This window comes from Amycolatopsis sp. NPDC004747 (genome assembly GCF_053601335.1).
Genome location: NZ_JBSGBQ010000011.1, coordinates 1 through 110,297 on the forward strand (window position 1 = coordinate 1; position 110,297 = coordinate 110,297).

Genomic DNA, 110,297 nt, shown 5'->3' on the forward strand with positions numbered 1-110,297 from the left:
CGTCAGCGAGCGACCAACCCCATTTTCAACCCCGAACGAGCGCCCCGCCAGGGGCACACCCAGCTGATCACGCGTGATGCCCTTCTGATCACGGGGTGGGGGCGGTGAGGAGGCCGCGGTCGTAGGCGATGGCGACTGCTTCCGCGCGGCGGCTGGCGCCCAGCTTGGCCATGACGCGGGAAAGGTGGACGCTCACCGTTTTTTCGCTGATGTAGAGCTCTTCGCCGACCTGGCGGTTCGTGCGGCCCAGCGCGACGCGCTCCAGGACGTCTCGTTCGCGGTCGGTCAGCGGGTCGGTGACCGTGCGGGCCGGGGGTGCCGGTTCGACGCCGACCAGCTCGACGCGGGCGCGGTGCGCCAGGTCGCGGACCGCGTCGCGCAGCGGGATCGCGCCCAGCCGGACCGCCACCGCGTGGGCCGCTTCGAGGGACGTGCCCGCTCCCGCGTCCGCCGCCAGCCTGGCTTCGGCCTCGTGCCAGCGGCAGATCGCCTGCTCGTAGACGGCGCCGTAGCCGAACGCCTCCGCCGCGGCCGCCCACCTGTCCGGGTCGCCTCCGCCGGACAGGCAGGATTCCACCGCCGCCAGGCGGGCCAGCCACGCGCGGCCCTCGGGGCCGAGTTCCCCCGACCGCGGCTGCCCGACGACCGAGCACATCCGGCCGTGCGCCAGCAGCCGCTCGCCCGCCGCCACCGCGGCTTCGGCCGCGGCCTGGTCGCCGTGCAGCCGGGCGCCGGCGGCCAGCTTGGCCGCGGCGGACACCCCGAGCGCGGCCACCCGGATGCCGGCCAGCAGGCCGGGTTCGATCCGCTCCAGCCAGCCGACCAGGTCTTCGGCCTGGCGCACGGCGCCGGCGTAGTCGCCCCGCCAGTACGCCAGCTCGATCCCGGCGGCGCCGGCCGACAGCGGGATCTGCATGTCCGCCGTCCAGTGCTGCCGCAGCCCGGACAGGAGCTTCTCGGCCTCGTCGAGCCGGCCGCGCGCGACGACGAACAGCGACCAGATGGCCAGGATCCGCGCCGCGACCGCGCTGGACACCCCGCGCCCGGCCCGCCCGGCGCTCTCGTCCGGCCAGTCGCCCATCAGGTAGCGCAGCATCAGCTGCCGCGCCCGCAGCTCCAGCCCGTAGACGCTCCAGCTCAGCCCGGTTTCTTCGGCGCGGGCGACACCGTGCGAGGCGTGCTCCAGCGCTTCGGCGAACTCGCCCTGGTCGTCGTGGCTGAGCGCGAGGAAGTAGGTCGCGCGGATCTCGGTGTTGTACGCGCCGACGTCACGCGCCTTGCGCTGGGCCCGCCGCAGCCGCTCCCGGGCTTCGGCGGCATCGCCGCGCGAGTCGGCCAGCGTGCCCAAAGTGACCAGCGCCGAAGCCTCGGCACCCGTCGCGCCCACGGCCTGCGCGTCCGCGACCGCCGTGAGCGCGCTGTCGAGCGCCGCCTCGGGCTGGTCGAGGATCCGGAGGAACCCGGCCCGGCTGGCCAGCACCCAGGCGCGCGCCGAGCTGGGTTCGGTGTCCTTCACCAGGTCCCACGCCCGGTCGATGGCGGCGACCGCCTCGTCCAGCGTGCCCTCCAGGGCGAGCAGCGCATCCGCCAGCCGCCGCCACACCTTCGCGGCGCGGTGGTGCGGGATCTCGGCGGTGAGCGCCTGGGTGGCGGAGCGGGCGAACGCGGCGGCCCGCTCGGGCTCGCCGGACGTCCCCGCGAAGTACGACGCCTCGTACAGCAGCTGCAGCTCGTCGACCCCTTCGGGCCGGTCGGCCGGGCTGACGGCGTCCCAGATGGACAGTGCCTGTTCGACGTGCTGCAGTGCCGACCCGGGCGCGCCGAGCTTCTCGGCCTCGTCCATCGCGCGCAGGAAGGCCGGCAGCGCGGTGGCCAGATCGCTGCTCTGCATCGAGTGGTAGGCCAGCTTCGCGTCGTGGCCGCGGCCCTGCGGCCGCGCCTTGATCCGCGCCGCGTACGCCGCGTGCGTCCGCGACCGCTCCCCCGGCAGCAGGTCGCCGTACACCGCTTCCTGCAGCAACGCGTGCCGGAACGTGTACGAGCCGTCCGGCAGCACCACCAGCACGTGGTGCTGGACGGCTTCGCGCAGCGCCTCGTCGAGCTCCAGCTCCCCCAGCCCGGAGACCTCGGCGAGCGCGGCGTGCATGACCGGTTCGTTGGCCACCGAGATGACCCGCGCGACCCGGCGGGCGTCCGGCGAGAGCCGCTCGAGCCGGGACAGCAGCACCTCGGCCAGCCCGGCGGGCAGGTCGTTGCACTCGGTCTTGGTGGCGAGCAGCTCCTCGGCGAAGAACGGGTTGCCCTCGGAGCGGCTGACGATGTCGGCGACGACGTCCGACGGCAGCGGCTCGTCGGCCAGCGCCTCGACGAACCTGCGCGCGTCACCCGCGCCGAAGGGCTGCAGGTCGACGCGCTCGACCGTGGCGAGCCGGACCAGCTCGGACAGCAGGCCACGCAGCGGGTGACGCCGGTGCACGTCCTCCTCGCGGTAGCTGCCCACGACCAGCAGCCGCTGCGCCCGCAGCCGGCTGAGCAGGAAGGACAGCAGGTTGCGGGTCGAGGCGTCGGCCCAGTGGAGATCCTCGAGCAGGATCACCACCGGGCGCGCCTGCGCCACCTCGGTCAGCACCCCCAGTACCGCGTCGAACAACTGCAGCTGACCGAGATCCTGCTCCGGCCGGGGACGCACCATCGTCTCCCGGTCGTTGGAGGTCATCGGCGGGTGTTCCGCCGCCCGGGGCTCCTCGAGCCCCTGCCCCTGCGGCAGCAGCCGCCCGAGCGCGGGCCGGGCCCGCACCGCGGCCGCGATCACCGGGTCCGTCGCCGCGCCGAGGGGGGCGAGCGCCTCGGCGAACGGAAGGTAAGGAAGACCGCCTTCGCGGACGTCGATGCAGCGGCCGGTGAGCACCAGCGCACCGCAGCCGTCGACGTGCTCGCCGAGCGCGGTCAGCAGCCGGGTCTTGCCGACCCCGGCGTCCCCCGAGAGCAGCACCGCGCCGGCTTCGCCACGTTCTGCCCTGGCGAAGGCGGCGCGGAGCCGCCGCATCTCGTGGGTACGGGCGACGAGCGGGATTCCGGAGCCGAGTCGGGGCACAAGGTGCATTCTGACCTACCCCACCGACATTTTTTCAGGGGTTCGGGTGGCGAAGCCCCCGACCTGGGGCGAAGCCCCGGGTGTCCCTGCCGGTTTCCGGCCGCTTGTCGCCTTCGGCACCACCTCGCTGCCCTTACCGGGCGGTTTCGGCGGTCGCCCGGGTGACCTCCCGGCGCTGCTGTGCCGGTACCTCGACATCCGTCCTCGTCGCCCTGAAGTGGCGGACGACGCGGCGGGCGCGGCCGGCCCAGGCGCTGCGCCCGGCCTTCCGCAGTTCCTCCGCCCGGTACGCCGCTTCGGCCCGGACCGCGTCGAGCATCAGATCGCTGTGCATCGTGTTCCCCTGTCTCTCCGGTTGGTAGCACTCAGGTTCGTCCTGAGGCCGCACCCCGGGCATCGGGTGATCACGTAGGGCTGGGCGCGAAAAGACCCCTTACTCCCGGCCGAGCCCAGCTCGGCGGGGGTAAGGGGTCTTCACCAAGCGACTCAGTCGAGCGCCGGGCCGCCGGTCCGCACCGCGGCCAGCAGCCCCTGCCAGCCCGACGCGGGCAGGCGGAACGCACCCCCTTCGGGGTCCTTCGAGTCGCGCACCGCGGCCCCGCCCTCGACGAACGCCACCTCGACGCAGTCGTTGCCGCCGCCGCTGTGGCTGCTCTTGCGCCACCGCGCCCCGGAGAGTTCTGCTTCCATGGTCCCCGCTCCCTTACTGGTTCCTCGGTTCCGGATGGTGCACCGGACCCGGTACGGCCGCCTGTTCGGCGAACCGTCCGGCCGCCTCGGCGATCAGGTCCACCGAGTCGTCCGGTTTCAGTGCGGCGGCGCGCAGATGGTCGAACATCAGCCCGTAGCGCCGCACGTCTGTGGGTTCCTCCAGGTAAAGACCGCTGGACGTGCTGTCGTCGACGTAGACGACGTCCGGGTCGGCCTGCTCGGGAAAGCCCATGATGAGGAAGGGGCCTTCCATACCGGGGTGCGCGCCGGCACCGAACGGCACGACCTGCACGGTCACGTTCGGCTTCTCGGCGACGGCGACCATCCGGTAGAGCTGCTCGGCCATCACTTCGGGGCTGTCGACCACGCGCCGCAGCACGGCCTCGTCCATCACCGCCCAGTACTCCGGCGGCGGGGTTTCGGACAGCAGTTCCTGGCGGGCCATCCGGGCGGCCACGCGGCGGCGGATCTCGGCTTCGTCGGCGTCCGGCCGCAGCGCGCGGATCACCGCGCGGGCGTACCGCTCGGTCTGCAGCAGCCCGGGCACCAGCAGCGCCTGGAACGCGCGCAACGAGCTGGCGTCCGCTTCGAGCCCGACGAACGTGCCGGTGAAGACCTCGTTGTACGCGTGCCACCAGCCGCGCTTGCGGGCCTCCCTGGCCAGCTGGACGAGCGCCTCCTGCTCGTCGCCCACGATGCCGTAAAGGGCCAGCATGTCCCGGGCGTCACGCGGGGTGACGCCGACGTGGCCGGTCTCGATGCGGCTGATCTTCGAGGCCGAGCACTCGAGCTTCTCACCCACCTCGTCGATGGTGAGGTCGGCGGCCTCACGGAGCCGGCGCAGTTCCCCCGCCAGCCTCCGGCGGCGAACCGTGGGGCTCTGTCCCCTTGCCATCGCGGCACCTCCGGATGTCGAGTGCTAGCTGTATCCAACCATCCGGGCGCGGAGTCGGTGGACCATTAACACGAGTTGATTCCGGCGCCGGATCTGCAATTTGCAGAATGCTCTTGTATCCTCGCACCCTGCACTGCTCCGGGCGCCTGACAGTCGGCCAGCCGTGGCTTCGACTGGCCTCTGAGCAGGGTAGACGATGACCGCGCGAAGTGCCGCGCGATCATCACCCGGAGGGGTCCGGGGCCGTCCCCCGATCGGTCCCGGCCCCCTCACCCGGGCCGAATGCCCTTTTCCGGCGACGGATATTCGGGCTATTAGTCGCGCGTAAGGGGTCGCCCGGGAGGGTGATTTCCCGGCGAACTTCACAGGACGCGCAGGAGTCCTTCTTGGACGACCGTGGCGATCAGCGTGCCGTCCTGGGCGAAGAACCGGCCGGTGGCCAGGCCGCGGGCGCCCGACGCCGTCGGGGAGGCGCTGTCGTAGAGGAACCACTCGTCGGCGCGGAACGGCCGGTGGAACCACAGCGCGTGGTCGAGGCTGGCGCCGAGCACCTTGTCGGTGTCCCAGTAGACGCCGTGGCGGGCGAGCACCGAGTCCAGCAGCGTCATGTCCGAGGCGTAGGTCAGCACGCAGACGTGCAGCAGCTGCTGGTCGGGCAGTTTCCCGTCGGCGCGCATCCACACCTGGTTGCGTGCGGGCCGCTCGCCGGTCTCCCGGGTGACCCACGGCGGCTCGTTGACGTACCGGAGGTCGATCGGCCGGGGCCGGGCGTGCGCGCCGATCGCGTAGCCTTCGGCGCGCTCCATCAGCGTCGGCAGCGTCTCGGGCGCCGGGACGCCCTCGGGCATCACCTCGGCGTGCTCGATGCCCGGTTCGTCGGTCTGGAACGACGCCGAGAGCGAGAAGATCGCCTTGCCGTGCTGGATCGCCACGACCCGCCGGGTGGTGAACGACCGGCCGTCGCGGATCCGGTCGACCTCGTACACGATCGGCACGCTGGGGTCGCCGCCGCGGATGAAGTACGCGTGCAGCGAGTGGACCCGGCGCTCTTCGGGCACCGTGCGCCCGGCCGCGACCAGCGCCTGGCCGGCGACCTGCCCGCCGAACACCCGCACCGGCGAGTGGGCGGGCGAGACGCCGCGGAAGATGTTCTCTTCGATCTTTTCGAGGTCCAGCAGCGCGATCAGGCGGTCGAGCACCGGCTGGCCGCCACCGGACAGTTCCGGTTCGGTGGCGGCCGTCCTGGCCATTTCAGTCATGACCAGGACCCTACGTGCATACTGAGCGGTCGGTCTCTCAAGCGTGGTCGTCTTCACCGAGCCGGTGCACGCGGATCAGGTTGGTCGACCCGACGGTGCCCGGCGGGGAACCGGCCACGATGACGACCAGGTCGCCCTTCTGGTACTTGCCCATCTCCAGCATCGCGTGGTCGACCTGCTGGATCATCTGGTCGGTCGAGTCCACGAACGGCACGATCCGGGTCGTCGTGCCCCAGGTCATCGAGAGCTGGCTGCGGACGCTCTCCTCGGGGGTGAACGCCAGCAGCGGCAGCCGGGTGTGCAGCCGCGCGAGGCGGCGCACGGTGTCACCGGACTGGGTGAACGCCACCAGGGCCTTCGCGTTGAGCCGCTCGCCGATGTCGCGGGCGGCGTAGGAGATGACGCCGCGCTTGGTGCGCGGGACGTGCGACAGCGGCGGCACGATCGGCGAGTCGGTCTCGACCGCCTCGATGATCCGGCCCATCGTCTGCACGACCTCGATCGCGTACCGGCCGACCGAGGTCTCGCCGGAGAGCATCAGCGCGTCGGCGCCGTCGAGCACCGCGTTCGCGACGTCGGAGGCCTCGGCGCGGGTCGGCCGGGAGTTGTTGATCATCGACTCGAGCATCTGCGTCGCGACGATGACCGGCTTCGCGTTCTCGCGGCAGATCTGGATGGCGCGCTTCTGCACCAGCGGGACCTGCTCCAGGGGCAGCTCGACACCGAGGTCGCCACGGGCGACCATCACCGCGTCGAAGGCCAGCACGATGGCTTCGAGGTTGTAGACCGCCTCGGGCTTCTCGATCTTGGCGACGACCGGCAGGCGACCCTTGCCGACCCGGTCCATCACCTGGTGGACCAGGTCGATGTCGGCCGGCGAGCGGACGAAGGACAGGGCGATGAAGTCGACGCCCAGCTCCAGCGCGAACTCGAGGTCCTCGATGTCCTTGTCGGACAGCGCCGGCACGGAGACGTCCATGCCGGGCAGCGAGACGCCCTTGTTGTTGCTGACCGGGCCGCCCTCGGTGACCTCGCAGACCACATCCGGGCCCTCGACGCCCTTGACCACCAGGCCGACCTTGCCGTCGTCGACGAGCAGCCGGTCGCCGGGCTTGGCGTCCTTCGCCAGGCCCTTGTACGTGGTCGAGACGCGGTCGTGGGTGCCCGCGACGTCCTCGACGGTGATGCGGACGACGTCACCGTTGTGCCACTCGACCGGACCGCCGGCGAACGTGCCCAGGCGGATCTTCGGGCCCTGCAGGTCGGCGAGGATGCCCACCGCCCGCCCGCTCTCGGCGGCGGCGGCCCGGATCAGGTCGTAGACCTGCTTGTGGTCGCTGTGGCTGCCGTGGCTGAAGTTCATTCTGGCCACGTCCATGCCGGCATCCACCAGGGCCCGCATCTTCTCCGGGGTCGCGGTGGCAGGGCCCAGGGTACAAACGATCTTCGCGCGTCGGCTCACGTCCACATAGCGTAGACCCTCTTCGCGCGTTCGTCTGTACCGATCCCGAATGTTCAAGAAAGTGTTCAGAAGCCTGGCTGGTCAGGTTCGGTTTCAGCGACGAGGTCGTTCGCTCGGGCCGACCCGGTCGCGGGCCCACTCGTTGAACTCCCTGAGCTGCCGCCAGGCCTTGCGGACCCGGTCGAAGGCACCCCGCTCGTGCAGCACGTCGTCGGGCTCCCAGCCGCGCACCGCGTACACCGAGCGGTAGCGCAGCAGGTCCAGGCGCGGGTGATCCTCGGCGAACCCGCGCGGCTTCGACTTCAGCCGGTCGCCCTTGACCTCCCAGCCGGCCCGCTCGAGCTTGGCGAGGATCTTGCGCAGCGCCTCGCCGTGCAGCTCCGTGTCGACGGCCGTGCGGAACCGGGCGATCTGGTCGGACGCGAGGTAGAAGCAGCCGCCGCCGACGCGCAGGCCCTCCGGCCCGACCTCGACGTAGTAGGCGCCGCCGCCGCGGCCCTGCTCGATCACCCCGCCGCAGTGGGTCTTGTACGGCGTCTTGTCCTTGGCGAACCGGACGTCCCGGTAGGGGCGGAACACCTTGGGCTCGCCGAAGCCGTCGGAGAACTCCGGCGCCAGCTCGGCCAGCAGGGCTTCCATCGGGGCGCGGACGTCGGACTTGTACGTCTCGACGTGGTCGTCCCAGTAGGGCTTGGAGTTGTCCTCCACCAGGCCGTCGAAGAAGTCGACGGCGTACTCGCCGAATCCGCTGAACTTCACGCCCGCGACGATAAACGGGGGCACCGACAGTTTCCGCCGGTGCCCCCGGGAGGTTACTTCGCGACGGCGGTGATCAGCTCGCCGTTCGTGGTGTCGCCCGAGAGCTCCCAGAACATCGCGCCGCCCAGGCCCTGGGTCCTGGCGTAGGAGATCTTGCCCGCGATCGTCGCCGGGGTGTCGTAGCTCCACCAGTTGCTGCCGCACTTGGCGTACGCGGTGCCGGCGACCGTGCCGGTCGACGGGCAGGACGTCTTCAGCACCTTGTAGTCCTCGATGCCCTGCTCGTACTTGCCCGGTGCCGGGCCGGTCGCCGTGCCGCCCGGGGCGCTCTGCGTGACGCCGGTCCAGCCGCGGCCGTAGAAGCCGATGCCCAGCAACAGCTTGCCCGCCGGGACGTCCTTGCTCTTGAGCTTCTGGATCGCCGCGTCGGAGTAGAAGCCGGCGGTCGGGATGCCCGAGTAGCTGCTGAGCGGCGAGTGCGGAGCCGTCGGGCCCTGCGCGGCCCAGGCGCCGAAGTAGTCGTAGGTCATCACGTTGTACCAGTCGACGTACTGTGCGGCGCCGCCGTAGTCGGCCGCGTCGATCTTGCCGCCGCTGGTGCCGTCGGCCGTGATCGCCGCGGTGACCAGCTTCGAGCCGAACTTCGCCCGCAGGGCCTGGAGGAGGTTCTTGAACGCCGCCGCGCCACTGGTGTCGCAGGAGAGACCGCAGGCGTTGGGGTACTCCCAGTCGATGTCGATGCCGTCGAAGACGCCGGCCCAGCGCGGGTCGTTGACCAGGTTGTAGCAGGAGTTCGCGAACGCGGCCGGGTTCTTCGCGGCCTGCCCGAAGCCGCCGGACCAGGTCCAGCCGCCGAACGACCAGATGACCTTCAGGCCCGGGTGCTTGGCCTTGAGCTTCTTCAGCTGGTTGAAGCTGCCGGCCAGCGGCTGGTCCCAGGTGTCGGCGACGCCGTCGACGCTGCCCGCCGCGTCGTAGGTCTTCTGGTAGTCGGCGTAGGCGTCGCCGATCGCGCAGCCGCCGTTCGTCACGTTGCCGAACGCGTAGTTGATGTGCGTCAGCTTGCTCGCCGAGCCCGACGTCTCGATGTTCTTGACGTGGTAGTTGCGGTCGTAGACCCCCCACTCGGTGAAGTAGCCGACCACCTTGCCGACCGAGGCTTGCGCGGTTTCGGTCGCGGCGGTGGCCACCGGCGCCGTCGCGCCGCCCGCGACGAGGCCTGCGGCGGCCGCCACGGTCAGCAGCGCTGAGTAGCTCTTCCTGCGGAAACGGGACATGCGTTCTCCCTCCGGGGAATTACTCACGGCGTCGGTGCCGGAGTGGTGAGGACCACACTCACCGTAAGTGGACTAGACCACTAGGTCAATGGTTCAGACCATGCCAGATCCACATTCCTTGACAGGAATATGCCCGGCGGAGCACATTTCGGGGGTGATGCAGACTTTCGACGTCCTCGCCGAGCCCCGGCGCCGGACCATCCTCGACCTGCTGCGCGACGGCGAGCGTTCGGTCGGCGAGCTGGTCGAGCAGCTCGAGCTCAGCCAGCCCGCGGTGTCCAAGCACCTGCGGGTGCTGCGCGAGGCCGGGTTGGTGACGGTGCGGGTCGCGGCACAGCGCCGGTGCTACGCGCTGCGCCCGGAGCCCTTGGCCGAGGTCGACGCGTGGCTGGCGCCCTACCGCCGGTTCTGGTCCGGCCGGCTGGACGCGCTGGAACGCCGGCTCGACGAGACGTGAGCCGCGCCGGTCCGGCAGCCGGTCCTCAGCCGAAGGTGATGCCCCGCTCGGCCGCGCGGCGCTCGCCCCACTCGTACAGCGCCGTGAGCGCCGGGCGCAGCTCCTCCCCCACCGCCGTCAGGTGGTACTCGACGTGCGGGACGCGGCCGTCGAACTCCTCGCGGCGGACGAGGCCGTCCGAGGCCAGCTCGCGCAGCTGCTGGGTCAGCATCTTTTCGCTGACCGACGGCATCCGGCGGCGCAGCTCGCCGTAGCGGTGCGCGCCTTCCTTGAGGTGGGCCAGGATCACCGGCTTCCACTTGCCGCCGATCAGGTCGACCGCCAGCTCGGTCGCGCAGTGGTACCGCTTCATCGCCACTCCCCCTACGCACCGGAAAGTACGTGGTTGCCCGGCCGGGGCCCCACTGGTTGCCTGATGCGGGTGATCGTGCCAAAAACCACGCCGACCCTCTACGAGTGGGCCGGTGGCCACGAAGCGCTCGTCGAGCTGCTGACCGTCTTCTACGGCCACGTGCTCGAAGACCCGCTGCTCGAGCCGGTCTTCCGCGACATGGACCGGCACCACGCCGAGCACGTCGCCGTCTGGCTGGGCGAGGTGTTCGGCGGACCGGCCGAGTACTCCGCCAGCCACGGCGGCCACGCCCACATGATCGGCCGCCACCTCGGCCGCGGGATCACCGAGCCGCAGCGCCGCCGGTGGGTGAACCTGCTGCTCGACGCCGCCGACGAAGTGGGCCTGCCGAGCGACCCGGAGTTCCGCGCCGCCTTCGCCGGCTACCTCGAGTGGGGCAGCCGCCTGGCCGTGATCTTCTCCGCGCCCGGCGCCGAACCGGACCTGCACGAGCCGGTCCCGCACTGGGACTGGCCGGTACCGCCCTGGCAGCCGCCGTCGCCCTAGCCGCATAGTGAGGGCAGTCGGAAGGAGGCTGCCGTTGATCCGGGTGGACGGCCGGACCCTGCGGTGCGCGGACGTGGTGACCGCGGCGCGCACCGAGGGCCCGCTGGGCATCGACGTCTCGATCGCCGCGATGCGCGCGGCCGAGCACGCGTGGAAACTCGCCGAAGAGCTGAGCACGCGCCGGGTGGTCTACGGCCGGACCACCGGCGTCGGGGCCAACAAGGACGACACCGTCGAAAGCTCGGTGGAACACGGCCTGCGGCTGCTGCGCAGCCACGCGGGCGGCAGCGGCGACGAGATGCCGGCCGGTCAGGTGCGGGCGATGCTGCTGATCCGGCTCAACCAGCTGCTGTCCGGCCGGTCCGGGATCAGCCCCGAGCTGATCGGCGCGCTGGCCGAAGCGGTCCGCACCGGCGCGCGGCCGCTGGTGCACCGGCTCGGCGCGATCGGCACCGGCGACCTCGCCCCGCTGGCCGAGGCGGCGCTGGCGCTCACCGGCGAACGGCCGTGGGTCACCGGGCACGTGCCGCCGGTGCCGGTGCGGGCGGGCGACGCGCTGGCGTTCATGAGCAGCAACGCCGCGACGCTCGCCGAAGCGACCCTCGCGGCGATGCGGCTGGACACGCTGACGCGCGCGAGCCACGCCGTCGCGGCGCTCACGTACGTCGCCCTCGACGGCAACCCCGAGGCGTACGCGACACCGGTGCACGAAGCGCGCCCGCACGCGGGGCAGGTCGCCTGCGCGGCCGAGATGCGGCGGCTGCTGGGCATGCACCAGACGCCGAAACCGGGGCGGCGGATCCAGGACCCGTTCGGGCTGCGGGCGTTCCCGCAGGTCCAGGGCCCGGCGCTGGACGCGATCCACTACCTGCGCGACGTGCTCGCGGTGGAGATCAACGCGAGCACCGAGAACCCGATGATTTCGACGGTCCACAACGACGCCTACCACCACGCGCACTTCCACACCGCGTACGTGTCGACGGCCCTGGACCAGGCCCGGGCGACGGTGCACCAGGTGGCGGAGCTGTCGGTGGCGCGCCTCGGCGACCTGGTGGAGCCGGAGTTCACCGGCCTGCGGCCGTTCCTGGCGGCCGGGCCGCCGGGCAGCTCGGGCGTGATGATCCTGGAGTACGTGGCGCACGACGCGCTGACCGAGCTGCGCCAGGCGGCGCTCCCGGCAACCCTCGGCACGGCCGTGGTGTCGCGCGGGATCGAAGACCACGCGAGTTTCTCGACCCAGGCGGCCCGCGCGGCGACCGCGGCGTGCTCGGCCTACCAGCAGGTGCTGGCGTGCGAGCTGGTGGCGGCGGTCCGTGCCCTGCGGATGCGGGAGGCGGACCTGGTCGAGCTGCCGGTGCGGGACGCCTTCGACGCGGCGTCGGCCGTGCTGGACGAAAGCCTCGACGACCGGCCCCTGACCGGGGACATCGCCGCCGCCGTCGGCGTCCTGGACGTGCTGGCCCGCATTTAGCGTGAACCCGGATCGCCCGTTCCGCCAACAACGGGGCAGATGGCCTCACGACAGGCAGGCGGTTCCTTGAGTTCACCAGGTGAAGCCGGGGACGACGCGGACGTGATCACCGCGTCCCTGGCACATCCCGAGCGGTTCGCGGCGGTCTTCGACCGCCACGCCCCGCACATCCACCGTTACCTCGCCCGGCGGCTCGGCGGCCAGGTCGCCGAGGACCTGATGGGCGAGACGTTCCTCATCGCGTTCGGCGGCCGCGCCCGCTACGACCCCGCGTTCCCGAGCGCGCGGCCGTGGCTCTACGGCATCGCGACCAACCTCGTCGGGCAACGGCGTCGCGAAGAGGCCCGTGAATACCGGCTGCGCGCCACGCTCGGGCCGCCCGCCGAGCAGGCCTCGCACGCGGACCGGGTGGCCGAGCGCGTGACGGCCCAGGCGATGAACGAACGGCTCGCCGCCGCGTTGGCCGGGTTGGCGCGGGGCGACCGGGACGTGCTGCTGCTGATCGCGTGGGAAGGGCTGTCCTACGAGGAGGTCGCGGCCGCGCTGGGGATCCCGGTCGGCACCGTCCGGTCGCGCCTGAACCGGGCCCGCAGGAAGGTCCGCGCCGCGTTGGCGCCCGAGGAGGTTTCGAACCATGGATGACCTGCAGCTGCTGCGCGGCTTCGCCGGCCCCGCCGAGCTCCCGGCGGCCGGTGACCTGGCCCGGAAGCGGGCCGAGCTGCTCGCGGCCACCACGCGGCGCCCGGCCCGCCGGTGGGTATGGGGTTCGGCCGCCGCGGCCGGGCTGGCCGCGGCCGTCGCCGCCGTCGTCGTGCTCACGCCCGCCGACACCGCGGTGGCACCGCCGCCCGGCCCCGAACCGGTGCGCATCCTGCACGCCGCGGCCGCGAAGGCTCGTGCCCTGCCGGACGTCACGCCACGGCCGGACCAGTTCGTATACACCAAGACGCGGCTCGCGGACGGCCGGGAGAACGAGACGTGGGCGTCGGTGGACGGCACCCACGACGGATTGTCGTTCGTCTTCGGCCACGAGACCGAGGTGGCGGGCTGTCGCGACGGGAAACGCGTCCAGAAGGAGGGCCGCGGGCGGACAGTCACGAGCCGGTGCGTGCCGCACCCCGCCGCCCCCGCGGACCTGCCCACGGACGCCGACGCCATGCTCGCGTACCTGCACCAGAGCACCTACGGCGAAGGCGACACGCTGCACGACCTCGGCCGCGAGGCCGTCGACCTGGCCGGCGGCTGGCTGCGCCCGGCGGTGCGGGCCGCGCTCTACGAGGCCGTGGCGAAGGTGCCCGGTCTGGTGGTCCGCACCGACGCGAAGGACGCCGCCGGCCGCACCGTCCTCGGCATCACCTGGAACAGCACGACCGAGCACGAGATCGGCAACCAGGACGAGTTCCTGTTCGACCCGGCGACCTTCGCCTACCTCGGCTCCGGGATGGGCACGGTGGTGAACCAGGGCATCGTCGACGCGGTGCGGCAGCGGCCCTGAACGCGCGAAGGGCCGCCCCGGGGGTTCCCGGGGCGGCCCTTCTGCGGAGAACTCAGCCGAAGAAGACTTCGGCTTCCTGGTAGCGCTCGACCGGGACGGTCTTCAGCTCGGCCGTCGCCTCGGACAGCTTCACGCGGACGATGTCCGTGCCCTTCAGGGCGACCATCACGCCGAAGTCGCCGTCGGCCACCGCGTCGACCGCGTGGAGGCCGAAGCGGGTGGCCAGGACGCGGTCGTAGGCCGTCGGGGTGCCGCCGCGCTGGACGTGGCCCAGCACCACCGCGCGGGACTCCTTGCCGGTGCGGTGGGCGATCTCGTCGGCCAGCCAGGTGCCGATGCCGCCGAGGCGGACGTGCCCGAAGGCGTCCTTCTCGCCGGTCAGCAGCTTCTCCTCGCCGCCCTCGGGCAGCGCGCCCTCGGCGACGACGATGATCGGCGCGAACTCCTTCTCGAAGCGGCGCTCGACCCAGGAGACGACCTGGTCGACGTTGAAGTGCTTCTCCGGCACCAGGATCACGCTCGCGCCGCCGGCCAGGCCGGAGTGCAGCGCGATCCAGCCGGCGTGCCGGCCCATGACCTCGACGACGAGGGCGCGGTGGTGCGACTCGGCCGTGGTGTGCAGCCGGTCGATCGCCTCGGTCGCGATGGAGACCGCGGTGTCGAAGCCGAAGGTGTAGTCGGTGGCGCCGAGGTCGTTGTCGATCGTCTTCGGTACACCGACGACGCCGACGCCGTCGTCGGTCAGCCGCTTCGCGACGCCGAGGGTGTCCTCGCCGCCGATCGCGATCAGCGCGTCGACCCCCTGGTCGGCGAGGACCTGCTTGATCTTGTCGACGCCGCCCTCGACCTTGTACGGGTTGGTGCGCGAGGACCGCAGGATGGTGCCGCCGCGGGTGAGGATGTCCTCGACGTCGTTCAGGCCCAGCGGGCGGCTGTCGCCGGTCAGCGGGCCGTTCCAGCCGTTGCGGAAGCCCACGAAGTCCCAGCCGTGCACCTCGATGCCCTTGCGCACCACCGCGCGGATCACCGCGTTGAGCCCCGGGCAGTCGCCGCCGCCGGTCAGCACACCGACACGCATGAGAAGCCTCCGTCTGTTCTCGGGAGATGACAGTCACATTTCGTCGGATGCCAGCGTAGCGGCTCTCGTCTTGATCGGTGCAGCCCGTACCACCTGCCGGATCGGTCTGTGTGACGCCTGTGCTACGTTGATGCGCATGCAGCGCTATTTCTGGTTTACGAAGCCGGCCCCGGGTGGGCGCGGCGGCGTGAACCTGCGCTGACTCCCACCCCGAGCCGGATTTCGAAACCGGCTCGGCGAGTCCCCCGCGGGTCGGTGTCCACCAGGAAGGAACACCCCCGCCATGACGCTCTCCGCCGGACCGGCCACCATCGGTGACCTCGACGCCGCGCGCACCACGTCGATCAGTCCGCTCATTTCGCCCGCGCTGCTGCGCGAAGACCATCCGGTCGACGCCGCCGTGGCGAAGGTGGTGCGCCACGGCCGCGCCGAGACGGTCGACATCCTCGAAGGCCGCGACGACCGGCTGCTGGTCGTCGTCGGGCCGTGCTCGGTCCACGACCCCGAAGCGGCCATGGACTACGCCCGCAGGCTGGCCGCGAAGGCCGAGGAGCTGCGCGGCGAGCTGCACGTCGTGATGCGCGTGTACTTCGAGAAGCCGCGCACGACGCTGGGCTGGAAGGGCCTGATCAACGACCCCGACCTCGACGGCACGTTCGCCGTCAACAAGGGCCTGCGGCTGGCGCGCAAGCTGCTGCTCGACGTGTCGGCGCTCGGCCTGCCGGTGGGCTGCGAGTTCCTCGACCCGATCACGCCGCAGTTCATCGCGGACATCGTGACGTGGGGTTCGATCGGCGCGCGCACGGCGGCCAGCCAGGTGCACCGCCAGCTGTGCAGCGCGCTGTCGATGCCGGTGGGCATCAAGAACTCGACCGAGGGCGACGTCCAGGTGGCGATCGACGCGACCCGCGCGGCGGCGGCCAGCCACGTGTTCCCGGGCATCAACACGGACGGCCTGGCGGCGCTGCTGACGACGTCGGGCAACCCGGACTGCCACGTGATCCTGCGCGGCCACAACGGCGGCCCGAACTACGACGCCGGCACTGTCGCGGACACCTTGGCGCGGCTGGCGAAGGCGGGGCTGCCGGAGCGGGTGATCATCGACGCTTCGCACGGGAACAGCGGCAAGGACCACGTGCGGCAGGGGGTGGTGGTCCGGGAGCTGGCCGCGCGTCTGGCGGCCGGCGAGCGCGGGATCGCGGGGCTGATGATGGAGAGCTTCCTCGCGGGCGGGCGGCAGGAGCTTTCGCTGGGGCGCGCTTCGGAGCTGACCTACGGGCAGTCGATCACGGACGCGTGCCTGGCGTGGGACGACACCGCGCCGCTGCTGGACGAGCTGGCCTCGGCGGTGCGGGCGCGCCGCTGAAAGGCCCCGGTTCCGGGGAGGCAGTCTGCGGGGATCCCGCGAAGTCGGGCCGGGTGCCGTCGACTGTCCACACCGGCGCGGTGCCTTCACCCGGTGCCTCACCGGCCCAACGGCACGGCCACGCCTGACCGCACCCCACCCAGACCTGCCCACCGCCCCAACACGGCCGGTGGTGCCGGGTCAAGGCACGCTTTCCCGCCTTGACGCGGTACCACCGGCCGTCGTCACAATCGGGCATCGGTGGGCTACCGAGCCCACCACGCGGAGAGGTCCCCGGCCCGGGGGTCCCCCGGTTTTCACGTTACCGGGCACCCCCGACAATTCCGGACCCTCGGCGGCTTCGAACCCGCCCCGGCTCAGGCGACTTCCAGGACCGCCTTGCCGTGCAGGCGGCGGTCGAGCAGGGCCTGGACCGCCTCGTCGTAGCGGGTCCACGAACCGCGCCAGCTGATCCCGGGGTCGAGGCGGCCGGCCGCCACTTCGGCGGCCAGCCAGGTCAAATCGGCGGCGAAGTCGGTGGCCGGGTCGCCGAACAGGAAGAACGTGCGGATCGAGCGGTCGTGCCGTCCTCCGGTGGCCAGGAACGCCTCGGGCGGGAGGACGGCGTCCGCTTCGGCCGACCGGCCCACGCTCACCAGCACGCCGCCGGCCTGCAGGGCGGCGAAGGCGGCCACGAGGTGCGGTCCGCCGACGTTGTCCAGCACGGCGGACACCGGCCGGTCGACCTCGGCCGGGCCGGCGTGCACCTCGTGCGCGCCCAGTGCCCGCAGGGTGGGCTCCTGCGCGGGATTCCCGCTGATCGCGACCACCTCCGCGCCCGCGCGGGCGGCGAGCTGCACCGCGAAGCGGCCGACCCCGCCGGAGGCGCCGGTGATCATCACCCGGCGCCCGAGGAGCTGGCCCATCCGGCGCAGCACGTGCAGGGCGCTCAGGCCGGCGACCGGGATGGTGCTGACCGCGCCGAGGTCGGCGCCGGACGGCACGACACCGAGCAGGGCGGCGGGGACGGCACGCAGTTCGGCCCAGCCGGCCAAGCCCAGCGTGACCACCGGGGTTCCGGCGGCCGGGCCCGATCCGTCGGCCGCGGCCCGGACCACCACGCCCGCCGCGTCCCAGCCGATCACGGTGCCGTCCGGCATTCCCGGGTCGGCGGCGTCCTTGACCTCGCCGTAGTTGAGGGAAACCGCTTCGACCCGGACCAGCGCTTCGCCGGGCGCGGGCACCGGATCGGGCACCTCGGCCGGCGAAAGGTGGGTGGTCGCGGCGTGGTCGACGACGAGGGCACGCATCAGTCGGGTCTCCTTCGCAGCAAAGTGCCACAGTGTGGCATTTGCTTCATTAGAGCATATGCGCCTCGGAAGCGGGGCGGTTAGACTGCGGTCGATGACGACTTCCGGACCGCCCGCCACCCTGCGCGAACGCAAGAAGCAACGCACCCGCCAGGCCCTGGTGGAGACGGCGCTCTCGATGTTCGGCGAGCGCGGCTTCGACGCCACGCCGCTCGACGCGCTGCTCGAAGCGGTCGAGGTGTCGAGGCGGACCTTCTTCCGGAACTTCCGGTCGAAGGAAGACGTCGCGTTCACCGCCGTCGACGAGCTCTGGAGCGCCTACCTCGACGTGCTGGACGAGACCGGGAAGTCCGGGCCACTGGCCGACGTCTTCCGCGACGCGATGCTGGCCACCCTCGCCCGCATGGACGCGGACTGGTACCGGCGCTTCCCCGCCATCCTCCGGTTGATCGAGCAGTCGCCGGCGCTGAACGGGCATTCCCTGCGGCACTGCGCGGAAATGCAGACCGAGATCGCGCACCGGCTCGGCGGCGAGGAGCGCCTCGAACTGCGGCTGCTCCTCGAGTTCTGCGTGGCCACCTGGCGCTGCGCGCTGGACGAGTGGCTGCCCGCCTGCGCCCCGGGCGAGCTGCCCGGCTGCGTGGAGCGCGCCTTCGCCGCCATGGAAGACAGCCTGCACCTGCAGGCGTGAAGCCACGCCCGGGTGAGCGCGGCGGAAACTGTCGGTGCCTGCCGGTAGCGTGGAAACCGGGGGGCGCCCCCGCGGGTCAGCGCCGCGGGAAGTATTCCTCGATGACTTCCCACCGGGCCAGGTTGTGCTTGGCGTCGGCCAGCGCGTCGTGCTGGTCGGTCGGCGCCGCGGGCAGCTTCGGCTTGCCCGCGTCCTCCCACCGCTGACGCAGATCCCGCGTGAACCGAGGCAGCTGCCGGGGCAGCGCCGGCATCGGGCCCCACAGCTGGGCCAGCGCCACGTGGTCGTACGCGGCGAACCAGGCCCACAGCTCGATCCCGCCCGGCGGCTTCCCGAAGAACTCCAGCAGGTCGGTGCGGATCTTCTCCCGGCTCCGCCACGCTCGATCAGCGGGCGACGGCAGCTTGTCCAGCACGTTGTCCCGGACCCACGGCCCCGCCTTGGAAGGGTCGAACTCCGTCGAGACCGCGTAGAACTCGCGGCCCCGCTCGTCCACCACCCCGATCGACACCAAATCGATCGTCACGCCGTCTTCGATGAACTCGGTGTCGTAGAAAAAACGCACTGGTGAACAGTAGTGGTGGCTCAGCCGACCTTGGAATCCGGCACCCGGGCCGCGTCCCGTGCGGACGGCTGGGCCGGCACCGACGGCTTCACCCCGGCCGCCTCCGCCGCGAGGAGCTCCTTCGCCTTCGCCGCGTAGATGTCCACATACTCCTGGCCGGACAGCTCCATCAGGGCGTACATGATCTCGTCGGTGATCGACCGCTCGATGAACCGGTCGCCCGCGAGGCCCTCGTAGCGCGAGAAGTCCAGTGGCTTGCCGAACCGCACCTCGAGGCGGCGGGGCCACCACATCTTCGAGCCGATCGGGTTGACCTTGTCCGTGCCGATCATCGCCACCGGGACCACCACGCCACCGGACTCCAGGGCGATCCGGGCCACGCCGGTCTTGCCCTTGTACAGGCGCCCGTCCGGGGAGCGGGTGCCCTCCGGGTAGATGCCGAGCAGGTGCCCCTCGCGGACCAGGCGGATCGCCGTGTCGAGCGCGGCCTGGGCCGCGTTGCCGCCCGACCGGTCGATCGGGAACTGGCCGACGCCGGTGAAGAACCACTTCTTGAGCGTGCCCTTGAAGCCGGGCTCGGTGAAGTACTCGGACTTGGCCGGGAAGGTCACCTTGCGCTTGACCCGCAGCGGCATGAAGAACGAGTCCGCGACCGCCAGGTGGTTGCCGGCCAGGATCGCGCCACCCGTCTCGGGGATGTTCTCCGCGCCGACGACCTTGGTCGGCCAGAGCGTCTTGAGCAGCGGTCCGAGGAACACCCACTTCATGAGCCAGTACAGCACCGGTGCCTCAGTCCTCCATCGCAGCCGCAGCCCATGAACCTTGTTCAGCCGTCGGCCGGCGCGAAAGTCACCGCGTGCCAGCAGCCTGCGGTCCGTGGCGCCGACCTGACCAGAATAAGGTTCCCTGTCCACCCGAGACGAACAGCCTACGAACACCGGCGGCCGCCGCACAACGCAGACCACCCGGTTACCACTTCCGCAGCGATCGATCTCACAGCGAATTCGGGGCCCGGGCGGACCCCCACAACGTCCGCCGGGCGTGAGAGCATGGACGGACTGCCCCGCTCACACGGAAGGCGATCGCATGGGCGTGCTCGCCGGCGCGGAACCGTTCGGCCACACCGGTTCGGCCGAAACCGGGTTCCTGCTCTGCCACGGGTTCACCGGTACCCCGGCGAGCATGCGGGCCTGGGGTGACCACCTGGCCGGGGCCGGGTTCACGGTGCGCTGCCCGCTGCTGCCCGGCCACGGCACCCGCTGGCCGGACCTCAACCGCACCACGTGGGAAGACTGGTACGGCGCCGTCCGCGAGGCCCTGCTCGCGCTGCTGGCGACCTGCCGGACGGTGTTCGTCGGCGGCCTTTCGATGGGCGGCACGCTCACCCTGCGCCTGGCCGAGGAGTTCGGCGACCGGATCGCCGGGATCGTCCTGGTCAACCCGTCGGTGACGCGGCTGAAGTGGGACACGAAGCTGCTGCCGGTGCTCGGGCGGATCGTGCCGTCGGTGCCGGCGATCGCGAACGACATCAAGAAGCCGGGCGAGACGGAGCTGGCCTACCCGCGCACGCCGGTGCGCGCGGCGGCGAGCCTGGCGAAGCTGTGGGCGGTCGTGCGCGCCGACCTGGCGAAGGTGACGCAGCCGGTGCTGCTGCTGCACTCGTCGGTCGACCACGTCGTCGAGCCGGTGAACTCGCAGCTGGTGCTCCGGGGCGTCTCGAGCACCGACGTCACCGAGGTCGTGCTGGAGAACAGCTACCACGTGGCGACGCAGGACAACGACGCCGAAGTGATCTTCACCCGCAGCGTCGAGTTCGCGAAGGCGCACGCCGCCCAGCCCGAGGAGTCCGCATGAGCCGGGGGAAGGACGGGCCGGAGGACGTCGACGCGACGTTCGCCGAGATCGTCGCCGACCTGCGAGCCGGTGGGTTCGGGCTCCCGGAAGAGGACACCGAGAACACCGCGGGCACGGCGGACACCGCCGGGACCGAGTCGCGCAAGACGCCGGAGCGGCCCGCCGACCCGCCCGTCGTGGAGAGCCCGCCGGAGCCCGGCTGGCGGTCCGGGGGCACGTCGTGGGACACCACGATGTTCTCCGACGACCCGGCCGACGACGACGAGCACTACGTCCCGCCGGAGCCGCCGCCGCTGCCCCGGCCGAAGCTGGGCGCGTTCCTCATCCTGCTGCTGTTCCTGGCCGGGCTGTTCCTGCTGATCCTGCCCGGCGCGATCGGCGTCGGCCCGACGGTGGCGACGCCGCTGGGCATCCTCGCGCTCGCGACGGCGATCGCGCTGCTGCTGCTCCGCGTGCGCCAGGGACCGCCGCCCGGCGCGGACCCCAGCAACGGCGCCCAGGTCTAAACGGACGGCGATGCACATCGAGTTCAGTCCTTCGCGGCGATCGACCGTCGGCGCGGAATGGGAGCTCGGCCTGGTGGACCGCCGCAGCGGCGAGCTGTCCTCGGTGGCCGAGCGGATCCTCGACGCCGTCCGGCCCGACGGGCAGGCCGAACACCCGAAGATCAAGCAGGAGCTGCTGCTCAACACGATCGAGATCATCACCGGCGTCTGCGACACGATCGCCGAGGTCAAGGCCGACCTGAACGACTCGCTCGACGTCGTGCACGGCGTCGCCGACCCGCTCGGCGTCGAGATGTTCTCGGCGGGGACGCACCCGTTCTCCAACTGGTACCAGCAGAAGGTCACCGACAAGGAGCGCTACGCCAAGCTGATCGACCGGACCCAGTGGTGGGGACGGCAGATGCTGATCTACGGCGTGCACATCCACGTGGGGGTCGACCACCGCGAGAAGGTGCTGCCGGTGCTCGACGCGCTGCTCAACTACGCGCCGCACCTGCAGGCGCTGTCGGCGTCTTCGCCGTACTGGGGCGCCGAGGACACCGGGTACGCGTCGAACCGCGCGCTGATGTTCCAGCAGCTGCCGACGGCCGGGCTGCCGTTCCAGTTCCGGAAGTGGGCGGAGCTGGAGAGCTACGTCGAGGACATGTTCACCACCGGCGTGATCGACCACTTCTCGGAGATCCGCTGGGACATCCGGCCGGCCCCGCACCTGGGCACGATCGAGATGCGCGTCTGCGACGGGCTGCCGACGCTGGAGGAGGTCGGCGCGATCGCGGCGCTGACGCAGTGCCTGGTCGACGACTTCGTCGAGCGTCTCGAAGACGGCGAAGTCCTGCCGACGCTGCCGCCGTGGCACGTCCAGGAGAACAAGTGGCGCGCGGCCCGCTACGGCACGGACGCGATCGTCATCCTGGACGCGGCCGGGCGCGAGCGGCTGGTCACCGAAGACGTGGTGGACCTGCTGGACCGGCTCGAACCGGTGGCGCGGCGGCTGGACTGCGTGGCCGAGCTGCGCGACGTCGAAACGATCCTGCGGTACGGGCCGAGCTACCGGCGGCAGCGCGCGGTGGCCGAGGCGCACAAGGGCAGCCTCAAGGCCGTGATGGCGTCGCTGGTCGCCGAGATGCGCGACGGGATCGCGCGCGGCTAGCGCTTCCGGGGGTCCGGGCTGTCACAGCCGGTCGAGCTGCGTGCGGAGCGTGCCAGGGCCGAGGATCGACGCGCCGAGGGCTTCGACTCGCCGCTTCAGCTCCCGGTCGGCGGTCGCGACCAGGACACTCGCCGTCTGCTGCGCGACGACCTCGACGATCTTCGAGTCACCGTCGGTGTCCGCGGCGACGACCTCGACGCCTTCGGTGCCGGTGACGTGCTTGGCCTTGCCTTCGACGACCAGGATGATCCGCGGCCACCAGCTGACCGCGGGGTGTTCCGGATCCGGCACACCGGCTTCGGCGAGCTTGGCGAGCTGGTCGCGGAGGCGCTCGGCGGCACCGTGCCGGTCGCGCCACCAGCCGTCCGGCCGCGAGCCGACGACGTTGGCGCCGTCGACGACGAGCACCAGCTCCTGCCCGAGGCGGTCGCGCAGGTCCGGCCAGGCGGCGGCGAAGTCGCGGTGGAGGGGGTAACCGGGGACGTCGTCGGGGTCCACCCAGCGCACCTCCGCACTTTCGGTGTTGACGACCCGCGCCTCGGCGCCGTCGGCCAGGGCGAGCACGGTCGTGTAGCTCCAGTTCCCATGGTCCACCACGGACGCCGAGACCGCGCGGAAGGCCTCGGCGGGGACGGAGGCTTCTTCGAAGGCTTCGCGGGCGGCTGCTTTGACGGCGGTTTCGCCCGCTTCGATGGCGCCGCCGGGGAACGCCCAGGTGCGGCCGTGGTGCACCCACCAGGCGCGGCGCTGCAGGAGGACACCGCGCGCGGGATCGACGAGCAGCAATCCGGCGGCGCCGTAGCGGCCCCAGTGCAGGTGCCCGCAGGAACACTTGACGAAGACGCTCGCGGTGGGGGCACTCACCCGGCCAGCTTTTCACAGGTGGGTGGTGGATCGCCGGTCGTCGTGGTCGAGGGCCCGCTCGGCTCGGGCGGCGGTGGTGCTGCGGGCCGGGGGCGTTCCGAGCAGCCCCCGGCTTCCACGCTACCGGCAACCACCGACAGTTCCGGGGGAGCGAGCCGCAGCACTCCGCGCGCCATCCACAGGCTCAGACCGGGGTCTTCGCCGCCTCCAGGGCCAGCGCCGCCGCGCCCACGATTGCCGTGTCGTCACCCAGGTGAGCCGTCGTCGGTGACGTGGTTCGACGTGGAGCTGGAGTCGGAGTTGCCGTTGGCGCCAACGTTCCGGGCGTTCGTCGAAGACTTGGTGCCCTCGGCGAGGTTCCCGGAGGAGTGACGCCGCCTGCCGCCGATGACCGCGGCGGCGAAGATGCCCGCCACCATCACGCCGAGCAGCACGGAGGCGAGCCACTCACCGTGGACGAACGGCGCGATCAGGAACTGCGCCATCAGCATCGAGCCCAGGCCGGTCATCAGCACCGCGGCTGCCTGGTGCCGGCCGTTGCGCGGCTTCCACGACAGGAAGCCCCCGGTCACCAGCAGGATCACACCGGCCACACCGATCCCCAGGTCCACGGCCATGTCCGCTCCTCCCCTCGGTGACCGAGGGGTACCCGGCGAGCGCCGGTTCCCACCGCGTCAGACCGGGGTCTTCGCCGCCTCCAGGGCCAGCGCCGCCGCGCCCACGATCGCCGTGTCGTCACCCAGGTGGGCCGTCCGGATCCTCGCCAGCGGCCGGTGGCGGGCGCCCGTGATCGCTCCCGCGTAGTGCTCGCGGGCTTCGTCCAAGAACAGCGGCGCCGACTCCGACACTCCCCCGCCGATCACGATGATCTCCGGGTCGAACACGTCCGCGACCAGGGCCAACCCCTCGCCGAGCCACTTGGCCAGCTCCGCCATCGCCAGCTGGGCGATCGGGTCCCCGTCGCGCGCCGCGCCCGCCACCCGGCGGCCCGTCACCGAACCCGGGTCGCCCGCCACCTGCGGGGCCAGCACCGTCGACCGGCCCGGGTGGCGGGCCAGCAGCTCCACCGCCGTCGCCGCCAGCGCCGTTCCGCTGCAGTACCGCTCCCAGCAGCCGTACTTGCCGCACGGGCACGGGCGGCCGCCGCGGACCACCGTCAGGTGGCCCAGCTCCGGTGCCACGCCGTACGCGCCTCGATAGAGCTTTCCGTCCAGCAGGAGACCCGCCCCGATGCCCGTGCCCAGTGCCACCAGCGCCGCCACCTGGGCGCCGCGGGCCGCGCCGAAGCGGTGCTCGCCCACGATCGCCGAATTGACGTCGTGCTCCAGCAGCACCGGCAGGCCGACGCGCTTCTCGATCCGGTCCGCCACCGGCGCGCCGCGCCAGGCCAGGTGGGGCGCGAACATCACCGAACGGCGGTCACGCGCCACGAAGCCCGCCACCGCCAGCCCTACCCCGGCCACGTCGTGGCGGTTGCGCAGGTCCTCGACCACGCCCGCGATGGCGTCCTCGAGCGCGCCTTCTTCGGTCGGCGTCGCGACGCGTGCCGTGTCGAGCAGGGAGCCGCGTTCGTCCACCACGCCGGCCCGGATGCTCGTCCCGCCGACGTCCACCCCTATCGTCCGCACTCAGCTCTCCCACTCGTCGCGCCGGCGGACCGCGATGTGCTGCACCCGCGGCGAGGGCCGCGGGTCCGCCGGCCGCGGCGCGGGCCGGAACCCGGGCATGTGCACGCCCTCCTCCGGCTCCCAGCGGTCCGCCAGCACCGCGCGCAGCAGGGCGACCAGCTGCGCGAGCTGCTCGACCAGCCGCGCGACCAGCTCCGGCCGTTCACCCCGCACCACCGCGACGATCGCACACAGTGGACACCAGCCGCACGCCGAACCGTCCGGCTTCGCCTCCTCAGGGCGACCGTGAGCACCGGGGGCTCCGCCACCCGGACCCCCCGAAAAGAAGCTGCTGCAACCACCGGGGCTCCGCCCCGGGCCGGGGGCTTCGCCACCCGGACCCCCCGCAAAGAAGCTGCCGTGCCCGGCCGCAAGCACGCCCTCCAGCCACGGCGCCGCCTTGTCCGCGACCAGCTCCGCGAGCAGCCGGATCTCCTCCGCCAGCCGCGGCCCGTGTTCGGTTTCGCTCACCCGCGTCCCCGGTTCCCGGCCAGGTGCACGACCAGGCCGTCGGCGTCGGATTCCGCGCCGGTGATCCGGCACGGCCGCAGCGGCTCCGGCAGGGCGATGAGCCTGCGGAAGCCGTCCACGGTGATCGCCAGGTCGTCGTCGACGCGGGCGAGGTCGACCTCGGCGTCCCGCCCGAGCGGGATCGCGACGCGCAGCGTGTACCCGCCGGGAGCGGGCCGCACACGCAGCAGCGGGGTGACGGGCGCGCCGTTGCCCGCCAGGGGGTCCTGGCCGCGGTAGAGCTCGTCGGCGATCTCCAGCAGCGCCGGCAGCCCGACCGGCTCGACGGCCCGGTGCTCGACCCGGGCCACCGGCGCGATCCCGGCCGCGGCGAGCTCGGCGAGCACGGCGTCCTGCTGGGTCCGCCGCGTCCGCAGCCACGACGCGGCGCCGCCGCGCCAGATGCCGGGTGCGGGCATCAGCCGGTTGGCGATCACGCCGTCGACGGCGATGCCGCGCAGGGCCAGGGAGCTGAGCGTGCGCCGCGCCTCGGCCACGACCACCCGCTCCGGCGTCAGGACCAGCCGGACCGTCGTCACCGCCGGGTCGGTGAGCAGGGCGCGCAGGCCGTCGAGGTGGGTGCCGAGGCGGCGCACGGAGTCGGTGACGCGGCGCCCGAAAACGCGGGCCAGGTAGCCGGAGACGGCCTCGGGCAGGGCCAGCAGCCGCAGCGTCTCGGCCGTCGGGCCGCAGTCGACGACGACGGCCTCCCACGGCCCGTCCTCGGCCAGCCGCCGGACCTCGGTGAGGGCGAGCAGCTCGTCGACGCCGGGCAGCACGGTCAGCTCTTCGGCGTCCAGCGTGTCGAGCCCCGCTCCGGCCAGCACCGAGCGCAGCTCACCACGCAGCCCTTCCCAGGTGGCGTCCACCAGGGTGCGCGAATCGACCTGCACACCCGAGAGCAGAGCGTCCACTTCGGACGGTTCGGCGCCGAGGGGCCGCGCGAAGGCGTCGCCCAGCGAATGCGCCGGGTCGGTGGACACGACGAGGGTCTTCCTGCCGCGGGCGGCGAGGGCGGCGCCGGTGGCCGCGGCCAGCGTGGTCTTCCCGACACCCCCCTTGCCGGTGCACAGCAGGATCCGCACGGGCTAGCCCTCGGCCCGCTTCTTGAGCTCCTTCAGCGCGGTGTCCATGACCATCTTCTCGGCCTTGCGGCGCAGCAGGCCGATCATCGGCAGCGCCAGCTCGACCGACAGCGTGTAGGTGACGCGGGTCCGGCCGCCGAGGTCGGCCAGCGCGTAGCGGCCGTTCTGCGCCTTCTGCATCTGGCCCTTGACCAGGTGCCAGCTGACGCCGAGGCCGTCTTCGTCCCAGTCGTACTCGAGGGTGTAGACGTCCTTGATCGGGCCCGCGTCGAGGGTGAGCTTGACCTGCTTCGCCCGCCCGTCGGCGTCGGTGTCGAGGACCTCGGTCTGCCGGACGGCCTTGGCCCATTCCGGGTACGCGGGGAAGTCGGCGATCACGGCCATCACCCGGCTGGGCTCGGCGTCGACCTCGATGGACTGTGTGGACTGCTCGGCCATGGGTCGAAGCGTAGCCGCCGCGGTTGGTCACCAGCGCAGCACGTAGGGCTGCCCGGTCTCCTTGAAGTGACCCACGTTACGGCACTCGGTCAGGCCGACCCGGGCGCGCGCGGCCAGGGGCTGGTGCACGTGGCCGAACACCGACCAGCGCGGCCGCTGCGCCCGGATCAGCTCCAGCAGCGCCGTCGAGCCGATCTCGCTGCGGCGCGCGACGACGTCGTAGGTCAGCTCCGGCAGGGCGGGCGGGCCGTGCGTGCAGAGGACGTCGATGTCGGTGAGCGCGGCCACGCTCCCGTCGTAGTCCTCGCGATCCCGCAGGTAGGGGCGCCACGCGGCGCCTTTACGCGGCCGCGGGACGACGCCGTCGGGCAGCAGCGCGCCGCCGACGAACCCGAACCGCAGGCCGCCGATCTCGGCCACCTCGCCGTCGAGCACCCGGACGCCCTCGCCGGTGAACTCCGGCCACAGCGCCGGGGTGTCGACGTTTCCGGGCGTGGCGTACGTGGGCGCGGTCATCGCCGCGAACAGCGTCGCGTACTGGGCGCGGATGGCCTCGTCGACCGCGGAGCCCGGGTCGTCGAGGGTCGCCCAGAGCGTGCGCGAAAAGGCAACGGTTTCGTCACGGGTGCCCTCGCGGCGCAGGCGGGCGAACTCGCCGACCTTCTCCGCGCCGAACAGGGCGCCCATGATGCCCTTTTCGTAGTCGTGGTAGTCGACGAAGTCGATCAGGTCGCCGAGCACGACCAGTGCGTCCGCCCCGTCGCCGGCGCGCTTGAGCGCATCGGCATTGCCGTGCACGTCCGAGACGACGTGTACCCGCACCCGTGCTCCCCCTACTCCTCGCCGCGCGGAGGGACGCCGGGCTCGCGCCCGTCCTCCAGGATCTCCTTGAGCCCGAGCGCGATCGCCTTGGCCGCGCGGGCCCGCCGGTCGAACTCCCGGCGCAGGTCGCGTGGCGCCAGTTCCCGGGGCGCCCCGGCCGCGTCAGCGGGCGTCGCCCGCAGGAAGTAGTGCAGCAGGGTGCCGTCGAGCACCGGCTCGAGCCAGACCTCCATCGTACCGACGAGCGCGCCCCGCACGGTCCAGCGCAGGCCCTTGTCCCCCCGGTCGGTGTAGACCTCGAGGACCAGGTCGGGCCAGTAGCGCCGCCAGGAGGCCGGCTCGGCGAAGACCGCGGCCACGGTGGCGGGCGGAACGGCGAGGAACGTCTCGTCGACGATGTCGAGGGAGGGTGGCGCGTTCACGTGCGAAGAATGTCACGGCCTCGCCTCGCGGCGGCGATCAGCATGGTCTTAAGGTGCTCACCACGCTAAGTTGACTGGCGGGTAACAGCGGTGTCACCTGCCGCACGCAGTGAACACGGAGGTCCACGTGCGCGAATACAGCGCTCCCGCCGGCAAGCCGGTGGCCGACGACGAAAACATGTCCGACGTCGTCTGGGCGAACGCCGAGCGGTTCTCCGACGTGGTGAGCTTCCGCCGCCAGGTCGAGGGCAGCTGGCTGGACGTGACCGCCAAGGAGTTCGCGGCCGAGGTGCTGGCCGTGGCCAAGGGCATGGCCAAGGCCGGGATCGCCCGCGGCGACCGCGTCGCGATCATGTCGAAGACCCGCTACGAGTGGACGCTGATCGACTTCGCGATCTGGGCGGCGGGCGCGGTGACCGTCCCGATCTACGACACGTCCTCCCCGGAACAGGTGCACTGGATCCTCTCCGACTCGGCCGCGAAGGGCGTCTTCGTCGAGACGAACGCCCACGCCGGCGCGGTCGAGGAGATCCGGGACCGGCTCACCGACCTGCAGAACACCTGGCAGATCGAGGGCGACTCCCCCGCCGTCGAGGAGCTCGCCGCGCTGGGCGCTTCGCTGTCGGACGACGAGCTGCACGACCGCCGCCGCGAGGTGTCCGCGGACGAGCTCGCCACCATCGTCTACACCTCGGGCACCACCGGCCGCCCCAAGGGCGTCGAGCTGACCCACCGCAACCTGCTGGCCGAGATCCGCGCCGACATCGAGGCGTTCCCGCAGCTGATGGAGCAGGGCAACTCGCTGCTGTGCTTCCTGCCGCTGGCGCACGTGCTGGCCCGCGCGATCGCCGTGACGGCGCTGACCGCCCGCGTCACCCTCGGGCACACCCCGGACGTCAAGAACCTGGTCGCCGACCTGGGCACGTTTCGGCCGACGTTCGTCGTCGCCGTGCCGCGCGTGTTCGAGAAGGTCTACAACTCGGCGAAGCAGAAGGCCCACAGCGAGGGCAAGGGCAAGATCTTCGACATCGCCGAGGCCACCGCGGTCGCCTACAGCGAAGCGCAGGACAACGGCGGCGCCGGGCTCGTGCTTAAGCTGCAGCACCTGGTGTTCGACAAGCTGGTCTACGGCAAGCTGCGCGCGGCCCTCGGCGGCCGCTGCGTCGCCGCGGTCTCGGGCGGCGCCCCGCTCGGTGCGCGGCTGGCGCACTTCTTCCGCGGCATCGGCGTCCCGGTGTTCGAGGGCTACGGCCTCACCGAGACGTCCGCGGCGGCGAACGTCAACACGCAGACGGCGTTCCGCGTGGGCACGGTCGGCAAGCCGGTCAACGGCACGTCGGTCCGCATCGCCGACGACGGCGAGGTCATGCTCAAGGGCGACGTCGTGTTCCGGGCGTACTACAACAACCCGCAGGCCACCAAGGAAGCGCTCACCGACGGCTGGTTCCACACCGGCGACCTCGGCGAGCTCGACGCGGACGGGTTCCTGAAGATCACCGGCCGCAAGAAGGAGATCATCGTGACCGCGGGCGGCAAGAACGTCGCCCCGTCCGGCCTCGAGGACACGATCAAGGCGTCCCCGCTGGTCAGCCAGGCCATGGTGGTCGGCGACCAGCGCCCGTTCATCGCGGCGCTGGTGACGGTGGACGAGGAGTACTTCCCGTCCTGGAAGTCCCAGCACGGCAAGCCCGCCTCGGCCACGGTCGCCGACCTGGCCACCGACCCCGACCTGGTCGCGGAGATCCAGGCCGCGGTGGACGAGGCGAACAAGTCGGTGTCCAAGGCCGAGGCGATCAAGAAGTTCACCGTGCTGGCGAACGACTTCACCGAAGCGGGCGGTGAGATCACGCCGAGCCTGAAGCTGAAGCGCAACGTGGTCTCGAAGAACTACGCGAACGACATCGAAGGCCTGTACAAGAAGTAAGCGCCCCAAGGCGGCCTTGGGTGCGTCTCACGCACCGAGGGCCACATTGGGGCGCTTTCAGCCTCGGGTGAAGCCGCTGCTGCGCTCCACCTTCGCCACGTGCAGCGTGTAGCTCTCGTACCACTCCGCGCGGCCCCGCTGCCGGGCCGCGCGGTGCTCGGCGTCGCCCCGCCACCGCGCGAGCGCTTCGGCGTCGCGGAAGTACCCGACGGTGATGCCCAGGCCGCCGGGGGTCTGGGCGTGGTCCATGCCCAGGTACCCGGGGACCTGCTGGACCAGCTCCGCCATCCGGGCGGCGGTCTCGGGGTAGCCGGCCTGCTCGCCGGTGCGCACCGAGGTGAAGACGGCCACGTAGTAGGGCGGCTCGAAGGCTTCGGCCGGGGCTGCCGGGTGATCGCTCATGACGTCACCGTAGAGCGGGCGGCCCCGGCCCTCCAACGGCTTTCTCAGGGGGTCCGCTCGGCGGCGATGAAGTCGCGGTACCAGCGGTAGCTCGACCGCGGGGTGCGCGCCTGCGTCTCGTAGTCGACGTGGACCAGCCCGAAGCGGTGCTTGTACCCGTGCGCCCACTCGAAGTTGTCCAGCAGCGACCAGCAGAAGTACCCGCGCAGGTCCACCCCGGCCGCGGCCGCCGCGCGGGCCGCCTCGATGTGCTCGCTCAAGAAGCTGATGCGCTCGTAGTCCGCGAAATCGCTCCGGTCCGCGTACACGCACCCGTTCTCCGTGACGTACACCGGCGGCAGCCCCGGGTAGCGGTTGTGCAGGCCGACCAGCGCTTCGGTGAGGCCCTCCGGCTCGACCGGCCAGCCCATCCCGGTCCGCGGGACGTCCGGGAGGCGGGTGGTGTCCACCCCGATGTCCGTGACCGTCCGCGCGGCCGGGTCCGGCTCGCGGTGGGGCGCGTCCGCGACGTGCAGGCGGTAGTAGTAGTTCACGCCCAGGTAGTCCAGGGGCGCCCCGATGATCTCCAGGTCGTCGTCCTGGCGGAACGAGAAGTCCGAGACGCCGTCGAACATCGCCGCCAGGCCCGGTGCGTACCGGCCGCCGAACAGCGGGTCGGTGAACTGGCGGCGCAACAGGGTGTCCTGCCGCGCGGCCGCGGCGGTGTCGGCGGCCGAAGACGTCACCGGCACCGACGGCGACTGGTTGAGGACGATGCCGAACTGGTGCGGCAAGGCCGCCCGCTCGCACATCGCCCGGACCGCCAGCCCGTGGCCCAGCAGCAGGTGGTGGGCGGCCGCCAGCGCGCCGTGTCCCTCCCGCGCCCCCGGCGCGTGGCGGCCTTCGCCGTAGCCCGCCACCGCGCACGGGTACGGCTCGTTGAGCGTCGTCCAGAAGTCGACGAGGTCGCCGAGTTCCTCGTGCACCAGGGCCGCGTACTCGGCGAACCGGTACGCCGTGTCCCGCGAGCGCCAGCCGCCGTCGTCCTCCAGCGCCTGGGGAAGGTCCCAGTGGTAGAGCGTCAGGAACGGCTCGATCCCCCGCTCCCGCAGCCCTTCCACCAGCCGCCGGTAGAAGGCCAGGCCCCGGCGTTCCGGGGCGCCCCGGCCGGACGGCTGGATCCGCGGCCAGGACACCGAGAACCGGTAGGAGTCGACACCCAGTTCGGCGAGCAGGTCGAGGTCGGCAGGCCAGCGGTGGTAGTGGTCGGCCGCCGGTTCGCCGGTGTGGCCGCCGGCCACCGCGCCGGGGACCGCCGCGAAGGTGTCCCAGATGGACGGTCCGCGGCCGTCGGCGGTCGTGGCGCCTTCGATCTGGAACGCCGAGGTCGCGACGCCCCAGCGGAAAGCGGGCGGGAAACTGGAAGTCACGGTGAGCTCCGGGGAGGGTCAGCCCTTGAGCGCGCCCTGCATGATGCCGCCGACGATCTGGCGGCCGAACAGCAGGAACACGAGCAGGACGGGGACGGTGCCGATGGTGGCGGCGGTGAGCACGAGCGTGTAGTCGGTGGTGTAGCCGCTGGCCAGGGTGGACAGTGCGGTTTGGACGGTCGGGTTCTCCGGCACCAGCACCACCAGCGGCCAGAAGAAGTCGTTCCAGGCCTGCATGAAGGTGAACAGCCCGAGCACCGCCGCGGCCGGGCGGGCGGCGGGCAGGGCCACGTGCCAGAACAGCCGCAGTGACCCGCAGCCGTCCATCCGCCCGGCCTCCAGCAGCTCCAGCGGCAGCGCGCGCTCGAAGTACTGGCGCATGAAGAACACGCCGAACGCGGTGACCAGGCCGGGCACGATCACCGCCTGCAGCTGCCCGGCCCACCCGAAGTCGGCCATCATCATGTACAGCGGCACCACGCCGAGCTCGGTCGGGATCGCCTGGGTGGCGATCACGACCAGCAGCAGGAACGTCCGCCCGCGGAAGCGCAGCTTGGCGAAGGCGAACCCGGCCAGCGTCGAGAACAGCACGACCGACACGGTGATCGTGCCCGCGACGATCAGCGAGTTGCCCAGCGCCAGCGCGAAGTCCGTCTCGTCGAAGACCCGGGCGATGTTCTCGAACAGGTGCCCGCCGGGAACGAGCACCGGCGGCACGCTCCCGACCGCCTCCGTCGTCTGCGAGGAGACGACGAACGACCAGTACACCGGGAACGCCGAGCCGGCCAGGATCGCGATCAGCGCGGCGTAGGTCCACGGGCTCGCGACCCGGCGCGCGATGCGCCGGGCCCGCCCGGGGGCCGCCGGCGGCGCGGGCGCGGCCGGGGTCAGCACGGTGGTCATGTCCGCTCCTCAGTCCGTTTGGATGCGCCGGGTGACCAGGTACGACAGCCCCGCGACGAGCATCGTGGCCACGGCCAGGATCAGCGCGATCGCCGAGCTGTAGCCGAAGTCGTACTTGGCGAAACCCTGTTCGTAGAGGTAGAGCGCGGCGGTCTGGAACTGCCGGTCCGATCCCCCGGTGGCGGCCGCCGTGCCCGGGTTGAACAGCAGCGGCTCGGCGAGCAGGCGCATGTTGCCTGTTGTCGCGATCACCGTGGAGAAGATGATCTGCGGCCGCAGCAGCGGCACGGTGATCCGCCAGAACTGCTGCCACCCCTTGGCGCCGTCGAGGGTGGCGGCTTCGTACATGCTCGACGGGATCGCCTGCATCGACGCCAGGAAGATCAGGGCGTGGTAGCCGGTCCAGCGCCACACCACCATCGCCGCGATGGCGGTGTGCGAGCTGGCCGTGCCGGCCTGCCAGTCGACCTGCCCGGCGCCGAACCAGCTCAGCACCCAGTTGACCAGCCCGAAGTCCCGGCCGAACAGCTGGGCGAAGATGATCGTCACCGCCGCCACCGAGGTGATGTTCGGCAGGATCATCCCCATCCGGAAGAACATCCGCCCGCGCAGCCGCCGGTTGAGCAGGTGCGCGATGCCGAGCGCGAACAGGATCTGCGGGATCGTGGTCAGCAGCCACAGGCTGAGCGTGTTCCCCATCGCGTTCCAGAAGTACGGGTCGTGGAACAGCAGCTGCTCGTAGTTGCCGAAGCCGATGAACTGCGCGCCTTCGGCGTCGATGAGGTTCCGCTTCTGCAGCGACACGAACGCCGTGTACAGCAGCGGGAACAACCCGAAGACGCCGAAGATGAGGAAGTACGGGCTGATGAAGCCGAACGGCGACAGCTTGACGTCCCACTTCTGCCGCCGCTCGGCGAAGGTGAGCGCCATTACTTGATCTTCGCGACGTCACCGACCAGCTGCTGCCACGCTGCCGCGCCGTCCTGCTTGCCCTGCTCGACGCGCTGCATGGCGTTGCCGAACTCGGTTTGCACGTCGCCGGCCTTCGGGCCCTGGTACTGCGGGTTCAGCTTCTTCGCCGCGTCGGTGAAGACCTTGCCCACGGGCGCGTTGTTGAAGAACGGGTTGGTGTAGCCGGTGATCTTCGGGTCGTCGTAGAGCGACGGCACCGACGGCAGCAGGCCCTTGCTGGTGAACACCTTCGCCTGCTGCTCGGGCGCGGTCAGCCAGGCGGCGAGCTCGGCGGCTTCCTTGGTGTGCTTGCCCTGCTTGGGCACGGTCAGGTACGAGCCGCCCCAGTTGCCACCGCCGCCGGGCACGGCCGCGACGTCCCACTTGCCGGAGGTGTCCGGCGCCTGGTCCTTGATCTTGGTCATCATCCACGCCGGGCAGGTCACGGTGGCGAACTGGCCCTGGGTGAAGCCGGTGTTCCACTGCGGGGTGCTGTAGAGCAGGCCGGCGCTCAGGTTCGCCTTGACCGCGTCGGCCACGAGGTCCCAGCCCTGGCGCAGCGCCGGGTTGCTGTCGACGATGAGCTTGTCGTTCTGGTCGTAGTAGCCCTGCGGTGCCTGGCCGACGATCGCGTTGAGCACGGTCGGGCCGCCGTCCATGAACTTGACGCCGTTCGGCGCCTTCGCCTGGAAGCGCTTGCCGGTCTCGAAGAACGCCTGCCAGGTGGGCCAGAGCGCGGAGACGGCGTCGCGGTCGGCGGGCAGCTGGGCCTGCTCGAACAGGTCGCGGCGGTAGCAGATGGCGAGGCCGCCGACGTCGGTGCCGTAGCCGATCTGCTGGCCGCCCTTGGCCAGCGATGCGGCCCACTTCCAGCCCAGCCAGCGGTCCTTGAGCTGGTCCCCGCCGACGGTGTTGAGGTCGACGAACTTGTCCGGCGTCGCCTTGAACTGGGCGACGTAACCGGTGTCGATGGCCTCGACGTCCGCGGCGCCGGCACCGGTGGCCAGGTGCGCGGCCAGATTCTTGTGGTGGTCGGAGTAGGCGGCGGTCCGCTCGGTGATCTCGATGTCCGGGTGCGCCGCCTGGTACTCCTTGATCAGGTCGGTGTAGCCGAAGTTGCCGAACAGGCCGAGGCTCAGCTTGACCTTGCCACCGGCGGCGCCGCTGTCCCCGCAGGCGCTCAGCGCGGTGAGCGCGACCAGGGTGGCACCCACCCCGGCGATCAGGCGGATCCGGCGGTTCCTCGTTTTCGGGCGCATGAGATCTCCGTTGTTCTACGGGCCGGTCGGGAAAACGCGGGTCCCATGAGAGCGCTCCCAACGCGTTGCCGTCAAGTAACGAAATGATAAAGTATGGCGGCGTTTACGCTGTCAGAGGTCATGTGCTACAGATGTAACCGGTTACAAGAACCGGAGGTCACCATGGTCACGGCCCGCGAAGTCGCGCAGCTCTGCGGGGTTTCCGTCGCCACCGTGTCGCGGGTGTTCAACCGCCCCGCCACGGTCAGCGCGGCGACGCGCGAACGCGTCGAACGCGTGGCGCGCGACCTCGATTTCTCGCCGAACGAGTCGGCGCGGGCGTTGTCGCGGCAGCAGTCGGCGATGGTCGGGCTCGTCTGGGACACCGACCACCGGCGGCCCGGCTGGCGGCACCCGTTCCTGCAGGACCTGTTGCTGGGCCTCAAATCCGCGTTGAGCTCGCACGGCTACCACCTGCTGCTGCTCGCGACGAGCGACGACGCCCGCGACCGCCACCCGGGCGTCTCGCTGGCCGACCCGATCGGCTACGTGAGCATGACCCGACGGCACCACCTGGCCGGGCTGGTGCTCATCGACAGCGGGACGGACGCCGACGCGTTCACCGCCTTCGCCCAGTCCGGGTTGCCGTGCGTCGCACTCGACGTCGCCCTGTCGGGGCCGCGGGCCACGCACGTGACGTCGGACAACGCCGGCGGCGCGGCGGAGGCCGTCCGGCACCTGGCGGCGCTGGGCCACCGCCGGATCGCGACGATCACCGGCCCCCGCGGCAACGCGCCCGCGGCCGCCCGCACCGAGGGCTACCGGCGCGGCCTGGCCGAAGCCGGGCTGCCGGTGAGCGAAGACCTCGTGGTCGGCGGCGACTTCTACCGCGAGAGCGGGTTCGTCGGCATGCGGCGGCTGCTGGCCCGCAAGGAGCCGCCGACGGCGGTGTTCGCGGCCAGCGACGAGATGGCGGTGGGTGCCCTGCTGGCGGCCCGCGCGGCCGGGCTGCGGGTGCCGGCGGACCTGGCCGTGGTGGGCTTCGACGACATCGAGGTGGCGTCCCTGGTCGACCCCGCGCTGACGACGGTGGCCCAGGACAAGCCGGGCTTCGGCACGGCGGCCGCGGGCGCGCTGCTGGCGATGCTCGAGAACGCGACCACCCCGGAACCGGTGCTGCTGCCCACGAAACTGGTGGTCCGCGACTCCTGCGGCGCCCGCTCGTGAGTGGAACGCGCGTTACCGCTCACGACGAGCCGCGGCAGGGCGCTAGGCGGTGATCTTCGCGTCCCAGTCGATGTGGTGCGAGTACAGCCAGCCGCTTTCCTCGCCGACGTCCACTCCCGCGCTCGCCTTCACCAGCTTCTCCACCCGCTCCCGCCGCAACCCCTCGTACGCGGCGAAGGCCGACACCGGGTCCGGCAGGTCGCGCAGGCACTGCGCCAGCACCACGCTGTCCTCCAGCGCCATCGACGCGCCCTGGCCCGCGGCCGGGGACGCGGCGTGGGCGGCGTCCCCGGTCAGGACCATCTCGGGGGTCGACCACACCCGGGTTTCCGGGACGTCGTAGGAGTGGCCGCCGAAGACTTCGTCGCCCGTGGCCGCGACGATGTCCGCGCAGGGCAACGGATCGCCGTCGAAGGCCGCGTGGGCGAAGTCGCGCCAGCCCGCCGGGGTGACCGCCGCGATCTCTTCGCGGGGCCGCTCGGTGTCGGGGATGCGGGCGAACCAGAACGTCGCGCCGTCCGGGGCCGTGGTGAACCCGAACGCCGCCCGGCTGCCGCGGGCCATCCGGTAGATCCCGGGCGCCGACGGCAGCCCCTCCGCCCGCGTGTAGCCGTACACGACGGTCAGCCCGGTGTAGCGGGGCTCGTCCGCGGCCGGGTCGATCAGCCGGCGGACCACCGACCGCAGGCCGTCCGCGCCGACCAGGACGTCTCCGGTCGCGGTGGTGCCGTCGGCGAACTCGGCCGTGATCCCGCCGTCGCCCGCCTTCGCGCCCACCAGCCGCTTGCCGCGTTCGAGCGGGACACCGCGGTGCGCGGCCTCGTCCTGCAGGACGCGGTAGAGCGTCGCGCGGGTCAGCGTGCGCGGCCCGTCGAGGCTTTCGGTGTCGAACTCGCGCCGCCCCACGGTTTCCCCCGTGGGGGCGACGAGCTCGACCCCGTACGCGGCGAACGAACTGTCGATCACCGGCCGGCCGGCGCCGATCGCCCGCAGGGCGTCCATGCCGTTGTGCATGATCGTGAGGAACGCGCCGATGTCGTCCCCACCCGCGGGGTAGGCCTCGTACACGACCGGCTCGTGCCCGGCGAGCTTCAGCGCCATCGCCGTCACCGTGCCCGAGATCCCGCCACCCGCGACCAGAACCCGCACTTCGCGCCCCCTCGACTCCGCGTGCCGCCGTCGTAGACGTTACCGTGACGGCGGCACGCGGCGCCTACTTCTCCTTCGCACCACTGGTGGCGATGTCGCCGTTCAGGCCGCGCGGGTAGAAGCCACCCGAAGACACCTTGTCCGGGTTGAGGTAGGCGATGTTGAGCACGCGCTCGGCGGACCGGCCGAACGCGATCCCGTTGGCGTCGGCCGGAACGAGGTTCGCCTTGTTGTCCTTGATGACGCCTTCGTCGTCGTCGCCCTTGCCGTCGAGGCTGTCGCGGGCGTCGGACATCTTGTTCGTGATGTCGCCGAGGCCGCGCTCGAACAGCTGGCCGCGCACGATGCCGGCGTGGTACGCCTCGACCGCGAGGATGCCCGCCGCCGCGTCGAGGAACGTCTTGTTGTTCACCAGCGGCGCCGCGCCCTTGTAGGCCGACACGCCGACGTCCTCGAACAGGTACGCGGCGAGCAGGAAGTTGTTCTCGCTGCCGAACGGGTCGAACGTCTGGCCCTGCTTGATCACGCCCGCGGCCTGCATGGCCGCGGTGAAGCTGTTCTGGAAGTCGATCTCCGGCTGGGCGACGGCCCCCTTGCCGAGCGCCTTGCGGAGGAAGTTGACGTGGGCGACCTCGTCGCCGGCGATCTCCTGGACGATCTGCTTGGTGTGCTCGCTCTTGAACTGCACGCCGTGGCCACCGGAGACCTTGCCGAGGTTGCCGATGCCGTTGACGTACTTCTCGTTCAGCCCGTAGCCGTAGGCGGCGAAGGAGTAGAGGTTCGCCTCGAGGTACTCGAGGTTCAGCGCGAAGTTCAGCACCGCGGCGTCGCTCGCCGCCTCCTTCCCCTTGTCACCTCCCTGCGCACCGTACTGCTGCGTGGCACCTGCCGAGCCGAGACCCAGCGACAGCGCCGTGCCGAGCGCACCGGCACCCGCGACGCCGAGCCCCGCCGCTCCCGCAGCCTTGAGGAAGCGGCGGCGGTCGGTCGCGTTCTCCGCGCTGCGCTCGATCAGCTGCTCTGTGTAGCGTTTTCCGAACACCGGGGGACGTCCTCTCGTGACGAGTTCGTCCACCTCACCCACCGGTCATACGTACCTGGGCGTCCCCCGGCTCGGTCAAAACGGGAAAAATTTTGATCGACTTGCGTTTTCCCAGGTCAGCCGCGCTGGGCGACGGCGAGCCGGACGCACACGGCGAGCGCGCGGACGGCCTCTTCGACCTCTTCGAGCTTCGGGAAGGTCGGCGCGATCCGGATCACGGCGTCGGCCGGGTCGTTGCCGTGCGGGTGGGTCGCCCCGGCGGGGGTCAGCGCGACCCCGGCCTCCTTCGCCAGCCGCACGACCTCCTTCGCGGTGCCCTGCGGGACGGTCAGCGTGATGAAGTACCCGCCGGTCGGCTTGGTCCAGGACGCCAGGTCGGCCAGCTCCTCGGAGAGGATGCGGTCGACGGCCGCGAACTTCGGGCCGATGATCTCGGCGTGCTTGCGCATGTGGGCGCGGACGCCGGCCTCGTCCTTCAGGAAGTGCGCGTGGCGCAGCTGGTTGACCTTGTCCGGGCCGATGGTGCGCTTGCCGATGTTGCCGGTCCACCACGCGAGGTTCGCCTCGGACGCGCCGAAGAAGCCGACGCCGGCGCCGGCGAGGGTGATCTTCGAGGTGGAGCCGAAGACGAAGACGCGGTCGGCGTTGCCCGCCTCGGTGGCCAGGGCCAGCAGGTCGGCCAGCTCCGGCTCGTCGTCGGTGAGGTGGTGCACGGCGTAGGCGTTGTCCCAGAAGATCCGGAAGTCGCCGGCCGCGGTGCGCATGGTGGCCAGGCGCCGCACGACGTCGTCGCTGAAGGTGACCCCGGTCGGGTTGCTGTACTTCGGCACGCACCAGATGCCCTTGACGGCCGGGTCCTCGGCGACCAGCGTCTCGACGACGTCCATGTCGGGGCCCTCGTCGGTCATGTCGACCGGGACGAGCTCGATGCCGAAGCGTTCGGTGAGCGCGAAGTGGCGGTCGTAGCCCGGGACCGGGGCGAGGAACTTCACCTGCGGCTCGTCGGCCCAGCGGCGTTCGGCGCCGGGCAGCTTGCTCAGCAGGGCCTGGACGACGGCGTCGTGCATCAGCTCGAGGCTCGAGTTCCCGGCGGCGAGCAGCTGCCCGGCGGGCACCTGCAGCGCGGCGGCGAAGATGCGGCGCAGCTCGGGCAGGCCGTTGAGGCCGCCGTAGTTGCGGACGTCGGTGCCGTCCTCGGCCTTGAAGGTGCCGTCGCCCGGGAGGGCGAGCAGCGCGTTCGAAAGATCGAGCTGCTCGGGGGACGGCTTGCCGCGGGTGATGTCCAGGGAGAGGCCTCGGCCGACCAGGGCCGCGTAGTCGCTGCGGGCCGTGTCGACGTCGACGGAAGCAGTGGTCATGGCGTCAACGCTAAACCCGCCGTCGATACCATTTCGGGGCGGGTCCTGGCTAGGGTGGTTGGTGTGCATCTCGTCGTCCACGCCGACCAGCGCCAGTTCACCATCCGGGATTCTTCCCTCCGGCTGACGGGCAGCGGCTGGACTTCCGCGGCGGTGGAATCTCACCGGATCGGGGCAGAGCCGGGCGGTCTCGCGATCGCGACGGCGCGGTCGGACCTGGTCGAGTCCTCGGTGGAGCTGCTGCCGTCACCGCCGGCTGTGCTGGCCGACGCCGAGCACGTGGTGGAAGCGGATCTTCCGGTTCCGAGCGGGCGGTTGGTGATTTCCGGGCCGGCGGACTACCCGTCGCAGGAGAAGTACTTTTCGGTGCTGCCCGGGTTGTACCGGGCGCGGGTTTCGTACGTGCCCGCGGGACCGCCGGCGGTGGACTGGAACGACCACGAGTACGGGGAGCACTACCGGTACGTGGTGGAGCTGTGGCCGGCGCCGGAAGAGTCCGATGTGGAGGTGCTGCGCCAGGGAGCGGCGGTCTGGGACGGCTGAGCACCACTTCCCGGAACGGTGTGTCACTGTAGTGCCATGCCGGGATCGCTCAGACGACTTCAGTGGCAAGGCCTCGACGGCGCACTCCCTTCGCTGCCCGAACCCGAGGAAGAGTCGGACGTCGTCTGGCAGCACCTCCGTGCGGAGTTCGCGTGGTACCACCGGGCCGCCACCCGCACCCGGCTCGGCTATCTCAGCCTGAAGACGGTGTCGATCACGGTGGCCGCCACGGTCCCGGTCCTGGCCGCGGTCGCCGCGCCGCCGGCCTGGACCGCGTCGTTCGCCGCGGTGGTCGTCGTGCTCGAGGGCATCCAGCAGCTGTTCCAGCTGCACACGAACTACTTGAGCTACCGCGGTTCGGCGGAGGCGATCCGGCAGCTGGCCTACCGGTACGCCGCCCGGGTCGGTGCCTATCGGGACGCCGGGACACGCCGGGAGACCCTGGCCGAAGACCTGCGCGCGGTGATCAGCGAGGAAAGCACCCGCTGGTCGAGCACGATGCGGAAGGCCGCCGGACCGGCGGCTTCGCCGGGCGCCGGCGGCTAAAGCGCCGTCAGCGACGACAGCTTCCAGCGGCCGTCGACCCGCTTCGCCGTCACCGCCAGCTGGGCCACCGACGACGTCGGCGCTCCCCCGCCCTGGGTCACCGTCTGCTGGTCCAGGAACAGCAGCAGATCCGCCGAGTCCCCCCGCAGCGACCGGACCCCGATCGCCCGGACCGTCGTCGTCCGGGTCAGCTTCTCCGCCTCCGCGCGGGTGCGTGCCGAGGCGAACTGGGCCTGGTACTGGGCGACCGCATCCCCTGTCAGGACCTCCGAAGCCGCCCGCTCGGTGCGGGGAAGGTTCGCGTAGTCGTACGAGAACACCGCCTTGACCGCGTCGCTGACCGAAGACGAGACCTCCGAAGTGGCTGCGGCGTCGACCAACGCCAGATTGTCCCCAGGGGACAGCGAAGCCGCCTCGACGCCGAACCACGCCGTGCAGCCCAGGGCCAGGGCCACCACCAGGACCATCACCCGGGTCATGAGCCCGCCGCCTGGACTCCCGCTATCTTCCACCCGTCCGGGGACCGGGATACGTCCACCGTCAGCCGGTTCAAGCGTGGCGAGGGCGGTGAACCTGCCGTCGACACGCGGACGTCCAGGACCGCCAGGAGCCGCGCCACCCCGCGGGCGGGGTCGATCTCCGTCACCGCCGCCTGGACCAACGAGGCGGAGGAGACGGTGTGGGAAGCAGCAGCCCGGTCGATCTGCAGCTGACGATCGCCCGAAAGATCCTTGAGGTACTGGCCCGTCGTCGCCGCCGTCCAGCGGTCCACGTCCGCGGCCGCCGTCCGGTAGTCGATCGTGTTCAACGTGACCAGCGCCGGGCCCGCCGCCGCCAGGACCGCGTCGCGCTCGCGGCCGCGCGCGAAGGAATCGTCCGCAGCCGCGCGCCACCACGACCAGCCCGCGAAGGCGGCGGCCAGGACCGACAAACAGGCCAGGACCACCAGGAGACGCAGCTTCACGGCGCGCCCAGCAGCCGGCCGAGCCCACCCGACGACGGCCCGGTGAGCAGGCTCAGCATCCCCGGCAGCTGCGGTGGCGCCGAAGAAGCCTGCTGCTGCGGCGCCGCCGGGATCGCGGGCGGCTTGCCCGCGTAAGGCGCGTTCTGCGCCCCACGCACCCCGGTCGGGCTCCCGGGCGGCTCCGCGCAGTACGCGTTCATGTTCACCGGCGCCTCGGTCTCGTCGTTCGCCGGACGCTGCTTCGTGCCCTCGTACCCCTTGGTGCACGAAGCCGGGTCGAAGAAGTTGAACACCACGCCCAGGTGCCCCGTGCCGTCCGGGGACGTCGACGGCGAGAACGCCGAAATGATCGGGTAGGCGACCAGCAGCTCCTCGATCGAGTCCTTCCGGGACGTCGTGATCTGCGCCGTGGTCAGCAGGTTGGCGAACAGCACGCCCAGGTCGGTGCCGGACGCGGCCAGCACGTCGCTGATCTGCCTGCTCAGCTGCGGTGCCTGCGCGATCACCCGCCGCAGGTCCGGATCGGACTTCTTGAGCTGACCCGCGATCGTGCGGAGACCGGCGGCGAAGTCCGTGATGTTCGCCGCCTGGCGCTGCTGGGTGCCGAGCACGATCCGCGAGTTCGCCAGCAGCCCCTGCGTCTGCGGGACATACTGCGCGGCCACCGCCGTCAGCGAACCCGTGCTGTCCAGCAGCTGCTGCAGTTCCGGCCCCGCGCCCGCGAACGCGTTGTACGTCTCGTCGACGACCGTCCGCAGCGACTCCGGGTGCACGCTCGCGACGAGGTCGTCGAGGTGGGTGAGCACGGTGTCCGGCGACGGCGGCAGCGACGTCTTGTCCGCCGTGATCACCGAGCCGTCCTTCAGGAACGGGCCGCCGTTGTGCTGCGGCAGCAGGTCGACGAACTGTTCCCCCACCGCCGACCGGTTCGCCACCTGCGCGTGCGCGTCGGCCGGGATGTCGGGCGTGCCCGCGTCGATGTCGAGGGCGACGTCGACGCCGTGCTCGGTCAGCGTCATCGACGTCACCCGGCCGACCGTGACCCCGCGGTAGGCGACCTCCGAGTTGACGAAGATGCCGCCGGAGTCGGTCAGCTGCGCGGTGACGACGTAGCCGCGGTTGCCGAACAGCCGGTCCAGCCCGGCGTACCGGCCGCCGGCGTAGACCACCGAAACCACCGCGATGACGACGAACGCGAACAGCTGGATCCGGATCTTGCGGGTCACCGGCCACCCCCGATCAGCCCGAGCAGGCCGCCCAGCAGGCCGGGGCCGGCCGCCGGCGGCACCGAACCGAGGTCGGGCAGCGGCAGCGGCGGCGCGACCGGCGGCTGCTGCCCGCCGATCCCCGAAGGCAGCGCGACCGGCGGCTGCGACGAGTTCGTGAAGTTCGAGATCAGCGTGTCCAGGTCGAGGTTCACGTTCGCCTCGACGTTCGCGTAGTCGCCCTTGATCACGTTGCCCGCGTAGTCCGGGAACGGGTAGGTGAGCAGGATCTGCAGCGCGTTCGGCAGGTTCTGGCCGGCCTCGCCGAGCTTCGTCAACGTCGGCTGCAGGGCCTTGAGGTTCGCGACGAGCTGGTCGCGGCTCTTCGTCACGGTGTCCACCGCGACCCCGGACAAGGTGTTGAGCGCGTTCAGCATGCCCACGAGCTGGTCGCGCTGGTCGGTGACGACCTTCAGGCCCGGCGCGAGGTTGTCGAGCGCGTCCGTCAGGTTCTGCGTCTGGCCGGTCAAGGTCTTGGACAGCTTCGCGAGGCCGTCGATCGCGCGCAAGATCTCGGTCTTGTGCCCGTCGAGCTGGGTGGCCAGTTCGTCCACCCGGGACAGCAGCGCGCGGATTTCCGGTTCGTTGCCCGACAGCGCGTCGTTCAGCTCGTGGCTGATCTTCTGGATCTGCTCGACGCCGCCGCCGTTGAGCAGCAGCGACAGTGCCCCGAGCACCTCCTCGACCTCGGGGTTGCGGTTGGTGCGCCCGAGCGGGATCTGCCCGCCGTCGCCCAGCTTGCCGGCCGCCGGTTCGGCCGTCGGCACGCTCAGCTCGACGAACTTCTCGCCCAGCAGCGAAGACTGCTTCAGCTCGGCACGGGCGTTGGCGGGCAGCGCGATGTCGCCGTTCACGGTCATCGCCACCAGCGCGGACCGCGTGTCCGGCGTCAGCGTGATCTTGTCGACCCGCCCGACCGCGACGTCGTTGACCTTGACGCTGGACTGCGGCACCAGGTCCAGCACATCGGTGAACAGCGCCGTGACGTGGTACGGGTGGTCGCCGACGTCCGCGCCGCCCGGCAGCGGCGTGCCGTAGAGGCCGTTGAACCCGCCGTCGCTGCAGCCGGCCAGCACGAGCAGCCCGGCGAGCACGCCTGCGAACCGTTTCACTTCGCACCGCCCGAAAGCTGTTCCATGACGTCGACCAGCGGGAGCGGCAACGGTGGCAGTGTCCCGTTCTGCAGGGAGTTGAGCACCTGCGGGATCGTCGGCAGCTTCAGCGCCCCGTCGAGGACCGGCGCCAGCTGCTTGCAGATGTTCCCCAGCGCGTCGGGGACTTCCTTGGGGGTGACCGAGCTGATCAGCCGGCACACGGTGAGGATCGGCGGGTTGGTCAGCTCGTTCAGGTTGTCGCGGACGGCGATGGTGCCCGACGCCGCGTCGTAGGAGTTGATGAAGTTCGTGGCGCCGGTCGGCGCGATGTCGAGCACCTCGGCGAGCGCGGCGCGCTGGTCGACCAGCACCTTGGACAGCGACGCCAGCTTGTCCACATTGGACTCCAGGGCCGTCTTGTTGTCGTTGACGAACTGCTGGACGTCGCCGAGGGCACCGCCGAGCGACTGCAACGCGGCGCCGACCTCGGCGGAGTCCGCCGCGAGGAACCGGCTGACGTCGGCGACGCGGCCGTAGAACTCGTTGAGCTGCTGGTCGCTCTGGGCCAGGGCGCCGGTGAACGAGTTCAGGTTCTGCACGGTCGAGAACAGGTCGTCCTTCGAGCCGTCGAGCGTCTTCGCGAGGTCGGCCAGCTGCCCGACCGTCGAGTTCAGCGAAGCACCGTTGCCCTTCAGCGTGTTCGCCGCGGTGTCGAGGACGCCGGACAGTGCGCCGTCCCGGTTGGCGCCGTTCGGCCCCAGCGCCGTCGACAGCTTGTCCAGGCTGGAGTACAGATCGTCCAGCTCGACCGGCGTGGCCGTGCGCTCGCGCGGCAGGACCGTGCCGGAAGCGAGCACCGGGCCGCCGTCGTAGGCCGGGGTCAGCTGGACGTACCGGTCGCTGACCAGGCTCGGCGCGACGACGACGGCACCGACGCCGGCCGGCAGCTCGGCGCCGTCGACCTGCATGTCCACCCGGACCGCGGCCCCCTCGGGCGTGACGTCGGTGACCTGGCCGACCGGCACGCCGAGGACCCGCACCGACGAACCCGCGTACAGCCCGACGGTCTTGCCGAAGTACGCCGAGAGCTTGGTGCCGTTCGACGACCGGAACACCAGGTACAGCCCGGCGGTGACGATCAGCGCGAGGACGCACGCGAACGCCAGCCACGTCACCAGGCTGCGGCCGCGGGTGGTGTGGATGGTCATCGCCGGCCCACCCCCTGGTTCGGCGCCGCGATCGGCGGGGTGCAGCCTTCGGGGTTGATGTGCAGGCCGCCCACGGTGATCGTCGGCGGCAGCAGCCCGCACAGGTAGCCCTCGAACCAGCGGCCGTTGCCGGTGGCGTTCGCGCCGACGCGGGCGAACGGCGCCATCAGCTGCAGGCTCTTGTCGAGGTTGCCCTGGTTGCGCTGCAGGATGTCGGTCACCTTCCCGAGCTTGTCCAGCGTCGGCCTGAGCTGCTCGCGGTTGTCCTGCACCAGTCCGGTCAGCTGCTGCGAGAGCTGCTGGGTGCCGGTGAGCAGGGCGTTGATCGCGGCCTTGCGGTTCTGCAGCTCGGTGAGCAGCAGGTTGCCGTCGCTGATCACGCGCTGCAGCTGGGCGTTGCGGTCGGACAGCGTCTTCGAGACCTGGCTCGTGTTGGCCAGCAGCGTGTGCAGGTCGCTGTCGCGCGAGGACACCGTTTTCGCCAGCGACGACAGGCCGTTGAGCGTGTCCTTCAGGTACTGCGGGCTGTCCTTGAGGCTGTCGGAGAGGGCGGTGAAGCTGTCGGCGAGCTGTTTCGTGTCGATGTCGCCGACCGTGGTCGACAGCTGCTCGAAGGCGTCCTGCAGCTGGAACGGCGTGCGCGTGCGAGCCTGCGGGATCGTGTCGTTCGGTTCCTGCGCGCCGCTGCCCTTCGGGTCGAGGGCGAGGTACTTCTCCCCCAGCAGTGTCTTGATCTCGATCGACGCCGTCGTGGCGTCGCCGACCCGGACGTCCTTGACGCGGAAGCGGACCAGGACCTGCTTGCCCGCCAGCTTCACCGACGACACCGTGCCGACCTTGACGCCGGCGACCTCGACCTCGTTGTCCGGCGCCAGCCCGGCGGACTCGCCGAAGTACGCCGAGTACGTCGTGCCGTTGCCGAAGAACGGGAGCTGGTCGGAGAAGTACGTCGTGGCGGTGACGAGCACGATCAGCACGAGCGCGACCGCGCCGACGCCCGCCTGGTTGCGTTCCTTCAGCGGCTTCACGGACCACACCTCTCCGCGCGCTGGGTGCCGGGGATCGGGATGATCGGCAGGGTGATGTCGAGCGAGGAAATGCCGATGGTGCCGGTGATCCCGCACAGGTAGTAGTTGAACCAGCTGCCGTAGCTCAGGGTCCGGGTGAACTTCTGCAGGTTGCCCGGCAGCACCTCGAGCAGGTGGTTGAGCAGCACGCCGGAGTCGCCGAGGTTCTGCGACAGCACGCCCAGCTGCGCGACGTCGTCCTTGAGCGACGGGCGCGCGTCGGCCAGCAGCCCGGTCGTGGAGACGGCGAGGTCGCCGAGGGCGCTGACCGCGTCGCCGATCGGCTTGCGCTGCTCGGCCAGCCCGCTGACCAGCTTCTGGGTCTGCTCGATGAGGTCGCCGAGCTGCGGGCCGCGGGCGTTGACCGTGCCGAGGACGGTGTTGAGGTTGGCGATGACCTGGCCGATCACCTGGTCCTTGCTCGCGATCGCCGTCGTCAGGGAGGCGGTGTGCCGCAGCAGGCTGGTGATCGTGCCGCCTTCGCCCTGGAAGACGCTGATGATCTCGGCCGAGAGCTGGTTGACGTCCTTCGGGCTGAGCGCCTTGAACAGCGGCTTGAAGCCGTTGAACAGCACGGTCAGGTTGAGTGCGGGTTTGGTGCGCTCGGGCGGGATCGTCCCGCCCTCGGGCAGCGTCTTGTCGCCGGGGACGTCGGTGCCGAGCGCGAGGTAGCGCTGGCCGACGAGGTTGCGGTACTTGATCGTCGCGGTCACCGTCTCCGGCAGCCGGTAGGCGTGCTCGACGTCGAACCGCACCTGCGCCAGGTTGCGCTCCCCTTCTTCCACGTCGATCGTGTCGACCTGGCCGACCTTGACCCCGGCGATGCGGACGTCGTCGCCTTCCTTGAGGCCGGACGCGTCGGTGAACTTCGCCAGGTAACCCGAGGTCGCGCCGAAGTTCGTGTTCGCGATGGTGGCCGCCAGGATCCCGGTGAGCAGCACCGTGACGACCGCGAAGATCCCCAGCTTGACCAGCGACGGGAGGAAGCTCCTCACTTCAGCTCCACCTCCGCCCCGCGGTAGAGCGGCCCGACGAGCAGGCCGGCCCAGCCCGGCACGGCCCCCGGCGCAGTGCCGAGCGCGGGCGAAGCGAGCAGGTCGATCAGGTCGGTTTCGTAGGCCGAGCCGACGATCGTGCCGTCACCGCCGACCGCGCCGCCGCCCGCGGTGATCGGGCCGGGCAGCTTCTCGGGCGGGTTCTTCGGCGGCGGGGGCTTGCTGGAGCCGTCCTTGATGGCGCCGTCCGGCGGGTACTGCGGCCACACGCCGGGCTTGGGCACCGACGGGTAGCAGCGGGGGCCGCGCTTGTCCTCGTACTTCGGCTCGTCGACGCCGGGGAGGTACTTGCCGCGGCTGGCCGCGAACTCGATGGTGACCCGGCTGACCTCGGGGTGCGCGGTGCCCTTGCCGAACGCCAGCTCCGCCCGCGGCACCGACTCGGCGAGCTGGCGCAGCAGGCACGGGTACTCGGGCGCGTACTTGGCCAGGACGTCCAGCGTCGGCTGGATGGCGGTGGTGAGCCGGATCAGGTTGTCCTCGTTGACCTGCAGGAAGCTGGTGAGGTCCACCGAAGCGGCGGTGACCGTGGCGTAGAGGTCGCTCAGCTGCGCGCGCTGGTCGACGATCGTGCGGCTGGTGGTGGTCAGGTCGGACAGCGCCTGCAGCAGGTCCGGCGCCGCCTTGTCGTAGGTGTTCGCCACGTTCGCCAGGCCGGTGATGTCGGCCTTGACGTCGGGCAGCGACGGGTTGAGTTTGCCGAGGTAGTCCGACAGCCCGGCCAGGGTTTCGCCGAGCTGCTTGCCGCGGCCGTCGAGCGCGGTCGCCACCGCGGTGAGCGTGCTCGAGAGCTTCTCGGGCTGGACGGCCTGCAGTAGCGGCATCACGTCGTCGAGCACCTTCTGCAGCTCGATCGCCGCGCTGCTGCGGTCCTGCGGGATGACGTCGCCGGCCTCGATCGGGCCCTGCGACGTCTCGGGCAGCTGCAGGGCGACGTACCGCTCGCCGAACAGCGTCTTCGGCAGCAGCCGCGCGGAGACGTTCTTCGGGATGACGTGCGTCTTGTCCGGGTCCAGCGCCAGCTCCAGCTCGGCGTGGTCGCCTTTCGCCAGCACCGACCGGACTTCGCCGACGAGCATGCCGCGGACCTTGACGTCGCCGCCGGTGCGCAGCTGGCTGCCGACGCGGTCGGTTTCCAGCTTCACCAGCGTCACCGGGGTGAACGCCTTGTGGTAGACGGCGAGTGTGAGCGCGATGAACAGGGCGGCGACGAGCAGGAAGGCGAGCCCCAGTACCTGGTACCGGAGCCGCTGCCACAGCTCGCGCCTCATCCCGAGATCCTCACCGTGGTGTTGGCGCCCCAGATGGCCAGTGACAGGAAGAAGTCCAGCACCGAGATGAGCACGATCGACGTCCGCACCGCGCGGCCGACCGCGACGCCGACGCCGGCCGGACCGCCGCTCGCGTTGAAGCCGTAGTAGCAATGGGAGAGGATCACGAGCACGCTGAACACGATCACCTTCCCGAACGACCAGAGGACGTCGCCGGGGGGCAGGAACAGCGTGAAGTAGTGGTCGTAGGTGCCTGCGGACTGGCCGTAGAGCCAGATGGTGATCTGCCGGGACGCCAGGTAGCTCGAGAGCAGGCCGACCGCGTACAGCGGGATCACCGCGGCGACCCCGGCGAGCACGCGCGTGGTCACCAGGTACGGCATGCTCGGCACGCCCATGACTTCCAGGGCGTCGATCTCCTCGGAGATCCGCATCGCGCCGAGCTGGGCGGTGAAGCCGCAGCCGACGGTCGCGGACAGCGCGAGCCCCGCCGAAAGAGGCGCGACTTCGCGGGTGTTGAAGTAGGCGGAGATGAACCCGGTGAGCGCGGCCGTGCCGAGCTGGTTGAGCGCGGAATAGCCCTGCAGGCCGACGATCAGGCCGGTGAACAGGGTCATCCCGATCATCACGCCGAGCGTGCCGCCGATGACCGCGAGGCCGCCGGTGCCGAAGCAGACCTCGGTGAGCAGGCGCAGGGTTTCCCGGCTGTAGCGGCGGATCGTGCGCGGCGACCAGGCGAGCGCTTTCGCGGCGAACGCGAGCTGCTTGCCGAGGCCCTCCAGGCTTTGGCCGGGGCGCGCGATGTACTCGAGCGTCCGGTCGGTGTCGACGGCCGTCATCACATCGCCTTCGGCGGGACGATCCGCAGGTAGATCGCGGTGAGCACGACGTTGATCAGGAACAGCAGCAGGAACGTGATGACGACGGCCTGGTTGACCGCGTCGCCGACGCCCTTCGGCCCGCCCGCCGGGTTCAGCCCGCGGAAAGCGGCGACGACCCCGGCGACGAAGCCGTACAGCAGCGCCTTGATCTCGCTGACCCACAGGTCCGGCACCTGGGCGAGGGCGTTGAAGCTGGCCAGGTACGCACCCGGCGTGCCACCCTGCAGGACGACGTTGAAGAAGTAGCCGCCGAGCACGCCGACCACGCTGACCAAGCCGTTCAGCAGCACCGAAACGACCATCGCGGCGAGCACCCGTGGCACGATCAGGCGCTGGATCGGGTTGACGCCGAGGACCTCCATGGCGTCGATCTCTTCGCGGATCTTGCGCGCGCCGATGTCCGCGCACACCGCACTGCCGCCGGCGCCGGCGACGAGCAGCGCGGTGATCAGCGGGCTCGCCTGCTGCACGATGGCCAGCGCGCTGGCCGCGCCGGTGAACGACTGCGCGCCGATCTGCGCGGTGAGCGAGCCGAGCTGCAGGGCGATCACCGCGCCGAACGGGATGGCCACCAGGGCCGTCGGCAGGATCGTGACGCTGGCGAAGAACCAGCACTGCTGGATCCACTCGCGGGTCTGGAAGGGGCGCTTGAAGATCGCGCGCAGGACTTCCCAGGACAGCGTGGCGAGCCGGCCGACCTGGGTCAGGGCCGCGGTTCCGGGGAGCGTGCCAGTACCTCCGCTCACCACACCTCCCATGAAGTCGCCATTGACCTCCGAGTCTTCTCCACACCCGGTTCCCGCTTTTGGTTAGCGGTGTTCACTCACCGTTTCGGCAGTTCTCCTTCAGAAGTTGAGGGCGTGCGTCGCCGTGGCCCCGCCGTCCGCGACGAATTCCGCACCCGTGCAGTACGCGCTCTCGTCGCTGGCCAGGAACAGCACCAGCTTGGCGATGTCCTCGGGCTGCCCGACCCGCTTCAGCGCGACCTTCTTCCCGACGTACGACATGTCGACTTTCTGACCGCCCGCCGCGGTCTCGACCATCTTCGTGTCGATCGCGCCGGGGTGCACCGAATTGACGCGGATGTGCTTCTTGCCGAGCTCCATCGCCGCGACCTTGGTCATCCCGCGGATCGCGAACTTGCTCGCGGTGTAGGCGACGAGGTAGGGCATCCCGGCCAGACCCTCCACAGAGGACACGTTGACGATGGAGCCACCGCCGGCGGCGGTCATCGGTTCAACGACCGAGCGCATCCCGAGAAACGCCCCGATCTGGTTCACCCGGATCACGCGTTCGTAGTCGGCCAGCGTCGTCTGCGCGAGCTCGGAGAAATGCAGGATGCCGGCGTTGTTGACCAGCACGTTCGGGTGGCCGAACTCGGTGGTCGCGCGCTCGACCGCGGCGGCCCAGCCGTCCTCGTCGCCGACGTCGAGGTGCTGGTAGACGGCCTGCTCGCCGAGGTCGGCCGCCAGCTGCTTGCCCTCGTCGTCGAGGATGTCGGCGATCACCACCTTCGCGCCTTCGGCGACGAACGCGCGGGCGGCGGCCTCGCCCTGCCCGCGCGCGGCGCCGGTGATCAGGGCGATCTTCCCGTCCAGCCTCATGACTCTCCCAGGATCTCGGTGGCGGCGAACATCCGGGCGGGGTCCCGCTCGGCGAAGAACGCGCTGACCGACGTCTCGAGCTCGTCGAGGGACCAGCGCTGCTCGATCCGCGGCGCCCCGACCAGTGAGACGGCGCCGCCGTGGACGATGAACACCTGGCCGTTGACGTGCTCGGCCGCGGGCGAAGCGAGGTAGGCGACGAACGGGGCGACGTGCTCGACCGAGAGCGGATCGGCGCCGTCGGCAGGAGCGGCGCCGAACACGCCCTCGGTCATCGCCGTCCGCGCGCGCGGGCAGATCGCGTTGGCGCGGACGCCGTACTTGGCCAGGCCGCGGGCGGCCGACATGGTGAGCGCGGTGATACCCGCCTTCGCCGCGGCGTAGTTGGGCTGGCCGGGCGAGCCGATGAGGAACGCCTCGGACGCGGTGTTGACCAGCCGCCCGTACACCGGCGCGCCGTCCGCTTTGGACTTGTCGCGCCAGTGCTTCGCGGCGTTGCGGGACAACAGGAAGTGGCCACGCAGGTGGACGCGCAGCACGGTGTCCCAGTCGTCGTCGGACATCGAGAACAGCATCTTGTCGCGCAGCACGCCCGCGTTGTTCACCACGATGTCGAGACCGCCGAGGTCGAGCGCGGCTTCGGTGAGCGCGTCGGCCGTGGCCCGGTCGCCGACGTCGCCGGCGACCGCGACGGCCTTGCCCCCGGCCGCCTCGATCTCCGCGACGACGTCCTTCGGCTCGCTGATGTCGTTGACGACCACCGTCGCGCCGACGGCGGCGAGCGCGAGCGCTTCGGCCCGGCCCAGCCCCGCCGCGGCGCCCGTGACGATCGCCGTCCTGCCGGTCAAGCTCACCGCGGGGACCTCCTCGACGAGTCCTGGATGTCGGGCCTACAGTAGAATCTGTTCTCGTTCTAGGCAACCCTTTGGTGAACACTGCTAACTAGCGATGAACAGGGCATTCTTCGGACAACCCTTGATCGCACTGGTAACGCGTTCTACCTGGTCGGCCGGTACCGGGCCCGGGTGGATCACCAGTTCTTCCTCGTCGTCGAGGTCGAACACGTCCGGGGCGAGCCCCACGCACACCGCGTTCGCCTCGCACAGCAGCCGGTCGACACCGATCTCCATGCTTCCTCCGCCGCTCGAGCCCTGGTACAACTAGAACAGGTTCTACTGTAACGCCGGGAGCCGGTACGGCACCACAACGAGCCGGACCGGGTGGAGGTGACGGGTGCGGATCGACTACACGCTCCAGCAGCGCGCGCTGGCCGCGGAGCTTCGGGAGTACTTCGCCGAGCTGATGACGCCCGAACGGCGGGCGGGCCTCCGCTCGGGCGGCGGCGAGTACGGCGATGGCCTGGCGTACAAGGAGATCGTGCGGCAGCTGGGCAAGGACGGCTGGCTCGCGCTCGGCTGGCCGAAGGAGTACGGCGGGCAGGACCGGTCGATGCTCGACCAGCTGATCTTCACCGACGAAGCGGCGGTCGCCGGGGTGCCGGTGCCGTTCCTGACGGTGAACACCGTCGGCCCGACGATCATGCGCTACGGCACCGAAGAACAGAAGGCGTTCTACCTGCCGAAGATCGCCGCCGGCGAGCTGCACTTCTCGATCGGCTACTCCGAGCCGGAGGCCGGCACCGACCTGGCGTCGCTGCGGACGCGCGCCGAGCGCGACGGCGACGAGTACGTCGTCACCGGCCAGAAGATGTGGACGAGCCTGATCGAGTACGCCGACTACGTCTGGCTCGCGGTCCGGACCGACCCGGCGGCGAAGAAGCACCGCGGGCTGTCGATGCTCATCGTGCCGACGTCGGCTCCCGGGTTTTCCTGGACGAAAGTCCACACCGTGGCCGGCGCGGGCACCAGCGCGACGTACTACGACGGCGTGCGCGTGCCGGTGTCGGCGCGGGTCGCCGAGGAGAACGCGGGCTGGCCGCTGATCACCAACCAGCTCAACCACGAGCGGGTCGCGCTGACGTCGTCGGCACCGATCCGCAAGGCCCTCGCCGACGTGCTGGAGTGGGCGAAGGAGACCGGCGCGATCGACCGGGAATGGGTGCGGCTGCACCTGGCGCGGGTGCACGCCGGCGCGGAGTACCTGAAGCTGCGGAACTGGCGGATCGCCTGGGCGGCCGCGGCGAGCGAGCTCGGCCCGGCCGAGGCCTCGGCGACGAAGGTGTTCGGCACGGAGTTCGCGATCGAGGCCTACCGGCTGCTGATGGAGGTGCTCGGCGCGGCCGCCGTCGTCCGCGAAGGCTCGCCGGGGGCGCAGCTGGCCGGGCGGATCGAGCGGCTGCACCGGTCGGCGCTGATCCTCACCTTCGGCGGCGGCACCAACGAGATCCAGCGCGACATGATCGCCGCCACCGCCCTCGGCCTGCCCGTCACGCGCTAGGAGCGACGTATGGACTTCACCCCTTCCGAAGCGTCGGCCGACCTCGCCGCGCTGACCCGGCGGCTGCTGGCCGACAAGGCCACCCACGACCCGCACGGCACCGGCGGCTTCGACACCGTCTCGTGGACCGCGCTCGGCCAGGCCGGCGTGCTGGACGCGGCCCTGCCGTCGTCGCTGGGCGGCGGCGGGTTCGGGCTGCTCGAGCAGTGCGCGGTGCTGACCGAGATCGGCCGTGCGGTGGCGGCGGTCCCCTACCTGCCGTCGATCACGATGGCGGCGTCGGCGCTGGCGGAGTTCGGCACGCCGGAGCTGGTGGACCGCTGGGTGCTGCCGGTGCTGCGCGGCGAGCGGGTCCTGGCCGTGGCGCTGTCCGGGTTCACGGCTGCGGACGGCCGGGTGTCCGGTGCCGAGACGGCGGTGCCCTTCGCGGCTTTCGCGCACGGGTTCCTGGTCGCCGCCGCCGACGAGGTCTTCCTCGTCGACGCCGCGGCCGAGGGGGTCTCGGTGCAGCCGCAGCAGACCGTCGACCACGCGGACGCCGCCCTGCTTTCGCTGTCGGACACGCCCGGCGTGCCGCTGGGCGACATCGGTGAGTGGCTGCGCCTGCGCGGCACGGTCGGCGTGTGCGCCCAGCAGCTCGGCGTGGTCGAGCGGGCCCTGGAGCTGACCGCGGCGTACGCGGCCGAGCGGAAGCAGTTCGACCACGTGATCGGCGGCTTCCAGGCGGTTCGCCAGCGCCTCGCGGACGCGTACCTGGACGTCGAAGCGGTCCGCCTGACGACGCAGCAGGCGGCGTGGCAGCTGACCGCGGACATCCCGGCCGTCTCGGCCGCGGAAACGGTGGCGACGGCGAAGTTCTGGGCGGCGGAGGCCGGCCACCGCGTGGCCCACACGGCGGTGCACGTCCACGGCGGCGTCGGCATCGACGTCGACCACGTGGTGCACCGGTACTTCGCGGCGGCGAAACGCCTGGAGTTCCAGCTCGGCGCGGCCACCCACCAGCTGCTGGCGCTGGGCGACCTCCTCGCCGGGCGCGGTTAGCTCACCGCGTAGGTCCAGAACTCCTTCATCAGCGGAGTGGGCTCGGGGCTGGTCAGTTCGACCTGGGTGAGCAGCACCGAGACCGTGCCCGTCGCCGGGACCAGGTGCAGGGCCGTTCCCGCGCCGCCGATCCAGCCGTAGCGGCCCGGGACCTCCCAGGGTTCGTTCGGGTCGACGTCCACCGACCCGCCGAAGCCCCAGCCCTGGCCGTGCAGGAACGGCCGGGCCGCCGTCCGCTGGGCCGGCGTCAGGTGGTCGGTGGTCATCCGGTGGACCGACTCCGGCGTCAGCAGGCGGTGGCCGCCCGCGGTGCCTTCGTCGCGCAGGAACCTCGCGAACGCCAGGAGGTCGCCGGCCGTCGAGACGAGCCCGCCCGCCCCGGACGGGAACGGCGGCGGCGCGCTCCACCGGCCCTCGGGCGAGTCGGCCAGCCGCAGCCCGTCCTCGCCGCGGCGGTAGGCGCTGGTGAACCGGCCCAGCGCCGCGGTCGGCACGGTGAACCCGGTGTCGGCCATGCCCAGCGGCTCGAACAGCCGCTCCGCCAGGAAGTCCGGCAGCGGGCGGCCGGAAACCCGCGCGATCAGCACGCCCTGGAGGTCCGACGCCGTGTCGTAGAGCCAGCCCTCCCCCGGCTGGTGCAGCAGCGGCACCTGCGCCAGCGCCGCCAGCCACTCGTCCGGCGACAGCGCCCGCGGGGACGCCGCCGGGTGGCCCAGCACCTGCAGCAGCAGGTCGACCGCGGGCGGCGTCGCGCCCTCGGTGAGGCCGTAGCCGCACCGGAAGGTGAGCAGGTCGGCCACCGTGATCGGGCGGACGACGGGCACGACGTCGTCGACCGGGCCGTCCGGCGTCCGGACGACCACCGGCGACGCCAGCTCCGGCAGCCACCGCGCGACCGGGTCGTCCAGGGCCAGCGTCCCGTCGTCGACGAGCAGCATGGTCGCCGCGGCGGTGATCGGCTTCGAGAGCGACGCGATGCGGAACAGCGAGTCCCGCGCCATCGGCACGGTGCCCTCGGCATCGGCCGAGCCCACGGCCGCGGCCTCGACCTGTTCGCCGTGGGCGACGAGCGCCACCGCGCCCGGCAGGTCGGCGAGGTGACGGGTCAGCAGTTCGGTCAGGGTGGCCATGGTCAGTCCTGGGGGTTGATCGCGCGCAGCCGGCGCGGGCCGGTGTCGGGCCGGGACGGCGGGGCGCCCAGCACCAGGCGGGCGTTGGCGACGAAGGCGCCGTCCGGCGAGGCCAGGATCGGGTCCAGCACCAGCGACCGCACCTCCGGGTTGTCCTCGGCCAGCGCGGCCACGCGCAGCACCATGTCCTGCAGCGCGGCGAGGTCGGCCGGCTCGTCGCCGCGGTAGCCGGTCAGCAGCGGCGCCGTCCGCGGCTCGCGCAGCAGCGTCGCGGCGTCCACGTCGGTGAGCGGCACGGCCCGGTAGGCGCGGTCGCCGAGCAGGGTGCTGACCAGGCCGGACAGCCCGAACGACACGAGCGTGCCGAACGAGGGGTCGTCCTGCAGCCCGATCACGCACGACAGGCCCTTGGGCGCCATCCGCTGCACGTAGACCTCGTCGTCCCCGGAGACCTCGCGCAGGGTCTCGTAGGCGGTGCGCACCGAGTCCTCGGACGCCAGGTCGAGCCGGACGCCGGCCAGGTCGGGACGGCCGCGCAGCCGTTCGTCGACCGCCTTGAGCGTCACCGGGTAGCCCAGTTCGCCCGCCGCCGCGACCGCTTCCTCCACAGTGGACACGATGCGGAACGGCACGACATCGATGCCGTAGCAGTCGAGCAGCCGCACGACTTCGGCGTCGGAAAGCAGCGTCGTCTTGCCGGCGGCGGCCTCGAGGAGCTCGCGCACGATGCCTTGGGCCTGTTCGGTGTGGATGCCCTGCGGGCGGATCAGCGTGCCCTGCGGGCGTTGCCGCCACGCCGCGTACCGCACGACCCTGGCCAGGGCGTTCACCGCGCGTTCGGGGCTCGGGTACGACGGGATCGAGCCCCGCGTCGGCACGCCGTCGCCGGACAGGACCGCGAGTTCGTCCGGGACGCCTTCGGCGGCGAGGAACGTCGAGACGATCGGCTTGCGCTGCCCCAGTTCGACGACGGTTTCCCGCAGGGCGCGCGCGTACGCGGTGCCGGGGATGGCGATCGGCGGCGCGAACACGACGACGAGCGCGTCGGTCTCCGGCGAGGTGAGGGCTTCGCGGACGGCCTTGGCGAACTCTTCCGGCGGCGCCTGCGGGCCGACGTCCACCGGGTCCGACGCCAGCCGCAGGCCCTGCATCCGCGCGGTGTCGGCGGCCAGCAGCCCGATCGCGCTGGAGTTGCCGACGATGGCCACCCGCGGCCCGGCGGGCAGCGGCTGGTGGGCGAAGACGAGCGCGGTGTCGAACAGCTGCGCCAGCGACTCCACCCGCACGACCCCGGCCTGTTCGAACAGCGTCTGGACGCTGGCCTCGTCGATCTCCGTCGACGTCGCCGCCAGCTGGGGCCGGACCGCGTGCCGCCCGGACTTGACCGCGACGATCGGCTTCGTCCTGGCGAGCCGCCGGGCCAGCCGCGCGAACTTGCGCGGGTTGCCGAAGGACTCGAGGTACAGCAGCACGAGGTCGGTGTCCGGGTCGGTTTCCCAGTACTGGAGCAGGTCGTTGCCCGAGACGTCGGCGCGGTTGCCCGCCGAGACGAACGTCGACAGGCCGAGGCCGCGCGCTTCGGCGTCGGCGAGGATCGCGGTGCCCAGCGCGCCGGACTGGCAGAAGAAGCCGGTGCGCCCGCGGCCCGGCAGCCGCGGCGCGAGGGTGGCGTTCAGCCGGATCCCGGGCGCGGTGTTCAGCACGCCGAGGGCGTTCGGGCCGACCACGCGCATGCCGTGCGCCCGTGCTTCGCCGACCAGCCGCAGCTCGGCGTGCAGGCCGTGCGGCCCGGCCTCGGCGAACCCGCTGGACAGGATCAGCAGCGTCTTGACGCCCTTCGCCAGGCAAGCGTCCAAAACGGACTCGACGGACTCGGCGGGCACCGCGACGACGGCCAGGTCGACCGGGTCCGGGATGTCCAGCACCGACGGGTACGCGCGGACGCCGCGGACCGAGCGGTGTTCCGCGTTGACCGGGTAGACGGTGCCGGTGAACGCGGCGACCAGCAGGTTTGCGAAGGCGACGTGCCCGACCTTGCCGGGCTCGGTGGACGCGCCGATCACGGCGACCGAGGTCGGGTGCAGCAGGTTGTGCACGCTGCGGGCCTCGGCGGCCTGCTCGCGGGAGCGCGCGACGGCGAGGGACTCCTCGGTCGCGTCGATGTCGAACTCCAGGTGCAGCACGCCTTCCTCGAATTCGCGGCTGACCTGGTACCCGGCGTCGCGGAAGACCCGCACCATGGCGGCGTTCTCGGCGAGCACCTCGGCGACGAACCGGCGCAGCCCGCATTCGGACGCGGCCGCGGCGAGGTGCTCGAGCAGGATCGAGCCGAGCCCGCGGCCCTGGTGGACGTCGCTGACGACGAAGGCGACCTCCGCCGACGGCCCGTGGTCGAGCCGTTCGTAGCGGCCGACGGCCACGATGTCGTCGCCCAGGAACGCGGCGAACGCGACCCGGTCGTGGTGGTCGACCGTGGAGAAGCGCTTCAGGTCCTTCTCGGGGATGCGGGGGTAGGCGCCGAAGTAGCGGAAGTAGCGGGTGCGCTCGGAGAGCTTCGCGTGGAAGGCGACCAGGCCGTCGGCGTCGGTGGGCACGATCGGGCGCAGGTGGACGGTGCCGCCGTCGGACAGCACGACGTCGGCCTCCCAGTCGCGGGGGTAGTCGAAGGGGTCCCGGACGGCCATGGTCAGTCCCTGGGGTCGTCCGGGTCGAGGCCGTGCAGCGGGAAGACGGCCCGGCGGGTGTCCCGGACGGCGATGTCGACCGGGTCGTCCTCGCCGTCGCCCCACGGCTTGAACCCGGTGTCGCGGTCGTCGGACATGGTCTGCGGGAGCTCGGCGTGCGGCGCGGCCTTGGTGACGGTTTCCCGCCAGCCGGGCGGCAGCGGCGTCGCCGGGTCGACGTCCCGGTCGAGGACGGTGGCGAGCAGGTGCGTCCAGGACCGCGGAACGACCCGGATCAGCTGGTAGCCCCCGCCGCCGACGGCGATCCACTTGCCGCCGGCGTAGGTCTCGGCGAGGTCGCGGAGGGTGGCGTAGATGGTGCGGTGGCCGTCGACGGAGAGGGAGAGGTCGGCCAGGGGGTCTTCTTCGTGCGAGTCGACCCCGCACTGGGTGAACAGCAGCTGCGGTTCGAAGTCGGCGAGGAGGGACGGGACGACGGCGTTGAAGGCCCGCAGCCACCCGGGGTCCTTCGTGCGCGGCGGCAGCGGCACGTTGACGGACGTGCCGTCGGCCTTCCCGCGGCCGGTCTCGGCGGAGTAGCCGGTGCCGGGCCAGAGCGTGAAGGGGTGCTGGTGCATCGAGATGGTGAGGACGCGGGGGTCGTCGTAGAAGGCGGTCTGCACGCCGTCGCCGTGGTGGACGTCGGTGTCGATGTAGGCGATGCGGTCGAAGCCGTGGTCGAGCAGCCAGGAGATGGCGACGGCGCAGTCGTTGTAGACGCAGAAACCGGCGGCCCGGTCCGGCATGGCGTGGTGCAGCCCCCCGGCGATGTTGACGGCCCGGTTCACTTCACCCTCGGCGACCTTCCGGGCGGCGAGCAGCGTGGAGCCGACGACGAGCGCGGAGGCGTCGTGCATGTCGGGGAAGACGGGGTTGTCGGAGGTCCCGAGCCCATGCCCGACGTCCCACCCGACGAGAGGAGCCTCCCGCACGGCGGCGAGGTATTCGGGGGCGTGGATCCGCAGGAGCTCTTCGTCCCCGGCCCCGGTGGGGACGAGCAGGGGGACGTCTTGAAGGACGCCGAGCTCGGTGGCCAGCCGGACGGTGAGCTCCAGCCGGACGGGATTGAAGGGATGATCCCCGCCCAGGTCATAACCGAGAAGGGCACGATCCCAAACAACGACCGGCGACATGCGGTCGACTCTAGTGCCGATCGAGGGGATCCGTGGAGTGGAAGGCGGCTGAGCTGGGCTGGGTGCGGGTTGGGGCTGGGTGCGGGTTGGGGCTGGGTGCGGGTTGGGCCGGCCGGCTCGGCCCAGCCCGGGTCGGCCCGCCTCGACCTGGCGCAGCGGGGCCGCTTCAGGTCAGGTCGGGCCGGCTCGGCTCGGCTGGACTCGGCCAGCCATGCGCGGCCCGGCTCGCCCCGGCTCGGCTCGGCCGGGCTCGGCTCGGCCGGGCTCGGCCAGCCACGCGCGGCCCGGCTCGCCCCGGCTCGGCTCGGCCGGGCTCGGCTCGGCCGGGCTCGGCCCGGCTCGTTATGAGCGACCGCGGCCCCAAGCCGGGGTGGCCCGAGCCGACTCGGCCGAGCGCTGCCGACTCGGCCGAGCGTCTGTTCCCCGGCCGGGGAACAGGCGACCGCAGCTCAGGCCGCCCCCTCCCGTCCGACCCGGCCTGGCTCAGCCGGGGATGTTGCCCGTCGCTGCCGGGCGCTGTGGGTCTCGGGACCAGTGGGACCACGAACCCGCGTACAGGCCCGCGCCCGGGTGGCCCGCCAGCTCCAGGGCCAGGACCACCGAACTGGCCGTCACCCCGGAACCGCAGTACGCCGCCACCGGCTCGCCCGGGCGCAGGCCCAGGTTCGCGAACCTCTCCGCCAGCTCGGCCGGTGGCCGCCAGCGGCCGTCCTCTCCGAGGTGGGCCGAGAACGGGGCGTTCACCGCTCCCGGGATGTGGCCCGCGCGGGGGTCCACCGGCTCCGTCTCGCCCGCGTAGCGCGGGGTTGCGCGGGCGTCCAAGAGCAGGCCGTCGCGGGCCAGGGCCGCTGCTTCGTCCGCGTCCAGGACCGGCATGGCTCCCGGATGGACCGTGATGTCACCCGGCTCCGGGTGCACCTCGTCCTTGCTCACCGGCTGCCCCTCGGCCGTCCACGCTGCGTAACCGCCGTCGAGGACCGCCACCTCTTCGTGGCCCGCCCAGCGCAGGAGCCACCACGCCCTCGCCGCCACCGAGCCGTCCGCGTCGTCGTAGGCCACCACCGGGACGCCCGTCCGTACGCCCGCCGCGCGCAGGTCGCGCTGCAGGTCGGCCGGGTCAGGCAACGGGTGGCGGCCGCCCTCGCCCGGCTTGCCGGCGAGCACGCTGTCCAGGTCGGTGAACACCGCGCCGGGCAGGTGGCCCTCTCGGTAGGACTCGGCACCCGGCGGACCGGCGAGCCGCCAGCGGACGTCGAGGACCACGGGACGGTCACCGGGCGGGCCGGCCAGCGCAGCGGCGAGGTCGGTGGTGCTGATCAGCGGACGCATGCCTCCCATCTTCCAGCCGCCGGCCACCCGGCCGCGCCGGGGTGCGGACATATCTCCCACCGGCGAGTTGTTACTCCCGAGGCCCGCCGCCGCTGCCCGGGTCAACGACTACGATGAGCAACGCGGACGAAGGGGACAGCGTGAACGATCTCATCGACACCACCGAGATGTACTTGCGTACGATTTACGAGCTCGAAGAAGAAGGTGTCGTTCCGCTGCGCGCCCGCATCGCCGAGCGCCTGCAGCAGAGCGGCCCGACCGTGAGCCAGACCGTCGCCCGGATGGAGCGCGACGGGCTGGTCGTGGTCGCCGACGACCGGCACCTCCAGCTGACCGACCACGGCCGGGAACTGGCCATCGCCGTGATGCGCAAGCACCGCCTCGCCGAACGCCTCCTCGTCGACGTGATCGGGCTCGAGTGGGAGCACGTGCACAACGAGGCGTGCCGGTGGGAGCACGTGATGAGCGAGGCCGTCGAGCGCAAGCTGGTCAAGCTGCTCGACCACCCGACCACCTCCCCGTACGGCAACCCGATCCCCGGCCTGGACAAGCTGGGCGACGGCGACCCCGCGCCGCCCGCGGAGGCCGACCTGGTCCGGCTCGACGAGTTCGCCCGCACCGGCGGCGGCCGCGTCGAGATCCGGCGCATCGCCGAGCACGTCCAGCTGGACGAGTCGCTGATGACCGAGCTCAAGTCCGTCGGCATCGTGCCCGGCGGCACGGTCACCGTCGGCAAGGCCAACGGCGGCACCATCGAGGTCACCGGCGGGGACACCACCGCCCAGGTCGCCAGCTCCGCGCTGCACGCCGTCCTGGCACAGGCCCGATGAGCCCCGCTTCGGACGCCGTGGCGGCGTTCCGCACGATCCACGGCACGGCGCCGGCCGGCGTCTGGTCGGCGCCCGGCCGCGTCAACCTGATCGGCGAACACACCGACTACAACGACGGCTTCGTGCTGCCGTTCGCCCTGCCCCACCGGCTCGCCGCGGCGGCTTCGCCCCGCGAGGACGGCGTGCTGTCCGTGGCCACCCTGGGCGACGACGGCCAGCTCCAGCGCTCCGGCGAGCTCAAGATCGCCGACCTGGCGCCGGGCAGCGTCGACGGGTGGGCCGCGTACCCGGCGGGCGTCGCCTGGGTGCTGCGCGACCAGGGCTTCGCGAACGGGGCCGACCTGGTGATCGCCGGGGACGTGCCGTCCGGGGCGGGCCTCTCCTCCTCCCACGCGCTCGAGTGCGCGGTGTCCCTGGCGCTGCTCGGGCTGGCCGGTCTGGAACTGGACGGCAGCCGCGCCGACGTCCCGACGCGGCCCCAGGTCGCGCGGTGGGTGCAGCGGTCGGAGAACGATTTCGTCGGCGCGCCCACCGGCCTGCTCGACCAGACGGCCTCCCTCTGCTGCACCGAGTCCCACGTGCTGTTCCTCGACGTGCGGTCGGGCGAGCAGGAGCAGGTGCCGTTCGGCCTCGCCGAGGCCGGGCTGCAGGTGCTGATCATGGACACCCGCACGAAGCACTCGCACGCCGAAGGCGGGTACGGCGAGCGCCGCCGCGGCACCGAGCGGGCGGCGGAGCTGCTCGAGGTGAAGGCGCTGCGCGACATCACCCCCGAAGGTCTCTCCGACGCCCTCGACCGGCTGCCCGCGGACCTCGTGCCGCTGGTGCGGCACGTCGTCACCGAAAACCAGCGGGTGCTCGAGACGGTCGAGCTGCTGCGCGCCGGGCGCCTGGCCGAGATCGGGTCGTACCTGGACGCCTCGCACGTCAGCATGCGCGACGACTACCGGATCTCCACGCCCGAGCTGGACCTCGCGGTCGACTCGGCGCGCGCGGCCGGCGCGCTCGGCTCGCGGATGACCGGCGGCGGCTTCGGCGGCTCGGCGATCGCGCTGGTCCGCGACGCCGACCTGGAGCGGGTCAAGGACGCTGTCGAGGCGGCGTACGAGAAGGCCGGCTACCGGCGGCCGCGGATGTTCACCGCCGTGCCTTCGCGCGGCGCCGGCCGCGACGAGCTCTGAGGCCGCGCGGGTCCGCCCGGGGCAACCCCCGCGCGGACCCGCGCGTCGGCTAGGGGGAAGACTGTGGCCCACAGTCACCCTCGGCAGGAAGGCCTGGATGTGTCGGAGCAGAGCAACGCCCTGAAGCTGGTCGTGACGGGCGGAGCCGGGTACGTCGGAAGTGTGTGCGCCGCGCGGCTGGTCGAAGCCGGGCATCAGGTCACCGTCGTCGACGACCTGTCCACCGGGCACGCCGACGCCGTCCACCCGGACGCGCGGTTCATCGAAGGCGACGCCGCCGAAGTGGCGGGCAGCCTGCTGCGCGAGGGCTTCGACGGCGTGCTGCACTTCGCGGCGAAGTCGCTGGTGGGCGAGTCGATGACGGAGCCGGCGAAGTACTGGGAAGGCAACGTCGTCACCTCGCTGCGGCTGCTCGAGGCCATGCAGGAGCACGGCACGCCCCGGCTGGTGTTCTCCTCGACGGCGGCGACCTACGGCGAGCCGGAGCAGTCGCCGATCCCGGAGACGGCGCCGACGCGCCCGACCAACACCTACGGCGCCACGAAGCTCGCCATCGACGCGGCGATCACCAGCTTCGCCGGCGCGCACGGCCTGGCGGCGGTGAGCCTGCGCTACTTCAACGTCGCGGGCGCGTACGGCGCCTTCGGCGAGCGCCACACCACGGAAACCCATTTGATTCCTCTCGTTCTGCAGGTCGCTTCGGGCGACCGCGACCGCATCCAGATCTACGGCGACGACTACCCGACGCCGGACCACACGGCGGTGCGCGACTACATCCACGTCGTGGACCTCGCGGACGCGCACCTGCTGGCGCTGAAGCACGCCACCGCGGGCGAGCACCGGATCTACAACCTGGGCAATGGCACGGGGTTCTCCGTTCTCGAGGTGATCGAGGCCTGTCGCGAGGTGACCGGCCACCCGGTGCCGGCGGCGGTCGCGCCGCGGCGGGCGGGTGACCCTTCGGTGCTCGTGGCCGCCAGTGACCGGGCTCGTGAGGAGCTCGGGTGGAAGCCGGAGCGGACCGAGCTGGCCGGGATTGTTCGGGACGCTTGGGAGTTCACGCAGTCGCGGCGGGGCTGATTGACGGGGTGGGCCGGCGGCGGTTGGGCTCTTGAGGGCCCGGGCCGCCGGTCCGCCTGTTGTTCGGTGCCGGCCGCGGTGGGTGGGGCCTGACGGCAGGTAGTGGCTCTGCGCGGTGCGGCCGCTTCTTCGGCACTCGTGGCCGCGGGCGACTGGGGGGGTGAAGAGCCAGTCGCCCCGGCGCCCAGCTCGCACACGCAGCCAACCCTCGACACTCCCGGCCACCGACAGCGGCCCCACGAGGGGCGGACGAGCAACCGGTACTCGCAGCCGACGGCGATCGGGCGCGTGAAGAGTTCGCTGCCGCCGCGCTCAGGCTCACGCCCGCCGCTACCCGGCCAGGCGTGTGAGCTAGCAGCCTCGACGCCCCGGCCCGTGTGCACCGCGAGCTCGCGGCACTCCCAACCGCCGACGGTAGCCGCGGCGCGTCGGCGGATCCGCCGGAACTCGCAGCAGCCGGAACCGGGCACGCGAACAGCCAACCGCCTCCGCGCCTCTGCCGCCGGCGGCAAGGGCGCCGGGGTTTCCCGCACCGGCCCCGGATGAGCCGAGCACCCGCTGTCCTTAGTGGACACTGGCGCGGAAAGCCGGCGGGTGCGGGCGGCAGGGCTCGTCAGGCCACCTTGCCTACGTCGAAATCCGCGGGCTCCAGGCCGAAGCCCGCCAACGGGCCCGCTGCCGCCGCGGCCAGGCCGTGGATTACCTCTGGGGGTGTTCCGGTGTTCAGGACCCTTCTCAACAGCGATGCCAGCACGTGGCCCGGTGCCGCCTCCAAAGCGTTGTCCAGTGCCATTCCCGCGAATGCTCCGTCTCCGCGGAGGTAGGCCGTGAAGCCCAGGAGGGCCGCCGGTTCCGCTCTGTGCGGGGGTGGGATTTCGCGGACCAATGTCAGCCAGAGGTGCTCCGCCTCCCGGGCCTGGGCCGTCGCCGGGGGGACGGCCATTGCCAAGCACAGGTCGCGGATTTCGGGCAGCTTCAACGCGCTTGCCAGCAGGACCGCTTCCTCGTCCGTCAATGGCCCTTCGCCTCGGCGATGGCGCTCGAACGCCGCGCGGACCGCCGAGGCCGCGTCGTTGACGCGCGTTGCCTCCGGCCATGGGGAGGATCTCAAGCCGGACAAGCGATCCGCGCGGCGGGCCAGTGCTTCCGGCGACCTCGGGGCCAGCAGTGCTTCCAGCTCCTCGCGGCTTTCGAACGCCACCGTTCCGCACTCCGTCGCGGCCGCCGCCGCGACCGTTGCGCGCAGGTCCGGCAGCTCGCCCGCACATTCTTCGCTGCGGTAGCACGCCCACGGGGCGCCCGTCTTGATGGCGGGCGTCCACAGCGCGTGCAGGACCGGGAGGCCGGACTCCCCCAGCTCCCGCACCAGGTCTTCGATGAAACTCGCGTGGGGCGGCGGCTTTCCCGGTCTTCGCCGCCCGCCGACGATCACCAGGGTGACGCCGACGTGGCCGCGCGCGGCGAACTTGCCTGCCATGGCCCGGGCTTGGCGGGCCCGGTGTTCGCGGTGGGGCAGGTTTCCGCGCAGGACCAGGCCCGGGCAGTCGCCTGGGTACCGGTGGCCGAGCAGGACTACGGACTTCGCGGGCCGGAAGCCGATCAGGTACGGGAGCGCCGCCAGCAGCTGCGCCGGGTTCCGGAGGTCGGCCGGGGTGGTTGTGGTCATGCCTCCACTGTGGGGCAGAACGGGGCCGGATGGGCCGGTGGCCCGAAATCTGTGGATGGCGGGGGCCGATGTGGACGGAATCCGCCCGGCGGCGGCCGGGCGGGTGGTTCCTGTCGGTGGGGCGGGCTATGCTGCCCGGCCCCCACCGGCCGGCTCCCGATCACCTTCGGGGACAGCGGAACCCGGCTCAGCCGCAGTGCTCGAACCCGCTCTCGTAGCTGTTGGCGCCCACCGAGCCGCCCCACTTCACGCAGGTCGAATCCGCGGTCTTCTTGACCGGTCCGGCGTAGTAGGTGAAGCTGCCGGAATCGGTCACCCGGGCCGAACCCTGGACTTCGAGGAACGCCGAGACGTCGCTGGCCGTGCCGAGCGAGATGGCCTTCAGCGTGGTCACGCAGTTCGCCTTGGTGGACGCGTTGTACAGCAGGTAGGCCGTGCCCGAGGAGTTGGCCAGCGCCTGCTGGTCCACGACGTCGAAGCCGTCGCCGCACACCTCGTCGGCCGAGTACGGGTTGCCGCCGCAGCCGTTCTTGCTCGTGAAGCCCGTCTTGCCGTAGTACGGCACGGCGACGCCGTTCAGCTTCGCCTTCTGCACGATGCCGTTGAGGCTCTCCTCGAAGTGCAGGTGCGGCCCGGTGACGCCGCCGGTCGCGCCGGCCTTGCCGATTTCCTTGCCACCGGCCACGGAAGCGCCGACGGAGACTTCCTGCAGCGACAGGTGCGCGTACCGGGTCCTCCAGCCGCCGCCGTGGTCGACCTCGATCCACTTGCCGTAGCTGGTGGAGCCCTTGTCCTCCACGCGGGTGACGGTGCCGGACGCCGCCGCGAGCACCGGCATGCCGGTGATGCCGTCCTTCTGGAAGTCCACGGAGTACTGCGGGTTGTGATCGTCGTACGTCGCGGCGGTCACGGTGACCCCGCACTTGAAGGGCACCTGGAAGTTGGGCGCGGCCGAGGCGGTCGCCTGGCCGGCGAGGGTGAGGCCGAGCGCGGGCAGCGCCGCGGCGGCGGCGAGCAGGGCGAGCCGTCGCAACCTGGACATGGGGGAACCTCCTGTACAAACGGGACAACTTGACTCCACGAAGGGAAGTCCCCGTCGGTACATTTTCCGTACAAGCACCCGCGGAGGACTGCCGAAATGACGACCCGACCGGCCGCGTTGCCCCGCGCCCAGGGCTGGTTGCGCTGGGCGCTCGTCGCGGTGCCGATGGTTTCCGCCATGCCCCGCGCGGACCTGCGCGCCTGGATCCTGATCGGGCTCACCCTGGCGCTGTCGATCCCGCTGCTGTGGATCCACGAGGCCCGCGTCCGGCCGCTGACGACCGCGCTGCCCCTCGGCGTGATTGCCACCACCGGCGCGCTCTGGGTGCTCCTGCCGAGCAGCTGGGTGTCGGTGGCGATGTTCAGCACCACGTTCTTCGTCGTGCTGCGGCAGTCCAGGGCGCCGATCGTGCTGGCGGTCGGGCTCGACGTCGTGGCGGTCACCCTCGGGGCCGTCCGCTACCACGTGTGGCAAGGCGCCCTGTCGACGTACGCCGTCCTCGCGGTGGTGGTGCTGATGGGCCTGAACCGGCGGGCCCGCCTCGCCCGCCTCGAGCAGACCGAACTGGCGCTGGCCCGCGCGCAGACCGCCAACGAGGAGCACGCCCGCGCGGCCGCACTCGCCGAACGCGCCCGCATCGCCCGCGAGCTGCACGACGTCCTGGCGCATTCGCTCGCCGGGCTGGCGCTGAACCTGCAGGGCGCGCGGCTGATGCTGGTGCGCGACGGGGCGAGCCCGGACGCCGTCGCCCAGATCGAACGGGCGCAGACGCTGGCCGCGGAAGGCCTCGCCGAAGCCCGGAAGGCCGTCGCCGCGCTGCGCGAGGACGCCGTCGGTGTCGAACGCGCGATCGCGGACCTCCTCGCCGCCTACCGGCTCGACAGCGGCGCCCGCGCGGACCTCGCGGTCGAAGGCGAGCCGCGTGCGCTGGCCCCGGCGGTCGGCACCGCGCTGGTCCGCGCGGTGCAGGAGGCGCTGGCCAACACCCGCAAGCACGCCGCGCACGCCGCGGTGGACGTCACGCTCGGCTACACCGACGGATCGGTGGAGCTGACCGTCACCGACCGGCAGGGCAGGCGCCCGCCGGACGCGCCGGCCGCAGGCTACGGTTTGCGCGGGATGGGCGAACGGGTCGCGCTGCTCGACGGTCGCCTGGAGAGCGGCCCGGGGGAGGACGGATGGCGGATTCACCTGACGGTGCCGGCGTGACGCTGCGTGTCGTGCTGGCCGACGACCAGGCGGTGGTCCGGGAAGGCCTGGTCACGCTGCTCGGGCTGCTGCCCGGCGTCGAGGTGGTCGGCGCCGCCGCCGACGGCCTGGCCGCGCTCGACCTCGTCGCCGCGCACCACCCCGACGTCGTGCTGGTGGACCTGCGGATGCCGCGCTGCGACGGGGTGGCGACCACCGAGCGGATCCGCGCCGAGCACCCGGGCACCGAGGTCGTCGTGCTCACCACCTACGCCGACGACGAGTCGCTGCTGGCCGCGCTGCGGGCCGGCGCCCGCGGGTTCCTGACCAAGGACGCCGACGCCGAGTCCATCGCGCGGGCGCTGCGCTCGGCCGCCGCCGGTCAGTCCACAGTGGACGGGGAGCTGCAGCGGCGGCTCGTCGAAGCCGCCGCCCGCAGCACCCCGCCACGGGTCGCGGAGGTCGAAGGGCTGACCGCCCGCGAAGTCGAGGTGCTCCGGCTGATCGCGGCGGGCCTGTCGAACACCGAGATCGCCCGCACCCTGGTGGTCAGCGAGGCGACCGTGAAGACCCACGTGAACCACCTGTTCGCCAAGGCCGGGCTGCGCGACCGCGCGCAGGCGGTCGCGTTCGCCTACCGGGCGGGCATCGCCGGCTGACCGGTCAGGTCGCGGGCGGGATGTTCGCGTTGTGGTGGAAGACGTTCCGCGGGTCGTACACCGCCTTGATCCGGGCCAGCCGCTCGTACTTTTCGGGGCCGTACGACGTCCGGACGCGGTCGGCCTCGTACTCGGCCATGAAGTTGACGTAGCCGCCCGCGTTGTCCGACAGCGGCGCCAGCGCCGCCCAGAACTCCCGCACCCAGGCCCGGTCGGCCGCGAACGGCTCCGGCTCGGGGGCGATCGCGGCGATGTTCACGGCCAGGCAGGTCCGCCGGGTCCCGCCGAACGCCGTACCGTCGTCGGCGGCCGCGAACGCCCCGCGCAGCGCGAAGACCGGCATGATCGACATCGGCGAGCTCTTGCGCGGCAGGAAGTCCGCGATCACGTCGATGACCTCGTCGGTGAACCCGTCGGCGAAGGCCGCCTTTTCGTAGCCGAGGATGCCCCACGGCGCGGCGCCGTCGATCATCTTCTGCAGTTCGACGTACGGCATCGGCGAGACGAACTCGAACAGCGGTGCCGGCCCCGACCGCGCCGGCCGGATCGCCTCGGCGTGCTGCTCCTCCCCCGCGAATCCGGCGATCACCAGTGCGTAGCCGGGCCGGAAGTGGTGGGCTTCGGGCACGAACGGCGCGGGCGGCGCGTTGAGCCCGGCGACGAGCACGCCCATGTCGTCGGGCAGCGTCTCGAGCACTTCGCGAGCCTGGCGCAGCGCGGCCACGCCGTCCTCGAGCCCCCAGAAGAACAGTCCCACGTGGACGATCGGGCCGACCGGGTGCAGCCGGAACTCGAACTCGGTGACGACGCCGAAGTTGCCACCGCCGCCGCGCAGCGCCCAGAACAGGTCGGCGTGCTCCTCGGCCGACGCGCGCAGGATCTCGCCGTCGGCGGTGACGACCTCGGCCGAGAGCAGGTTGTCGCAGGACAGGCCGTGCTTGGCGGTGAGCCAGCCGAACCCGCCACCGAGGGTGAGGCCACCGACACCGGTGTGGCTGACCGTGCCGCCCGGCACCGCGAGCGCGTGCGCCTGCGTGGCGGCGTCGAGTTCCGCCCAGGTCGTCCCGCCGCCGCAGCGCGCGGTCCGGTGCTCCGGGTCGACCGTGATCGCATTCAGGGAGCTCAGGTCGAGGCAGAGGCCACCGTCGACGACCGCGGCGCCGCCGAAGTTGTGCCCGCCGCCGCGCACCGAGACGTCGAGGCCGGCTTCGCGGGCGTACGCGAGCGCCTTCGCCACGTCCTCGGGCCCGGCGGGCCGCACCACCACCGCGGGGCGCCGGTCGATCTCCCCGTTCCAGACCGACCGTGCGGTGTCGTAGCCGGGGTCGCCGTCGGTCAGCACGGCTCCGGACAGCTGGGTGCGCAGGCTCTCCAAGGTGGGCTCGGCGGTCGAGGTCATGGCGGGTCCTCTCGCAGCGGATAGAACGCCGGTTAGTCGCCTGACCTGCGAAAATCGTTACACCGGGTCACCCTCACCGCGGAAAGCGACGAGCCGCTGCGTGAACCCGGCTTCGACCAGCCTGCCGAACGCCCGCTCGACACCGGGCGGGACGCGCTGCGGGATCGCGAAGCCCCGCTCGGCGTACTCGGTGATCCGCTGCGTCTCGCCGACGAGCATGCCGATGACGCGCTCAGCCTCCTCACAGCTGTCGACGTAGTCCTCCAGCGAGACGCCCTTCGCCGCGCAGACGACGTCGGCTTCGGGCCACAGCCGCTTGGCCGTCGCGTACGCCCGGCGCTGCTGGTAGGGCCGCGAAACGAGCGTCACGGTCCGGACCGCGATCCCCCGCTCGGCGAGCAGCCGGCGGGTGAACACGATGTTCTCCCCGGTGTTGCGGGCCTCGGGTTCGACCAGGATCGCCTCGTCCGGCACCCCCAGCTCGAGGGCGATCTCGCGGTAGTGGACCGCTTCGCCGCGCGGGAAGCGCTCGACCGTCGTCGGGGCGTTGGCGCCGGTGAAGACGAGCAGCGGGAAGCAGCCGGCGTGGAACAGCTCCGCCGCGTGCGCCGCCACGCCGGGATCGCGGCTGCCGAGCCCGATCCCGACGTCCGACCGCCGCGGTTCGTGCCGCAGGCGGTGGTAGTCCCACAGCGTGCGGACGTCGGCCCGGAGGTGCTCCGGCAGCATCAGCCGAACGCGGCCCGCAGCGCCGGCTTGCCGCCCGTGACCGGGAGCGTGACCGACGACTTCGTGAGGTCGAGCGCGAGCCCCGCGCCCGGCTTCGGCCGCAGCGTGTAGTCGTGGTCGCTCGAGGCGAGCAGGAACTCCAGCCGGTGGCCGGCCGCGAGGACGTAGTCCTTCGGCATCAGGCCGACGCCGATCCGGTAGGTCTGCCCCGGCGTGATCGGCTCGGTGCGGGCCGGCGACGTGCGGTTCTGCGGGTCGGTCCAGCCGCGGCTGATCACGTGGGACGTGCCGTCGGGAGCGCGGTCGAGCAGGATCGCCGAGACGTTCGCCGCGGGCCGGTCGAACGCCAGCGCCAAGTCGGCGTGCGCGGTGCCGGAGAGGCGTACGGACTGCTTCGCCGCCGGAGTCGCGTACAGCAGCCGGTTGCCGGAGGAGGCGAGGCCGGCCAGCTGCTCGATCGTCTTCGACGAGTCGTCCGCGAGGGTTTCGGTGGCCGCGGTGCCCGGGACCGGGTTGCGGGTATCGATCGTGCCCTTCGACCGGCCGCCCGGCCACGGGTACACGCGGACGTCGGCGGTGCCCGGCGCCGGCCAGTCGGCCTCGTCGGCCCACGACTTGTCCTCGCGCTGGATCGTCGCCTTCGGCTCGTTCTGGATGCCGTTGTCGATGCCGTAGAGGTAGTGCGACATCCACTTGTTCAACGTCGCGAGCCAGACGTCGCGGCGCAGCGAGTACGGGTCCGCGTGCCCGGACTGGTGCAGCCAGATCTTGTGCTCGACGCCGCGGGCCTTGAGCGCCTCGTACCAGGTGGCGACCTGATCGGTCTTGACGTTCCAGTCGTTGAGGCCGTGCACCGCGAGCACCGACGCGTGCACCTTGCCGACGTCGTTGCGGTAGTTGCGGACGTCCCAGAACGGCGTGTAGTCGCCGGTGACCCGGTCCTGGTCGCGGGTCAGCCCGTCGATCACCGGGCGGCAGACCTGCCGGTCAGCGCGGGTGTAGACGTATTCGGCGAGCACGTCGGCGTCTTCGCCCTGGTACCCGCCGGCCGCGACGACGGCGCCGTCGTTGCGGTAGTACTCGTACCAGCTGGAGATGGCCGCGATGGGCACGATCGTCTCGAGGCCTTCGACGCCGGTGCTCGCGACGGCGTTGGGGAGCGTCCCGTTGTAGGAGACGCCCATCATGCCGGTCTTGCCCGTCGTCCAGTCCGCCTTCGCCGCGACGCCGTTCGCGTCGCGGGCGGAGGTCCGGCCGTTGAGCCAGTCGACGACCGAGCGGGCGCCGATCGTCTCGTTGACGTCCCCGGTGGTCGGGCAGCCGGTCGAGAGGCCGGAGCCGAGCGACTCGCCGTAGACGACGGCGAACCCGCGCGCGGTGAAGTAGTCCTGGTAGCGCCAGGTGATCGGGGCGGCCGGGCCGACGCCCTGCGCGGCGACGCGCGGGCCTTCCGGGCCGCGGGCGTACCCCGGCGCGGACAGCTCGACGTCGACGTCGTGGTTCGCGACGTCGTTGCCCCCGGCGTAGTACGGGCTGGCCTGGTAGACGACGGGCACCTTCAGGCCCTGCTGGGTCGCGCGCGGGCGCACGACCTGGGCGTGCACGAGGTCGTCCTGGCCGTCGTGGTCGCTGTCGACGGGCGCGGTGACCCAGACGTCTTCGCGGACGACGTCGGCGGGGTCGAACACCGGTTGCGCCTGGCCGCCGGTGAACACCGGCGCCGGTGGCGCGGCTTCGGCGATGCCCCCGGTCAGCGGCAGTGCGAGGACAGCGGCGAGCAGGACTGCGGCTTTCACTCAAACCCCCAAGCCGGGCGAAGCGGACGACTGAAGACACTTCCGCTCCGCCCGCGGGGGTGTCAAGAGACTAACGTCGGAGGCATGCCGACCGTGGAAGCGCCGATCGCCGCCGTGACCGTCTACCCGCAGCAGGCGCGGATCACCCGCCGGGGCAAGGCTCCGCTCGACGGCGGGCCGCGCCTGACCTTCGCCGGCCTGCCCCCGGCGCTCGACCCGGCTTCGGTGCGCGTCACCGGCAGCGGGCCTGCGCTGATCACCGGCGTCGACGTCCGCACCGAGTGGCACGCCGAGCCGGCCGACCCGGCGTTGCAGGCGCTCGTCGAACAGCGGCGGGCCGATCAGGCCACGCTCGACGGCGTCTTGGACGACGAAGCCGCCGAAGCGATGAAGGTCGATCTGCTGACTTCGCTGGCAAAGCGCAGCGGGGGCAGCTTCGCGAAGGCCCTCGCGGCCGGCACCGCCGAACCGTCCCGCGTCGCCGAAGTCACCGACGCGCTGAGTTCGCGGCTGGCTTCGGCGTTGAAGGCGCGGCGGGTGCTGAGCGAGCAGATCGCGCGGCTGCGCGAAGACCTCGCCGCGCTCGACCGGCGGATCGAAGCGCAGGGGACGCGGGCCGGGCGGGACAGCACGGCGGTGACCGTGGAGCTGGAGATCTCCGACACCACCGCGGAAGCCGAGCTGGAACTGTCCTATGTGGTCCCCGGGGCGAGCTGGGAACCGGGCTACGACATCCGGGTGCGCGGCACCGACGTCACCGTGGTGTCGTACGGGCTGGTCAACCAGCACACGGGCGAGGACTGGCCGGAGTGCGAGCTGGCGCTGTCGACGGCCCGGCCGGCGGTTTCGGTGGTGGTGCCGGAACTCCAGCCGTGGTACCTGGACCGCGTCCTCCCGGAGCCGGGCGGCCCGTACCGGCCCATGGCCGCGAGCGGGGGCGCCCCCGAGCAAATGGCGCGGTTCGCGGCGGCGGCACCCATGGCACCGAAGCTCGCTGCGGTCGAGCAGGGCACGACGGCGGTCACCTACCGGACTTCGCGGCCGGTCGCGGTGCCGTCGGGGGCTTCCGGCCACCGGACCACATTGGCGCAGCTGGCTCTCACCGCCTCGCTGGGGTACGTCACGGCGCCGGTGCTGGCCGAGGAGGCGTACTTGCGGGCCACGGTGGAGAACACCTCGGAGCACGCGTTGCGACCCGGCCGGGCTTCGGTGTTCCACGACGCCGAATTCGTCGGGACGACGGTGCTCGAACCCTGGGCGCCCGGGGAGGAGCTGGAGCTGGCCCTGGGGGTCGACGACCGGATCCGGATCGAGCGGGAACTGGTCAACCGCACGGCTTCGAAGGCGATGCTGTCCGGCCAGAAGCGGCGCGAGGCCGAGTACCGGATCTCGGTCGGCAACCACAGCCCGCGGCCCGCGGTGGTGACCGTGCTGGACCAGGCACCGGTGTCGCGGGACGACACGATCACGGTGCGGGACGTGAAGACGTCGCCGGAGCCGGTGGAGACCTCGGCGCTCGGCGAGTTCACGTGGAAGCTGACGCTGGCGCCCGGGGAGACAAAGGACGTGACGTTGTCCTACCGGGTCGATGTCGCGAAGGGCGTGGAGCTGTCGGGCTGGCGGGAGTAGGAAATCCTTGACGACTCAAGAATCCGACGAGGTCCGCTTCGGCGGAAGGCGGTTCGCGATCACCGCGGTGGACGGGGCCGGCCTGTTCGACCCCGCCGCCCACGGTCTCGAAGTGCAGGCGATCCACACCGGCTGCTGGCGCGGCCACATCGCCCGGTACGCGGTGGTCGCGGAACGACTGGTCCTGCGGGAACTCGTGGCCGGCCTCCCGGATGTCCCGCCCCCGCTCGACGGGGTCCGGCCGCGGTGGAGCGACTCCGACCACGCCTGGCGCTACGGGAAGCTGAACGTCGCCACCGAGTTCACCGGGCGCCTGCTGCTCGGGCGGGGCCGGTTCGCCGATCGCCCGCACCCGGGCATGGGTTTCCCGCCCGCGTGGGTGTGCACCGACGTGCGAGAACTGACCTTTCGCGACGGCGAACTGCGCTCCGCCGAGGACCTTTCTTCGGAACTGGACGCCGTGCGCGCGGTCGCACCGGCTCGCCCGGAGGCGGGCGAGCCGGCCGGCGACTGGGTCGACCGCACTTTCTCCCTCAGCTACGCCTACAGCTGGCCCGGCCACTAACCCTGCGAGATGTAGGCCTGCAGCTGTTCCTGGCTCTGCTCCAGCTGTTCCATCCGGTTCTTCACGACGTCCCCGATGGACACGATCCCGGCCAGCCGTCCGTTCGCGAGCACCGGGACGTGGCGGATGCGCCTCTCCGTCATCAGCACCGACAGCTGGTCCACCGAATCGTCCGGGGTGCAGCTCGCCACCAGTTTCGTCATGATCTCCGACACCGGGCCGTCCAGGAGGCCGGGGCCGTGTTCGTTCAGGCGGCGGACGACGTCGCGCTCCGACACGATTCCCGCTATCGATCCGTCCGGGGCGACGACCACCATCGCGCCGACGTTGTGTTCGGCCAGTCCGGCCAGCAGTGTGGTCACCGTGGTCTCCGGGGTGACCGTCGCGACCGCCGACCCCTTCGTGCGCAGCAGATCCGCAATCCGCATGGCGATCCTTCCCGTCGGTGAGCTGGATCACCACAGGTTAGGGCCCGTCGGCGCCCCGCGAAAGTCCGGCAAACGGGGCGTCTTCGTGGTATTGGTACCGATTCAGCCGAGCCGTTCGGCCAGGCCGTCGAGGGCCAGCCGGATCCCGGCCGCGTAGTCGTCGTCGGCGAGGGCGTCCAGGCGGGCGCGGGCCAGGGCCAGCTGCTCGCGGGCCGCGGGGAGGTCGCCGAGCTTGCGGTAGTCCTCGCCCAGGTTCAGGTGCAGCGACGGGTAGAACCCGCGCACGGCCAGGGACGCGTGGTACTCCCGGGCCCGCGAGTCGGTCAGCGAATCCGCCGCGGCCAGTGCCCGCAGGTCCCACTCGAGTTCCTCGGCCGGGTCGTCGCAGACGTCGGCCATGTGGTGGGCCAGCGCGACGCGGTGCAGCGGGTCGCCGTCTTCGCCGATCGACGTCCACAGCCGGGCGAAGGTCGCGTACGCGCCGGCGCGGTCGCCGCCGACGTGCTGCCGCAGCCCGGCGTCGATCGCCACCATCACGTCGTCGGTCATGCCGCTCCTTCGTCCGCCAGCGCCCGCAGCCGGGCCAGTCCGGGCTCGATCCGCCCGGCCGCGACCGCACCGTAACCGAACACGAGCCCGGGCCGCCGCTCCCCCACCCCGAAGTCCCCCAAGGAGTACAGCCGTACGCCACGGCGGCGGGCGGCGCGGACCAGCCCGCCGCAGTCCGCCGCGGCGAGGGCGCTGAGGTGCAGGCCTGCCGTCGACGGCAGCGGCGTCAGGAAGTCCGCGAAGTCCCGGGCGAGCACCGCGGAGACGAGCTCGTGCCGTTCGCGGTAGACCTTCCGCATCCGCCGGACGTGCCGGGCGAAGCCGCCTTCGGCCATGAACGCCGCCAGCGCCGCCTGCTCGACGTTCGGCGCGTGCCAGTCGGCGAGGTAACGGGCCTTGACCAACGCGGGCACCAGCGACGGCGGCGCGATGAGGAACCCCAGCCGCAGCGCCGGCGAGAGCACCTTCGAGAACGAGCCGACGTACACGACCCGGCCGCGGGAATCCAGGCTGTGCAACGGTTCCAGGGGCCGCCCGGTGTAGCGGAACTCGGTGTCGTAGTCGTCCTCGACGAGCACCGCGTCGTTCCGCTCGGCCCAGTCGAGCAGTTCCAGCCGCCGCTCCAGCGACATCGACAGGCCGAGCGGGTACTGGTGCGACGGCGTCACGTACACCAGCCGCGTGCCCGCCGGGATGGCCCCGACGACGATCCCGGACGCGTCCACCGGCACCGGCGCGACCCGCACCCCGCGCGCGCCGAGCACCAGCCGCGGCGGCGGGTACCCCGGGTCCTCGACGGCGGCGAGGTCACCGGCCCGCAGGAGCACCCGCGCGACGAGGTCGGTCGTCTGCTGGGCACCGGCGGTGACGACGACCTGCGCCGCACCGGCTCGGACGTCTCGGGACAGGCCCACGTGCCGGGCGATTTCCCCGCGCAGTTCGGCGTGGCCCTGCGGGTCGCCGTAGGTCATCAGGTCGGCCTGGCCGGCGCGCAGCCGCTGGGTGATCAGCCGCCGCCAGGTGTCGAACGGGAACAGCGAGAGGTCGGGGACGCCCGGCCGGAAGTCGAACTCCGGTGCCGGGGCGAAGGGCGCGGGCGGCGGCGGGACGGCGTCCCACTCCGGCAGCGGCCGCACGCCGGAGCCGTCCGGGACCGGCGAAGGGCGCTCCGCCGCCGAAGCCGTGACGAACGTGCCCGCGCCGACGCGCCCGGCGAGGAACCCCTCGGCGGTGAGCCGGTCGTAGGCCGCGCTGACCGTGGTCCGGGAGACCGCCAGCCGCTGCGCGAGCTCGCGGGTCGGCGGCAGCGCCTCGCCGGGCCGGATCTCCCCGGCCAGGATCGCCGCGCGGAGCTGCCGGTAGATCGCGTCGCGGTGACCGCGGGTCCCGGTCAGGTCGATGTGGATCTCCACCGGCACCAGTCTAGATTGGCCCACGAAGGTTACAGCGGTTTTGGCACTGTTCGTGGTCCGCTTCCCCGCCTAGCGTGGCCGGCATGGATCTCCGCGAACTCGACCGCCGCACCCTGCTCCTGCTCGACGAGCTCGTCGCCGGCGTGACACCGGCCGACCTCGCCCGCCCCACCCCGTGCGACGGCTGGACGCTCGCCGATCTGCTCCGGCACCAGGTCAGCGAGAACCACGCCTTCGCGACGGCGGCCCGGGAAGGCTCGGCGCCGGACTGGGACGCCGGTTCCCTCGGCGAAGACGCCTACGCCGCGTACCGGGCGTCCGTCGAAGACTTCCTCGACGCCTTCGACGGCGATGCCGTGCTGGAGCGGCAGCTGACCATCAACCACTTCGGCACCTTCCCCGGCGCGATCGCCGCGCACATGCACCTGGTCGACACGGTCGCGCACGGCTGGGACCTGGCCCGCGCGCTCGACCTGCCCTACGAGCCGGACGCCGAAGCCGTGTACACCGCCACGAAGCTGGCCGAGCGGATCCCGGACGAGGGCCGCGAGAAGAACGGCTCGTTCGCCCGCAGCGTCGAGGTGCCCGCCGGCGCGAGCGGGCTCGACCGGTTCCTCGCCCTCCTCGGCCGCGACCCCGCCTGGACGCTCAGCTGACCTCGCCGGCCGGGGCGCTCCACGTGTCGCACGCCTTGGTGGTCTTGCCGTCGTAGCCCGCCTTGGCCCAGGACAGCTGGTGCTCGCGCGAGCCGTGGGTGTCGCTGTTGTTGGCCCGGCCGTAGTCGGCGACCGCGGCGTTCGCCAGCGACCGGCTGATCGAGCCCGAACCGGCGACGGCCGTCAGGAACAGCGCGCCGAAGCAGTTCGCCTGCAGCTCGATCCGGCGCACGACCTCCTTGTCGGCCGCGGTGGTCTCGTCCGGCGAGGTCATCTTGTCCGACGCCGCGGACAGGATGCCGCTCTCGCGCTGCACGTGGTGGCCGTATTCGTGGGCGAGCGTCGCGATGTGCCGGGCCTTGTTGAGCCCGGCGTCCGACAGCATCCAGTCCGTCGGGGCGTAGATCGTCTTGTCGCCGCCGCAGTAGTAGGCGACGGCCTCGTTCTCCGTCGGCGCCGCGCCGCACGAGCTGTGCTCGGGCAGCGTCACCGACACGGTGACGGTCATCGTCGGCTCGTTCGCCTTCTCCAGCGCCGGGCGCCACGACTGTTCCAGGCAGCTGACGAGCGCCTGGTAGTAGGCCTTGAGCTGGTCGGCCGCCCGGCCGAGGTCGGGCAGGGTGCAGGTGGCGGGCCCGGGGCTGATGCCCTCGCCGAGCAACGGGTTGCGGGCCAGCTCGGGCACCGCCTTCGGCGTCTTGCCGGTGCCGCCGTACGCCCGGCCGGTGTCGGCGCCCTCCGCGGCGAACGCGCGGCCGTCCACCCGGCGCGGGATGGTGGCGGCGATCAGGGAGATGGCCACCACGACGATCAGGACGCCGGTGACGGCGCCCCAGAGCCGGCTGGGCGGTGCCGCGATCGGGACCGGCGGGGCCGCGGCCCAGCCGGGCCCCCACGGGTTCGGCTCCGGCGCCCAGGCGGGTTCCGGTGGCCGGGGCGTCCCCGGCCACGACGGTTCGGCGTCGCTCAAGTTCTCCCCCTGCTCGGTGGCACCAGCATACGGACACCCCGGGAGGCAGGGATCACGAAACGAAAACGCCATCCGGTAGCCGCCGGGGCGCCGACCAGGCGAGACTGTCGGCATGAGTGTCGAGGATCCTTACCTGTGGCTGGAAGACGTGACCGGCGACGACGCGCTCGGCTGGGTGCGCGCCCGCAACGACGAGACGCTGGCCGAGCTGACCACCGGCGCGCGGTTCGCCGAGCTGCGTGACCAGCTGCGCGAAGTGCTCGACGCCGACGACCGGATCCCGTACGTGCGCCGCCGGGGCGAGTTCCTCTACAACTTCTGGCAGGACGCGAGCCACCCCCGCGGCCTGTGGCGGCGGACGACGCTGGAGTCCTACCGGCAGGCCGAGCCCGAGTGGGAGCTGCTGCTCGACGTCGACGCGCTGGCCGAGGCCGAGGGCGAGAACTGGGTCTGGCAGGGCGCGACCGTGCTGCGGCCGGCCTACCGGCGCGGCCTGGTCGAGCTGTCCCGCGGCGGCGCCGACGCCACGGTCGTGCGCGAGTTCGACCTCGACGCGCACGAGTTCGTCGAAGACGGCTTCACCCTCCCGGAGGCGAAGACCCGCATCGGCTGGATCGACGAAGACCGCGTCTACGTCGGCACGGACTTCGGCCCGGGGTCGCTGACCAGCTCCGGGTACCCGCGGCTGGCCAAGGAGTGGCGCCGCGGCACCCCGATCGAAGAGGCCGTCACGGTCTTCGAAGGCAAGCCCGACGACGTCTCGATCGGCGCGTCGCACGACCCGACCGAAGGCTTCGAGCGCGACTTCGTCAGCCGCGCGATCGACTTCTACCGCTCGGAACTGCACCTGAAGACGCCGGACGGGCTGGTCAAGATCGACGTCCCGGACGACGCGAGCGCGTCCGTGCACCGCGAATGGCTGCTGGTGCGGCCGCGGACGGCGTGGACCATCGGCGGCACCGAACACCCGGCCGGTTCCCTGATCGCCATCGGCTTCGACGCCTTCCTGGCCGGCGACCGGGACTTCACCACGCTGTTCACGCCGGACGAGCACACCTCGCTGAGCTACTGGGCCTGGACGCGCCACCACCTGCTGCTGGGCACGCTGCGGGACGTCCGCACCGAGCTGCGCACGCTGACGCCCGGCCCCGGCGCCTGGACCGACGAGCCCCTGGCCGGCGGGCCGGAGTTCGGCAGCGCGGACATCTTCGACACCGACCCCGACGTCAGCGACGAGTACCTGATCAACTCCAGCGGCTTCCTCCAGCCGTCGACGCTCAGCTACGGGCACGTCGGCGAACCCGAGTCTTTGCGGGGGTCCGGGTGGCAGAGCCCCCGGCCCGGGGCGGAGCCCCGGAATGACACTGTCGAAGTGCTGAAGCAGGCTCCGGCGTTCTTCGACGCTTCGGGCATGAGCGTCGCGCAGTACTTCGCGACGTCGGAGGACGGCACGAAGATCCCGTACTTCGTCGTCCGGCCGTCCGGCGCCGAAGGCGGCCCGGCACTGCTGACCGGCTACGGCGGCTTCGAGGTCTCGCTGACGCCGTCCTACAGCGGGATGATCGGCCGCGGCTGGCTCGCGCGCGGCGGCACGTACGTCGTCGCGAACATCCGCGGCGGCGGCGAGTACGGGCCCGGCTGGCACACCCAGGCCATCAAGGCCGAGCGCCACCGCGTGTACGAGGACTTCGCCGCGGTGGCCGCGGACCTGGTGGCGCGCGGGATCACCACGCCGGCGAAGCTCGGCATCCAGGGCGGCAGCAACGGCGGGCTGCTGATGGGCGTCATGCTCACGCGCTACCCGGACCGGTTCGGCGCGATCGTCAGCCAGGTGCCGCTGCTGGACATGCGCCGCTACCACCTGCTGCTGGCCGGCGCGTCCTGGATGGCCGAGTACGGCGACCCGGACGACGCCGCGGAATGGGACTTCATCTCGAAGTACTCGCCGTACCAGAACGTCCACAGTGGACGCACCTATCCGCCGTCGCTGTTCGTGACCTCGACGCGCGACGACCGCGTGCACCCCGCCCACGCCCGCAAGATGGTGGCGCGGATGCGTGAGCAGGGGCACGACGTCCGGTATCACGAGAACATCGAAGGCGGCCACGGCGCCGCGGCCGACAACGAGCAGCTGGCGTTCAAGTGGGCACTGGTGTTCGAGTTCCTGTGGGAGCAGCTCACGAAGTGACCCGCGCGAGCACCACGCCGCCGACGATCAGGGCCAGCGCGGCCACCCGGCCGACGCTCATCGGGTCCTTGTTCACGACGACGCCGAGCACGATCGCGCCGACGGCACCGATCCCGGTGAACACCGCGTAGGCGGTGCCCACCGGAACGGTGTCCATCGCGCGCGAGAGCAGGTAGACCGCGGCGGCGCCGAGCACGAAGCACAGGAGCGTCGGCCAGGGTTTCGTGAAGTTCTCCGTCGGCTTGATGCTCTGCGACCAGGCGATTTCGACGAGCCCGGCGAAGACGAGCGTCACCCAGCCCATCAGAACGCCGCCCGGGCCGCTTCGAGCGACGTTCTGCGCTCGCCGTCACGGGCAGCGAGGTGCGGGTCGACCAGTGCGTTGGTCAGCTCGGCGTGCACGAACCGGACGTCGTCGACGTCGTAGTGCCCGGCGATGAAGTCCCGCAGGTAGCGCTCGTGGTGGTCGAAGGGGGCTCGCGGTGTCCCCTCCGCGTACGTGCCACCCCGGGCGCCCGCGATGACGAACTTCTTGCCTCGCAGGGACATCTTCGGGAACGTCACCTGGTCGATCCACGCTTTCAGGGCGGCCGGGATCGAGAAGTTGTACATCGGCGCGCCGATGAGCACGACGTCGGCGGCGAGCAGCTCGGCCAGGAGCGGTTCGACGACCGCCCAGGCCTTCTTCTGCTCCGGTGTCCCGACGACGTCGGCGTAGTGCGCGGGGTCGGTGAGCTTCGCGGCGAGCAGGGCGTCGCAGATTTCGGTCCACGCTTCGCCGATCACCGGGACCGGGTCGGCGGCGAGGTCGCGGTAGGTCCGGGTGCCCGTCCAGCCGGCGGCGTAGCGGGCGGAGAGCTCACGCGAGAACGACGAGCGGCGGGCGCTGGAGTCGAGGTGCAGCAGGTGGGGCACGATTCCTCCTCAAGTGGACGCGGTGTCCACTTGAGCTAACTGGACGCCTCGTCCGGATATTCCCTAGGCTGGCGCCCATGCCCGAACGTGCCGACGCGGCCCGCAACCGCGCGAAGATCCTCGCGGCGGCCGAGGAGCTCTTCACCGCCCGTGGCGCGGCCGAGGTGACGATGGAGGACATCGCCCGGGCCGCCGGCGTCGGCCGCGGAACGCTGTACCGCCGCTACCCGGACCGCGCGGCGATCGCCGTGGCGCTGCTGGACGAGCACGAACGCCGTCTGCAGGAGACGCTGCTGCGCGGCGACCCGCCGCTGGGCCCGGGCGCACCGCCGGCGGAGCGGCTGGCCGCGTTCTACGAGGCGATGGTGGACCTGCTGGCGCGGCACGCGCCCCTGGTGCTGGGCGCCGAGGTGGGCCATTCCCGCTTCACGACGGGCGCGTACGGGTTCTGGCGCACGCACGTCCGGGTGCTGGCGGAGGCCGCGGGCGCACCGGACCCCGACGTCCTGGCCGACGTGCTGCTGGCCCCGCTGGCGCCGGAGCTGTTCCTGCACCAGACGTCGCGGGGCGTGTCTCCCGAGCGCATCACCGCGACGTTGCGGCAGCTGGCCGGCCTGCTTTAGAAGAGCCCGCGCGGCCTGGCGCGCTTCGGGACGTACGGCGGCCGGGGCCGCTCGCCGCGGATCCTCGCGAGCGCGGCCTCGAAGGCCGTGAGCACGTCGGCGACGAAGACGAGCCGCCCGACGCCGAGCTGCTTCAGGGCCGGGCCGTGGTCCGCGGCGACCGTGACCGCGACCCCGAGCAGAAGCATCCGCCACGCGCCGAACACCGCCGCCCGGGCGGGCTTGCCCAGGTCGCGGAAGCCGATTTCGAGCCGGTGGCAGTGGAACGGCACGTGCCGCTCCTCGTCGGCGAGGATCCGCGCGGCGACCTGCGCGAGCAGCGGGTCGCCGGTGCCGTCCCGCAGGGCGCGGTAGTACCGCAGCGCGACGACCTCCGCGATGAGCAGCACCATGAGTTCCAGCCGCAGCCCGAGCGCCCGCCGCAGCTTGACGAACACGGTGTCCGACCAGTGTCCGGCGATGGTGCCCACCCCGGCGGCACGCAGGAGTTCGGCGAGCAGCCGGGCGTGGTTCTGCTCCTCGGCGACGAAGAGCTCCACGGCGGCGAGGTAGGTGCCGTCACCGGCGGCTTTCGCGATGAGGTTGGCACCGTCGCCGGCTTCGCCGACCTGGAACCGCTGGATGCTCTTGGCGACGTCGGGGTGCAGGCGTGCTCCGCGCTCCCACGGTGGATCTTCGCGGTGCCCGCGGCGTTCGGCTTCGGCCTCGAAATCCTGGAGCCATTGTGCGTACGTCATCGGTTCGATGATGCCGCGTGCTTGTGGACCGGATGTGCGGTTTCCGTGGAGATCCGGTGCGGCCCACGGCGGCACGATAGGTGCCGAACGGCATCGGCGACCACCGAAATGCTTCAGCAGGCCCGGGCCGCGACGCCGTCCAGGACGCAGTTCAGGCCGAACTCGAACACCCGTTCCGCGCTCCACTCTTCACCCTCGACCACCCGGCGGGTGAACTGCGGGTACTGCCCGCTCTCGATGACGTCGCGGATGTACGGGCCCACGCTCGCCTGCCACTGCTCCTTCGTCAGGCCGGAGCGGCGCTGGGCCTGCAGCTCCGCCAGTTCCTGCGCGACCGTGCCGAAGACGTACGCCAGCACCGTGTCCACCACCCCCGCCGCCAAGGTGATGTCGGCGGTCAGCCCGGCCGCTGCGGCCAGCGCGGCTTCGTGGCGACGCAGCGAGTTCGTTCCCAGTGCCGGACGGCCCGGGAGCTCGCCGCTCAGCCAGGGGTGCCGCAGCAGCGTCAGCCGGACCTGGTGGGCGACGCTCGCCAGGTCCGCTCGCCAGTCGCCGGTGACTTCGGTGTGCTCGGCGCCCTTCACCTCGTCGATCATCAGGTCCAGCAGCTCGTCGCGGCTCGCCACGTAGCGGTAGAGCGATGCCGTGCCCGAGCCGAGGTCCGTCGCCACCCGGCGCATCGAGACCGCGGGAAGGCCTTCGGCGTCGGCGATCGCGATCGCCGTGCGCACGATCTGCTCGACCCCCGGAGCCTGGCGCCGCGGGCTGCGCCGCTCCTTGGCCCACACCAGCGCAGGCTCGTCGGCCATCGTCGTTCTCCCGTCGTCCGTTGCGAACATCGTACCCGAGTGGCTACGGTGTATCCGTAGCGAGTACACCGTAGCCACAACTGGGGGTTCCAGCATGATTCCGGTCCTCATCGCCGGCGGGGGCACCGTCGGCCTGTCCACCGCCCTCTTCCTCGCCCACCACGGCGTCCCCGCCCTCGTCGTGGAACGGGCGGCCGGCCCGTCCCCGCACCCGCGCGCCACCGGCTTGGGCTTCCGCACCATGGAGTTCTTCCGCCAGGCCGGCATCCACGGCGACGTCGAGGCCGTCGCCGTCCGGGCGTCCGCCACGCTCGGCAAGATCTCCGCGCCGACCCTGGCCACCGCGGACCTGCCGGACACCCCGCCCGCCGTGCCGAACAGCCCGAACCTCACGGCGAGCGAGCTCAGCCCCGGCGTGCTGCGCGGCACCTGCCCGCAGGACCGGCTCGACGCGGTGCTGCTGAGCGCGGCCCGGGAGCGCGGGGCCACGGTCGCGTACTCGACCACGCTCGTCTCGGCGCAGCAGGACGGCTCCGGCGTCACCGCGGTGCTCGACGGGCCGGACGGCCGGCGAACCGTGCGCGCGAGCTACCTGGTCGCGGCCGACGGCGGCCGCAGCGAAGTGCGCGCCGCACTCGGCATCGGCACGACCGGACCGGGCGCGCTCGGCCGGCCCCTGCTCAACATCCTCTTCCGCGCCGACCTCACGCCGTACACGAAGGGCCACCACTTCGCGAACTGCACGATCACCACGCCCGAGTCACCCGGGATGCTGGTGACCGTCGACGGCGAAAAGGACTGGATCTTCCACACCGAACTCGGCGACGAGCCGGCGGAGGCGTTCTCCCCGGACCGCTGCCGCGCGCTGATCCGCGCCGCCGTCGGCGACCCGGACCTGGCGGTGGAGGTGCTGAGCGCGCTGCCGTGGCGGGTACGGGGACTGCTGGCCGACGAGTTCTGCGCCGGCCGCGTGTTCCTGGCCGGGGACGCGGCGCACGCGGTACCGCCGCTCGGCGCGTTCGGCGCGAACACCGGCATCGCCGACGCGCACAACCTGGCGTGGAAGCTGGCCGCGGTCCTCGACGGCTCGGCCGGCCCGGCGCTGCTGGACACCTACGAAGCCGAACGCCGTCCGGTGGCGGCACTCGCGCTCGAACAGGCGTTGCTGCGGCTCGAAGATCCCCGCCTGCACTGGGAACAGGGGCCGGCGGCGGCCACCGCTCGCGCCGCGGCGGGCGTGGTCAACGCCCCGATCGTCCACCTCGGCTTCCGCTACGCCTCGGCGGCGGTGCTCGGCGCGCAGACCGCGCTGCCGTCCACGGAGGACGTCGTCCTGGACGGGACACCCGGCTCCCGCGTGCCGCACGCGTGGCTGGGCGACGATTTGTCCACTTTGGACCTGGTCGGCAGGCGGCTCACGCTGCTCGCCGGCCCGTCGGGACGGGCGTGGCTCGAGGCGGCGCAGGGGCTCGACGTCGACGCCCACGTCGTCGAGGACGAAGCCTGGCTTCGCGCCACCGGGATCGCCAAGGGCGGTGCCGTCCTGGTGCGCCCGGACCACTTCGTCGCCTGGCGGAGCACCGAGCCGTCCGGCGACCTCGGCGGTGTCGTGGCGCAGATCCTGGCCCGCTGAAACACCGCGGCCGAACCGGGTGGGCGACACCCGGTTCGGCCGCGGATCCGTCAGCTACAACCCGAAGTCGCGCCGCAGCCTTCACAGGCGTAGCACGAGCCTGCCGGGCGCATCTTCGTTCCGCACGTCATGCACAGCGGGGCGTCCGCCGCCTTGCCGAGGCGGAGCTCCATCAGCTCCGTCGTCGTCTGGGCTTCGCGGTGGGGGTGCTCCGGCTCCTCCGCGTGCGGCTCCGGCGAGGCGTCCACTGTGGACTGCAGGGCCTCCAGGTCCACGCCCGGGTTGCCGTACGTGGCCTCGACCTCCGCCGAGCGCTCGTCCGCCGAGAGGATGCCCAGCTGCGAGCGCTTCTCGTACGGCAGGTAGTCCAGGGCCAGGCGGCGGAACAGGTAGTCCATCACGCTCGTCGCGATGCGGATGTCCGGGTCGTCCGTCATGCCCGCCGGCTCGAAGCGCAGGTTGGAGAACTTCGAGACGTAGAACTCGAGCGGGATGCCGTGCTGGAGGCCGACCGAAATGGACATCGAGAACGCGTCCATCACGCCCGCCAGCGTCGAACCCTGCTTGCCGAGCTTGACGAAGATCTCGCCGAGGCCGTCGTCCGGGTACGAGCCCGCCGTCAGGTAGCCCTCCGCGCCGCCGACGGTGAACGACACCGTCTGGCTCGGACGCTTCTTCGGCAGGCGCTTGCGGACCGGGCGGTACTCGACGACCTTCTCCGGCTCGGCGGCGGCGGTCTCCGAAGTCTTCTTCGCCGTCGACAGCGGCTGGCCGACCTTGCAGTTGTCGCGGTAGATCGCGAGGGCCTTCAGGCCGAGCTTCCAGCCCTGGAAGTAGATCTCCTCGACCTCTTCGACCGTCGCCGACTCCGGCATGTTGACCGTCTTGGAGATGGCGCCCGACAGGAACGGCTGCACCGCGGCCATCATCCGGACGTGCCCCATCGGCGCGATCGAGCGCTCGCCGACCGCGCAGTCGAACACCTCGTAATGTTCGGGACGCAGCCCCGGCGCGTCGACGACGTGGCCGTTCTGCGCCACGTACTCGACGATCGCCTCGACCTGCTCGTCCTGGTAGCCGAGCGCGGTCAGCGCGCGCGGCACCGTCTGGTTGACGATCTGCATCGAGCCGCCGCCGACGAGCTTCTTGAACTTCACCAGCGAGAAGTCCGGCTCGATGCCGGTGGTGTCGCAGTCCATCATGAAGCCGATGGTGCCGGTGGGCGCGAGCACCGACGCCTGCGCGTTGCGCCAGCCGTGCTTCGCGCCGATCTCGATGCCCTTCTGCCACTCCTCGGTCGCCAGCGCGCGGACCGCGGCGTCGTTCGAGTGGTAGGTGCGGACGAGCTCGTTCGCCGCCGCGTGCTTGCGCATCACGCGCTGGTGCGCCTCGGCGTTGCGCGCGTAACCCTCGTACGCGCCGACGACCTGGGCCATCTCCGCCGAACGCCGGTACGACACGCCCGTCATCAGCGACGTGATCGCCGCCGCGAGCGCGCGGCCGCCGTCGGAGTCGTACGCGTGGCCGAGCGCCATCAGCAGCGCGCCCAGGTTCGCGTAGCCGATGCCGAGCTGGCGGAACTTGCGCGTGGTGTCGGCGATCGGCTCGGTCGGGAAGTCGGCGAAGCAGATCGAGACGTCCATCGCCGTGATGACGAACTCGACGGCGCGCGCGAACAGCGGCGCGTCGAAGGTGCCCTCGGGCGTGACGAACTTCAGCAGGTTCAGCGAGGCGAGGTTGCAGCTGGAGTTGTCGAGGTGCATGTACTCGCTGCACGGGTTCGACGCGGTGATCCGGCCCGACTCCGGGCAGGTGTGCCAGTCGTTGATCGTGCCGTCGTACTGGATGCCGGGGTCGGCGCACTCCCACGCGGCCTGGGCCATAGTGCGGAACAGCTTCTTCGCGTCGGTGCGGTCGATGACCTCGCCGGTGAGCCGGGCGCGCAGGCCGAAGTCGGTGCCGTTCTCCACCGCCTGCATGAACTCGTCGGACACGCGGACCGAGTTGTTCGCGTTCTGGTACTGCACCGAGGAGATGTCCGCGCCGGAGAGGTCCATGTCGAACCCGGCGTCGCGGAGGACCTTGATCTTCTCCTCTTCGCGCGCCTTGGTCTGGATGAACTCCTCGATGTCCGGGTGGTCGACGTCGAGCACGACCATCTTCGCCGCGCGCCGGGTGGCGCCGCCGGACTTGATGGTGCCGGCGGACGCGTCGGCGCCGCGCATGAACGAAACCGGGCCGGACGCGGTGCCGCCGGAGGTCAGCAGCTCCTTGGAGGAGCGGATGCGGGAGAGGTTCAGGCCGGCGCCGGAGCCGCCCTTGAAGATCAGGCCCTCTTCGCGGTACCAGTTGAGGATCGACTCCATCGTGTCGTCGACCGCGAGGATGAAACAGTTGTGGACGCGAAGGTTCCCGGACAGGTACTCGCCGGACTCGGTCTGGATGTCGTAGACCGGCATCTCGCCGCGGCTTTCGATCGCGGCGATCTCCAGCCGCTTCGTCTCGTGGGCGGCCAGGCCGGGCTTTTCGAACGAAGCCTCCAGCTTGGCGGTCTTCACGGGATCGATGAAACCGATCTCGTCCGCGAAGATCCGCCGGTCGCCGGCGTTCTGGATCCGGATGCCCCAGAGGTCGTGCCGATCAGGCCGGCTCTCCTTCTTGCGGCCTACGCGAGCGAAGATGCCGAACCGCGCCAAGAGCTGCTGGACACCGCGGATCAGCTCTTCGCCGATCATGTCCACGGCGACCAAGGTGGACCGTTCGCGCGCGGAGACGTAGCCCTCGGCCTGGAAGATGCTCCGCAGATAGGCGGCCACGACCGGAAGCGGGGCCGTGTACAGGCGGTCCGGCACCTCCATGTCGGTACCGTGAGCGCGCAGCCCCCAGGCGTCGACGAAGTTCTCGAGAGCTGAGCCGTAGAGCCGGGTCCGGTGGCCGCCCGGGGAAACTCGGTCGAGCCCGTCACGAACCCAGCCCAGTTGAGCGTCGTGAACGGTCATCGCTTCAACGGTGAGCGAGCCCGCGAGCGCGGCTTCGGCGATGTCGGCTTCCCGGATCTCTTCCTCGCCGAACGCGCTGCGGCGGTGCCATTCGAGCTGGTCACCGACGTGCAGCTCGCCGGCGGGCACGAACTTCCCGCCGCCCGCGCTCGCGCGCCACACCAGGTGGTCGGCCGTGACGTCGAGGACGTGGCCCGACTTCGTCGTGATGCGCAGGACCTCCTTGACCCCGTTCGCTTTAGTGGCCACGACCTTGGTCAGCCCGTGCGCGTCGTAGACCTTGGCACCCACGGCGTTCAGCTCGACGAAGCGGCCGATCGGCACGGCACCACCGGGAGTGCTCACCAGGGCGTCGTACGGCTGGCACGCGCTGACCTGCTGCTTCGACGGCGTGCCGACGTTGAACCAGACCGGGGAGTTGAAGCTGAAGACCTGGTGCAGCAGCATCCAGGTGAGTTCGTGCTCGAAGATCTCGAGGTCCTGCGGCGTGGCGAAGTAGCCGAAGTCGCGGGCGGCCTTGACGTAGGTGTGCACCACCCGGTCGATGAGCTGCTTGAGGCTGCGCTCGCGCTGCGGGCTGCCGACGGCGCCGCGGAAGTACTTGCTGGTGACGATGTTGGTGGCGTTGACCGACCAGAACTCGGGGAACTCCACGCCGCGCTGCTCGAAGTTGACCGAGCCGTCGCGCCAGTTCGTCATGACGACGTCCCGCTGCTCCCAGGTCACCTGGTCGTACGGGTGCTGCCCCTCGGTCGTGAAGACGCGCCGGACGCTCAGCCCGCCGGCGGCCTTGCCCTTCTTGCCGGTGGCCGCGCGGGCCCCCGTTCCCACGGTTTCCGTCATCGGTTGAACCCTCTCCCGCAGCGGGACGGCTCAGTCGCCGTCTTCGCGCTGATCGCTCTCCTTCTGGGCAGCAGCACCCGCCATGGCCTCACGGAGGTCGGCGATCTCCTTCTCGAAGTCCTCGACCGAGGAGAAGGAGCGGTAGACACTGGCGAACCGGAGGTAGGCGACCCCGTCGAGCTCACGCAGCGGGCCCAGGATGGCCAGGCCGACCTCGTGACTCGGGATCTCCGCCAGCCCGGCGGAGCGGATCGACTCTTCCACGCGCTGCGCGAGCTGCTGCAGCGCGTCGTCGTCGACCGGCCTGCCCTGGCAGGCGCGGCGGACGCCGCTCACCACCTTGTCCCGGCTGAACTGTTCGGTGACCCCGGACCGCTTGACGACGGCGAGCACCATCGTCTCCGACGTCGTGAACCGCCGTCCGCACGACGCGCACGAGCGCCGCCTGCGGATCGCCTGGCCTTCATCCACCTCTCGGGAGTCGACGACCCGAGAGTCCGCATGCCGGCAGAACGGGCACCTCATCCGCCAGTCACCTTCCCCTCCGCGCCGGCCGCCCGCGGTCGACGTCCGGCGACCACCATGCACCCCTGCACCTGGTGATCGTTTTGTGGACATCCGGTGGGTAAAAGCCGACCAGCTGTGGACAACTGCTGCCCAGTCTACCCCAACCTGTGGACCAACTACAGCGGTGTAACTACTACATATAGCGGCGAAGGGTAGGACTCGAGCGGGGCGCGCGCAAGCGGCGCGCCGGGCCGGTTCCTCGCCCGGGTGAGTGCGGTTGACGGCCGCGCCGGGTCAGGGTGCGGGAACGGCGGCCGGGTCGGCGACCGGGACCGTGAGCGGCAGCCCCGGCACCAGAACGGCCCCGTCCAGGCGGTTCAGCTCCTTGATCCGGGCGACAACCGCGCCAGGCTCACTGTCCGGCGCGAATCGGGCGGCCAGCGAAGAGAGCGTGTCGCCCTGGCCGACGGACACCGTCGCCGTCCCCTCGGGCACCGGGGCACCGGACGACCCGCTCCCCAGAAAACCCAAACCGGTGATCATCAGGCAGCTCGCCACGGCCAGCGCCGCCAGCCACGGCCAGCGCACCGGCACCCGCCGCGGCGCCGCACAGGGTGCGCCGGCCGGGCGGCGGCCCGCCACGACCCGCGCGCGCGTCGGCGGGCGGTGCACCTCGCCGCGGCGCCCGCGCAGCACGCGCACGGGACGGAGGGGCGCCGGGACCGGGGTCGCCGGGCGAACGTGTCCGCGTTCGGCCAGAATGGACATCCGAACCTCCTCGAAACCCTGTGTCCGACCGCTTCACGGGCCGGGAGCGGCCCGTGGATCAAGGTCGAACAGGCGTTCTATCGAACGCCCGTGCGAAGGTCTACCACCTGCCACCGACAAAATCGAGCGGACACGGCGTGTCGATCGAACAGATGTTTGAAATCGTCGTGCCCGGGGGCTAACGTCGGTGACCAGGGCATCTGCCGGGCAGATGCCGCCGGCGAGCCTGCCCGCAACCCCGCGGACGGCGGCCGGCGCGCAGATACGTGCAGCGAACGTCTGGGAGGCGACGCAGTGGCGAAGGAGAACAAGGCGGGCAGGACCAGTGGGTCCCCCGGCGGCTCGGGCAAGGTGCACGCCATGCCCGAGGTGTACGACGTGGACGAGACCCTCACCGTCCGCCAGCAGCAGGTGCTCGACGTGATCCGCACGTGGGTGAGCCGGTTCGGCTACCCGCCGAGCGTCCGCGAGATCGGCGAGGCGGTCGGGTTGACGTCGACGTCGTCGGTCTCGCACCAGCTGCGCGCGCTGCAGCGCAAGGGCTACCTGCGCCGGGACGCGAACCGCCCGCGCGCGGTCGGCGTGCTCGCGGCGACCGACGACAACCCCATGGGCATCGAGATGGACCAGCAGCCGGTCATGCCGAAGGCGGCGTACGTGCCGCTGGTCGGCCGGATCGCCGCCGGCGGCCCGGTGCTGGCCGAGCAGGCGATCGAGGACGTGTTCCCGCTGCCGCGGGAGATCGTCGGCGAGGGCGAGCTGTTCCTGCTGAAGGTCACCGGCGACTCGATGGTCGACGCGGCCATCACCGACGGCGACTGGGTCGTGGTCCGCCAGCAACCGGACGCGGACAACGGCGAGATCGTCGCGGCGATGATCGACGGCGAGGCCACGGTCAAGACGTTCAAGCGCAAGGGCGGCCACATCTGGCTGATGCCGCACAACGAGGCGTACGAGCCGATCCCCGGCGACGACGCCACGGTGCTCGGCAAGGTCGTCGCGGTCCTGCGGCGCCTCTAGGAGGTCCCGGGCTTTCGCACGGCCCGGGAGAACCACCTGATCGGATGATCTTCGGCCGTGGGGAGCCGAAGGTCAGCGGCGGGTGCGGCGACGCAGCTTGCTGAAGCCGAACCAGCCGAGGCCGACCACCGCGAGCGTGATCCCGGCGGCGGGCAGGACGGGGAGCCCGGCCCCGTCCCCCGAGCCGGACGACGCGCCCGCGCCGGTCGAGGTCGTTCCCTCCGCCGGTGCGCCGGACTGCGCGGCCAGTGCCGCCGCGCCCCGCACCGTGCGGAGGGGCTCGCCCACGCCTTCGCTGCCCGAAACCAGCGTCCCGTCGGGGTCGAACGCGATCGCCTCGCCCTGCTTCTCCCCCGGCAGCGGGATCCGCACCGGGTTGCGCTGCAGCGCCGCCAGGACGTCACCATCCGGAGCCGCGTACAGGTACGCGTCCGTGTACGTCCGCAACGCGATCACTTTGCCGTCCGCCGTCGAAGCGCCGCCCGTCACCAGGACCGAACCGATCGAGCCCACCGGGCCGCCCTGGGTGTCCGTCGTGGCGATCTTCACCGTGCCGACCTTCTCCAGGTTGGTCGGGCCCGGGCTCGCCATCGGCCCCGAAGGCCGGTACACGCGGGCTTCGCCGAGGATGTCCTTGGTGATCAGGTACGGCGTGCCCGCCTTGTCCATGATCAGCGCTTCGGTGTCGTGCTGACCGTCGGGGTAGGTGAGCCGGTGCAGCGTGAGCTTGCCCTCGGGGCTCAGCTCGAGCAGGGCGACCGTCAGCCGCCCCTTCTGGTTGTCGCCGGTGTCCGACAGCCACAGCCGGCCGTCGGGGGTGCGGGCCAGGTCCTCGACGTCGAACGGGTCGGTCTTGTCGGTGAGGACCTTCTGCACCTTGCAGTCCCGGCCGAGCACGAACACCTGGACCTTGCTGCCGCCGTCGTTGATCGCGTACAGCTTGTCGCCGACGGAGACCAGGCCGGACAGCTCGCCGATCCGGGAGTCCTTCATGGTGCACAACGGCTCCGGGGCCGGAGCGGCCGAAGCCGGCCCGGGACTGCCGAGCACCCCCACGAACACCGCCGCGACCGCGACCACCCAGCGCACCCAGCCACCTCCGTAGTGTGCGTTCCCCACGGAACGCACACTACGGAGACGTGTCAGGCCCTGGTCGAGTTGGTCTCGTACTCGCGCAAAGCCGCCGCGAGGTCCGGGCGGACCCGGACCAGCAGGCGCGTGCCCTCCTCGGCGTGCTCCTCTTCGAGGACCTCGCCGTCCGCGTGGGCCCGCGCGACCAGCTCGCCGCGCGAGTAGGGCACGAGGACCTCGACCGTGACCTCCGGCCGCGGCAGGCGGTCGGCGATCACCTCGACGAGCTCCGCGATGCCCGCCCCGGTCCGGGCCGAGACCTGGACCGAGCCCGCCAGCGCGTGCCGCAGCCGGGCCAGGCTGACCTCGTCGGACGCGTCGGTCTTGTTGATCACCAGCAGCTCCGGCGGGAGCGGCTCCTTGCGCTTGCGGGTGATCTCGCCGAGCACCTCGCGCACGGCGCTGACCTGCTCTTCGGGTGCCGGGTCGGACCCGTCCACCACGTGCAGCAGCAGGTCCGCGTCGGCGGCCTCCTCCAGCGTCGAACGGAACGCGTCCACCAGCTGGTGCGGCAGGTGCCGCACGAACCCGACGGTGTCGGTCAGCGTGAAGCCGCGGCCGTCCGGCGTCTGCGCGCGCCGGGTGGTCGGGTCGAGGGTGGCGAACAGCGCGTCCTCCACCAGCACCCCGGCCCCGGTCAGCGCGTTGAGCAGGCTCGACTTGCCGGCGTTGGTGTAGCCGACGATCGCCACGCTGGGCACCTCGTTGGCCAGCCGCCGCCCGCGCTTGGTCTCGCGGATGGTGTCCATGGCCGCGATCTCCCGGCGCAGCTTCGCCACGCGCTTGTTGATCCGCCGCCGGTCGGTCTCGAGCTTGGTCTCACCGGGACCGCGCAGGCCCACGCCGCCGTTCGCGCCGCCGGCCCGGCCACCGGCCTGCCGGGACAGCGACGCACCCCACCCGCGCAGCCGCGGGATCAGGTACTGCAGCTGGGCCAGCTCGACCTGCGCCTTGCCCTCCTTGGACCGGGCGTGCTGGGCGAAGATGTCGAGGATCAGGGCGGTCCGGTCGATCACCTTGACCTTGACCTTCTCCTCGAGCTGCCGCAGCTGGCCCGGCGAGAGCTCGCCGTCACAGATCACCGTGTCGGCGCCGGTCGAGCCGACGATGTCCCGCAGCTCCCGCACCTTGCCCGAGCCGATGTAGGTGGCCGGGTCGGGCTTGGTCCGCCGCTGGATGAGGCCTTCGAGGACCTCCGAGCCCGCCGTCTCGGCCAGGCGCGCCAGCTCGGCCAGCGACGCCTCGGACTGCAGGGCCGTGCCCTCGGTCCACACGCCGACCAGCACGACACGCTCGAGCCGCAGTTGCCGGTACTCGACCTCGGTGACGTCGTCCAGCTCCGTGGACAGACCCCTGACCCGGCGCAGCGACGCCCGGTCTTCGAGCTCCATTTCGCCTGTCGACGGGTCGCCGTCGTACAGGTCGTCGTCGTGGTCTTCGGTGTGTGTCAGTTCTGTCATCGTGCCTCCATGTTCCCACGACTCGCCGCGGGAACCGAACTTTTACGTGCTGGGATAGGTGGCGAGGTAGATCGCGGTGCGCTCGGCGCCGGGACGGACCGGGCGCGCGCGGAACTCCTCGAGCAGGGCGTTGAGCCGCGAATCGAGCTCCGCCCGCTCCTCGGGGGCCACCTGGACGACCAGGCGCGACTGGTGCACGCCCTCGAATCCGGTTTCGGCGATCTCGGCCAGATAGGCCTCGAGAACCGCCTGTTCCACGTCCTTGTCACCGCATGAGTCGAGTGTCCACGAAAGCCCCGTCGAAAGATACGGAATTTCCTTGGCGCCCCGGGCCCCGCGGCGCGGCGGCTGCGCGGCCAGGAAGCCGGTCTCGACGAGCTTGCGCACGTGGTGCAGCGTCGTCGCCGGGTCGCGGCCCAGCCGCTGGGCGAGCTCCTTGTTCGTCAGCGCCTCCGAGAAGGTCAACCGGATGATGCGCAGCCGTATTCCGGAGGCCAGCGCGGCGGCCTCGGCTTCGGTCGCGGGGCGTCGTTTCCCATCAGGCACGCGTACAGCCTAGAGCGAACAGTGATTGACACTTTCCAATCACTCACGCCAGACTCGGGAGCCATGCACAGGGGGTCGCTTTTCCGCCACGCGGACTTCAGACGGCTGTGGGCAGGCGACACGGCGAGCCAGTTCGGCACGAGCGTCGGGTACACCGCCATCCCGCTGCTCGCGGCGGTGACGCTGGCCGCGACGCCGTTCGAGATGGGCCTGCTCACCGCGGCCCAGACGCTCGCGTTCCTGCTGATCGGCCTGCCCGCCGGGGTGTGGGTGGACCGGCTGCGGCGGCGCCAGGTCATGCTCGTCGCCGACTTCGTCCGCTTCGCGCTCCTGGCGAGCGTGCCGCTCGCCTGGTGGGCGGGGGTGCTGACGCTCGCCCAGCTGATGGTGGTCGTGCTGCTCGTGGGCGTGGCGACGGTCTTCTTCGACGTCGCCTACCAGTCGTACCTGCCCTCGCTCGTGGGCCGGGAGCGCCTGCTGGAGGGCAACGCGAAGCTGCAGGCCGTCCAGTCGGTCGCGGGGGTCGCCGGGCCGAGCGGGGCGGGCGTGCTGGTCCAGCTGGTGAGCGCGGCGAACACCGTGCTGGTCACCGCGCTGGGCTATCTGGCGTCGGCGCTGTGCCTGCTGCGGATCCGCGCCGTCGAACCCGGCCCGGAACGGACCGGGCACACGCGGCTGCTGCCGCAGATCGCCGAAGGTCTGCGGTTCGTCTTCTCCGACAAGCCGTTGCGCGCGAGCGTGGCCTGCACGGCGACCGGGAACCTCTTCAACGGCGCCTTCACCGCGGTCGAGGTGCTGTTCCTGACTCGCACCGTCGGGCTGCCGCCCTGGGCGGTCGGCGTGCTGCTGGCCGCCGGCAGCGCCGGAGGGATCCTCGGCGCGATCTGCTCGGGGGCACTCACGCGGCGGATCGGCCACGCTCGGTCGATCTGGCTGGTTCCGCTGCTGACCTGGCCGACGCACCTGCTGGTCCCGCTCGCCGAGCCGGACTGGCGGCTCGGGCCTGCCGGGTTCGGGCTGGTCGTCACCGGGTTCGGCATCATCGTCTACAACGTCGCCTCCGTGTCCTACCGGCAGGCGATCTGCCCGGACCGGCTGCTCGGCCGGATGAACGCGAGCGCGCGGTTCGTCGTCTGGGGCACGATTCCGATCGGGGGACTGCTGGGCGGCGCGCTCGGCGAAGGGCTCGGGCTGCGCGGCGCGATGTGGGTGGCGGTGGCCGGGGAAGCCGCCGCCGTGCTGTGGGTGGTCTGCTCGCCGTTGCGGCACATGCGCGACCTGCCGACCGAAGCGAAAAGCGGTTCCGGCGCCGCCTAGAGTTGGTTCATGAATACTCCGTACGAGCGCCCGCGAGTCCCGGACAAGGTCGGTGTCGACGGTCTGGAGGCCAAGTGGGTACCCGTATGGGAATCCACCGGCGCCTACCGCTTCGACCGGACGAAGACCCGGGACGAGATCTACTCGATCGACACTCCCCCGCTGACGGCCAGCGGGTCGCTGCACATCGGGCACGTCTTCTCCTACACCCACACCGACGTCCTCGCCCGGTTCCAGCGGATGCGCGGGCGCGAGGTCTTCTACCCGGTGGGGTGGGACGACAACGGCCTGCCGACCGAACGCCGGGTGCAGAACCACTTCGGCGTCCGCTGCGAGCCTTCGCTGCCCTACGACCCGGGCTTCCGGCCGCCGGAGAAGCCGGGCAAGGACGTCGTCGCGATCTCGCGGCGCAACTTCGTCGAGCTGTGCGAGTCGCTGACCGAGACCGACGAGCAGGTCTTCGAGCAGCTGTGGCGGCGGCTCGGGCTGTCGGTCGACTGGACGACGACCTACCAGACGATCGGGCACGACTCGCGGCTGATTTCGCAGCGCGCGTTCCTGCGCAACCTCGAGCGCGGCGAGGCGTACCAGGCCGACGCGCCGACGCTGTGGGACGTGTCGTTCCGCACCGCCGTCGCCCAGGCCGAACTGGAGGACCGCGAACGCCCGGGTGCCTTCCACGACCTCGCGTTCACCGGGCCGGACGGCGCCGACGTGGTGATCGCGACGACCCGGCCGGAGCTGCTGCCCGCCTGCGTCGCCCTGGTGGCGCACCCCGACGACGAACGCTTCAAGCCGCTGTTCGGGAAGTCCGTGCGGTCGCCGGTGTTCGGGGTCGAGGTGCCCGTGGTGGCGCACCACCTCGCGGACCCGGAGAAGGGCCGCGGCATCGCGATGGTGTGCACGTTCGGCGACACCACCGACGTGACGTGGTGGCGGGAGCTGCGGCTGGCGACGCGGGTGGTGCTGGGACGCGACGGGCGGTTCCTGCCCGACGCGCCGGCCGGGGTGCCGTCCGAGGCGTACGCGCCGCTGGCGGGCAAGACCGTCCACACGGGACGCGAGATCGCGGTCCGCCTGCTGCGCGAAGCCGGCGCCCTGCGCGGGGAACCGCGGCCGATCACCCACGCGGTGAAGTTCTACGAAAAGGGCGACAAGCCCTTGGAAATCGTCGCGACCCGGCAGTGGTACCTGCGCAACGGCGGGACCGACGCCGCCTTCCGCGAAAAGGTGCTGGCACGCGGCGAAGAGCTGAACTGGGTGCCGAAGCACATGCGCGTCCGGTATTCGTCGTGGGTGGCGAACCTGGCCGGGGACTGGCTGGTCAGCCGGCAGCGGTTCTTCGGCGTGCCGATCCCGCTGTGGTACCGGCTCGACGCGAACGGCGAGCCGGACTACGCCGCGCGTCTCCTGCCGGACACGCTGCCGGTGGACCCGAGCAGCGACGTCCCGCCGGGGTTCACCGGGGAGCAGCGCGGCGTGCCGGGTGGGTTCGCCGCCGACCCCGACGTGATGGACACCTGGGCGACGTCGTCGCTGACACCGCAGATCGCCGGCCGGTGGAGCGTCGACGACGACCTGTTCGGCCGCGTTTTCCCGATGGACCTGCGGCCGCAGGCGCACGAGATCATCCGCACCTGGCTGTTCTCCACGGTGGTCCGCGCGGAGCTGGAGCACGGCGTGCTGCCGTGGCGGGAGGCGTCGATCGCGGGCTGGGTGCTCGACCCGGACCGCAAGAAGATGTCCAAATCCAAGGGCAACGTGACGACCCCGGCGGACCTGCTGGAGCGCTTCGGCTCGGACGCCGTGCGGTACTGGGCGACGAGCGCGCGCCCGGGCGTCGACACGGCGGTGGACGAAGGCCAGATGAAGGTGGGGCGGCGGCTGGCGACGAAGCTGCTCAACGCGAGCCGGTTCGTGCTCGGCCTCGGGGTGCCCTCGCCGTCCGCCGTGGCCGTCGAGCCGTTGGACCGGGCGTTGCTGGCTTCGCTCGCGGTCGTCGTTTCGCAGGCGACCGCGGCGTTGGTGGCCTTGGACTACGCGCGGGCGCTGCAGGTGACGGAGACGTTCTTCTGGACGTTCTGCGACGACTACGTCGAGCTGGTGAAGGGCCGCGCGTACGGCGACAGCGGTCCTTCGGGAGCGGAGTCGGCGCAGGTCGCGTTGGTGACGGCGTTGTCGGCGTTGCTGCGGCTGTTCGCGCCGTTCCTGCCGTTCGCGACCGAGGAGGTCTGGTCGTGGTGGCAGGAGGGGTCGGTGCACCGGGCCGCGTGGCCTTCGGTGGCGGAGTCCGACGGTGACCCGGAGCTGCTCTCGCTGGCCGGCGAGGTGATCGCGGCGGTCCGCCGCGCGAAGACCGACGCGAAGGTGTCGATGCGATCCGCCGTCGAGACGCTCACCGTGACCGGGCCGGCCGAGCTGCTGACCCGGTTCGCGGCCATCGAGCCGGACATCCGCACCGCGGGCGCGATCGCCGCCGTGGAATCGCGCGAAGGAGACTTCGCGGTGGAGGCGAAGATCTGATGCCGGTGGGTCGCCGTCAGGAACCGGCGGCGGCCCACCAGGCTTCGTCGAGCTCGCCGCGGGCCACGATCTCCGCGGGGCCCGACAGCGTCGACGCGCCGCGGGACACCGTCACCTCGACCCGGCCGCCCGGGATGTCCACTGTGGACTCCCCGGTGTCGGTGCCCGCCAGGTGGAACGCGGCCGCCACCGCGGCGACCGTGCCGGTGCCGCACGCCCGCGTCTCCCCCACGCCGCGCTCGTGCACGCGCATCCGCAGCGCGCCGTGGCCGAGGCAGTTGATGAACTCGAGGTTCACGCCGTTCGGGAACACGTCGTGGTCGAAGTCGGGCTGCTCGCGCAGGTCGAGACCGGCCACGTCGTCGTCGAGCAGCGAGACCAGGTGCGGGTTGCCGACGTCGACCGCCACCCCGGAGAACGGGCGGCCCGCGACCACCGTGACCGACGTCCCGGTGATCGTCGCCGGGCCCATCTGGACGGTCACCGAGCGGTCCGGGTGCACCACCACCGGGCGGTCGCCCGCGCGGGTGCCGACGACGAACTCGCCCTCGGGGGCCAGGCCCGCGTCGACCAGGTAGCGGGCGAACACGCGCACGCCGTTGCCGCACATCTCGGCGATCGACCCGTCGGCGTTGCGGTAGTCCATGAACCACTCGCCCGCGGACTCCTCGCCGAGCGCGGCGGCGCGCACGACGCGCAGCACGCCGTCGGCGCCGAGGCCGCGTTGCCGGTCGCACAGCGCGGCGACCTTCGCCGCGGTCAGCTCGAGGCGGGCCGCCGGGTCGGGGAGCAGCACGAAGTCGTTCTGCGTGCCGTGCCCCTTGAGGAACTCGATTCCGCCCATGGGTGCAGATTACCGGCCCAGGGTATCCAGGACGCGCGCGGCCAGCCCCGGATCGGCGCCGTCGAACCAAAGGATCCGCTGGTCGCGCCGGAACCAGGAGCGTTGCTTGCGGACGAAGCGCCGGGTGGCCTGCGCCGTTGCCGCGGCGGCCGCGTCGAAGTCGCCTTCGCCGTCGAGTTCGGCGAGCACCTGCTGGTAGCCGAGCGCCCGCGCCGCCGTCTTCCCCTCGCGCAGGCCGCGCTTCTCCAGCTCGCGCACCTCGTCGACCAGCCCGGCCTCGAACATCCGCACCACGCGCTCGTTCACGCGCTCGTCGAGCTCCTCGGGCGCACGGTCCACGCCGATCACGACGGTGCCGTAGCGGGCGGGGCCCGGCGCGGGCAGGTTCGCCGAGAACGGCTCGCCGGTGATCTCGATGACCTCGAGGGCGCGCACGATCCGGCGTGTGTTGGTGGGCAGGATCTTGGCGGCGGCCACCGGATCGCGTTCACCCAACCGGGTGTACAACGCCGGGGTGCCGAGCTGTTCGGCTTCTGCGTCGAGCCGGGCCCGGACGGCCGGGTCGGTGCCGGGGAACCGCAGGTCGTCGAGCACGGCCTGGACGTAGAGGCCGGACCCGCCGGCCAGCACCGGGACCCTGCCGTCGGCCAGCAGCCGCTCGATCTCGGCCCGCGCGTGGCGCTGGTAGGCCGCGACGGACGCCGTCTCGGTCACGTCCAGGACGTCGAGCAGGTGGTGCGGGACGCCGCGGCGCTCGGCCTCGCCGGCCTTGGCGGTGCCGATGTCCATGCCCCGGTAGAGCTGCATCGCGTCGGCGTTGACGACTTCGCCGCCCAGTTCCAGGGCCAGCTCGACGGCGAGCGCGGTCTTGCCGGTGGCCGTCGGCCCGACCACCGCGACCGGGACGACGGGGCTGTTCACGGCGGCTGACGATACCTGCGGGCCGACACGGAGCGTCCACCGGAAGTAGGATCACGAGCTTCGAGTGGCCCATCCAGTACCACGGTGCGCGCTGAGCTGCTTGAATGCCGCCTAGGGGCCGTAGCATCCGAGCACGGCCCGTGACGACCGCATTACCCGGCCCCGCTCCACGGCGGGGCGCCCGCGCGAGCGGGCGTACAGGCGATAAGGAGCCTGCGATGGCCCAGGAGAACACTTCCACCGGTACCCCGGCCCCGCACCCGGTGCCGCACGCGCTGCACGCCGGGCACGCCGCCCCGCCCGTGCCGCCCGCCGAACCCACCCCGTCGACCTGGGGCCGGATCGACGACGAGGGCACCGTCTACGTCGTCACCGCCGAGGGCGAGCGCGCCGTCGGCGTCTGGCAGGCCGGCAGCCCGGACGAGGGCTTGGTGCACTACGCACGCCGCTTCGACGACGTGCGCACCGAGGTCGAGCTGCTGGAGACCCGGCTGGTCTCCGGGGCGGGCGACCCGAAGCACGCGCTGTCGAGCGCCACCCAGATCCGGGACGGGCTCGCCGAGGCGGCCGTCGTCGGCGACCTGGCCGCGCTCGCCGCGCGGCTGGAGTACGTCATCGCGCACGCCGAAAAGGCGCTGGCCAGCGCGAAGGCGGAGCGCGAGGAGGCCCGCGCCGCGGCGGTCGCCCGCAAGCAGGCGCTCGCCGAGGAGGCCGAGAAGATCGCGGCCGACTCCACCCAGTGGAAGGCGGCGGGCGACCGGCTGCGCGCGATCCTGGACGAGTGGAAGACGGTCAAGGGCGTCGACCGCAAGACCGACGACGAGCTGTGGAAGCGGTTCTCGAAGGCCCGCGAGGCGTTCAACCGCCGCCGGGGGTCGCACTTCGCCGAGCTGGACAAGCAGCGCGCCTCGGCCAAGCAGCGCAAGGAAGAGCTCATCGCGGAGGCCGAGGCCATCAGCGAGTCCGAGGACTGGGGCGAGACGGCGGGCCGCTACAAGGACCTGATGACCGAGTGGAAGGCCGCCGGTCGCGCGCCGAAGGACAGCGACGAAGCGCTGTGGCAGCGTTTCCGCGCGGCGCAGGACAAGTTCTTCGCCCGCCGGTCGGCGGTGTTCTCCGAGCGCGACGCCGAGTTCGGGGCGAACGCGGCCCGCAAGGAAGAGCTGCTGGTCGAGGCGGAGAAGATCGACGCGGCGGCCAACCTGGAGGCGGCGAAGAGCGCGTTGCGGCGCATCCAGGAGCAGTGGGACGAGATCGGCAAGGTCCCCCGCGAGCGCATCCGCGAGCTGGACGGCCGGCTGAAGGCGGTGCAGGACACCGTGAAGGCGGCCGAGGACAGCCGCTGGCGCCGGACCGACCCGGAGGCGCAGGCCCGGGCGGCCCAGTTCCGGGAGCGGGTGGAGCAGTTCGAGTCCCAGGCGGCGAAGGCTCGGGCGGCCGGGGACGAGCGGCGGGCGAAGAAGGCGGACGAGCAGGCGGCCCAGTGGCGCGAGTGGCTGCAGGCCGCGGAGGCGGCGGTCGCCGACCGCTGAAGCCGGTGAAGGCCGCATCCGGGGACTCCGCGTCCCCGGATGCGGCCTTCAGTGCGTCTCGGGGGTCATCGGCAAGCGGAAACACCCGAAGGAGTTCGGCCGACGCCCCGACCGGGGGTCACCGCGTGCCCAGGGCCGGTCCCGGTGCTCCACTCTGCTCATGATCAGGACAACCCGCAGGATCCTCACCGCTCTGGCGGTCACCGTCGCCCTCGCCGGGCCGGCCCCGGCGCTCGCCGCCCCGGCCGGGGCGGCTCCCCTCGCCTCCGCCACCGAAGCCGGCAAGGACAAGGTGAAGGTCGAGGGCAAGCTGGGCAAGGACCACGTCAAGGTCGGCGAGAAGGTCGACCTCAAGGGCAACCTCCAGGTGCTCGAAGCCGCCCGCTCCGAGGCCAGCGTCGAGACCGTCATCGTGCAGCAGCTGCAGGCCGGCGCCTGGGTGAACATCGCCGACACGACCTGCCGGCCCAACGGCGGGTTCTCGCTCAGCCTCAGCTTCAGCGTGAGCGCCACCGTCTCGCTGCGGCTCTTCCACCCCGAGACGACGCTCTACGCCGCCGCCTATTCGGCCGGCACGCTCACCCTGCGCGTCGGCTGAACCCGGTCCCCACCGGCCTCACGAACGCGAGAACGCCGTCCTCATCCACTGGACCGCGAGGCAGATCATCGCGATCCAGGCGACGATCAGGCCGATGCCCGGGCCGCCGCCCGCCGCCCCGGGGGCGTGCGACGACTGCTGCGACCAGATGGCCAGCAGCCCGTCGACCGAGGCGAACCAGCCGCCGGCGGCGCAGACCCAGGCCAGCCACCAGCGCCGCGTCACGAGCGCCAGCGCCGACGCGAGGATGCCGACGCCGGTCGACGTCGCCGCGAACAGCTGCGGGATGCCGCCGCCCTCGCCCGCCAGGACCTGCCAGCCCGCGTGGTCGCCGACCCACGGGAGGATCTGGCAGATCAGCAGCACGAACGTGAACACCGCGATGGTGAACCCGCGGCGGCCCAGCTCCACCGTGCGGGACGCTCGTGCGCCCGCCTCGTCGATCTCGGCGGCCAGCTCGGCCAGCTCGCCGTTGCCACGGGACTCGGTCACAGCGCGCACCCACTCACCGGTTCGGGCTGGGCGGCCGGGGCACCGAAGCCCGGCAAGCCCAGCGTGACGCCGCTCGTCTTCGGCCGCAGGCCGGCCTCGGCGTTGTCGCCCGCCCGGGTTCGCCGGTGGGACAGGAGGTCGCCGTCGGCCACCAGGTGGTGCGGTGCGGCGTAGGTGACGACCGTCTCGACGACGTCCCCGGGGCGGACCGAGCGGTCGACGCCGGAGCCGGTCGGCGTGAAGTGCACCAGGCGCCCATCGCGGGCGCGGCCGCTCATCCGGTGCGTCTCGGCGTCCTTGCGGCCCTCGCCCGCGGCGACGAGCAGCTCGACGCGGCGGCCGACGATCTTCTTGTTCTCGTCCCAGGAGATCGCGTTCTGCAGCTCGACCAGGCGGTCGTAGCGCTCCTGCACGACCTCCTTCGGCAGCTGGCCGTCCATCGTCGCGGCCGGGGTGCCCGGGCGCTTCGAGTACTGGAAGGTGAACGCGCTGGAGAAGCGGGCCTGTGCCACGACGTCCAGCGTCGCCTGGAAGTCCTCCTCCGTCTCGCCGGGGAAGCCGACGATGATGTCGGTGGTGATCGCCGCGTCCGGCATGGCCGCGCGGACCTCGTCGAGGATGTTCAGGAAGCGCGCGGAGCGGTAGGACCGCTTCATCTCGCGCAGCACCCGGTCCGACCCCGACTGCAGCGGCATGTGCAGCTGGTGGCAGACGTTCGGGGTGGCGGCCATGGCGTCGATGACGTCGGAGGTGAAGGCCGCCGGGTGCGGCGAGGTGAACCGGACGCGCTCGAGGCCGTCGACGGTCCCGCACGCGCGCAGCAGCTTGCCGAAGGCCAGCCTGTCGCCGAACTCGACGCCGTAGGAGTTCACGTTCTGGCCGAGCAGGGTGACCTCGAGCACGCCCTCGGCGACGAGCGCCTCGACCTCGGCGAGGATCTCGCCGGGCCGCCGGTCGCGTTCCTTGCCGCGCAGGGCGGGGACGATGCAGAAGGTGCAGGTGTTGTTGCAGCCGACCGAAACGGACACCCAGCTCGCGTAGGACGACTCGCGGCGCGCGGGCAGCGTCGAGGGGAAGGTCTCGAGCGACTCGAGGATCTCGACCTCCGCCTCGGCGTTGTGCCGGGCGCGTTCGAGCAGCGTGGGCAGCGACCCGATGTTGTGCGTGCCGAACACGACGTCGACCCACGGCGCCCGCTTGACGATCTCCCCGCGGTCCTTCTGCGCGAGACACCCGCCGACGGCGATCTGCAGGTCGGGGTTCGCGACCTTGTCCGGGCGCAGGTGCCCGAGGGTGCCGTACAGCTTGTTGTCCGCGTTCTCCCGCACGGCGCAGGTGTTGAACACGATCAGGTCCGGCTTGGCCCCGGCGGTGGCCGGGACGTAGCCGGCGTCCTCGAGCTGCCCGGCGAGGCGCTCGGAGTCGTGCACGTTCATCTGGCAGCCGAAGGTGCGGATCTGGTACGCCCTGGGTGCCTGGTTCTCGGTCATCGGCCTCCAGGGTAGACCCGCCCCCACCTGCCTCTCGGCGTCCCCTCCCGGCGGGGATCCAGGACGTAGGCGCCGACCCAGTGAGCGACCCGCTGCACCCGTAGTCGCTGCCCAGCGTGTACGTCGCAGCCGAGCCAATACCCGTGCGTCGTCCGCTGCCACTGCTGAAGCATCCCGGCACGACAGCTTGGACATCAAGCCCGCACGGGAACGCCCGGGGGCAAGTTGCCGAACATGCGTTCGATTATGCATGACTAGGCGGCATTGACATTGCACACGCCGCCACTTGAGGTGGCGGCGTTGGTCGCGAGCGGTACACTGATCGCGCCTGCACGCCCTATCTGATTGACATGGCCCGGGGAACACCTTGGGACATACCTAGCCAGATGTGCCTACAGGTCGGGAGTTCGACGGTGCGGGAATCGTGCCACGAACGACCTCACGAGTGTTCCGCGTGGCGTGGGAGACCTAAGAGACGAAACGCCAACCGGGGTCGGGACACACTACATTCCTCGCCGACAGAGTCGGCTTTGTGCGAGACGCGTCAACACTACCCTTAGAAGGCTGGTGGGTATGCCCCGGACCTGTCAGCGGTGAGGGCTGTGCGTGTCCGACGTCTCCTGGCTCCGCCTCCTGACCGGCGGCCAGCTCCCCGCGGCCGTCGTCATTGCCGTCGTGATCGTTCTAGCGCTGGACTACCTGATCAAGGCAGCGACGCCGCTGGTGACGATCATCCTGCACAAGCTCAAACCGGATCACGACCGCCGCGTCCAGGTGGAGCGCGGACGGCTCAAGATAGTGATCGAACCGCAGGAGGAACCGAAGCGCGCCGACAAACTGCAGGCGCCGGACAGGCAGCTTCCGCCCGCGGCCGACGACGGGACACCCCGCCCGAAGATGCCGAGCTAACTCGCGAGCCGCTCAATCTCCTCGACGGCCTCGAAGCAACCGACGCTCCGAACGCACGGCTACTTTGGCGAATCGAACCGTTGCCGTATAGTTATGGCCAATGAAAACGGGCTCTCCCACCACACCCGAGGGGATGTGCCATCTGGTCTCCCCTACCCCGGCAGCCTGCCCGGTCTAGCAGGACTTGAGCTGCGGCTCCAGAGGCTTGGATGCCTTTGGGGGCGCACGGACGTCCCGCCTGGCCTGATAATGCACATGCAATAAGAGCGGCCACCCGGGGCCGGGATGTCCAAAGTGCCGGCAGGCGAATACACCTGCGTTCCACCGCACTGCACACCAACCCTGACCAGCTGGCGGGGAGGCCCTGGGACTCGCTAGCGGTTTGGGTTGCGCGTGTTCGACGTTGCTTGGCTTCGCATGCTGACCGGGGGCGGCCTCCCTACGTCTGTTGTCGTCGGTGTGGTGATCGTCTTAGCACTGAGTGCACTGATCAAGGCCGCGACCCCGCTGGCGACGATCATCCTGCACAAGTTCCGGCCGGAGCCGGGCCGCCGTATCCAAGTCGAGCGCGGGCACGGGCGGCTCAAGATCGTGATCGAACCGCAGGAGGAACCGAAGCCCAACGACACACCACAGGAGCGCGACAAGCAGCCCCCACCCACATCCAAGAGCGCCGACGGGGCACCTCAGCCGAAGCCGAAACGTCCCGCCAAACGTCGACTATGAAGTCGCCGGGCGCCCGCCCGTTACGCTGAAGCTGTATGTCTCCGCAGAGCAATGCCTACCGACAGGCCGAGATGGTCGCGGAAAGGTCGATCCCGCAAGAAGGCAAGTCTCGCGATGGACGACTGTACGACGCCCGGCACCCGCGTCAAGTACTACCGCAGGAAGAGGAAGCTCTCGCAGCGCGAGCTGGACGAGCGCGCTGACCCGAGCATCGACGTCGTCCGCAAGCCGGAGCAGGGCACCCGCCTCACCGCGGGCATTACGAGCCTCCAAAAGCTCGCCTGCGCGCTCGACGTCACCATCGCCGAACTCCTCCACAAGGTCACCCAGGTCGGCGATGTCGCCGCGGACTCTGGCGTGTCGTGATGCGCCGGGTCCTCACGTACATAGACGACCTCCTCGGCCCGGTCGCCGACACCGCCGAGCCGCTGGGGCGTGACCGAGGTGGCCGGGAGACGACTTCCGCCTGGGGCACTTACTGGGCAGTCGGTACGCCCACCTGACGTCGCTACTCCCTCAGGCCATCGTCCGAGCCCACGCCGTCGAGCAAGGCGGCCCGGCCGCGGACCACGAGAGCGCCGCGGACCTTCTCGCCCAGTTTCACCAGGTCGCCGGGTGCACCCTGATCCACCTCGTCCAGCCGGACACCACGTGGCTGGCGCTCCAGCTCGCGCGCCGCCGCCGACTGTGGCCACGACCAGCTCTGCGCCGCGACCATGCCCGGGACGGTCGCTTGGTGCCTCCTGACCCAGTGCCACTCGGCGAGGTTCACCGCCTCGCCGAGCGGGCAGCCGAGTCGGTCTCGACGTTGGGGATGTCCCGCTGGCCCGGCTCTCCGTCCACGGGAAGACTCCTGTTCACTGCGGCGACGTCGGCTGGCCAAGGAGGTCTCCGACCTACTGGATCGACGCTGTGAGCACCGGGCGAGCGCGGGCAGCGCCGCGCCGAAGACGTTCGCCAGCAGCAACGACAGGGTCGTCAGGATCCTCATGAGCAATGTGAAGGCGTTCCCGAAGCCCTTGACGAACGTCGTCATGGGCCGCCGAGCCGACCCATGACGATGACGCCTGCGGCGAGGAGCTGGTTGCACAGGTCCAGAAGCGCAGTTATGACAACCTGGGCGAGGCCCTGCAGCGCGCTGGTGACGGCGCCGGACGCATTCAGTAAGTACGCCAAGACTGTCCTCGCCCCGGCCTTCGCCTCAGCAGCGCCGCCGCGGTCGGCATCATGAGCCAGTTCCAAGTTCACCTGTCGATCGAGACGGCCGCCGCCGTCGTGGGTGGACTCTCGCCGCTCTTGGCTACGCTCGGCGTGGCGGCTGGCCCAGCCAACGCGCTGCAGGTGGACGCCCCGGCGACCGCGCCGGCTCCAGCGCACAACGAGACCCCCGCGGACATCATCAACTCCCGGTTCGAACACTCCGCCAAGGTAAGCCATCTGGGCCAGCAGTCTTCTCGTCTGCAGTAGGCGTCAGAGAATTCCCATTTCCCGTGTCAATGACAACCAAGCCGCCATTTGGGCGAATTGCGCGACGGCGCCTTCACTCCGGCGTTCTAATTGCCTACTATTGACACCATAAGGCCACGATTGGGTCTTGCTGTTTTGGGTTTTGTGAGCCCATCATGTTCGCATGAGTGCGAACCCCCCGTCCCCGACTCCCGCCCCGGACGCTCCCGAGCCGTTCAAGCGATCCGGAACGCTCAGCCAGCTCTTCGACCGCCTCCCTCCCGAGGTCTGGCCAGGCTGGTACCTCATGGCGCTGCTCATTATCGTTCTCGGTGTGATCGGACTCGCGTACGTCGCGGGCTGGGTGATCGCCGCGCTCGGCGGCGGAGTCGGGCTCACCGGCTTGGCAACGACGCTCCGAAGCAAGGAGTCTTGAGACACGAAGGTTCTCCCATACCTCGCAACGGGAGTGAAGAAGAGCCTTTTGCGTTTCAAAAGCCCGCTCAGGTGCGGAATAGCCAGGGACCCGTTTGCTGAGAATCCCCTCTGGGAGGCAGAACTCAATTTCCAGTGGATCTTTCCACGCACGCACCTGGCTACCGGCGTCCAGCATGAGCTGGCGCCGCTCGGTGTCATCCATGCGCTGCCACGCCTGCCGGCATGTCTCGCCGGCCTCAACCTCCTGCCAAGAGTCGCGGGTACTGGGCACCTGCTCCAGCTCAGCGATCACGGGCTTGCCCTCGTAGCTCATAAGGCCACGCAGCGACTCCGAGGTCAGGACGGAGGGGACCGTCGAGACGTTCCAGGGACCCTCCCTCGTCTCCCGACCGTCTGCTTCCGTCGGAGATCCTGCGGCCACAGCACTCGCCGCTTCGTCAGCTCAGTCGCCACCGAGTAGGGCGGCCGCCCGGCGAGCACAACTTCGACCATGAACCGGGTATAGGGATTAAGCCTCCGGGTCGACGCCCACGCGGACCGCAACGCCGTCGTCGCGGGGCTCCACGCCGAGACCGTAGACAGGGGCCCTACCAGACCAGCGGCCCTCTTTGCGAAGCCTCTCCCGGCTGTCCAGGGTCCGCTCCTTGATCGGTGTGCGCTCCAACTCGGCGAAGATCGCGGCGAGCTGGATCCACACCCGGCCCATGGACGTCTCGGAGTCGATGCTGTCGTCCACACAGACGATGCGCTTGCCGCGCTCAGTCCGGCCGCGCCGGCTCGGTGGCCGGGTGGGCCGGGCCGGCCGTTGCCCGGTAGAACTGGGCGTACCAGCGGCGCAGCGCCTTGATGCCCTTCTCGTGCGGCAGCAGGACCGGCCGGGCCTGGTGGATCTTGTGGTCCCAGATCCCGATTTCCTCGCGGACCTCGCCGAAGGCCTGCGTGCGGAAGACCAGCTTGAGAACGGGCGCCAGGAACGGCAACCCGGCCGGTTTGCGAACGTGGTAAAGCATTCTCAGCTCGCTGGTGCGGTCGTCGATCGGATTCGTGAGCGCCACGGCGGTCAGGGAAAGCAGGGCGCCGTGCACGCGCACCACCATGACGCCCGGGCCGTACATGAACACGTCGAAGGTGTTGTCGACGTCCCAGCGCAGGATCCGCCGCCGGATGCGGCCGCGCACCTCGGCGAACGGGCCGTTCGTGATCAGGTGCTGCACCGGCGGCTCGCTTTGGCCGTGGATGAAGTGGAAGTGGGACTCGTCCACGATGTTCTCGCGCATTTCCTGGATGTGGATCCGCGCGGTGTTCGCGTCGTCGATCGGGCGGGCGAACCGCCGGGACGCGGCTTCCGGTATCTCCGGCACTTCCCAGGTCGGCGCGCCCGGCCCGGTGTAGGCGAAGACCAGCCCGCTGTGCTCGCGGACGGGGAACCCGCCGAGGGCCACTTTCGGCGGCCGCACGGCGAACGGGGCGTGCGTGCAGCGGCCGTCCGCGCCGAATCGCCAGCCGTGGAACGGGCATTCCACCGTCCCGTCCACCACTTTCCCGCCCGCACCCAGGTGCGCGCCGTAGTGCGGGCAGTAGGCGTCGAGCACCGCCGGGGTGCCGTCCGCCCCGCGGAAGGCGATCAGGGCGCGGCCGAAGTAGTGCAGCGGCACGACCTTGCCGCGCGGCAGCTGACCACTCCGCAGCAGCGCGTACCAGCCGTGCGGCACCGGGGGCATGGGGTACTCGTCGGCGCGCGGGTCACGAGGGACCGCGGCCATCCGGCGGCGACTCATCCCGGAAGTTAACGATGTTTACTCCCCGCTCGTCGACCGTCCTCAGCCGAGATCCGGGTCACATTCGGACACCTTCCCCGGCGCCTTTCACCGCGGCTGGAAGAACTCGAGCAGCCTGCGGCTGGCGTCCGGGGACATCAGCAGCTCCTGCATGTCCGCCGACATGCGGGCGGCCGCGGCCGTTCGCTCGAACATCTCGGCCTCGTACTCCGCCACCGCCGCGCCGGAATCTCCCGGGTGCGCGGCCAGCGCCAGGCCGAGCAACGCTCCGTCCAGCAGGGCCATGTTCGCCCCCTCCCCCACCGGGGGCATCAGGTGCGCCGCGTCGCCGATCAAGGTGACCGCCGGGTTCGATGGCCAGGTCAGGCCGGGTGGGAGCGCGGTGA

110 protein-coding genes (1 of these 110 running past the window's edge) are annotated in these 110,297 nt (G+C 71.6%); 36 read left to right on the top strand and 74 right to left on the bottom strand.

All coding sequences use genetic code 11. From position 1 onward, the window contains the following. Positions 1 to 88: 88 nt before the first annotated feature. The 8 genes from ACWEGE_RS19010 to ACWEGE_RS19045 all read right to left on the bottom strand — a co-directional run bounded on the left by ACWEGE_RS19010 (position 89) and on the right by ACWEGE_RS19045 (position 9,457). Positions 89 to 3,103 carry a helix-turn-helix transcriptional regulator gene (locus ACWEGE_RS19010; RefSeq protein ID WP_449661763.1) on the bottom strand — a complete coding sequence of 1,005 codons (3,015 nt, stop codon included), beginning with the start codon at positions 3,101 to 3,103 and terminating at the stop codon, positions 89 to 91. Positions 3,104 to 3,227: 124 nt separating this feature from the next. After that, positions 3,228 to 3,428: a hypothetical protein gene (locus ACWEGE_RS19015; protein ID WP_449661764.1), complete on the bottom strand. Its 201-nt coding sequence runs from the start codon at positions 3,426 to 3,428 to the stop codon at positions 3,228 to 3,230. 152 nt (positions 3,429 to 3,580) lie between these two features. Further along, on the bottom strand, positions 3,581 to 3,784 hold the full coding sequence (locus ACWEGE_RS19020) for a DUF397 domain-containing protein (RefSeq protein WP_449661765.1): 204 nt from the start codon (positions 3,782 to 3,784) through the stop codon (positions 3,581 to 3,583). A 13-nt stretch (positions 3,785 to 3,797) separates the two neighbouring features. Further along, complete coding sequence (locus tag ACWEGE_RS19025) at positions 3,798 to 4,700, bottom strand: helix-turn-helix domain-containing protein (protein WP_449661766.1); 903 nt, start codon at positions 4,698 to 4,700, stop codon at positions 3,798 to 3,800. A gap of 362 nt (positions 4,701 to 5,062) precedes the next feature. After that, complete coding sequence (gene tesB / locus ACWEGE_RS19030; protein WP_449661767.1) at positions 5,063 to 5,959, bottom strand: acyl-CoA thioesterase II; 897 nt, start codon at positions 5,957 to 5,959, stop codon at positions 5,063 to 5,065. 37 nt (positions 5,960 to 5,996) lie between these two features. Continuing rightward, positions 5,997 to 7,421: a pyruvate kinase gene (pyk, locus tag ACWEGE_RS19035; protein ID WP_449661768.1), complete on the bottom strand. Its 1,425-nt coding sequence runs from the start codon at positions 7,419 to 7,421 to the stop codon at positions 5,997 to 5,999. A gap of 93 nt (positions 7,422 to 7,514) precedes the next feature. After that, entirely contained in the window at positions 7,515 to 8,180 is a 666-nt protein-coding gene (locus ACWEGE_RS19040; protein WP_449661769.1) for a DUF2461 domain-containing protein, read from the bottom strand. 53 nt (positions 8,181 to 8,233) lie between these two features. Further along, on the bottom strand, positions 8,234 to 9,457 hold the full coding sequence (locus tag ACWEGE_RS19045; protein WP_449661770.1) for a glycoside hydrolase family 18 protein: 1,224 nt from the start codon (positions 9,455 to 9,457) through the stop codon (positions 8,234 to 8,236). 157 nt (positions 9,458 to 9,614) lie between these two features. Here ACWEGE_RS19045 and ACWEGE_RS19050 point away from each other — a divergent pair, with 157 nt between their 5' ends. Beyond that, positions 9,615 to 9,914: an ArsR/SmtB family transcription factor gene (locus ACWEGE_RS19050; protein ID WP_303247034.1), complete on the top strand. Its 300-nt coding sequence runs from the start codon at positions 9,615 to 9,617 to the stop codon at positions 9,912 to 9,914. Between the two features lie 25 nt (positions 9,915 to 9,939). Here ACWEGE_RS19050 and ACWEGE_RS19055 read toward each other — a convergent pair whose 3' ends face one another. Then, a complete protein-coding gene (locus ACWEGE_RS19055) occupies positions 9,940 to 10,266 on the bottom strand; it encodes a winged helix-turn-helix transcriptional regulator (RefSeq protein ID WP_449661771.1) in 327 nt (108 codons plus the stop codon). Between the two features lie 69 nt (positions 10,267 to 10,335). Between ACWEGE_RS19055 and ACWEGE_RS19060 the strand changes: the two genes are divergently transcribed. The 4 genes from ACWEGE_RS19060 to ACWEGE_RS19075 all read left to right on the top strand — a co-directional run bounded on the left by ACWEGE_RS19060 (position 10,336) and on the right by ACWEGE_RS19075 (position 13,778). Continuing rightward, the gene (locus ACWEGE_RS19060; protein ID WP_449661772.1) at positions 10,336 to 10,812 is read left to right on the top strand and encodes a group II truncated hemoglobin; all 477 of its coding nucleotides are present in this window, start codon (positions 10,336 to 10,338) and stop codon (positions 10,810 to 10,812) included. A gap of 34 nt (positions 10,813 to 10,846) precedes the next feature. Further along, positions 10,847 to 12,283 carry an aromatic amino acid ammonia-lyase gene (locus ACWEGE_RS19065; RefSeq protein WP_449661773.1) on the top strand — a complete coding sequence of 479 codons (1,437 nt, stop codon included), beginning with the start codon at positions 10,847 to 10,849 and terminating at the stop codon, positions 12,281 to 12,283. A gap of 66 nt (positions 12,284 to 12,349) precedes the next feature. Continuing rightward, positions 12,350 to 12,925, top strand: coding sequence for an RNA polymerase sigma factor (locus tag ACWEGE_RS19070; protein WP_449661774.1), 576 nt, complete (start codon positions 12,350 to 12,352; stop codon positions 12,923 to 12,925). Next, positions 12,918 to 13,778 (top strand): CU044_5270 family protein, encoded by an 861-nt coding sequence (locus ACWEGE_RS19075; RefSeq protein ID WP_449661775.1) that lies wholly within the window; start codon positions 12,918 to 12,920, stop codon positions 13,776 to 13,778. Before ACWEGE_RS19070 ends, ACWEGE_RS19075 begins: the two co-directional genes overlap by 8 nt. A 52-nt stretch (positions 13,779 to 13,830) precedes the next feature. Here ACWEGE_RS19075 and ACWEGE_RS19080 read toward each other — a convergent pair whose 3' ends face one another. Continuing rightward, complete coding sequence (locus ACWEGE_RS19080; protein WP_449661776.1) at positions 13,831 to 14,856, bottom strand: 6-phosphofructokinase; 1,026 nt, start codon at positions 14,854 to 14,856, stop codon at positions 13,831 to 13,833. A gap of 283 nt (positions 14,857 to 15,139) precedes the next feature. On the opposite strand from ACWEGE_RS19080, the gene ACWEGE_RS19085 reads away from it, so the two are divergent. Beyond that, entirely contained in the window at positions 15,140 to 16,222 is a 1,083-nt protein-coding gene (locus ACWEGE_RS19085) for a 3-deoxy-7-phosphoheptulonate synthase (protein ID WP_449661777.1), read from the top strand. A 356-nt stretch (positions 16,223 to 16,578) separates the two neighbouring features. Here the strand turns inward: ACWEGE_RS19085 and ACWEGE_RS19090 are convergent, their stop codons facing one another. Further along, positions 16,579 to 17,511 carry a zinc-binding dehydrogenase gene (locus ACWEGE_RS19090; RefSeq protein ID WP_449661778.1) on the bottom strand — a complete coding sequence of 311 codons (933 nt, stop codon included), beginning with the start codon at positions 17,509 to 17,511 and terminating at the stop codon, positions 16,579 to 16,581. A gap of 94 nt (positions 17,512 to 17,605) precedes the next feature. On the opposite strand from ACWEGE_RS19090, the gene ACWEGE_RS19095 reads away from it, so the two are divergent. After that, a complete protein-coding gene (locus tag ACWEGE_RS19095; RefSeq protein WP_449661779.1) occupies positions 17,606 to 18,202 on the top strand; it encodes a TetR/AcrR family transcriptional regulator in 597 nt (198 codons plus the stop codon). A gap of 76 nt (positions 18,203 to 18,278) precedes the next feature. Here the strand turns inward: ACWEGE_RS19095 and ACWEGE_RS19100 are convergent, their stop codons facing one another. Both ACWEGE_RS19100 and ACWEGE_RS19105 read right to left on the bottom strand, forming a co-directional pair. Further along, entirely contained in the window at positions 18,279 to 18,767 is a 489-nt protein-coding gene (locus ACWEGE_RS19100) for a polyadenylate-specific 3'-exoribonuclease AS (protein ID WP_176175965.1), read from the bottom strand. A 20-nt stretch (positions 18,768 to 18,787) separates the two neighbouring features. Then, complete coding sequence (locus ACWEGE_RS19105; RefSeq protein ID WP_449661780.1) at positions 18,788 to 19,549, bottom strand: lysophospholipid acyltransferase family protein; 762 nt, start codon at positions 19,547 to 19,549, stop codon at positions 18,788 to 18,790. A gap of 304 nt (positions 19,550 to 19,853) precedes the next feature. On the opposite strand from ACWEGE_RS19105, the gene ACWEGE_RS19110 reads away from it, so the two are divergent. Genes ACWEGE_RS19110 through ACWEGE_RS19120 form a run of 3 tightly spaced genes read left to right on the top strand, consistent with a single transcriptional unit; the run spans position 19,854 to position 22,277 of the window. Next, complete coding sequence (locus tag ACWEGE_RS19110; protein ID WP_176175963.1) at positions 19,854 to 20,621, top strand: alpha/beta hydrolase; 768 nt, start codon at positions 19,854 to 19,856, stop codon at positions 20,619 to 20,621. Beyond that, positions 20,618 to 21,127 carry a hypothetical protein gene (locus tag ACWEGE_RS19115; protein WP_449661781.1) on the top strand — a complete coding sequence of 170 codons (510 nt, stop codon included), beginning with the start codon at positions 20,618 to 20,620 and terminating at the stop codon, positions 21,125 to 21,127. The genes ACWEGE_RS19110 and ACWEGE_RS19115 overlap by 4 nt, the downstream gene beginning before the upstream one ends. Positions 21,128 to 21,137: 10 nt before the next feature. Then, positions 21,138 to 22,277 carry a glutamate--cysteine ligase gene (locus tag ACWEGE_RS19120; RefSeq protein ID WP_449661782.1) on the top strand — a complete coding sequence of 380 codons (1,140 nt, stop codon included), beginning with the start codon at positions 21,138 to 21,140 and terminating at the stop codon, positions 22,275 to 22,277. A 21-nt stretch (positions 22,278 to 22,298) separates the two neighbouring features. Here the strand turns inward: ACWEGE_RS19120 and ACWEGE_RS19125 are convergent, their stop codons facing one another. From ACWEGE_RS19125 to ACWEGE_RS19160, 8 genes are all read right to left on the bottom strand, one after another. Next, positions 22,299 to 23,141 (bottom strand): NUDIX domain-containing protein, encoded by an 843-nt coding sequence (locus ACWEGE_RS19125; RefSeq protein ID WP_449661783.1) that lies wholly within the window; start codon positions 23,139 to 23,141, stop codon positions 22,299 to 22,301. A 245-nt stretch (positions 23,142 to 23,386) separates the two neighbouring features. Next, positions 23,387 to 23,758: a hypothetical protein gene (locus ACWEGE_RS19130; RefSeq protein ID WP_449661784.1), complete on the bottom strand. Its 372-nt coding sequence runs from the start codon at positions 23,756 to 23,758 to the stop codon at positions 23,387 to 23,389. Positions 23,759 to 23,815: 57 nt separating this feature from the next. Continuing rightward, on the bottom strand, positions 23,816 to 24,754 hold the full coding sequence (locus ACWEGE_RS19135) for an ROK family protein (protein WP_043783421.1): 939 nt from the start codon (positions 24,752 to 24,754) through the stop codon (positions 23,816 to 23,818). Between the two features lie 15 nt (positions 24,755 to 24,769). After that, positions 24,770 to 25,279 carry a hypothetical protein gene (locus tag ACWEGE_RS19140; RefSeq protein ID WP_449661785.1) on the bottom strand — a complete coding sequence of 170 codons (510 nt, stop codon included), beginning with the start codon at positions 25,277 to 25,279 and terminating at the stop codon, positions 24,770 to 24,772. Beyond that, positions 25,276 to 26,403, bottom strand: a complete 1,128-nt coding sequence (locus ACWEGE_RS19145; protein ID WP_449661786.1) for an ArsA family ATPase — start codon at positions 26,401 to 26,403, stop codon at positions 25,276 to 25,278. The genes ACWEGE_RS19140 and ACWEGE_RS19145 overlap by 4 nt, the downstream gene beginning before the upstream one ends. A 3-nt stretch (positions 26,404 to 26,406) precedes the next feature. Next, positions 26,407 to 26,841 carry an SRPBCC family protein gene (locus ACWEGE_RS19150; protein ID WP_206792154.1) on the bottom strand — a complete coding sequence of 145 codons (435 nt, stop codon included), beginning with the start codon at positions 26,839 to 26,841 and terminating at the stop codon, positions 26,407 to 26,409. A 27-nt stretch (positions 26,842 to 26,868) separates the two neighbouring features. Continuing rightward, a complete protein-coding gene (locus ACWEGE_RS19155; protein WP_449661787.1) occupies positions 26,869 to 27,663 on the bottom strand; it encodes a metallophosphoesterase family protein in 795 nt (264 codons plus the stop codon). A gap of 11 nt (positions 27,664 to 27,674) precedes the next feature. Continuing rightward, positions 27,675 to 28,085, bottom strand: a complete 411-nt coding sequence (locus tag ACWEGE_RS19160; protein WP_176175955.1) for a polyketide cyclase / dehydrase and lipid transport — start codon at positions 28,083 to 28,085, stop codon at positions 27,675 to 27,677. A 127-nt stretch (positions 28,086 to 28,212) separates the two neighbouring features. On the opposite strand from ACWEGE_RS19160, the gene ACWEGE_RS19165 reads away from it, so the two are divergent. After that, on the top strand, positions 28,213 to 30,009 hold the full coding sequence (locus tag ACWEGE_RS19165) for an AMP-dependent synthetase/ligase (RefSeq protein WP_449661788.1): 1,797 nt from the start codon (positions 28,213 to 28,215) through the stop codon (positions 30,007 to 30,009). A 57-nt stretch (positions 30,010 to 30,066) separates the two neighbouring features. Here the strand turns inward: ACWEGE_RS19165 and ACWEGE_RS19170 are convergent, their stop codons facing one another. From ACWEGE_RS19170 to ACWEGE_RS19190, 5 genes are read right to left on the bottom strand one after another with little or no spacing between them, the layout of a single operon-like run. Beyond that, entirely contained in the window at positions 30,067 to 30,411 is a 345-nt protein-coding gene (locus ACWEGE_RS19170) for an antibiotic biosynthesis monooxygenase family protein (protein ID WP_449661789.1), read from the bottom strand. A 44-nt stretch (positions 30,412 to 30,455) separates the two neighbouring features. Beyond that, positions 30,456 to 31,820 (bottom strand): GH1 family beta-glucosidase, encoded by a 1,365-nt coding sequence (locus tag ACWEGE_RS19175; RefSeq protein ID WP_449661790.1) that lies wholly within the window; start codon positions 31,818 to 31,820, stop codon positions 30,456 to 30,458. Positions 31,821 to 31,838: 18 nt separating this feature from the next. Beyond that, positions 31,839 to 32,723, bottom strand: coding sequence for a carbohydrate ABC transporter permease (locus tag ACWEGE_RS19180; RefSeq protein ID WP_449661791.1), 885 nt, complete (start codon positions 32,721 to 32,723; stop codon positions 31,839 to 31,841). Positions 32,724 to 32,732: 9 nt separating this feature from the next. Then, a complete protein-coding gene (locus ACWEGE_RS19185; RefSeq protein WP_449661792.1) occupies positions 32,733 to 33,653 on the bottom strand; it encodes a carbohydrate ABC transporter permease in 921 nt (306 codons plus the stop codon). Further along, a complete protein-coding gene (locus ACWEGE_RS19190) occupies positions 33,653 to 34,933 on the bottom strand; it encodes an ABC transporter substrate-binding protein (protein ID WP_449661793.1) in 1,281 nt (426 codons plus the stop codon). The genes ACWEGE_RS19185 and ACWEGE_RS19190 overlap by 1 nt, the downstream gene beginning before the upstream one ends. 162 nt (positions 34,934 to 35,095) lie before the next feature. Between ACWEGE_RS19190 and ACWEGE_RS19195 the strand changes: the two genes are divergently transcribed. Next, positions 35,096 to 36,139, top strand: coding sequence for a LacI family DNA-binding transcriptional regulator (locus tag ACWEGE_RS19195; RefSeq protein ID WP_449661794.1), 1,044 nt, complete (start codon positions 35,096 to 35,098; stop codon positions 36,137 to 36,139). A gap of 42 nt (positions 36,140 to 36,181) precedes the next feature. On the opposite strand, the gene ACWEGE_RS19200 is transcribed toward ACWEGE_RS19195, so the two are convergent. The 3 genes from ACWEGE_RS19200 to ACWEGE_RS19210 all read right to left on the bottom strand — a co-directional run bounded on the left by ACWEGE_RS19200 (position 36,182) and on the right by ACWEGE_RS19210 (position 39,688). Beyond that, the gene (locus tag ACWEGE_RS19200) at positions 36,182 to 37,288 is read right to left on the bottom strand and encodes an FAD-dependent oxidoreductase (protein WP_449661795.1); all 1,107 of its coding nucleotides are present in this window, start codon (positions 37,286 to 37,288) and stop codon (positions 36,182 to 36,184) included. A 64-nt stretch (positions 37,289 to 37,352) separates the two neighbouring features. Beyond that, complete coding sequence (locus tag ACWEGE_RS19205) at positions 37,353 to 38,330, bottom strand: ferritin-like domain-containing protein (RefSeq protein ID WP_449662019.1); 978 nt, start codon at positions 38,328 to 38,330, stop codon at positions 37,353 to 37,355. A 116-nt stretch (positions 38,331 to 38,446) separates the two neighbouring features. Continuing rightward, positions 38,447 to 39,688 (bottom strand): aminotransferase class I/II-fold pyridoxal phosphate-dependent enzyme, encoded by a 1,242-nt coding sequence (locus ACWEGE_RS19210; protein ID WP_449661796.1) that lies wholly within the window; start codon positions 39,686 to 39,688, stop codon positions 38,447 to 38,449. A gap of 63 nt (positions 39,689 to 39,751) precedes the next feature. Between ACWEGE_RS19210 and ACWEGE_RS19215 the strand changes: the two genes are divergently transcribed. Further along, positions 39,752 to 40,231, top strand: a complete 480-nt coding sequence (locus tag ACWEGE_RS19215; RefSeq protein ID WP_449661797.1) for a hypothetical protein — start codon at positions 39,752 to 39,754, stop codon at positions 40,229 to 40,231. Between the two features lie 36 nt (positions 40,232 to 40,267). Then, entirely contained in the window at positions 40,268 to 40,777 is a 510-nt protein-coding gene (locus ACWEGE_RS19220; RefSeq protein ID WP_449661798.1) for a DUF4231 domain-containing protein, read from the top strand. On the opposite strand, the gene ACWEGE_RS19225 is transcribed toward ACWEGE_RS19220, so the two are convergent. The 13 genes from ACWEGE_RS19225 to ACWEGE_RS19285 all read right to left on the bottom strand — a co-directional run bounded on the left by ACWEGE_RS19225 (position 40,774) and on the right by ACWEGE_RS19285 (position 52,316). After that, positions 40,774 to 41,256, bottom strand: a complete 483-nt coding sequence (locus ACWEGE_RS19225; RefSeq protein ID WP_449661799.1) for a hypothetical protein — start codon at positions 41,254 to 41,256, stop codon at positions 40,774 to 40,776. The genes ACWEGE_RS19220 and ACWEGE_RS19225 overlap by 4 nt on opposite strands. Continuing rightward, on the bottom strand, positions 41,253 to 41,741 hold the full coding sequence (locus ACWEGE_RS19230; RefSeq protein ID WP_449661800.1) for a hypothetical protein: 489 nt from the start codon (positions 41,739 to 41,741) through the stop codon (positions 41,253 to 41,255). The genes ACWEGE_RS19225 and ACWEGE_RS19230 overlap by 4 nt, the downstream gene beginning before the upstream one ends. Beyond that, positions 41,738 to 42,967 (bottom strand): MCE family protein, encoded by a 1,230-nt coding sequence (locus ACWEGE_RS19235; protein WP_449661801.1) that lies wholly within the window; start codon positions 42,965 to 42,967, stop codon positions 41,738 to 41,740. The genes ACWEGE_RS19230 and ACWEGE_RS19235 overlap by 4 nt, the downstream gene beginning before the upstream one ends. Further along, positions 42,964 to 44,118, bottom strand: a complete 1,155-nt coding sequence (locus ACWEGE_RS19240) for an MCE family protein (protein ID WP_449661802.1) — start codon at positions 44,116 to 44,118, stop codon at positions 42,964 to 42,966. Before ACWEGE_RS19240 ends, ACWEGE_RS19235 begins: the two co-directional genes overlap by 4 nt. Beyond that, the gene (locus tag ACWEGE_RS19245) at positions 44,115 to 45,308 is read right to left on the bottom strand and encodes an MCE family protein (protein ID WP_449661803.1); all 1,194 of its coding nucleotides are present in this window, start codon (positions 45,306 to 45,308) and stop codon (positions 44,115 to 44,117) included. The genes ACWEGE_RS19240 and ACWEGE_RS19245 overlap by 4 nt, the downstream gene beginning before the upstream one ends. Beyond that, on the bottom strand, positions 45,305 to 46,336 hold the full coding sequence (locus tag ACWEGE_RS19250; RefSeq protein WP_449661804.1) for an MlaD family protein: 1,032 nt from the start codon (positions 46,334 to 46,336) through the stop codon (positions 45,305 to 45,307). The genes ACWEGE_RS19245 and ACWEGE_RS19250 overlap by 4 nt, the downstream gene beginning before the upstream one ends. Further along, positions 46,333 to 47,370, bottom strand: coding sequence for an MCE family protein (locus ACWEGE_RS19255; protein ID WP_449661805.1), 1,038 nt, complete (start codon positions 47,368 to 47,370; stop codon positions 46,333 to 46,335). The genes ACWEGE_RS19250 and ACWEGE_RS19255 overlap by 4 nt, the downstream gene beginning before the upstream one ends. Beyond that, positions 47,367 to 48,701 carry an MCE family protein gene (locus ACWEGE_RS19260; RefSeq protein WP_449661806.1) on the bottom strand — a complete coding sequence of 445 codons (1,335 nt, stop codon included), beginning with the start codon at positions 48,699 to 48,701 and terminating at the stop codon, positions 47,367 to 47,369. The genes ACWEGE_RS19255 and ACWEGE_RS19260 overlap by 4 nt, the downstream gene beginning before the upstream one ends. Next, the gene (locus ACWEGE_RS19265; RefSeq protein WP_176175936.1) at positions 48,698 to 49,540 is read right to left on the bottom strand and encodes an MlaE family ABC transporter permease; all 843 of its coding nucleotides are present in this window, start codon (positions 49,538 to 49,540) and stop codon (positions 48,698 to 48,700) included. The genes ACWEGE_RS19260 and ACWEGE_RS19265 overlap by 4 nt, the downstream gene beginning before the upstream one ends. After that, a complete protein-coding gene (locus ACWEGE_RS19270) occupies positions 49,540 to 50,340 on the bottom strand; it encodes an ABC transporter permease (RefSeq protein WP_242547023.1) in 801 nt (266 codons plus the stop codon). Before ACWEGE_RS19270 ends, ACWEGE_RS19265 begins: the two co-directional genes overlap by 1 nt. 87 nt (positions 50,341 to 50,427) lie before the next feature. Continuing rightward, positions 50,428 to 51,186 carry a glucose 1-dehydrogenase gene (locus tag ACWEGE_RS19275; protein WP_449661807.1) on the bottom strand — a complete coding sequence of 253 codons (759 nt, stop codon included), beginning with the start codon at positions 51,184 to 51,186 and terminating at the stop codon, positions 50,428 to 50,430. Continuing rightward, positions 51,183 to 52,040 carry a 3-oxoacyl-ACP reductase gene (locus tag ACWEGE_RS19280; RefSeq protein WP_449661808.1) on the bottom strand — a complete coding sequence of 286 codons (858 nt, stop codon included), beginning with the start codon at positions 52,038 to 52,040 and terminating at the stop codon, positions 51,183 to 51,185. Before ACWEGE_RS19280 ends, ACWEGE_RS19275 begins: the two co-directional genes overlap by 4 nt. A gap of 84 nt (positions 52,041 to 52,124) precedes the next feature. Then, on the bottom strand, positions 52,125 to 52,316 hold the full coding sequence (locus tag ACWEGE_RS19285; RefSeq protein ID WP_449661809.1) for a ferredoxin: 192 nt from the start codon (positions 52,314 to 52,316) through the stop codon (positions 52,125 to 52,127). Positions 52,317 to 52,419: 103 nt separating this feature from the next. Here ACWEGE_RS19285 and ACWEGE_RS19290 point away from each other — a divergent pair, with 103 nt between their 5' ends. Together ACWEGE_RS19290 and ACWEGE_RS19295 are read left to right on the top strand one after the other, a co-directional pair. Next, positions 52,420 to 53,583 (top strand): acyl-CoA dehydrogenase family protein, encoded by a 1,164-nt coding sequence (locus ACWEGE_RS19290; RefSeq protein ID WP_449661810.1) that lies wholly within the window; start codon positions 52,420 to 52,422, stop codon positions 53,581 to 53,583. A gap of 9 nt (positions 53,584 to 53,592) precedes the next feature. Continuing rightward, entirely contained in the window at positions 53,593 to 54,624 is a 1,032-nt protein-coding gene (locus ACWEGE_RS19295; protein WP_449661811.1) for an acyl-CoA dehydrogenase family protein, read from the top strand. On the opposite strand, the gene ACWEGE_RS19300 is transcribed toward ACWEGE_RS19295, so the two are convergent. The 4 genes from ACWEGE_RS19300 to ACWEGE_RS19315 form a co-directional block, all read right to left on the bottom strand. Continuing rightward, entirely contained in the window at positions 54,621 to 55,754 is a 1,134-nt protein-coding gene (locus ACWEGE_RS19300; protein WP_449661812.1) for a serine hydrolase domain-containing protein, read from the bottom strand. The genes ACWEGE_RS19295 and ACWEGE_RS19300 overlap by 4 nt on opposite strands. Before the next feature lie 2 nt (positions 55,755 to 55,756). Continuing rightward, positions 55,757 to 58,438: a bifunctional acetate--CoA ligase family protein/GNAT family N-acetyltransferase gene (locus ACWEGE_RS19305; RefSeq protein WP_449661813.1), complete on the bottom strand. Its 2,682-nt coding sequence runs from the start codon at positions 58,436 to 58,438 to the stop codon at positions 55,757 to 55,759. A gap of 2 nt (positions 58,439 to 58,440) precedes the next feature. Continuing rightward, the gene (locus tag ACWEGE_RS19310) at positions 58,441 to 59,610 is read right to left on the bottom strand and encodes an acetoin utilization protein AcuC (RefSeq protein WP_449661814.1); all 1,170 of its coding nucleotides are present in this window, start codon (positions 59,608 to 59,610) and stop codon (positions 58,441 to 58,443) included. Positions 59,611 to 60,093: 483 nt separating this feature from the next. Next, positions 60,094 to 60,939 carry a sulfurtransferase gene (locus ACWEGE_RS19315; RefSeq protein ID WP_449661815.1) on the bottom strand — a complete coding sequence of 282 codons (846 nt, stop codon included), beginning with the start codon at positions 60,937 to 60,939 and terminating at the stop codon, positions 60,094 to 60,096. A 113-nt stretch (positions 60,940 to 61,052) separates the two neighbouring features. Here ACWEGE_RS19315 and ACWEGE_RS19320 point away from each other — a divergent pair, with 113 nt between their 5' ends. The 3 genes from ACWEGE_RS19320 to galE all read left to right on the top strand — a co-directional run bounded on the left by ACWEGE_RS19320 (position 61,053) and on the right by galE (position 64,030). After that, on the top strand, positions 61,053 to 61,769 hold the full coding sequence (locus ACWEGE_RS19320) for a metal-dependent transcriptional regulator (RefSeq protein ID WP_020644897.1): 717 nt from the start codon (positions 61,053 to 61,055) through the stop codon (positions 61,767 to 61,769). Next, entirely contained in the window at positions 61,766 to 62,950 is a 1,185-nt protein-coding gene (galK, locus tag ACWEGE_RS19325) for a galactokinase (protein WP_449661816.1), read from the top strand. The genes ACWEGE_RS19320 and galK overlap by 4 nt, the downstream gene beginning before the upstream one ends. A 99-nt stretch (positions 62,951 to 63,049) precedes the next feature. Further along, entirely contained in the window at positions 63,050 to 64,030 is a 981-nt protein-coding gene (gene galE / locus ACWEGE_RS19330) for a UDP-glucose 4-epimerase GalE (RefSeq protein ID WP_449661817.1), read from the top strand. Between the two features lie 613 nt (positions 64,031 to 64,643). Here galE and ACWEGE_RS19335 read toward each other — a convergent pair. Beyond that, entirely contained in the window at positions 64,644 to 65,696 is a 1,053-nt protein-coding gene (locus tag ACWEGE_RS19335; RefSeq protein ID WP_449661818.1) for a DUF4192 domain-containing protein, read from the bottom strand. 187 nt (positions 65,697 to 65,883) lie between these two features. Continuing rightward, the gene (locus ACWEGE_RS19340; RefSeq protein WP_449661819.1) at positions 65,884 to 66,738 is read right to left on the bottom strand and encodes a M23 family metallopeptidase; all 855 of its coding nucleotides are present in this window, start codon (positions 66,736 to 66,738) and stop codon (positions 65,884 to 65,886) included. A gap of 96 nt (positions 66,739 to 66,834) precedes the next feature. Between ACWEGE_RS19340 and ACWEGE_RS19345 the strand changes: the two genes are divergently transcribed. Next, positions 66,835 to 67,947: a sensor histidine kinase gene (locus ACWEGE_RS19345; RefSeq protein WP_449661820.1), complete on the top strand. Its 1,113-nt coding sequence runs from the start codon at positions 66,835 to 66,837 to the stop codon at positions 67,945 to 67,947. Further along, complete coding sequence (locus ACWEGE_RS19350) at positions 67,944 to 68,585, top strand: response regulator (RefSeq protein ID WP_449661821.1); 642 nt, start codon at positions 67,944 to 67,946, stop codon at positions 68,583 to 68,585. Before ACWEGE_RS19345 ends, ACWEGE_RS19350 begins: the two co-directional genes overlap by 4 nt. A gap of 4 nt (positions 68,586 to 68,589) precedes the next feature. Here ACWEGE_RS19350 and ACWEGE_RS19355 read toward each other — a convergent pair whose 3' ends face one another. Genes ACWEGE_RS19355 through ACWEGE_RS19365 form a run of 3 tightly spaced genes read right to left on the bottom strand, consistent with a single transcriptional unit; the run spans position 68,590 to position 72,509 of the window. Beyond that, the gene (locus ACWEGE_RS19355) at positions 68,590 to 69,984 is read right to left on the bottom strand and encodes an FAD-binding oxidoreductase (RefSeq protein WP_449661822.1); all 1,395 of its coding nucleotides are present in this window, start codon (positions 69,982 to 69,984) and stop codon (positions 68,590 to 68,592) included. A 57-nt stretch (positions 69,985 to 70,041) separates the two neighbouring features. Beyond that, positions 70,042 to 70,713: a YdcF family protein gene (locus ACWEGE_RS19360; protein WP_449661823.1), complete on the bottom strand. Its 672-nt coding sequence runs from the start codon at positions 70,711 to 70,713 to the stop codon at positions 70,042 to 70,044. Beyond that, positions 70,713 to 72,509 carry a Xaa-Pro dipeptidyl-peptidase gene (locus tag ACWEGE_RS19365; RefSeq protein ID WP_449661824.1) on the bottom strand — a complete coding sequence of 599 codons (1,797 nt, stop codon included), beginning with the start codon at positions 72,507 to 72,509 and terminating at the stop codon, positions 70,713 to 70,715. Before ACWEGE_RS19365 ends, ACWEGE_RS19360 begins: the two co-directional genes overlap by 1 nt. A gap of 84 nt (positions 72,510 to 72,593) precedes the next feature. On the opposite strand from ACWEGE_RS19365, the gene ACWEGE_RS19370 reads away from it, so the two are divergent. Both ACWEGE_RS19370 and ACWEGE_RS19375 read left to right on the top strand, forming a co-directional pair. Beyond that, positions 72,594 to 74,138 carry a mucoidy inhibitor MuiA family protein gene (locus tag ACWEGE_RS19370; protein WP_449661825.1) on the top strand — a complete coding sequence of 515 codons (1,545 nt, stop codon included), beginning with the start codon at positions 72,594 to 72,596 and terminating at the stop codon, positions 74,136 to 74,138. Between the two features lie 7 nt (positions 74,139 to 74,145). Beyond that, on the top strand, positions 74,146 to 74,703 hold the full coding sequence (locus tag ACWEGE_RS19375) for a hypothetical protein (RefSeq protein WP_449661826.1): 558 nt from the start codon (positions 74,146 to 74,148) through the stop codon (positions 74,701 to 74,703). On the opposite strand, the gene ACWEGE_RS19380 is transcribed toward ACWEGE_RS19375, so the two are convergent. The 3 genes from ACWEGE_RS19380 to pdxR all read right to left on the bottom strand — a co-directional run bounded on the left by ACWEGE_RS19380 (position 74,700) and on the right by pdxR (position 77,092). Next, the gene (locus ACWEGE_RS19380) at positions 74,700 to 75,131 is read right to left on the bottom strand and encodes a CBS domain-containing protein (protein WP_449661827.1); all 432 of its coding nucleotides are present in this window, start codon (positions 75,129 to 75,131) and stop codon (positions 74,700 to 74,702) included. The two genes, ACWEGE_RS19375 and ACWEGE_RS19380, sit on opposite strands and share 4 nt — an antisense overlap. A 102-nt stretch (positions 75,132 to 75,233) precedes the next feature. Then, on the bottom strand, positions 75,234 to 75,680 hold the full coding sequence (locus ACWEGE_RS19385) for a hypothetical protein (protein WP_449661828.1): 447 nt from the start codon (positions 75,678 to 75,680) through the stop codon (positions 75,234 to 75,236). After that, positions 75,677 to 77,092: a MocR-like pyridoxine biosynthesis transcription factor PdxR gene (gene pdxR, locus ACWEGE_RS19390; protein ID WP_449661829.1), complete on the bottom strand. Its 1,416-nt coding sequence runs from the start codon at positions 77,090 to 77,092 to the stop codon at positions 75,677 to 75,679. The genes ACWEGE_RS19385 and pdxR overlap by 4 nt, the downstream gene beginning before the upstream one ends. An 83-nt stretch (positions 77,093 to 77,175) precedes the next feature. Here pdxR and ACWEGE_RS19395 point away from each other — a divergent pair, with 83 nt between their 5' ends. Further along, complete coding sequence (locus ACWEGE_RS19395) at positions 77,176 to 77,748, top strand: TIGR03086 family metal-binding protein (RefSeq protein ID WP_449661830.1); 573 nt, start codon at positions 77,176 to 77,178, stop codon at positions 77,746 to 77,748. On the opposite strand, the gene ACWEGE_RS19400 is transcribed toward ACWEGE_RS19395, so the two are convergent. Then, positions 77,741 to 78,718, bottom strand: coding sequence for a neutral zinc metallopeptidase (locus ACWEGE_RS19400; RefSeq protein ID WP_449661831.1), 978 nt, complete (start codon positions 78,716 to 78,718; stop codon positions 77,741 to 77,743). The two genes, ACWEGE_RS19395 and ACWEGE_RS19400, sit on opposite strands and share 8 nt — an antisense overlap. A gap of 112 nt (positions 78,719 to 78,830) precedes the next feature. On the opposite strand from ACWEGE_RS19400, the gene ACWEGE_RS19405 reads away from it, so the two are divergent. Then, positions 78,831 to 80,906, top strand: coding sequence for a prolyl oligopeptidase family serine peptidase (locus ACWEGE_RS19405; protein WP_449661832.1), 2,076 nt, complete (start codon positions 78,831 to 78,833; stop codon positions 80,904 to 80,906). Here ACWEGE_RS19405 and ACWEGE_RS19410 read toward each other — a convergent pair. Further along, on the bottom strand, positions 80,896 to 81,210 hold the full coding sequence (locus ACWEGE_RS19410; protein ID WP_449661833.1) for a DMT family transporter: 315 nt from the start codon (positions 81,208 to 81,210) through the stop codon (positions 80,896 to 80,898). The two genes, ACWEGE_RS19405 and ACWEGE_RS19410, sit on opposite strands and share 11 nt — an antisense overlap. Beyond that, positions 81,210 to 81,821, bottom strand: a complete 612-nt coding sequence (locus tag ACWEGE_RS19415; protein WP_449661834.1) for an FMN-dependent NADH-azoreductase — start codon at positions 81,819 to 81,821, stop codon at positions 81,210 to 81,212. Before ACWEGE_RS19415 ends, ACWEGE_RS19410 begins: the two co-directional genes overlap by 1 nt. A gap of 77 nt (positions 81,822 to 81,898) precedes the next feature. On the opposite strand from ACWEGE_RS19415, the gene ACWEGE_RS19420 reads away from it, so the two are divergent. Further along, positions 81,899 to 82,444 carry a TetR/AcrR family transcriptional regulator gene (locus ACWEGE_RS19420; protein WP_449661835.1) on the top strand — a complete coding sequence of 182 codons (546 nt, stop codon included), beginning with the start codon at positions 81,899 to 81,901 and terminating at the stop codon, positions 82,442 to 82,444. Here ACWEGE_RS19420 and ACWEGE_RS19425 read toward each other — a convergent pair. Together ACWEGE_RS19425 and ACWEGE_RS19430 are read right to left on the bottom strand one after the other, a co-directional pair. Continuing rightward, entirely contained in the window at positions 82,441 to 83,181 is a 741-nt protein-coding gene (locus tag ACWEGE_RS19425; RefSeq protein ID WP_449661836.1) for a ferritin-like domain-containing protein, read from the bottom strand. The two genes, ACWEGE_RS19420 and ACWEGE_RS19425, sit on opposite strands and share 4 nt — an antisense overlap. Before the next feature lie 113 nt (positions 83,182 to 83,294). Further along, positions 83,295 to 83,990 (bottom strand): TetR/AcrR family transcriptional regulator C-terminal domain-containing protein, encoded by a 696-nt coding sequence (locus ACWEGE_RS19430; RefSeq protein ID WP_449661837.1) that lies wholly within the window; start codon positions 83,988 to 83,990, stop codon positions 83,295 to 83,297. 94 nt (positions 83,991 to 84,084) lie between these two features. Between ACWEGE_RS19430 and ACWEGE_RS19435 the strand changes: the two genes are divergently transcribed. Further along, positions 84,085 to 85,623: an FAD-dependent monooxygenase gene (locus ACWEGE_RS19435; RefSeq protein ID WP_449661838.1), complete on the top strand. Its 1,539-nt coding sequence runs from the start codon at positions 84,085 to 84,087 to the stop codon at positions 85,621 to 85,623. Positions 85,624 to 85,673: 50 nt separating this feature from the next. Here ACWEGE_RS19435 and ACWEGE_RS19440 read toward each other — a convergent pair whose 3' ends face one another. The 3 genes from ACWEGE_RS19440 to ACWEGE_RS19450 form a co-directional block, all read right to left on the bottom strand. Continuing rightward, positions 85,674 to 89,465: a vitamin B12-dependent ribonucleotide reductase gene (locus tag ACWEGE_RS19440; protein WP_449661839.1), complete on the bottom strand. Its 3,792-nt coding sequence runs from the start codon at positions 89,463 to 89,465 to the stop codon at positions 85,674 to 85,676. A gap of 30 nt (positions 89,466 to 89,495) precedes the next feature. Then, a complete protein-coding gene (gene nrdR / locus ACWEGE_RS19445) occupies positions 89,496 to 89,990 on the bottom strand; it encodes a transcriptional regulator NrdR (RefSeq protein WP_449661840.1) in 495 nt (164 codons plus the stop codon). Between the two features lie 276 nt (positions 89,991 to 90,266). Beyond that, the gene (locus ACWEGE_RS19450; protein ID WP_449661841.1) at positions 90,267 to 90,740 is read right to left on the bottom strand and encodes a LysM peptidoglycan-binding domain-containing protein; all 474 of its coding nucleotides are present in this window, start codon (positions 90,738 to 90,740) and stop codon (positions 90,267 to 90,269) included. Between the two features lie 360 nt (positions 90,741 to 91,100). Between ACWEGE_RS19450 and lexA the strand changes: the two genes are divergently transcribed. Then, positions 91,101 to 91,760: a transcriptional repressor LexA gene (lexA, locus tag ACWEGE_RS19455; RefSeq protein ID WP_167384977.1), complete on the top strand. Its 660-nt coding sequence runs from the start codon at positions 91,101 to 91,103 to the stop codon at positions 91,758 to 91,760. A 72-nt stretch (positions 91,761 to 91,832) separates the two neighbouring features. Here lexA and ACWEGE_RS19460 read toward each other — a convergent pair whose 3' ends face one another. The 3 genes from ACWEGE_RS19460 to ACWEGE_RS19470 are packed head-to-tail and all read right to left on the bottom strand — an operon-like array spanning position 91,833 to position 94,897. After that, entirely contained in the window at positions 91,833 to 92,849 is a 1,017-nt protein-coding gene (locus tag ACWEGE_RS19460) for a hypothetical protein (RefSeq protein WP_449662020.1), read from the bottom strand. A gap of 53 nt (positions 92,850 to 92,902) precedes the next feature. After that, on the bottom strand, positions 92,903 to 94,351 hold the full coding sequence (gene hflX / locus ACWEGE_RS19465; protein WP_449661842.1) for a GTPase HflX: 1,449 nt from the start codon (positions 94,349 to 94,351) through the stop codon (positions 92,903 to 92,905). A 42-nt stretch (positions 94,352 to 94,393) separates the two neighbouring features. Next, complete coding sequence (locus ACWEGE_RS19470) at positions 94,394 to 94,897, bottom strand: ArsR/SmtB family transcription factor (protein ID WP_449661843.1); 504 nt, start codon at positions 94,895 to 94,897, stop codon at positions 94,394 to 94,396. Positions 94,898 to 94,960: 63 nt separating this feature from the next. Here ACWEGE_RS19470 and ACWEGE_RS19475 point away from each other — a divergent pair, with 63 nt between their 5' ends. Continuing rightward, complete coding sequence (locus ACWEGE_RS19475; protein WP_449661844.1) at positions 94,961 to 96,214, top strand: MFS transporter; 1,254 nt, start codon at positions 94,961 to 94,963, stop codon at positions 96,212 to 96,214. Positions 96,215 to 96,223: 9 nt separating this feature from the next. Further along, positions 96,224 to 98,737: a valine--tRNA ligase gene (gene valS / locus ACWEGE_RS19480; RefSeq protein ID WP_449661845.1), complete on the top strand. Its 2,514-nt coding sequence runs from the start codon at positions 96,224 to 96,226 to the stop codon at positions 98,735 to 98,737. Between the two features lie 16 nt (positions 98,738 to 98,753). Here valS and dapF read toward each other — a convergent pair whose 3' ends face one another. Together dapF and miaA are read right to left on the bottom strand one after the other, a co-directional pair. Then, a complete protein-coding gene (gene dapF / locus ACWEGE_RS19485) occupies positions 98,754 to 99,581 on the bottom strand; it encodes a diaminopimelate epimerase (RefSeq protein ID WP_449661846.1) in 828 nt (275 codons plus the stop codon). A 9-nt stretch (positions 99,582 to 99,590) separates the two neighbouring features. Continuing rightward, entirely contained in the window at positions 99,591 to 100,502 is a 912-nt protein-coding gene (gene miaA, locus ACWEGE_RS19490) for a tRNA (adenosine(37)-N6)-dimethylallyltransferase MiaA (RefSeq protein ID WP_449661847.1), read from the bottom strand. A 218-nt stretch (positions 100,503 to 100,720) separates the two neighbouring features. Between miaA and ACWEGE_RS19495 the strand changes: the two genes are divergently transcribed. Continuing rightward, positions 100,721 to 102,034, top strand: coding sequence for a DUF349 domain-containing protein (locus ACWEGE_RS19495; protein ID WP_449661848.1), 1,314 nt, complete (start codon positions 100,721 to 100,723; stop codon positions 102,032 to 102,034). Between the two features lie 160 nt (positions 102,035 to 102,194). After that, positions 102,195 to 102,632, top strand: a complete 438-nt coding sequence (locus ACWEGE_RS19500; protein WP_449661849.1) for a hypothetical protein — start codon at positions 102,195 to 102,197, stop codon at positions 102,630 to 102,632. 18 nt (positions 102,633 to 102,650) lie between these two features. Here the strand turns inward: ACWEGE_RS19500 and ACWEGE_RS19505 are convergent, their stop codons facing one another. Together ACWEGE_RS19505 and miaB are read right to left on the bottom strand one after the other, a co-directional pair. Then, positions 102,651 to 103,124, bottom strand: coding sequence for an Rv2732c family membrane protein (locus ACWEGE_RS19505; protein ID WP_449661850.1), 474 nt, complete (start codon positions 103,122 to 103,124; stop codon positions 102,651 to 102,653). Then, positions 103,121 to 104,614 carry a tRNA (N6-isopentenyl adenosine(37)-C2)-methylthiotransferase MiaB gene (gene miaB / locus ACWEGE_RS19510; protein ID WP_449661851.1) on the bottom strand — a complete coding sequence of 498 codons (1,494 nt, stop codon included), beginning with the start codon at positions 104,612 to 104,614 and terminating at the stop codon, positions 103,121 to 103,123. Before miaB ends, ACWEGE_RS19505 begins: the two co-directional genes overlap by 4 nt. A 606-nt stretch (positions 104,615 to 105,220) precedes the next feature. Between miaB and ACWEGE_RS19515 the strand changes: the two genes are divergently transcribed. The 3 genes from ACWEGE_RS19515 (at position 105,221) to ACWEGE_RS19525 (ending at position 106,615) form a co-directional block, all read left to right on the top strand. After that, the gene (locus ACWEGE_RS19515) at positions 105,221 to 105,523 is read left to right on the top strand and encodes a hypothetical protein (RefSeq protein WP_449661852.1); all 303 of its coding nucleotides are present in this window, start codon (positions 105,221 to 105,223) and stop codon (positions 105,521 to 105,523) included. 387 nt (positions 105,524 to 105,910) lie between these two features. Next, complete coding sequence (locus ACWEGE_RS19520; RefSeq protein ID WP_449661853.1) at positions 105,911 to 106,249, top strand: hypothetical protein; 339 nt, start codon at positions 105,911 to 105,913, stop codon at positions 106,247 to 106,249. Between the two features lie 114 nt (positions 106,250 to 106,363). Next, positions 106,364 to 106,615, top strand: a complete 252-nt coding sequence (locus tag ACWEGE_RS19525) for a helix-turn-helix domain-containing protein (protein WP_449661854.1) — start codon at positions 106,364 to 106,366, stop codon at positions 106,613 to 106,615. 142 nt (positions 106,616 to 106,757) lie between these two features. Here ACWEGE_RS19525 and ACWEGE_RS19530 read toward each other — a convergent pair whose 3' ends face one another. Beyond that, the gene (locus ACWEGE_RS19530; protein WP_449661855.1) at positions 106,758 to 107,285 is read right to left on the bottom strand and encodes a hypothetical protein; all 528 of its coding nucleotides are present in this window, start codon (positions 107,283 to 107,285) and stop codon (positions 106,758 to 106,760) included. Next, positions 107,282 to 107,425, bottom strand: a complete 144-nt coding sequence (locus tag ACWEGE_RS19535) for a hypothetical protein (protein WP_449661856.1) — start codon at positions 107,423 to 107,425, stop codon at positions 107,282 to 107,284. The genes ACWEGE_RS19530 and ACWEGE_RS19535 overlap by 4 nt, the downstream gene beginning before the upstream one ends. A gap of 51 nt (positions 107,426 to 107,476) precedes the next feature. Between ACWEGE_RS19535 and ACWEGE_RS19540 the strand changes: the two genes are divergently transcribed. Continuing rightward, complete coding sequence (locus ACWEGE_RS19540) at positions 107,477 to 107,716, top strand: hypothetical protein (RefSeq protein ID WP_449661857.1); 240 nt, start codon at positions 107,477 to 107,479, stop codon at positions 107,714 to 107,716. 925 nt (positions 107,717 to 108,641) lie between these two features. Here the strand turns inward: ACWEGE_RS19540 and ACWEGE_RS19545 are convergent. From ACWEGE_RS19545 to ACWEGE_RS19555, 3 genes are all read right to left on the bottom strand, one after another. Then, the gene (locus ACWEGE_RS19545; RefSeq protein WP_449661858.1) at positions 108,642 to 108,869 is read right to left on the bottom strand and encodes a recombinase family protein; all 228 of its coding nucleotides are present in this window, start codon (positions 108,867 to 108,869) and stop codon (positions 108,642 to 108,644) included. A 22-nt stretch (positions 108,870 to 108,891) separates the two neighbouring features. Further along, positions 108,892 to 109,911, bottom strand: coding sequence for a Rieske 2Fe-2S domain-containing protein (locus ACWEGE_RS19550; RefSeq protein ID WP_449661859.1), 1,020 nt, complete (start codon positions 109,909 to 109,911; stop codon positions 108,892 to 108,894). A gap of 87 nt (positions 109,912 to 109,998) precedes the next feature. After that, a protein-coding gene (locus ACWEGE_RS19555; RefSeq protein WP_449661860.1) for an FAD-dependent oxidoreductase crosses the window boundary here: on the bottom strand, positions 109,999 to 110,297 show its 3' end. It continues 811 nt past the right edge of the window; only the last 299 of its 1,110 coding nucleotides appear in the window; its start codon lies off the right edge, out of view; it ends in the stop codon at positions 109,999 to 110,001.

Excerpts from the sequence above, each read along its gene's own strand:
- ACWEGE_RS19010 (WP_449661763.1), bottom strand. The coding sequence starts at position 3,103 with ATGCACCTTGTGCCCCGACTCGGCTCCGGAATCCCGCTCGTCGCCCGT.
- ACWEGE_RS19015 (WP_449661764.1), bottom strand. The coding sequence starts at position 3,428 with ATGCACAGCGATCTGATGCTCGACGCGGTCCGGGCCGAAGCGGCGTAC.
- ACWEGE_RS19020 (WP_449661765.1), bottom strand. The coding sequence starts at position 3,784 with ATGGAAGCAGAACTCTCCGGGGCGCGGTGGCGCAAGAGCAGCCACAGC.
- ACWEGE_RS19025 (WP_449661766.1), bottom strand. The coding sequence starts at position 4,700 with ATGGCAAGGGGACAGAGCCCCACGGTTCGCCGCCGGAGGCTGGCGGGG.
- tesB (WP_449661767.1), bottom strand. The coding sequence starts at position 5,959 with ATGACTGAAATGGCCAGGACGGCCGCCACCGAACCGGAACTGTCCGGT.
- ACWEGE_RS19045 (WP_449661770.1), bottom strand. The coding sequence starts at position 9,457 with ATGTCCCGTTTCCGCAGGAAGAGCTACTCAGCGCTGCTGACCGTGGCG.
- ACWEGE_RS19050 (WP_303247034.1), top strand. The coding sequence starts at position 9,615 with ATGCAGACTTTCGACGTCCTCGCCGAGCCCCGGCGCCGGACCATCCTC.
- ACWEGE_RS19055 (WP_449661771.1), bottom strand. The coding sequence starts at position 10,266 with ATGAAGCGGTACCACTGCGCGACCGAGCTGGCGGTCGACCTGATCGGC.
- ACWEGE_RS19075 (WP_449661775.1), top strand. The coding sequence starts at position 12,918 with ATGGATGACCTGCAGCTGCTGCGCGGCTTCGCCGGCCCCGCCGAGCTC.
- ACWEGE_RS19080 (WP_449661776.1), bottom strand. The coding sequence starts at position 14,856 with ATGCGTGTCGGTGTGCTGACCGGCGGCGGCGACTGCCCGGGGCTCAAC.
- ACWEGE_RS19085 (WP_449661777.1), top strand. The coding sequence starts at position 15,140 with ATGACGCTCTCCGCCGGACCGGCCACCATCGGTGACCTCGACGCCGCG.
- ACWEGE_RS19090 (WP_449661778.1), bottom strand. The coding sequence starts at position 17,511 with ATGCGTGCCCTCGTCGTCGACCACGCCGCGACCACCCACCTTTCGCCG.
- ACWEGE_RS19095 (WP_449661779.1), top strand. The coding sequence starts at position 17,606 with ATGACGACTTCCGGACCGCCCGCCACCCTGCGCGAACGCAAGAAGCAA.
- ACWEGE_RS19110 (WP_176175963.1), top strand. The coding sequence starts at position 19,854 with ATGGGCGTGCTCGCCGGCGCGGAACCGTTCGGCCACACCGGTTCGGCC.
- ACWEGE_RS19115 (WP_449661781.1), top strand. The coding sequence starts at position 20,618 with ATGAGCCGGGGGAAGGACGGGCCGGAGGACGTCGACGCGACGTTCGCC.
- ACWEGE_RS19120 (WP_449661782.1), top strand. The coding sequence starts at position 21,138 with ATGCACATCGAGTTCAGTCCTTCGCGGCGATCGACCGTCGGCGCGGAA.
- ACWEGE_RS19130 (WP_449661784.1), bottom strand. The coding sequence starts at position 23,758 with ATGGCCGTGGACCTGGGGATCGGTGTGGCCGGTGTGATCCTGCTGGTG.
- ACWEGE_RS19150 (WP_206792154.1), bottom strand. The coding sequence starts at position 26,841 with ATGGCCGAGCAGTCCACACAGTCCATCGAGGTCGACGCCGAGCCCAGC.
- ACWEGE_RS19170 (WP_449661789.1), bottom strand. The coding sequence starts at position 30,411 with ATGAGCGATCACCCGGCAGCCCCGGCCGAAGCCTTCGAGCCGCCCTAC.
- ACWEGE_RS19180 (WP_449661791.1), bottom strand. The coding sequence starts at position 32,723 with ATGACCACCGTGCTGACCCCGGCCGCGCCCGCGCCGCCGGCGGCCCCC.
- ACWEGE_RS19185 (WP_449661792.1), bottom strand. The coding sequence starts at position 33,653 with ATGGCGCTCACCTTCGCCGAGCGGCGGCAGAAGTGGGACGTCAAGCTG.
- ACWEGE_RS19190 (WP_449661793.1), bottom strand. The coding sequence starts at position 34,933 with ATGCGCCCGAAAACGAGGAACCGCCGGATCCGCCTGATCGCCGGGGTG.
- ACWEGE_RS19195 (WP_449661794.1), top strand. The coding sequence starts at position 35,096 with ATGGTCACGGCCCGCGAAGTCGCGCAGCTCTGCGGGGTTTCCGTCGCC.
- ACWEGE_RS19210 (WP_449661796.1), bottom strand. The coding sequence starts at position 39,688 with ATGACCACTGCTTCCGTCGACGTCGACACGGCCCGCAGCGACTACGCG.
- ACWEGE_RS19220 (WP_449661798.1), top strand. The coding sequence starts at position 40,268 with ATGCCGGGATCGCTCAGACGACTTCAGTGGCAAGGCCTCGACGGCGCA.
- ACWEGE_RS19225 (WP_449661799.1), bottom strand. The coding sequence starts at position 41,256 with ATGACCCGGGTGATGGTCCTGGTGGTGGCCCTGGCCCTGGGCTGCACG.
- ACWEGE_RS19245 (WP_449661803.1), bottom strand. The coding sequence starts at position 45,308 with ATGACCATCCACACCACCCGCGGCCGCAGCCTGGTGACGTGGCTGGCG.
- ACWEGE_RS19260 (WP_449661806.1), bottom strand. The coding sequence starts at position 48,701 with ATGAGGCGCGAGCTGTGGCAGCGGCTCCGGTACCAGGTACTGGGGCTC.
- ACWEGE_RS19265 (WP_176175936.1), bottom strand. The coding sequence starts at position 49,540 with ATGACGGCCGTCGACACCGACCGGACGCTCGAGTACATCGCGCGCCCC.
- ACWEGE_RS19270 (WP_242547023.1), bottom strand. The coding sequence starts at position 50,340 with ATGGGAGGTGTGGTGAGCGGAGGTACTGGCACGCTCCCCGGAACCGCG.
- ACWEGE_RS19275 (WP_449661807.1), bottom strand. The coding sequence starts at position 51,186 with ATGAGGCTGGACGGGAAGATCGCCCTGATCACCGGCGCCGCGCGCGGG.
- ACWEGE_RS19285 (WP_449661809.1), bottom strand. The coding sequence starts at position 52,316 with ATGGAGATCGGTGTCGACCGGCTGCTGTGCGAGGCGAACGCGGTGTGC.
- ACWEGE_RS19295 (WP_449661811.1), top strand. The coding sequence starts at position 53,593 with ATGGACTTCACCCCTTCCGAAGCGTCGGCCGACCTCGCCGCGCTGACC.
- ACWEGE_RS19300 (WP_449661812.1), bottom strand. The coding sequence starts at position 55,754 with ATGGCCACCCTGACCGAACTGCTGACCCGTCACCTCGCCGACCTGCCG.
- ACWEGE_RS19305 (WP_449661813.1), bottom strand. The coding sequence starts at position 58,438 with ATGGCCGTCCGGGACCCCTTCGACTACCCCCGCGACTGGGAGGCCGAC.
- ACWEGE_RS19310 (WP_449661814.1), bottom strand. The coding sequence starts at position 59,610 with ATGTCGCCGGTCGTTGTTTGGGATCGTGCCCTTCTCGGTTATGACCTG.
- ACWEGE_RS19315 (WP_449661815.1), bottom strand. The coding sequence starts at position 60,939 with ATGCGTCCGCTGATCAGCACCACCGACCTCGCCGCTGCGCTGGCCGGC.
- ACWEGE_RS19320 (WP_020644897.1), top strand. The coding sequence starts at position 61,053 with ATGAGCAACGCGGACGAAGGGGACAGCGTGAACGATCTCATCGACACC.
- galK (WP_449661816.1), top strand. The coding sequence starts at position 61,766 with ATGAGCCCCGCTTCGGACGCCGTGGCGGCGTTCCGCACGATCCACGGC.
- ACWEGE_RS19335 (WP_449661818.1), bottom strand. The coding sequence starts at position 65,696 with ATGACCACAACCACCCCGGCCGACCTCCGGAACCCGGCGCAGCTGCTG.
- ACWEGE_RS19340 (WP_449661819.1), bottom strand. The coding sequence starts at position 66,738 with ATGTCCAGGTTGCGACGGCTCGCCCTGCTCGCCGCCGCCGCGGCGCTG.
- ACWEGE_RS19345 (WP_449661820.1), top strand. The coding sequence starts at position 66,835 with ATGACGACCCGACCGGCCGCGTTGCCCCGCGCCCAGGGCTGGTTGCGC.
- ACWEGE_RS19355 (WP_449661822.1), bottom strand. The coding sequence starts at position 69,984 with ATGACCTCGACCGCCGAGCCCACCTTGGAGAGCCTGCGCACCCAGCTG.
- ACWEGE_RS19360 (WP_449661823.1), bottom strand. The coding sequence starts at position 70,713 with ATGCTGCCGGAGCACCTCCGGGCCGACGTCCGCACGCTGTGGGACTAC.
- ACWEGE_RS19370 (WP_449661825.1), top strand. The coding sequence starts at position 72,594 with ATGCCGACCGTGGAAGCGCCGATCGCCGCCGTGACCGTCTACCCGCAG.
- ACWEGE_RS19380 (WP_449661827.1), bottom strand. The coding sequence starts at position 75,131 with ATGCGGATTGCGGATCTGCTGCGCACGAAGGGGTCGGCGGTCGCGACG.
- ACWEGE_RS19385 (WP_449661828.1), bottom strand. The coding sequence starts at position 75,680 with ATGACCGACGACGTGATGGTGGCGATCGACGCCGGGCTGCGGCAGCAC.
- ACWEGE_RS19395 (WP_449661830.1), top strand. The coding sequence starts at position 77,176 with ATGGATCTCCGCGAACTCGACCGCCGCACCCTGCTCCTGCTCGACGAG.
- ACWEGE_RS19405 (WP_449661832.1), top strand. The coding sequence starts at position 78,831 with ATGAGTGTCGAGGATCCTTACCTGTGGCTGGAAGACGTGACCGGCGAC.
- ACWEGE_RS19410 (WP_449661833.1), bottom strand. The coding sequence starts at position 81,210 with ATGGGCTGGGTGACGCTCGTCTTCGCCGGGCTCGTCGAAATCGCCTGG.
- ACWEGE_RS19420 (WP_449661835.1), top strand. The coding sequence starts at position 81,899 with ATGCCCGAACGTGCCGACGCGGCCCGCAACCGCGCGAAGATCCTCGCG.
- ACWEGE_RS19425 (WP_449661836.1), bottom strand. The coding sequence starts at position 83,181 with ATGACGTACGCACAATGGCTCCAGGATTTCGAGGCCGAAGCCGAACGC.
- ACWEGE_RS19430 (WP_449661837.1), bottom strand. The coding sequence starts at position 83,990 with ATGGCCGACGAGCCTGCGCTGGTGTGGGCCAAGGAGCGGCGCAGCCCG.
- ACWEGE_RS19435 (WP_449661838.1), top strand. The coding sequence starts at position 84,085 with ATGATTCCGGTCCTCATCGCCGGCGGGGGCACCGTCGGCCTGTCCACC.
- ACWEGE_RS19440 (WP_449661839.1), bottom strand. The coding sequence starts at position 89,465 with ATGACGGAAACCGTGGGAACGGGGGCCCGCGCGGCCACCGGCAAGAAG.
- nrdR (WP_449661840.1), bottom strand. The coding sequence starts at position 89,990 with ATGAGGTGCCCGTTCTGCCGGCATGCGGACTCTCGGGTCGTCGACTCC.
- ACWEGE_RS19450 (WP_449661841.1), bottom strand. The coding sequence starts at position 90,740 with ATGTCCATTCTGGCCGAACGCGGACACGTTCGCCCGGCGACCCCGGTC.
- lexA (WP_167384977.1), top strand. The coding sequence starts at position 91,101 with ATGCCCGAGGTGTACGACGTGGACGAGACCCTCACCGTCCGCCAGCAG.
- hflX (WP_449661842.1), bottom strand. The coding sequence starts at position 94,351 with ATGACAGAACTGACACACACCGAAGACCACGACGACGACCTGTACGAC.
- ACWEGE_RS19475 (WP_449661844.1), top strand. The coding sequence starts at position 94,961 with ATGCACAGGGGGTCGCTTTTCCGCCACGCGGACTTCAGACGGCTGTGG.
- valS (WP_449661845.1), top strand. The coding sequence starts at position 96,224 with ATGAATACTCCGTACGAGCGCCCGCGAGTCCCGGACAAGGTCGGTGTC.
- dapF (WP_449661846.1), bottom strand. The coding sequence starts at position 99,581 with ATGGGCGGAATCGAGTTCCTCAAGGGGCACGGCACGCAGAACGACTTC.
- ACWEGE_RS19495 (WP_449661848.1), top strand. The coding sequence starts at position 100,721 with ATGGCCCAGGAGAACACTTCCACCGGTACCCCGGCCCCGCACCCGGTG.
- ACWEGE_RS19500 (WP_449661849.1), top strand. The coding sequence starts at position 102,195 with ATGATCAGGACAACCCGCAGGATCCTCACCGCTCTGGCGGTCACCGTC.
- miaB (WP_449661851.1), bottom strand. The coding sequence starts at position 104,614 with ATGACCGAGAACCAGGCACCCAGGGCGTACCAGATCCGCACCTTCGGC.
- ACWEGE_RS19525 (WP_449661854.1), top strand. The coding sequence starts at position 106,364 with ATGGACGACTGTACGACGCCCGGCACCCGCGTCAAGTACTACCGCAGG.
- ACWEGE_RS19530 (WP_449661855.1), bottom strand. The coding sequence starts at position 107,285 with ATGACGACGTTCGTCAAGGGCTTCGGGAACGCCTTCACATTGCTCATG.
- ACWEGE_RS19540 (WP_449661857.1), top strand. The coding sequence starts at position 107,477 with ATGAGCCAGTTCCAAGTTCACCTGTCGATCGAGACGGCCGCCGCCGTC.
- ACWEGE_RS19550 (WP_449661859.1), bottom strand. The coding sequence starts at position 109,911 with ATGAGTCGCCGCCGGATGGCCGCGGTCCCTCGTGACCCGCGCGCCGAC.